This is a genomic window from Agrobacterium vaccinii, from assembly GCF_021310995.1.
GTDB lineage: Bacteria > Pseudomonadota > Alphaproteobacteria > Rhizobiales > Rhizobiaceae > Agrobacterium > Agrobacterium vaccinii.
In genome coordinates, this window is sequence record NZ_CP054151.1 from 1,054,576 (window position 1) to 1,169,918 (window position 115,343).

The 115,343-nt window shown below is 56.6% G+C and carries 107 protein-coding genes and 3 pseudogenes (2 of these 110 only partly in view); 63 read left to right on the forward strand and 47 right to left on the reverse strand.

Annotated features, from left to right (window positions below):
- Together HRR99_RS20005 and HRR99_RS20010 are read left to right on the forward strand one after the other, a co-directional pair.
- A protein-coding gene (locus HRR99_RS20005; protein WP_233124582.1) for a glycerophosphodiester phosphodiesterase family protein crosses the window boundary here: on the forward strand, positions 1–595 show its 3' portion. Its footprint begins 290 nt before the window's first position; 595 of the gene's 885 nt are visible here — the last part of the coding sequence; the start codon falls outside the window, past its left edge; it ends in the stop codon at positions 593–595.
- A complete protein-coding gene (locus HRR99_RS20010; protein WP_233124583.1) occupies positions 595–1,386 on the forward strand; it encodes an inositol monophosphatase family protein in 792 nt (263 codons plus the stop codon). The genes HRR99_RS20005 and HRR99_RS20010 overlap by 1 nt, the downstream gene beginning before the upstream one ends.
- A gap of 134 nt (positions 1,387–1,520) precedes the next feature.
- Here the strand turns inward: HRR99_RS20010 and HRR99_RS20015 are convergent, their stop codons facing one another.
- Positions 1,521–2,537 (reverse strand): helix-turn-helix domain-containing protein, encoded by a 1,017-nt coding sequence (locus HRR99_RS20015; protein WP_233124584.1) that lies wholly within the window; start codon positions 2,535–2,537, stop codon positions 1,521–1,523.
- A gap of 162 nt (positions 2,538–2,699) precedes the next feature.
- On the opposite strand from HRR99_RS20015, the gene HRR99_RS20020 reads away from it, so the two are divergent.
- Positions 2,700–4,085, forward strand: a complete 1,386-nt coding sequence (locus HRR99_RS20020; RefSeq protein ID WP_233124585.1) for an LLM class flavin-dependent oxidoreductase — start codon at positions 2,700–2,702, stop codon at positions 4,083–4,085.
- A gap of 49 nt (positions 4,086–4,134) precedes the next feature.
- Entirely contained in the window at positions 4,135–4,659 is a 525-nt protein-coding gene (locus HRR99_RS20025) for a flavin reductase family protein (protein ID WP_233124586.1), read from the forward strand.
- Between the two features lie 544 nt (positions 4,660–5,203).
- Here the strand turns inward: HRR99_RS20025 and HRR99_RS20030 are convergent.
- Positions 5,204–6,169, reverse strand: a pseudogene (locus HRR99_RS20030) (magnesium and cobalt transport protein CorA).
- 340 nt (positions 6,170–6,509) lie between these two features.
- Here HRR99_RS20030 and HRR99_RS20035 point away from each other — a divergent pair.
- On the forward strand, positions 6,510–7,382 hold the full coding sequence (locus HRR99_RS20035; RefSeq protein ID WP_233124587.1) for a lipid kinase: 873 nt from the start codon (positions 6,510–6,512) through the stop codon (positions 7,380–7,382).
- Between the two features lie 51 nt (positions 7,383–7,433).
- The gene (locus HRR99_RS20040) at positions 7,434–8,405 is read left to right on the forward strand and encodes a DUF808 domain-containing protein (protein WP_233124588.1); all 972 of its coding nucleotides are present in this window, start codon (positions 7,434–7,436) and stop codon (positions 8,403–8,405) included.
- 95 nt (positions 8,406–8,500) lie between these two features.
- Here HRR99_RS20040 and HRR99_RS20045 read toward each other — a convergent pair whose 3' ends face one another.
- The 4 genes from HRR99_RS20045 to HRR99_RS20060 all read right to left on the reverse strand — a co-directional run bounded on the left by HRR99_RS20045 (position 8,501) and on the right by HRR99_RS20060 (position 12,409).
- Complete coding sequence (locus HRR99_RS20045) at positions 8,501–9,253, reverse strand: GntR family transcriptional regulator (RefSeq protein ID WP_233124589.1); 753 nt, start codon at positions 9,251–9,253, stop codon at positions 8,501–8,503.
- Between the two features lie 139 nt (positions 9,254–9,392).
- Complete coding sequence (locus HRR99_RS20050) at positions 9,393–10,523, reverse strand: sugar phosphate isomerase/epimerase family protein (protein ID WP_233124590.1); 1,131 nt, start codon at positions 10,521–10,523, stop codon at positions 9,393–9,395.
- A gap of 77 nt (positions 10,524–10,600) precedes the next feature.
- A complete protein-coding gene (locus HRR99_RS20055) occupies positions 10,601–11,473 on the reverse strand; it encodes an amino acid ABC transporter permease (RefSeq protein WP_233124591.1) in 873 nt (290 codons plus the stop codon).
- Between the two features lie 3 nt (positions 11,474–11,476).
- Entirely contained in the window at positions 11,477–12,409 is a 933-nt protein-coding gene (locus HRR99_RS20060) for an ABC transporter substrate-binding protein (protein WP_233124592.1), read from the reverse strand.
- Positions 12,410–13,038: 629 nt separating this feature from the next.
- Between HRR99_RS20060 and HRR99_RS20065 the strand changes: the two genes are divergently transcribed.
- From HRR99_RS20065 to HRR99_RS20090, 6 genes are read left to right on the forward strand one after another with little or no spacing between them, the layout of a single operon-like run.
- Entirely contained in the window at positions 13,039–14,154 is a 1,116-nt protein-coding gene (locus HRR99_RS20065; RefSeq protein ID WP_233124593.1) for an ABC transporter ATP-binding protein, read from the forward strand.
- A 23-nt stretch (positions 14,155–14,177) separates the two neighbouring features.
- Positions 14,178–15,218, forward strand: a complete 1,041-nt coding sequence (locus tag HRR99_RS20070) for an extracellular solute-binding protein (RefSeq protein WP_173999506.1) — start codon at positions 14,178–14,180, stop codon at positions 15,216–15,218.
- Between the two features lie 9 nt (positions 15,219–15,227).
- Positions 15,228–16,055 (forward strand): ABC transporter permease, encoded by an 828-nt coding sequence (locus HRR99_RS20075; protein ID WP_233124594.1) that lies wholly within the window; start codon positions 15,228–15,230, stop codon positions 16,053–16,055.
- Positions 16,048–16,875 carry an ABC transporter permease gene (locus tag HRR99_RS20080; RefSeq protein WP_233124595.1) on the forward strand — a complete coding sequence of 276 codons (828 nt, stop codon included), beginning with the start codon at positions 16,048–16,050 and terminating at the stop codon, positions 16,873–16,875. Before HRR99_RS20075 ends, HRR99_RS20080 begins: the two co-directional genes overlap by 8 nt.
- 24 nt (positions 16,876–16,899) lie before the next feature.
- On the forward strand, positions 16,900–18,324 hold the full coding sequence (locus tag HRR99_RS20085) for a M24 family metallopeptidase (RefSeq protein WP_233124596.1): 1,425 nt from the start codon (positions 16,900–16,902) through the stop codon (positions 18,322–18,324).
- A 1-nt stretch (position 18,325) separates the two neighbouring features.
- Complete coding sequence (locus tag HRR99_RS20090) at positions 18,326–18,988, forward strand: flavin reductase family protein (protein WP_233124597.1); 663 nt, start codon at positions 18,326–18,328, stop codon at positions 18,986–18,988.
- 207 nt (positions 18,989–19,195) lie between these two features.
- Here the strand turns inward: HRR99_RS20090 and HRR99_RS20095 are convergent, their stop codons facing one another.
- Together HRR99_RS20095 and HRR99_RS20100 are read right to left on the reverse strand one after the other, a co-directional pair.
- Entirely contained in the window at positions 19,196–19,327 is a 132-nt protein-coding gene (locus tag HRR99_RS20095; protein WP_338422850.1) for an RraA family protein, read from the reverse strand.
- Between the two features lie 173 nt (positions 19,328–19,500).
- Positions 19,501–20,493, reverse strand: coding sequence for a LysR family transcriptional regulator (locus HRR99_RS20100; protein WP_233124598.1), 993 nt, complete (start codon positions 20,491–20,493; stop codon positions 19,501–19,503).
- Positions 20,494–20,595: 102 nt separating this feature from the next.
- Between HRR99_RS20100 and HRR99_RS20105 the strand changes: the two genes are divergently transcribed.
- From HRR99_RS20105 to HRR99_RS20115, 3 genes are all read left to right on the forward strand, one after another.
- Positions 20,596–21,567 carry an MBL fold metallo-hydrolase gene (locus HRR99_RS20105; RefSeq protein ID WP_233124599.1) on the forward strand — a complete coding sequence of 324 codons (972 nt, stop codon included), beginning with the start codon at positions 20,596–20,598 and terminating at the stop codon, positions 21,565–21,567.
- Between the two features lie 563 nt (positions 21,568–22,130).
- Complete coding sequence (locus tag HRR99_RS20110; RefSeq protein WP_233124600.1) at positions 22,131–23,291, forward strand: AAA family ATPase; 1,161 nt, start codon at positions 22,131–22,133, stop codon at positions 23,289–23,291.
- Positions 23,292–23,674: 383 nt separating this feature from the next.
- Positions 23,675–25,744, forward strand: coding sequence for a hybrid sensor histidine kinase/response regulator (locus tag HRR99_RS20115; RefSeq protein ID WP_233124601.1), 2,070 nt, complete (start codon positions 23,675–23,677; stop codon positions 25,742–25,744).
- On the opposite strand, the gene HRR99_RS23290 is transcribed toward HRR99_RS20115, so the two are convergent.
- Positions 25,630–25,869: a hypothetical protein gene (locus HRR99_RS23290; protein WP_422387351.1), complete on the reverse strand. Its 240-nt coding sequence runs from the start codon at positions 25,867–25,869 to the stop codon at positions 25,630–25,632. The genes HRR99_RS20115 and HRR99_RS23290 overlap by 115 nt on opposite strands.
- Between HRR99_RS23290 and HRR99_RS20120 the strand changes: the two genes are divergently transcribed.
- The 5 genes from HRR99_RS20120 to HRR99_RS20140 all read left to right on the forward strand — a co-directional run bounded on the left by HRR99_RS20120 (position 25,841) and on the right by HRR99_RS20140 (position 31,585).
- Positions 25,841–26,584 (forward strand): ABC transporter permease, encoded by a 744-nt coding sequence (locus tag HRR99_RS20120; RefSeq protein ID WP_233124602.1) that lies wholly within the window; start codon positions 25,841–25,843, stop codon positions 26,582–26,584. The two genes, HRR99_RS23290 and HRR99_RS20120, sit on opposite strands and share 29 nt — an antisense overlap.
- Positions 26,581–28,560 carry a dipeptide ABC transporter ATP-binding protein gene (locus tag HRR99_RS20125; protein ID WP_233124603.1) on the forward strand — a complete coding sequence of 660 codons (1,980 nt, stop codon included), beginning with the start codon at positions 26,581–26,583 and terminating at the stop codon, positions 28,558–28,560. The genes HRR99_RS20120 and HRR99_RS20125 overlap by 4 nt, the downstream gene beginning before the upstream one ends.
- Complete coding sequence (locus HRR99_RS20130; RefSeq protein ID WP_233124604.1) at positions 28,557–29,219, forward strand: cysteine hydrolase family protein; 663 nt, start codon at positions 28,557–28,559, stop codon at positions 29,217–29,219. Before HRR99_RS20125 ends, HRR99_RS20130 begins: the two co-directional genes overlap by 4 nt.
- Positions 29,220–29,407: 188 nt before the next feature.
- Positions 29,408–30,118: a GntR family transcriptional regulator gene (locus HRR99_RS20135; protein ID WP_233124605.1), complete on the forward strand. Its 711-nt coding sequence runs from the start codon at positions 29,408–29,410 to the stop codon at positions 30,116–30,118.
- A 420-nt stretch (positions 30,119–30,538) separates the two neighbouring features.
- Complete coding sequence (locus HRR99_RS20140) at positions 30,539–31,585, forward strand: LacI family DNA-binding transcriptional regulator (RefSeq protein WP_233124606.1); 1,047 nt, start codon at positions 30,539–30,541, stop codon at positions 31,583–31,585.
- Positions 31,586–31,596: 11 nt separating this feature from the next.
- Here HRR99_RS20140 and HRR99_RS20145 read toward each other — a convergent pair whose 3' ends face one another.
- From HRR99_RS20145 to HRR99_RS20170, 6 genes are read right to left on the reverse strand one after another with little or no spacing between them, the layout of a single operon-like run.
- On the reverse strand, positions 31,597–32,655 hold the full coding sequence (locus tag HRR99_RS20145) for a carbohydrate ABC transporter permease (protein ID WP_112500507.1): 1,059 nt from the start codon (positions 32,653–32,655) through the stop codon (positions 31,597–31,599).
- Positions 32,656–32,657: 2 nt separating this feature from the next.
- The gene (locus HRR99_RS20150; protein ID WP_233124607.1) at positions 32,658–33,653 is read right to left on the reverse strand and encodes a carbohydrate ABC transporter permease; all 996 of its coding nucleotides are present in this window, start codon (positions 33,651–33,653) and stop codon (positions 32,658–32,660) included.
- Between the two features lies 1 nt (position 33,654).
- The gene (locus HRR99_RS20155) at positions 33,655–34,761 is read right to left on the reverse strand and encodes an ABC transporter ATP-binding protein (RefSeq protein ID WP_233124608.1); all 1,107 of its coding nucleotides are present in this window, start codon (positions 34,759–34,761) and stop codon (positions 33,655–33,657) included.
- Positions 34,761–36,113 (reverse strand): polygalacturonase PglB, encoded by a 1,353-nt coding sequence (gene pglB / locus HRR99_RS20160; protein WP_233124609.1) that lies wholly within the window; start codon positions 36,111–36,113, stop codon positions 34,761–34,763. Before pglB (HRR99_RS20160) ends, HRR99_RS20155 begins: the two co-directional genes overlap by 1 nt.
- Positions 36,110–37,204, reverse strand: coding sequence for a beta-galactosidase BglB (gene bglB / locus HRR99_RS20165; RefSeq protein ID WP_233124610.1), 1,095 nt, complete (start codon positions 37,202–37,204; stop codon positions 36,110–36,112). The genes pglB (HRR99_RS20160) and bglB overlap by 4 nt, the downstream gene beginning before the upstream one ends.
- 14 nt (positions 37,205–37,218) lie before the next feature.
- Entirely contained in the window at positions 37,219–39,741 is a 2,523-nt protein-coding gene (locus HRR99_RS20170; protein WP_233124611.1) for a hypothetical protein, read from the reverse strand.
- Positions 39,742–39,935: 194 nt separating this feature from the next.
- Here HRR99_RS20170 and HRR99_RS20175 point away from each other — a divergent pair, with 194 nt between their 5' ends.
- The 9 genes from HRR99_RS20175 (at position 39,936) to HRR99_RS20215 (ending at position 50,396) form a co-directional block, all read left to right on the forward strand.
- Positions 39,936–41,216 (forward strand): ABC transporter substrate-binding protein, encoded by a 1,281-nt coding sequence (locus HRR99_RS20175; RefSeq protein WP_233124612.1) that lies wholly within the window; start codon positions 39,936–39,938, stop codon positions 41,214–41,216.
- A gap of 467 nt (positions 41,217–41,683) precedes the next feature.
- The gene (locus HRR99_RS20180) at positions 41,684–42,985 is read left to right on the forward strand and encodes an ABC transporter substrate-binding protein (protein ID WP_233124613.1); all 1,302 of its coding nucleotides are present in this window, start codon (positions 41,684–41,686) and stop codon (positions 42,983–42,985) included.
- A 66-nt stretch (positions 42,986–43,051) separates the two neighbouring features.
- Positions 43,052–43,993 (forward strand): carbohydrate ABC transporter permease, encoded by a 942-nt coding sequence (locus HRR99_RS20185; protein ID WP_233124614.1) that lies wholly within the window; start codon positions 43,052–43,054, stop codon positions 43,991–43,993.
- Positions 43,994–44,003: 10 nt separating this feature from the next.
- A complete protein-coding gene (locus HRR99_RS20190) occupies positions 44,004–44,843 on the forward strand; it encodes a carbohydrate ABC transporter permease (protein ID WP_233124615.1) in 840 nt (279 codons plus the stop codon).
- A 39-nt stretch (positions 44,844–44,882) separates the two neighbouring features.
- Positions 44,883–45,968, forward strand: coding sequence for an ABC transporter ATP-binding protein (locus tag HRR99_RS20195; RefSeq protein ID WP_112500516.1), 1,086 nt, complete (start codon positions 44,883–44,885; stop codon positions 45,966–45,968).
- 35 nt (positions 45,969–46,003) lie between these two features.
- Positions 46,004–46,891 (forward strand): SMP-30/gluconolactonase/LRE family protein, encoded by an 888-nt coding sequence (locus HRR99_RS20200; RefSeq protein WP_233124616.1) that lies wholly within the window; start codon positions 46,004–46,006, stop codon positions 46,889–46,891.
- A gap of 38 nt (positions 46,892–46,929) precedes the next feature.
- On the forward strand, positions 46,930–47,904 hold the full coding sequence (locus HRR99_RS20205; RefSeq protein ID WP_233124617.1) for a mannonate dehydratase: 975 nt from the start codon (positions 46,930–46,932) through the stop codon (positions 47,902–47,904).
- A 31-nt stretch (positions 47,905–47,935) separates the two neighbouring features.
- A complete protein-coding gene (gene pglB, locus HRR99_RS20210) occupies positions 47,936–49,318 on the forward strand; it encodes a polygalacturonase PglB (RefSeq protein ID WP_233124618.1) in 1,383 nt (460 codons plus the stop codon).
- 322 nt (positions 49,319–49,640) lie between these two features.
- The gene (locus HRR99_RS20215; RefSeq protein ID WP_233124619.1) at positions 49,641–50,396 is read left to right on the forward strand and encodes a FadR/GntR family transcriptional regulator; all 756 of its coding nucleotides are present in this window, start codon (positions 49,641–49,643) and stop codon (positions 50,394–50,396) included.
- Positions 50,397–50,427: 31 nt separating this feature from the next.
- On the opposite strand, the gene HRR99_RS20220 is transcribed toward HRR99_RS20215, so the two are convergent.
- The 7 genes from HRR99_RS20220 to HRR99_RS20250 are packed head-to-tail and all read right to left on the reverse strand — an operon-like array spanning position 50,428 to position 56,408.
- Positions 50,428–51,192, reverse strand: a complete 765-nt coding sequence (locus tag HRR99_RS20220; RefSeq protein ID WP_233124620.1) for an amino acid ABC transporter ATP-binding protein — start codon at positions 51,190–51,192, stop codon at positions 50,428–50,430.
- A gap of 19 nt (positions 51,193–51,211) precedes the next feature.
- Positions 51,212–52,234, reverse strand: coding sequence for a class II fructose-bisphosphate aldolase (fba, locus tag HRR99_RS20225; protein WP_233124621.1), 1,023 nt, complete (start codon positions 52,232–52,234; stop codon positions 51,212–51,214).
- A gap of 56 nt (positions 52,235–52,290) precedes the next feature.
- Positions 52,291–53,085 (reverse strand): transporter substrate-binding domain-containing protein, encoded by a 795-nt coding sequence (locus HRR99_RS20230; RefSeq protein ID WP_233124622.1) that lies wholly within the window; start codon positions 53,083–53,085, stop codon positions 52,291–52,293.
- Between the two features lie 22 nt (positions 53,086–53,107).
- Positions 53,108–53,752: an amino acid ABC transporter permease gene (locus HRR99_RS20235; protein WP_233124623.1), complete on the reverse strand. Its 645-nt coding sequence runs from the start codon at positions 53,750–53,752 to the stop codon at positions 53,108–53,110.
- A gap of 1 nt (position 53,753) precedes the next feature.
- On the reverse strand, positions 53,754–54,425 hold the full coding sequence (locus tag HRR99_RS20240) for an amino acid ABC transporter permease (RefSeq protein ID WP_233124624.1): 672 nt from the start codon (positions 54,423–54,425) through the stop codon (positions 53,754–53,756).
- A gap of 25 nt (positions 54,426–54,450) precedes the next feature.
- Positions 54,451–55,500: a tagatose 1,6-diphosphate aldolase gene (locus HRR99_RS20245; protein WP_233124625.1), complete on the reverse strand. Its 1,050-nt coding sequence runs from the start codon at positions 55,498–55,500 to the stop codon at positions 54,451–54,453.
- Complete coding sequence (locus tag HRR99_RS20250) at positions 55,497–56,408, reverse strand: PfkB family carbohydrate kinase (RefSeq protein WP_233124626.1); 912 nt, start codon at positions 56,406–56,408, stop codon at positions 55,497–55,499. The genes HRR99_RS20245 and HRR99_RS20250 overlap by 4 nt, the downstream gene beginning before the upstream one ends.
- Positions 56,409–56,848: 440 nt before the next feature.
- Between HRR99_RS20250 and HRR99_RS20255 the strand changes: the two genes are divergently transcribed.
- Both HRR99_RS20255 and HRR99_RS20260 read left to right on the forward strand, forming a co-directional pair.
- Complete coding sequence (locus tag HRR99_RS20255) at positions 56,849–57,391, forward strand: Gfo/Idh/MocA family protein (RefSeq protein ID WP_233124627.1); 543 nt, start codon at positions 56,849–56,851, stop codon at positions 57,389–57,391.
- A complete protein-coding gene (locus HRR99_RS20260; protein WP_233124986.1) occupies positions 57,354–57,857 on the forward strand; it encodes a Gfo/Idh/MocA family protein in 504 nt (167 codons plus the stop codon). Before HRR99_RS20255 ends, HRR99_RS20260 begins: the two co-directional genes overlap by 38 nt.
- A 61-nt stretch (positions 57,858–57,918) precedes the next feature.
- Here HRR99_RS20260 and HRR99_RS20265 read toward each other — a convergent pair whose 3' ends face one another.
- The 7 genes from HRR99_RS20265 to HRR99_RS20295 all read right to left on the reverse strand — a co-directional run bounded on the left by HRR99_RS20265 (position 57,919) and on the right by HRR99_RS20295 (position 64,562).
- Positions 57,919–58,914, reverse strand: a complete 996-nt coding sequence (locus tag HRR99_RS20265; protein ID WP_233124628.1) for a Gfo/Idh/MocA family protein — start codon at positions 58,912–58,914, stop codon at positions 57,919–57,921.
- Positions 58,911–59,792 carry a sugar phosphate isomerase/epimerase family protein gene (locus tag HRR99_RS20270; protein WP_233124629.1) on the reverse strand — a complete coding sequence of 294 codons (882 nt, stop codon included), beginning with the start codon at positions 59,790–59,792 and terminating at the stop codon, positions 58,911–58,913. The genes HRR99_RS20265 and HRR99_RS20270 overlap by 4 nt, the downstream gene beginning before the upstream one ends.
- 54 nt (positions 59,793–59,846) lie before the next feature.
- Positions 59,847–60,680: a carbohydrate ABC transporter permease gene (locus HRR99_RS20275; RefSeq protein ID WP_233124630.1), complete on the reverse strand. Its 834-nt coding sequence runs from the start codon at positions 60,678–60,680 to the stop codon at positions 59,847–59,849.
- A complete protein-coding gene (locus HRR99_RS20280; RefSeq protein ID WP_233124631.1) occupies positions 60,677–61,600 on the reverse strand; it encodes a carbohydrate ABC transporter permease in 924 nt (307 codons plus the stop codon). The genes HRR99_RS20275 and HRR99_RS20280 overlap by 4 nt, the downstream gene beginning before the upstream one ends.
- A 71-nt stretch (positions 61,601–61,671) precedes the next feature.
- Entirely contained in the window at positions 61,672–62,874 is a 1,203-nt protein-coding gene (locus tag HRR99_RS20285) for an ABC transporter substrate-binding protein (protein WP_233124632.1), read from the reverse strand.
- A 36-nt stretch (positions 62,875–62,910) separates the two neighbouring features.
- A complete protein-coding gene (locus tag HRR99_RS20290; RefSeq protein WP_233124633.1) occupies positions 62,911–63,888 on the reverse strand; it encodes an alpha/beta hydrolase in 978 nt (325 codons plus the stop codon).
- On the reverse strand, positions 63,885–64,562 hold the full coding sequence (locus HRR99_RS20295; RefSeq protein WP_233124634.1) for a GntR family transcriptional regulator: 678 nt from the start codon (positions 64,560–64,562) through the stop codon (positions 63,885–63,887). Before HRR99_RS20295 ends, HRR99_RS20290 begins: the two co-directional genes overlap by 4 nt.
- 96 nt (positions 64,563–64,658) lie before the next feature.
- Here HRR99_RS20295 and HRR99_RS20300 point away from each other — a divergent pair, with 96 nt between their 5' ends.
- Positions 64,659–65,738 carry an ABC transporter ATP-binding protein gene (locus HRR99_RS20300; RefSeq protein ID WP_233124635.1) on the forward strand — a complete coding sequence of 360 codons (1,080 nt, stop codon included), beginning with the start codon at positions 64,659–64,661 and terminating at the stop codon, positions 65,736–65,738.
- A gap of 114 nt (positions 65,739–65,852) precedes the next feature.
- Here HRR99_RS20300 and HRR99_RS20305 read toward each other — a convergent pair whose 3' ends face one another.
- The 8 genes from HRR99_RS20305 to HRR99_RS20340 form a co-directional block, all read right to left on the reverse strand.
- A complete protein-coding gene (locus HRR99_RS20305) occupies positions 65,853–66,974 on the reverse strand; it encodes a GGDEF domain-containing protein (protein WP_233124636.1) in 1,122 nt (373 codons plus the stop codon).
- 318 nt (positions 66,975–67,292) lie between these two features.
- A complete protein-coding gene (locus HRR99_RS20310; RefSeq protein WP_233124637.1) occupies positions 67,293–68,630 on the reverse strand; it encodes an LLM class flavin-dependent oxidoreductase in 1,338 nt (445 codons plus the stop codon).
- Between the two features lie 10 nt (positions 68,631–68,640).
- Positions 68,641–69,363, reverse strand: a complete 723-nt coding sequence (locus HRR99_RS20315; protein ID WP_233124638.1) for an ABC transporter ATP-binding protein — start codon at positions 69,361–69,363, stop codon at positions 68,641–68,643.
- A complete protein-coding gene (locus HRR99_RS20320) occupies positions 69,360–70,211 on the reverse strand; it encodes an ABC transporter permease (protein ID WP_233124639.1) in 852 nt (283 codons plus the stop codon). Before HRR99_RS20320 ends, HRR99_RS20315 begins: the two co-directional genes overlap by 4 nt.
- Before the next feature lie 11 nt (positions 70,212–70,222).
- Entirely contained in the window at positions 70,223–71,203 is a 981-nt protein-coding gene (locus tag HRR99_RS20325) for an ABC transporter substrate-binding protein (protein WP_233124640.1), read from the reverse strand.
- A gap of 235 nt (positions 71,204–71,438) precedes the next feature.
- On the reverse strand, positions 71,439–72,512 hold the full coding sequence (gene dinB / locus HRR99_RS20330) for a DNA polymerase IV (RefSeq protein WP_233124641.1): 1,074 nt from the start codon (positions 72,510–72,512) through the stop codon (positions 71,439–71,441).
- Positions 72,513–72,669: 157 nt separating this feature from the next.
- Positions 72,670–73,437 carry an SDR family oxidoreductase gene (locus HRR99_RS20335; RefSeq protein WP_233124642.1) on the reverse strand — a complete coding sequence of 256 codons (768 nt, stop codon included), beginning with the start codon at positions 73,435–73,437 and terminating at the stop codon, positions 72,670–72,672.
- 8 nt (positions 73,438–73,445) lie between these two features.
- Positions 73,446–74,645, reverse strand: a complete 1,200-nt coding sequence (locus HRR99_RS20340; protein ID WP_233124643.1) for a mandelate racemase/muconate lactonizing enzyme family protein — start codon at positions 74,643–74,645, stop codon at positions 73,446–73,448.
- Between the two features lie 584 nt (positions 74,646–75,229).
- Here HRR99_RS20340 and HRR99_RS20345 point away from each other — a divergent pair.
- Entirely contained in the window at positions 75,230–76,210 is a 981-nt protein-coding gene (locus HRR99_RS20345) for a sugar phosphate isomerase/epimerase family protein (protein ID WP_233124644.1), read from the forward strand.
- Positions 76,211–76,300: 90 nt separating this feature from the next.
- On the opposite strand, the gene HRR99_RS20350 is transcribed toward HRR99_RS20345, so the two are convergent.
- Complete coding sequence (locus tag HRR99_RS20350) at positions 76,301–77,452, reverse strand: mandelate racemase/muconate lactonizing enzyme family protein (protein ID WP_233124645.1); 1,152 nt, start codon at positions 77,450–77,452, stop codon at positions 76,301–76,303.
- Between the two features lie 63 nt (positions 77,453–77,515).
- Between HRR99_RS20350 and HRR99_RS20355 the strand changes: the two genes are divergently transcribed.
- The 5 genes from HRR99_RS20355 to HRR99_RS20375 all read left to right on the forward strand — a co-directional run bounded on the left by HRR99_RS20355 (position 77,516) and on the right by HRR99_RS20375 (position 82,495).
- Positions 77,516–78,214, forward strand: coding sequence for a GntR family transcriptional regulator (locus HRR99_RS20355; RefSeq protein ID WP_173999229.1), 699 nt, complete (start codon positions 77,516–77,518; stop codon positions 78,212–78,214).
- Positions 78,215–78,327: 113 nt separating this feature from the next.
- Positions 78,328–79,566, forward strand: a complete 1,239-nt coding sequence (locus HRR99_RS20360) for an ABC transporter substrate-binding protein (protein ID WP_233124646.1) — start codon at positions 78,328–78,330, stop codon at positions 79,564–79,566.
- 69 nt (positions 79,567–79,635) lie between these two features.
- Positions 79,636–80,553 carry a carbohydrate ABC transporter permease gene (locus HRR99_RS20365; RefSeq protein ID WP_233124647.1) on the forward strand — a complete coding sequence of 306 codons (918 nt, stop codon included), beginning with the start codon at positions 79,636–79,638 and terminating at the stop codon, positions 80,551–80,553.
- A gap of 3 nt (positions 80,554–80,556) precedes the next feature.
- The gene (locus HRR99_RS20370) at positions 80,557–81,402 is read left to right on the forward strand and encodes a carbohydrate ABC transporter permease (protein WP_065700216.1); all 846 of its coding nucleotides are present in this window, start codon (positions 80,557–80,559) and stop codon (positions 81,400–81,402) included.
- Between the two features lie 13 nt (positions 81,403–81,415).
- On the forward strand, positions 81,416–82,495 hold the full coding sequence (locus HRR99_RS20375; protein WP_233124648.1) for an ABC transporter ATP-binding protein: 1,080 nt from the start codon (positions 81,416–81,418) through the stop codon (positions 82,493–82,495).
- Between the two features lie 173 nt (positions 82,496–82,668).
- Here HRR99_RS20375 and HRR99_RS20380 read toward each other — a convergent pair whose 3' ends face one another.
- A complete protein-coding gene (locus HRR99_RS20380; protein ID WP_233124649.1) occupies positions 82,669–83,115 on the reverse strand; it encodes an RbsD/FucU family protein in 447 nt (148 codons plus the stop codon).
- Positions 83,116–83,466: 351 nt separating this feature from the next.
- Between HRR99_RS20380 and HRR99_RS20385 the strand changes: the two genes are divergently transcribed.
- The 11 genes from HRR99_RS20385 to HRR99_RS20435 all read left to right on the forward strand — a co-directional run bounded on the left by HRR99_RS20385 (position 83,467) and on the right by HRR99_RS20435 (position 96,053).
- The gene (locus tag HRR99_RS20385) at positions 83,467–84,528 is read left to right on the forward strand and encodes an ABC transporter ATP-binding protein (protein ID WP_277877925.1); all 1,062 of its coding nucleotides are present in this window, start codon (positions 83,467–83,469) and stop codon (positions 84,526–84,528) included.
- 74 nt (positions 84,529–84,602) lie between these two features.
- Positions 84,603–86,264, forward strand: coding sequence for an ABC transporter substrate-binding protein (locus tag HRR99_RS20390; protein WP_233124650.1), 1,662 nt, complete (start codon positions 84,603–84,605; stop codon positions 86,262–86,264).
- An 86-nt stretch (positions 86,265–86,350) separates the two neighbouring features.
- The gene (locus tag HRR99_RS20395) at positions 86,351–87,460 is read left to right on the forward strand and encodes a carbohydrate ABC transporter permease (protein ID WP_233124651.1); all 1,110 of its coding nucleotides are present in this window, start codon (positions 86,351–86,353) and stop codon (positions 87,458–87,460) included.
- 74 nt (positions 87,461–87,534) lie between these two features.
- On the forward strand, positions 87,535–88,395 hold the full coding sequence (locus HRR99_RS20400; protein WP_412674278.1) for a carbohydrate ABC transporter permease: 861 nt from the start codon (positions 87,535–87,537) through the stop codon (positions 88,393–88,395).
- Positions 88,396–88,442: 47 nt separating this feature from the next.
- Positions 88,443–89,363 carry a ribokinase gene (gene rbsK / locus HRR99_RS20405; RefSeq protein ID WP_233124653.1) on the forward strand — a complete coding sequence of 307 codons (921 nt, stop codon included), beginning with the start codon at positions 88,443–88,445 and terminating at the stop codon, positions 89,361–89,363.
- Between the two features lie 239 nt (positions 89,364–89,602).
- A complete protein-coding gene (locus tag HRR99_RS20410) occupies positions 89,603–90,574 on the forward strand; it encodes a sugar phosphate isomerase/epimerase family protein (RefSeq protein WP_233124988.1) in 972 nt (323 codons plus the stop codon).
- A 79-nt stretch (positions 90,575–90,653) separates the two neighbouring features.
- Positions 90,654–91,718: a sugar ABC transporter substrate-binding protein gene (locus HRR99_RS20415; protein ID WP_233124654.1), complete on the forward strand. Its 1,065-nt coding sequence runs from the start codon at positions 90,654–90,656 to the stop codon at positions 91,716–91,718.
- Positions 91,719–91,776: 58 nt separating this feature from the next.
- On the forward strand, positions 91,777–93,303 hold the full coding sequence (locus HRR99_RS20420) for a sugar ABC transporter ATP-binding protein (protein WP_233124989.1): 1,527 nt from the start codon (positions 91,777–91,779) through the stop codon (positions 93,301–93,303).
- Positions 93,304–93,319: 16 nt separating this feature from the next.
- The gene (locus HRR99_RS20425; protein ID WP_233124655.1) at positions 93,320–94,297 is read left to right on the forward strand and encodes an ABC transporter permease; all 978 of its coding nucleotides are present in this window, start codon (positions 93,320–93,322) and stop codon (positions 94,295–94,297) included.
- Complete coding sequence (locus tag HRR99_RS20430; RefSeq protein WP_233124656.1) at positions 94,294–95,169, forward strand: MurR/RpiR family transcriptional regulator; 876 nt, start codon at positions 94,294–94,296, stop codon at positions 95,167–95,169. Before HRR99_RS20425 ends, HRR99_RS20430 begins: the two co-directional genes overlap by 4 nt.
- Positions 95,166–96,053: a ribokinase gene (locus HRR99_RS20435; RefSeq protein ID WP_233124657.1), complete on the forward strand. Its 888-nt coding sequence runs from the start codon at positions 95,166–95,168 to the stop codon at positions 96,051–96,053. Before HRR99_RS20430 ends, HRR99_RS20435 begins: the two co-directional genes overlap by 4 nt.
- A 122-nt stretch (positions 96,054–96,175) precedes the next feature.
- Here HRR99_RS20435 and HRR99_RS20440 read toward each other — a convergent pair whose 3' ends face one another.
- Complete coding sequence (locus tag HRR99_RS20440) at positions 96,176–96,460, reverse strand: hypothetical protein (protein WP_233124658.1); 285 nt, start codon at positions 96,458–96,460, stop codon at positions 96,176–96,178.
- Positions 96,461–96,666: 206 nt separating this feature from the next.
- On the opposite strand from HRR99_RS20440, the gene HRR99_RS20445 reads away from it, so the two are divergent.
- From HRR99_RS20445 to HRR99_RS20495, 11 genes and pseudogenes are all read left to right on the forward strand, one after another.
- A complete protein-coding gene (locus tag HRR99_RS20445; RefSeq protein WP_173998943.1) occupies positions 96,667–97,323 on the forward strand; it encodes a response regulator transcription factor in 657 nt (218 codons plus the stop codon).
- Complete coding sequence (locus tag HRR99_RS20450) at positions 97,320–98,699, forward strand: sensor histidine kinase (RefSeq protein ID WP_233124659.1); 1,380 nt, start codon at positions 97,320–97,322, stop codon at positions 98,697–98,699. The genes HRR99_RS20445 and HRR99_RS20450 overlap by 4 nt, the downstream gene beginning before the upstream one ends.
- Positions 98,700–98,787: 88 nt before the next feature.
- Entirely contained in the window at positions 98,788–99,471 is a 684-nt protein-coding gene (locus HRR99_RS20455; RefSeq protein WP_233124660.1) for an MtnX-like HAD-IB family phosphatase, read from the forward strand.
- A 21-nt stretch (positions 99,472–99,492) separates the two neighbouring features.
- The gene (locus tag HRR99_RS20460) at positions 99,493–100,914 is read left to right on the forward strand and encodes an aspartate aminotransferase family protein (protein ID WP_233124661.1); all 1,422 of its coding nucleotides are present in this window, start codon (positions 99,493–99,495) and stop codon (positions 100,912–100,914) included.
- A 4-nt stretch (positions 100,915–100,918) separates the two neighbouring features.
- Complete coding sequence (locus tag HRR99_RS20465) at positions 100,919–101,872, forward strand: arginase family protein (RefSeq protein ID WP_233124662.1); 954 nt, start codon at positions 100,919–100,921, stop codon at positions 101,870–101,872.
- On the forward strand, positions 101,869–102,222 hold the full coding sequence (locus HRR99_RS20470) for a DMT family transporter (RefSeq protein WP_233124663.1): 354 nt from the start codon (positions 101,869–101,871) through the stop codon (positions 102,220–102,222). The genes HRR99_RS20465 and HRR99_RS20470 overlap by 4 nt, the downstream gene beginning before the upstream one ends.
- Positions 102,219–103,091, forward strand: coding sequence for a fatty acid desaturase family protein (locus HRR99_RS20475; protein WP_233124664.1), 873 nt, complete (start codon positions 102,219–102,221; stop codon positions 103,089–103,091). The genes HRR99_RS20470 and HRR99_RS20475 overlap by 4 nt, the downstream gene beginning before the upstream one ends.
- Positions 103,081–103,896 (forward strand): alpha/beta hydrolase, encoded by an 816-nt coding sequence (locus HRR99_RS20480; protein WP_233124665.1) that lies wholly within the window; start codon positions 103,081–103,083, stop codon positions 103,894–103,896. Before HRR99_RS20475 ends, HRR99_RS20480 begins: the two co-directional genes overlap by 11 nt.
- Positions 103,877–105,022 (forward strand): GNAT family N-acetyltransferase, encoded by a 1,146-nt coding sequence (locus HRR99_RS20485; RefSeq protein ID WP_422387352.1) that lies wholly within the window; start codon positions 103,877–103,879, stop codon positions 105,020–105,022. Before HRR99_RS20480 ends, HRR99_RS20485 begins: the two co-directional genes overlap by 20 nt.
- Positions 105,022–105,435, forward strand: coding sequence for an EamA family transporter (locus tag HRR99_RS20490; RefSeq protein ID WP_233124666.1), 414 nt, complete (start codon positions 105,022–105,024; stop codon positions 105,433–105,435). The genes HRR99_RS20485 and HRR99_RS20490 overlap by 1 nt, the downstream gene beginning before the upstream one ends.
- A 4-nt stretch (positions 105,436–105,439) precedes the next feature.
- Positions 105,440–105,616 (forward strand): annotated as a pseudogene (locus HRR99_RS20495) (SAM-dependent methyltransferase); the annotation flags it as partial.
- On the opposite strand, the gene HRR99_RS20500 reads toward HRR99_RS20495, so the two are convergent.
- The 7 genes from HRR99_RS20500 to HRR99_RS20530 form a co-directional block, all read right to left on the reverse strand.
- Complete coding sequence (locus tag HRR99_RS20500; RefSeq protein WP_233124667.1) at positions 105,584–106,309, reverse strand: MipA/OmpV family protein; 726 nt, start codon at positions 106,307–106,309, stop codon at positions 105,584–105,586. The pseudogene HRR99_RS20495 and the gene HRR99_RS20500 sit on opposite strands and share 33 nt — an antisense overlap.
- A gap of 398 nt (positions 106,310–106,707) precedes the next feature.
- Positions 106,708–108,030 carry an extracellular solute-binding protein gene (locus HRR99_RS20505; protein ID WP_422387371.1) on the reverse strand — a complete coding sequence of 441 codons (1,323 nt, stop codon included), beginning with the start codon at positions 108,028–108,030 and terminating at the stop codon, positions 106,708–106,710.
- A gap of 72 nt (positions 108,031–108,102) precedes the next feature.
- Positions 108,103–108,954, reverse strand: a complete 852-nt coding sequence (locus tag HRR99_RS20510) for a carbohydrate ABC transporter permease (RefSeq protein ID WP_233124669.1) — start codon at positions 108,952–108,954, stop codon at positions 108,103–108,105.
- Positions 108,951–109,859: a carbohydrate ABC transporter permease gene (locus HRR99_RS20515; protein ID WP_233124670.1), complete on the reverse strand. Its 909-nt coding sequence runs from the start codon at positions 109,857–109,859 to the stop codon at positions 108,951–108,953. Before HRR99_RS20515 ends, HRR99_RS20510 begins: the two co-directional genes overlap by 4 nt.
- Positions 109,852–110,955, reverse strand: coding sequence for an ABC transporter ATP-binding protein (locus HRR99_RS20520; protein ID WP_233124671.1), 1,104 nt, complete (start codon positions 110,953–110,955; stop codon positions 109,852–109,854). Before HRR99_RS20520 ends, HRR99_RS20515 begins: the two co-directional genes overlap by 8 nt.
- 91 nt (positions 110,956–111,046) lie before the next feature.
- The gene (arfA, locus tag HRR99_RS20525; protein ID WP_233124672.1) at positions 111,047–112,558 is read right to left on the reverse strand and encodes an arabinosylfuranosidase ArfA; all 1,512 of its coding nucleotides are present in this window, start codon (positions 112,556–112,558) and stop codon (positions 111,047–111,049) included.
- Between the two features lie 115 nt (positions 112,559–112,673).
- Positions 112,674–113,600, reverse strand: coding sequence for an ArsR/SmtB family transcription factor (locus HRR99_RS20530; protein WP_112500586.1), 927 nt, complete (start codon positions 113,598–113,600; stop codon positions 112,674–112,676).
- A gap of 160 nt (positions 113,601–113,760) precedes the next feature.
- Between HRR99_RS20530 and HRR99_RS20535 the strand changes: the two are divergent.
- The 3 genes and pseudogenes from HRR99_RS20535 to HRR99_RS20545 form a co-directional block, all read left to right on the forward strand.
- Positions 113,761–114,846 (forward strand): annotated as a pseudogene (locus HRR99_RS20535) (heavy metal translocating P-type ATPase); the annotation flags it as partial.
- A gap of 11 nt (positions 114,847–114,857) precedes the next feature.
- A complete protein-coding gene (locus tag HRR99_RS20540) occupies positions 114,858–115,325 on the forward strand; it encodes a copper chaperone PCu(A)C (RefSeq protein WP_233124673.1) in 468 nt (155 codons plus the stop codon).
- Positions 115,312–115,343 carry the 5' end (the start) of an SCO family protein gene (locus HRR99_RS20545; protein WP_233124674.1) on the forward strand. 574 nt of this gene lie beyond the right edge of the window, so the window shows 32 of its 606 coding nt (coding positions 1–32); it begins with the start codon at positions 115,312–115,314; its stop codon lies beyond the right edge, outside the window. Before HRR99_RS20540 ends, HRR99_RS20545 begins: the two co-directional genes overlap by 14 nt.

Consider the following 115,343-nt stretch of genomic DNA (forward strand, 5'->3'; position numbering starts at 1 on the left):
TAGGGCGGCGAAGCTGCGGGCAGGGGCTGGCGGCAAGGATGCAGCCATTACCGACGAGTGCGTGCCGACACTGGAGGAGTTGCTGGAAGAAATCCGCGGCAAGATCACCGTCAACATCGACACCAAATTCACGCGCGATCTGCCGCAGGTGATGGAGACGGTGCTGAAGCTCGGTATTCAGGATCAGGTGCTGGTCAAAACCGACATCGATCCGCAAGCTGCACATTTCGATATTCTCGATGCAGACTGGTTCGGCAAGATACCGCATATGCCGATGTTCGACGTGCGACCCGGCCACTTTGTTGACGATCTGCGCAAGATCGAGGCGCTGCGTGCGCCGATGATCGAAGTGAAGTTCTCCGACATCGCCGATCTCGCCGCAGGCCGCGAAGAACTGGAGCGTCAGAATATCCGTCTCTGGATCAACACGCTCGACGTTTCCTATTGCCTCGATTTCAACGATACCCGCGCGCTCGCCGATCCAGATGATGTGTGGGCCCCACTTGTGCAGGCAGCCGTGGGTGCCATACAGACTGACGAAGTGGATGCTTTCAAAAACTGGCTGCACATTAGCGGCCATCATGGTGGTAAGTGATGAATGCGATGAACAAACGTCTCGAGCACGCCGTCCTCGTCATGGAGGAGGCTGTGGAACTCGCTTTGCAATTTTTTGAAGCGCGCAGCACCATTGCGACGAGGACGAAAGGCTTTCAGGATTTCGTGTCTGAAGCCGATACCAGCGTCGAAAGGCTCGTGCGGGACAGGCTGGCCACTGCATTTCCGGGAGAAACCGTTCTGGGTGAGGAAATGGGTGGCGTCGCTGACGATGCCTACTGGATCATCGATCCCATCGACGGCACGGCGAACTTCCTGCGTGGCTCGCCGCTCTGGGGCATTTCGCTCGGTTTTGTGCGCAATGGTCGCCCGGAAATCGGTATCGTCGCTGTCCCTGTTTTAGGGGAGATTTACTCCGCTGCCGATGGCACTGGCCTGCGCGTGAATGGCAAGCCACGTCCGCGAGATGTCCCGTTCGAGGATGTCCAAGTCATGTCGCTGGGCGACAGTGCGGCGGCCGACGCTGAGGAGGTGGCGGCGCTGAATGTCGGTCTTCGCCATGCGGGCTGGGTGGTGGAATCGATCCGCTCTACATCCATCGGGCTCGCCTTCGCAGCACGCGGTATTTTCGATGGGCACCTTCAGAAGTTGACCACCATGTGGGATATCGCAGGTGGAGCTGTTCTTGCGCGCGAAGCCGGCCTCGACGTTCGGATTGGCGTCCGAGCCGGATCTGGCGTCCCCTGGATGGCAGCCGGAACGCCTAAACTATTGACTGCGGCTGCCGAATTATGGCCGGAAATCAAAAACCTTAATACCGAAACTCGATAAATCGGGGAACGGGTTTTTTGCGTCGAAAGTTCGATTCCTATCAAGGCGATAGTTAGGTCTGGCTGCCTTGGTACACCCGTCGCTGTCCACCCAGTCGCGAAATTCCACGCACGCAAACGCTCTGTTTCTCCGTACTACTGTACTCGATATTCGCGTGGCGTGACGCCAAACTGGTTTCGGAATGACCGGCTGAAATGCGAAAGGTCATTGAAACCCCATCGAAAAGCGATCTCTCCGACAGGAGTATTGCCTTTGGCGCGCAGATCATCCGCGCATTTTTGCAAACGTTGCCGAAGCAGGAGTTTGCTGAATGTCTCACCGCTGTCTTCTAATAGGCGGTGAACATAGCGGACCGAAATGCGAAAGTGGTCGGCTGCTTTGGCCGGTGTCAGCGCTGGGTCTGCCGCATGTGAACTGATGTAATTCATCAGGGAAAAGGCAAGTTGATTGCGTAATGTTGTGCGGGCGCGGTCTACCTCGCGATTGGATAGGCCGACAGCAATCGCGACCAGCTCTACAAGATGGTTGGTGATGGATGACGACGTTGTAGCGTGGAGATGCTCTGCATTCAGCGCAATTGATGAAAGGTAGTCCGCGGCAAGGGACGCAATCGGATCACTGCTGCTTATTTTTGTGGCCATCTGTCTGTTGGGTTGCTTCAGAAGAGGCTCCAGAATTGATTTGGGAATGCGGAACGAATGTTGTGTCCAAATGTCGCTGCAGTAATCGTTGAGATAAGGTTCGGTTGAATCGACAATCGAAAAATCGCCTCGCTGCAAGAGTGCTTCTCGGCCGTTCTGCATCATCAGGCAGTGGCCTTCCACCTGTAGATTGAGGAAGTACACCTGCTCGGGCATCCGGCTGATTTCCTGTCGGCGGCGATGAATTTTTTGTCTGCTCGACGAAATTGTCGTGACGTTGATAGAGTTTAGCAGGTTGGCACGAACATGCCCGAAAAACGGCGCATCGCCTTCGGTAGTCGAGTTCAAAGCAACGTATTCCTGACAGAGCACTTCTTTCCAGAACGGAAAACGGTCCTTCTGCGGCAATTCGGTTGCGTTCCAAACCGTCATTTCCAGTGCCTCCGTCAGCGACATTGTCGAGGCGGCGAAGCAATAAACATGCCAGGCTTTGATTATCTGCTTCCACACCTCATATGGCCTCGGGCGTTCTGCGCGAGGCGGTTATCATGAGAAGGATGACTTTGTGGGCACTGTCACGGTGAGCACAAAAACTGTTCACTGTGAGCCAAGACGCATATTGCGCTGCGGCATACGCTTGTTTCCGGGAACAAACAACAAACAGGAGCAGCTATGCGAAAGCGTCTGATTTTCAATTGCTTTACCATGGATGTGCCATCGCACATCTACCACGGAACGTGGCGGCATCCGAGAAACGAACTCGCCAATTTCAATGATTTCGCGACATGGGCCAATCTGGTCAAGAAACTTGAACAAGGTAAATTCGACGCGATCTTCTTCGCCGACATCCTTGGTATCGATCCGGCTTATGACGGCAAGTGGGACGCCTATTTCCAGCAGGGGCTTCATATGCCTTGCAACGATACGTTCACGCTGTGCGCAGCCCTGGCGGGCGTGACGAAGGATCTGGGGCTTGTTTTCACCAGTTCACTTCTGTCCGAACATCCGTTCGCGTTTGCCAAGAAGGCGTCAACACTGGATCATATCAGTGGCGGGCGTATCGGCTGGAACATTGTTACAAGCGTCACCGACAACGCGGCGCGCAATTTCGGCCATGACAAGATCGTTCCGCACGATCAGCGTTATGACTGGGCTGACGAATATATGGACGTGCTCTACAAGCTTTGGGAGGGATCCTGGGACGAGGGCGCACTGATTGCCGATCGGGAAAGCGGCGTTTTCAGCGACCACACGAAAGTTCATCGGATCAGCCATGAAGGCGAGCGTTACAAGGTCCAGGGGCCGCATTTGGTCAGTCCGTCGCCGCAGCGCACGCCGATGTTGTATCAGGCAGGTGCCTCAAAACGTGGCAGCCAGTTTGCAGCACAGCATGCCGAGGGCACATTTGTGCTTTATCCAAATGTAAACGGTGCTCGGATCGGTATCTCCGGCACCAAGCAGGTGGCGGCTCTGGCGGGTCGCGGGCCCGAAGATATCAAATTCATTCAAGGTCTGTCCTTCGTGGTCGGTAGCACGATGGAGGAAGCCGAACGCAAGGCTAAGGAAATCGACGAATGGGTCAGTTATGAAGGCCTCGCCGCGCACGTCAGCCGGGACATGGGCGTTGACCTCTCGAACCTTGACCCCGACAAACCCATCGACGAATCCGGGCTGGACGGCCTGCAGGGTTACGCCCGAATGATCGAGATGGGCAAGCCGGAGGGCGAGAAGGCGACAGTCAAGGATCTGGCAAATGCCCTGTCTTACAATTGCCGGATCGTGGGAACGCCCGATTCCATCGCGGACGAACTGGAGCGTTGGCAGGATGCCGGCGTCGATGGCATCAACATGATTTGCCAACTTCACCCGGAGACGTTTGTCGACTTCATCGACCATGTCACGCCGGTTCTCCAGCAGCGCGGGCTTGCACAAAGCGAATATGCCGAAGGCACGCTTCGCGACAAGTTGTTCGGTCGTGGATCCCTTCTCCCAGAAAGCCACCCCGGAGCCTCATTTCGGGGAGCTTTCAGCGGACCAGCACTCGAAGCAGCCGAGTAATTCGCAAGGACCCGGCTTTGTCCGGGTCCCTATTCTTTCCGATTAATGGATGGCAAAAATGCTTGAGAACACTCAACCGGGCGCGGATACGCGGGATTTCAAAGATGCGATGTCTATGATGGCAGCTGCGGTTCAGGTCGTAACGACGGACGGTAGCGCAGGGCGTGCCGGCCTGACCGTCACGGCGGCGTGCTCAGTCTGCCAGGAGCCGCCAAGGCTGCTGGTTTGTGTGAACACCAATGCCTCTGCCCACCCTGCCGTTATTGAAAACGGTCGGCTTAGCCTGAACATTCTTTCGACTGAGCATGGTGACATCGCTGCGGCATTTGGCGGAAAACTGCCACCCGAGAAGCGCTTCGAACTAGGAAAGTGGACGTCTGACGAACTGGGGCAGCCCCTGCTTGAGGGGGCATGTGCGCATTTCAGCTGTTCAGTTCATGAAACGCTTCAATCGGGAACGCACACTATTTTTGTGTGCAACGTTCACTTCGCAACTGGCAACAAAGGCAGCCTCCCTCTGGTTTACTTCGATCGCAATATGACCACGCTGCCGCCTACCGAGAGCCGCTCATAGACACGACGGCGCAGACTACGGCCATCACCGCTTTTCTTCGAAGCCATTTGGAAGCCCTCGCCAAGCATCAGTCGATAGATACACGGTCAAAGGCGATATAAGCCTCTCCTACAGAAGCGAGCTTGCCCTTGAAACGGTTGCTCTATCGTCAGTGGTTCCGAGCAATTCATCGTGGCATCAAGCGTGATATAGACGATGCGCTAACCCGGCGGTTCGGCGTCACCGTACGCTCACTTCGACTGAGAGCGCCACTCGCACTTCCCGGTTCTTCAGCGCATAGAATTGCGAACATCTATGCCCTCGAGCGGGACGGAGGGCAGTGCGAAATCCAACTCGCGAGGCGCCTCAAATTTGAAGAGTTCTATGGAGCCGCAATCGAAGTTGGACGGAGCATTGGCGCACAGTGAATGTTTTGTCCAACCGCATTTTGGTTTCCTCGCGATGGGTCTTTGCATGTCGGTCGATCTGATTTGGACGGACGACGATCATGGTTGCATTTACGTTGTCTCTCCAGTGAAGCCGCCGGGTCTGGAAAATTAGAGCGTCACAGCCATCCAGATTTTCTGAACTGGTAATACAAGATGCCGCAGAGGGAAAAGATGACTGCCAGGACGACATAGTAGCCATACTGCGTGTCCAGTTCCGGCATATGCTGGAAGTTCATCCCATAGATCCCGGCGATGGCGGTGGGGACGGCGAGGATCGCGGCCCATGCTGCCAACTGTCTGGTGATCGTACCCTGACGCTGCATTTCAAGAAGATTGCTGGCCTCGAAAACGGATGTCACCACATCGCGCAGGCCTGAGACCATTCCCTCGACCCGTCTGACGTGGTCGTGGACATCGCGAAAATAAGGCCGTGCATCGTCGTCGATGCAAGGTAGCTCTAGATGGGTCATCCTGCCAATCATTTCTGACATCGGCCCCAGAACGCGCTGAAACAGGATAACCTACCGGCGCATCCGGAAAAGCCGTCTGATCTGGTCGCGTTCTAGGAAAGAGATCAACATATGCTTCTCCATTTCAAGAACCCGGTCTTCCAGTTTCTCGACCATCGGCAGATAGCCATCGACCACGAAATCGAGAATACCGTGAAGAACATAGTCTGGGCCATGCTCTAAAAGCCGCGGTGACTGTTCGAGTTGCTCCCGCAATTCCTTGTGCCCACGGGCAGACCCGTGTCTGACAGTAACCACATGGTTTGGACCCACGAAAACATAGGTCTCGCCATAGGCGATCTTGTCACCTTCGAGATGTGCAGTCTTTGCGACAACAAAAAGCCGGTCACCATAAACCTCGACTTTCGGGACCTGACCGCCCTTCAAGGCATCCTCGACGGCCAGTGGATGCAGTCCGAACATAGCCTTTAAGCTAGCCATCTCCTGTGCGGTAGGTTCCGTCAGTCCGATCCAGGCGAATGCCTTGCCGTCGGTCTCAAAGGGCTGATCGTCTAAAGGAATGTCCTCTGCTCGTTTGCCCGCACGGTAGATATATGAGGCGACAACTGTCATCGCGTTCCCTTCAAGAACAGGTTTACGGCCTGAAGCCGGATAATGTCAGGCCGATAAGGCTTCCGTTGCCTATGTTGCTGGATAGCAGAGCGAGGTTCATTCTCGTTCTCTTTACGTCAAACCAAGGCAGATTGAGAACCGGAATCGCGAAAATTCGAGACATGAAACCCGTCAATCGGATACCATTTTTTCTTCAGATGGTTATGCCCGGTGTGCTGCACAAGCACGCCATTGAAGACGCATGCTGCAGTGCACATATAAAAGCGACAGTTTTTCCAATTGAATAACCAGCGACTATCCTAGAGTTCGCAAATGCGCGCCATGTGCAGAAACTGAGAGCATGACATCAAACTCCGCCCTGCTGCTGGTCAACCCAAACTCCCGCAGAGGAAAAGATAGTCTGCCTGAAGTGCGCCGGTTGCTGGAGCGAGCTGGAATCCGTTTCACCGAGCTTCCTGCCAATTATGCGGGTACGACGTCCCAGGCGATTGAAGAGCATATAGGCTTGGTTGATCGTATTATCGTCGGTGGCGGTGATGGCAGCCTGAATGGGGCGGCGCGCGGGCTTTTAAAAGCAGGGCTTCCCTTGGGTGTTTTACCGCTTGGAACGGCGAACGATTTCGCCCGAACTATCGGTCTGCCCCTTGATCTTACCCAGGCGGTGGATGTCATCGCCAAAGGCAAGTCGACCCAGATCGACCTCGGTGAAGCGAATGGACATCCATTCTTCAATGTGGCGAGTGTCGGCTTTAGCGCCGATCTTGCGATGTCGCTGACCGAAAAGGCCAAGAAGCGTTGGGGCAAGCTGGGCTACGGCATCGTCGCGGCCCGTTTGCTCGCCAGTTCACGATTGTTCACCGCAACGCTTGAGCATGACGGCCAGACCGAAGAACTGCGAACCTTGCAGGTCGCTGTCGGCAATGGGCGCTTTTATGGTGGTGGCATGACCGTTCATTCAGATGCCACGGCGACCGATGGCATGCTGGATTTCTACAGTCTCGAGGTCGACCATTGGTGGCGGTTGTTGGCGCTTCTGCCGAGCTTGCGCAAGGGTACCCATGGCAACTGGAACGATGTCAGGTCGTTCTCGACCAAGCATCTGACCATTCGCACCAGCAAGCCACGCGCGGTCAATCTCGATGGTGAGTTGAAGACGAGCACACCGGTGACGTTTCATATCAGAGAAAAGGCGATCTCCGTCTTCGTTCCGTGACAGACGCGAAGTCATATTCATTCATTTCAAAATAAAAAGGCTGCATTTTTCATGGCAACAGGTCTCATAGCGCTTCTCGATGATGTTGCAGCAATCGCAAAGCTGGCTGCTGCTTCACTCGATGACGTTGCGGCGCAAACGGTCAAGGCCACTGGTAAAGCAGCAGGCGTCGTCATTGATGACGCTGCCGTCACGCCGCGATATGTGGTGGGCCTCAGCCCGGCCCGTGAATTACCAATCATCGCCCGCATTGCACTGGGTTCGTTGAAGAACAAACTTGTGTTTCTTCTACCTGCCGCGCTCCTTCTCGGCTATTTTGCGCCGTGGGTCATTACGCCGCTGCTCATGGTCGGTGGTGTCTACCTCTGCTACGAAGGGGCCGAAAAGCTCTATGCGGTTTTCTTTCCGCATGCTGCGCATGGCCACGAAAAGCAGGTTCTGGGTGAAGAGCTTGATCCGGTCGCTCTTGAAAACCAGAAGGTCAGCGGCGCCGTTCGCACCGACTTCATCCTTTCAGCGGAAATCATGGCGCTGACGCTGGCCGATGTTTCGCAGTCCAGTGTCTACATGCAGGGCTTCGTGCTCGCGGCTGTCGGTATTCTGATCACGCTCGCTGTGTATGGTTTCGTCGCGCTGATCGTGAAGGCAGATGACGTCGGCATCGCAATGGCAAAAACCTCGTCGTCAGTCCTCCAGATCATTGGTCGCGGTCTCGTCTACGGCATGCCGATCTTCCTCAAGGTGCTGGCAGCCGTCGGAACCGCGGCGATGCTGTGGGTCGGAGGCAGCATTCTGGTTCACGGGTTTGCCCAATTGGGTTACGCTGGTCCAGAACACCTCATCCACGATGTTTCTGCGGTCATCGTTTCCGCCGTTTCCTTTGCTCCATCGCTGGTCGGCTGGCTCGCGACATCTGCCCAGCAGGCCGTGCTCGCCATCATCATCGGTGCGGTTGCCGTGGCTGCCATGGGCGCTGTAATCGCGCCGATGTGGAGACAAATCCGCAGTCGCAAACATAATTGAGGAAGCATTTTTTTTAGAGCGAGCGACACTCCATCAGTTGCGCTACGACACTGATGATTGTTGTTTGCGGGTTCAATCCTGATCAAGACGGTTAGTCAGGAAAAGTTCTCCAGCACCGCCAGAAACGTATGTCGATCGCCCTGTCCCTCGGTCAACCGAACGCGGCCCTCGATGTCGGCAAGGTGGTGATCCATCAGTTGTTGCGCCTTTGGCAAATCCTTCGCTTTCAGGGCTTTGACGATCAAGCGGTGGTGATCGGCACCGCAATCGTCCTTGCGCTCTTCTTCATAGAGGGACATGACAAGCGAAAGGCGGGCGACGATCTTGGACAACATTTCCGTCATGACAGCGTTGCCGCCAAGCTCTGCCAGAACGACATGGAACTTGCCGGAGAGCACCGTTTTCGACTTTTCGTCGCCGTGGTGGTGGATGTGCTCTTCCTCGTCCGTCAGCCTCTCCAGCGCATCCAGTTGATCAATGGTCGCGCGGTCCATGACGAGTTCGAGGATGACGTGTTCGAGCTTGCGCCGTGCCTCGAACAGAGCTTTTGCTTCTTCGATGCCGGGCTCTGCCACGAAAGTGCCGCGGTTCTTTTTGCGCTCCAAAAGGTGGTCACTCTCCAGAACGCCCAGCGCGCCGCGCACCACGGTGCGGCTGACACCGAAATGATCGGCAATCGCATCTTCCAGAATTTTGACGCCGGGCTTGAGCGCGCCCTCACCAATGGCTGCGGCCAGTGTGTTGCGGATGCGCTCGGTCACGTCGTCATTGGCGGTTTCTGCCGTATCCACCGGGCTGCTGGCCTTGGGTGCGGTCTTGGCGCTTAGACGTCGCCTTGTGGTCTTCATTGTCGTCTCCAGATCGGATCAAGCGATATGATTATTTTCATGGGAATATTCCTGCGTATATGCGCTTGATCCTAAAAACCCAGTTCGTCCCATGGTTTTTAAGGTTGATGACACACGTCGTCGATAGAATACGCTGATCTCAGGCCGCCTCCTGCTTTCTTGAAGGCGTCGAAAGTGAAATTCCATTCTCCTGGCAAATCTCTTCAATATGGCGTGCAGAATCCTTGATAAAGGTCACGGCTTCGTTGAAGCCATAGGACTGATGCTCGTAGGTCGGGTAGCCGTATTGGCTGGCCTCATATGTCTCCCAATCAGGAATTTCCCCAGCGGCCACATGTTTTTCGAAGGTATCAACCAGTCCGAGATAGGCTTCCAACTCCTCAGCCGTCAGGTCGGGATGGCCTGAGCGCCAAACGGGGTCGTTGATCTCAATGCATTGGCGTGGATTGGCCTTGCGCGGCCTGTCCGCGACGGAGGCCGCAACTTCTAGGGAGAGGTTCAGGTCTGGGTTGGCTTTGGCGAGAATTGGGATGATCTCACCGAAATCGACAATGCCGCGACCGACCGGGCGGGTTTGGAAATCGAGACCGCCCGTGGCATGACCGACATAGGCATCCTTGATGTGGGTCTGGCGAACATAGGGCGCCACACGTTTTGCCGCAAAAACGGGATGTTCGGCACGTTGCAGGCCATTGGCCGTGTCGAAGACGACGCCCATGCAGTCCTCACCAACCTTTTCGATCAGCCGCAGGATTTCGAAAGATGTGATCTCGTCATGGGTTTCCATGTTGAGATGAACGCTGTGGGCGCGCGCCACAGGTGCGAGCTTCAGCAGCACCTTTTCGATGCCCAGCAACTGCTCGTCCCAGGTCACATCGGTGCGGAACCGATCATTGGCCAGCCGCCCGCGATACTCCGATTTGAAGTTGCCCGGCGACACCCAGAGTTCACGGCAGCCGATAGCCGCACTCGCTTCGATCATACGGGTAAAGCCAAGGATAACGTCGCCGCCGCCGATTGCACGGAACTCCGGAGCCTCGGCACTGCAATACGGGTTGATCTTGCCCACGCCGGCTTCAAGATAAAGATCCAGCTCATCAGCCTTTGCCCTGATATCCGCCAGTTCGCTCTTGTCCAGCGTTTCGCTCATGTCGAGGATTGTGCTGAAAAAGATGCCACCGAGACCGAGTTCCTTGACGTGTTCGAGGCTCTTGAGTGGCCCGCGTTTTTTCGCTTCGGGCAGTTTCTGTCCGTCAATGCCTAGTCTCATGATCTGCTCCTTGATGTTTCCTGATCGGATTTGCTGCAATGGCATTTCCGTTTTGGTTGAGGGGTACTGGCGTCGCGTCAGCCGCGCCGTCGGGTGTCTTTCTGCGCACCGGCGTCCCGTCCTTTCGGGGCGAGGCGCTTCTCCAGAAAATGCTGACCGATAGATGCGATTGACGTGATGAGGAGGTACCAGAGCGAGGCAACGCACAGCAGTTCGATAACAAGGAAGTTGCGCGCATAGATGGCTTGCGCCTGGGTTAGCAGGTCCTGCATGCCGATGACGGAAACGATGGCGCTGGCCTTCAGCATGCCGATGGCCTGATTGCCGGTTGGTGGCACAATCAGACGGATCGCCTGAGGCAGAACCACGGTTCGTAGGGTTTGGAGTGATCGTAAGCCGAGTGACGAGGCCGCTTCGCGCTGGCCGCGGTCCACGGCGGTCAATCCGCCGCGGATGATCTCGCTCATATTGGCGGCTTCGTGCAGGCCAAGCGCCAGGAAGCCCGCAAGGGCAGGGGTGACGAGTTCGTTGATCGATATGGAATAGGTGCCGATGCCCACTTGCGGAATGAACAGCGCGATGTTGAACCAGAAGAAAATCTGGACGATCAGCGGCACGCCGCGAAAACACCAGACGAAGGCGACAGCCATCGCTTTCAAAACAATATTCTGGCTTGTGGCCATGATGGCGACGATGCAGCCGAAAGCGATGCCGAACACCATGGCACCGGCCGTCAGCTGCAACGTCAGAACGACGCCGTCGAGAATAACCGGGTCGACCATATAACCCGGAATTTCGCTCCATTGGACAGTCTGGTTACGTGCGATGGTGAGGATGAAGAGAGCCAGCGCGAGGATCGCGCTGGTACCTGATGTGATCTGCCCCCACCGTATCGGCTTGCCGAGCGGTGGGGCGATGGCCATGCTGACGGGTTGAGCGAATAGGGCCATGGTTTAATTCACCGGCATGCTGGCGGCGTCGTTGAATTTCACGGTCTTCACGGCCAGTGGGCCAAGACCCCATTTCTCCATGATTGCTTTGTAGGCCCCGGTATCGACCATATGCTGAAGCGAGGCGATGACCGTATCGCGCAGGTCCGAATTGTCCTTCGATACCAACATGCCGAGATAGCCCACGGCGAGACGGACATCTGGGAGTGCTTGAAGTCCGACGCCCTTGCCGGTCTGGTTTTCGGTTGTATAGACGCTCGTTGCATAACCATTGACTGTTGCATCGGCACGGCCGGTGCGCACGGCCTGCAAGACGTCAGGCATTTTTGGGATCGACATGATGTTCATGGGTGTCGCGCATTTTGCCGATGCGGCTTCCACCATGCGTGCCTGGAACGTGCCGACCGGCACGGCAACCTTCTTGCCGCAGAGGTCTTCCATGCTCTTAATGCCGAGCGGATTGCCCTTGATGGTCATGATTGTCGTGGCATCAAACATGTAGTCGATGACATCGACCTGCTTTTCCAGCTCCACATCGTCATTGATGCCGGAAATGGTCATATCGAAACGCTTGGAGAGGACGGCGGGTACGATTGCTGCACCGGCACCGACATTAGTCATCTGAACATCGACGCCGAGAATGACGCCAAGTGCTGCGGCAATATCGGCATCGATCCCGATCAGCTTGCCGTCTTCAGCCTGAAAGCTGATGGGCGGCGTCAAATCGGTTGCCACCTTGAGCACCTTCTTGTCCTTGATTGCAGGTGGAAGGCGGTCCGCCAACGCCTTGTCGAACACGACGCCCGGCAGTTTGGCGACAACGGCATCCGGCACCATTTTGATGGCGTTGCCCTCTGCTGCATGTGCGGAGGTGGCCAGCAATACGAAAGCGATACCCGTCAGGCCATTCTTGAGATTTGTCTTGAAGCTGCGCATGCGATCCCCTTTTTGATTTTTATCGGTTTGAATTCACGGGAAGTACGATGCAATCTGCATGCCAGCTCGATGGGTGAATATTCAGCGCATTGTTTTTTATGACTTATTTTTGAGTTCCTAAGTCTCAAGATATTTCGCACATATATTCGCATAAAAATTCGTAAGCATATTGATTAAAAAATCATCCCTCCTAACGACCTTGATGCCGCAGTTTGGCACTCGACAGCCTAAGCTTTTGCTTTCGCGGCGTATTCCGCTAATTTTTCAAATTACGACGGCCATGATCTGCCGCCTGCTTTTGATCAATCAACGGCAAGTTTGTCGCTTTTGGCACTGAAATACTGCTTATTGAATAAGCGGCATGGATCAGAAGTGCACATTTTTTAAATCCGAAAATAAATTCGATTGAATATTATTATTAACATTCGCAAAAATAGAAAGCAGAAATAAGTATTTTTAATCAGTATGTTGATGATGGCTTTCCGTTGAAAATTGCAAACTGGCACGCAGCTTGCAAATTCCTTGGCATGACCAACACAGAAACCCACATCGCTGATCGATCCCATCTTCGCCTCGTAACATCGGGCGCAGGAAACTTTGACGGCGGCAGGCAACCTAAAGGGATATCAATGGCAGAGGGCTCGAAGGCAGGCGATGGTAAGCAACTCAGCGTTCGCGGCCTGACCCACAGCTATGGTGGACAGAATGCGATCAGCGATATCTCGTTCGAGGTTGCGGCTGGCGAGATCGTAGCACTTCTGGGGCCGAGCGGCTGCGGCAAGTCCACGGTGCTGCGGGCAATCGCCGGTTTGATCCAGCCGAAGAGCGGCGTGATCCAGCTTGGTGGCCAGGACCTCGCCAACGTGTCCGCGCGCTCTCGCGGCATCGGCATGGTGTTCCAGAATTATGCGCTGTTTCCGCATTTGACGGTGGCTGAGAACATCGCCTATCCACTTGCTTGCCAGCGAATGCCACGGACGCAGCGCAGGGAACGGGTGGAGGAAATGCTCTCGCTCGTGCAGTTGAACGGTTATGGAAACAGGTTGCCACGTGAACTGTCCGGCGGCCAGCAGCAGCGCGTGGCCGTTGCCCGCGCCATCGCCGGTCGGCCCTCGCTTCTGCTGCTGGACGAACCCTTCGGCGCGCTCGACCGCGCGCTTCGTTTCGATCTACAGGTCGAGCTTTTGCATCTGCAGAAGACACTCGGCATCACGACTCTGATCGTCACCCATGATCAGGAAGAGGCGCAAAGCCTTGCCGGACGTCTGGTGCTGATGAACAAGGGCAATGTCGAGCAGATCGACACGCCAATGGCCGTCTACGACCGGCCAAAAACGCTGTTCGTCAACACCTTCATCGGTCAGGCCAATCTGCTGCATGGCACGGTGGAGCAACTGGAGGCAGAGGCAACGACCATTGCGCTTGCAAATGGCAAGACACTCGTTCTGCCGCGCCGCCTGAACTTTACTGTTGGCTCCAAGGTCGCCATCACCTTCCGCCCCGAAGACGTCCGTCTTTCGACGAACCCAAGTGAATTTGCGCTGCCAGCGCGGTTGACGGTGTCCGTTCCTCTGGGGCCGACGCTCGTCCATGATCTTCTTCTTGAGGATGGTACGGGCCTGCGCACCTCGCAGGTGCGCGGACCTGCTACCTTCATTCCCGAGCCGGGAGCACAGCTCTTTGCCGAGATTGACACCGCAAGGTGTCACGCCTTTCCGAGCGAACCGGAAGCATCCAGTGAATGAACAACAACAACAGAGGTGAACAGATGCAGGACTTCAACATCACACGACGTCATTTCGGATTGCTTGCCGCCGGTGCGGCTGTCGCCGTCACCGCCCCCTTTGCAGCCCGTGCTGCCGGTGGCACCGCAATTGCCGCGACCTTTCCGGGCAACTGGGAAGACGGCTATCGCACGGTACTGACGCCACTCGTCAAGGAGGCCGGTTTCGATCTGACGGTCGCACCCGCCATGGCACAGGACCAGCTTGCCAAGGTCATGGCGAGCCCCGGAAACCCGCCATACGACACGCTACTGATGTCGCCCGGCCAGATGGCCGTCGCCATCGAGAATGACCTGATCCAGAAGATCGATCCGTCCAAGCTCAAGAATTGGAGCATGCTCGATCCTGCATTCCAGGGCGAATACGGCCCGACCGTCACGGTCGAAGTCAACGGCATCGCCTATAATCCGGATCTGGTGCCAGCGCCGAAGGGTTATCGAGACCTGTTCGAAAACCCTGTCTACAAGGGCCTTGTCTCCTGGACCGGTTTCGCCTCCAACACGGGCGTCATGGCCTATACCGAAATCGCCAAGATATTCGGCAAGGGTCCTGATGACATGGACGCCGTGTTCAAGTTGTTCAAGGACAATCCGGAGCACATCAAGGGCGTCGTCGCCAGCACCAATAACCAGATGACGCTGTTCCAGCAGGGAGAAATCGCCGTTTTCATGTGCTCGACCGGCAATGTCGCGCGTCTCAAGTCCATGGGCTTGAAGGCCGAATTCGTCCAGCCGGAAACAGGTTCGCCAGCAGCGCCAGTCAACATCCATTTGACCAAGGGCGCGAAGAACCCGGATGCTGCCTACGCCTATATGGACGCCGCCATCTCCAAAGCAGCGCAGGACAAGCTGAAAATGCCGCCGACCGAGATGTTCCCGACGAACAAGGAAGTCGAGCTCACTCCGGGTATCGAGGCCTATGTAAAGCGCGAACAGCTGGCATCGCTGGTCTATCCGGACTGGGCTGCAATCAACAAGAACCGTGCGGAATGGATCCGCCAGTTCGACGCTCTCGTCGCCGGTTGAGGTAAGCACATGAAAGCGAGCGGTTTCCCATACGTTATCCCGATGCTTTTGCTGTCGGTGGCGTTCTTTGCGACGCCGCTCGCCGTTCTCGTCGGGTTCAGCTTCATCGGCCCCGATGGCCTTTCCCTCCACAACTATGCACGCTTTCTGGGTGATGCATTCAACTATCGTGTGCTGGTCAACACCGCCAAGCTCGGTCTCCAAACCATCGCCAGCACCACCTTGCTCGGCATTCCCATCGCGCTGCTCTATTGGCACAGTGGCAAGACTGCGCGGCAGATCATCATCTTCTTGACGCTTGTTCCCATGCTGACAAGCAATGTGGTGCGAACCTTCGCCTGGATCGTCATTCTTGGACGACAGGGTCCGATCAGCGAGGCCTTCGTCGCGCTTGGAATTGCCGAGAGGCCGTTCACGCTTCTGTCCACCGAGTTGGGTCTGGTCATGGCGATGTGTCAGATCGACCTGCCCCTGATCATCCTGCCGCTGATCGCCATCCTGTCGCGAACGCCGGTGCAGTTCACCGAGGCTGCGCAGGTTTCGGGTGCCGGGCCATGGCGTATCCTGGTCACGGTTCTCCTGCCGATGATGCTGCCGGGACTGTTGGCGGGCTGGATCCTCGTCTTCGCCAGCACCAGTGCTTCTTTCGTTACCCAGGCCGTCATCGGTGGTGCCCGCAATGTCTATGTGCCGCAGCTGATCTACCGCGAGGTCGGCACGCTGTTCGATTGGCCTATGGCCTCAGCCATCGCCGTCGTTCTGCTTCTATCGACCGGCATTCTCCTTGTTGCCATGACCATGATTTCCCGTCACCGGAGGCTTGTTGGCCATGCATAATCATCGTGAAAACCCGATCCCGACTTTCCTCTACAAAGCGTTTGTCTTTGGCTTCGGCAGTCTCAGCCTGCTCTATCTCGTGGCACCGATTGTCATTGCCATCACCATGTCGTTCACCTCGGGCCAGACGCTCAAATATCCTCCGCAGGGGTTCTCCCTGCGCTGGTATGAAGCGCTGATCGATCCTGTCCGTTCAGGAACCGAACATATTGCAGCTGGCAATTCACTGAAGATCGCGGGCCTCGCAGTGCTGGGATCGCTGCTGTTTGCCGTGCCTGCTACCATCGGCATGGCGCGGATGAGACGCAGCACGGTCAATGCGCTGGAGCCGTTTCTGCTCGCACCGCTCGTTCTGCCAAGCCTCGTTTATGGTCTGGCGGCACTGATCGTGGCGAATTTCGTCGGTTTCCAGCCGTCGCTATGGCTCACCGTTATCGGCCATGTCGTCGTCTTCGGGCCGCTGATGTACCGTGCCGCATCCGTTGTCGCGCAGGGCATCAATCCGTCGCTGGCGGAAGCCTCCACCGTCATGGGCGCAACTTGGTACACGACGCTGAGACGCGTGATCCTGCCGCTGCTGGCACCCGGCATTCTTGCCGGTGCCTTTCTCGTCTTCATCCAGTCGCTCGACAACGTGTCCGTCTCGCTCTTCCTCGCCGATGCGCAGACGACCGTGCTGCCGCTTCGCATGTTCGCACTGATCGAAGAGTCGCTCGATGTCCGCGTCGCAGCAATGTCGGGAATCCTGATTGGACTGACGCTCATCGTAATGCTGGTGGCGAGGCGCGTGCTGGCACCATCCCGGCAACCTGACCAATAAAAATACTTCTGGAAGGAATACCCAATGAACATACACGCCAATAAGGCAGGCACCTACCGCGTCGGATCGCTGCTGGCCGATTTCCAGCCGGATTTCGACTTTGTCGCACCCCTGCCTCTACCCGTCGAGGAATTCGAGGACCGCCTACGCCGTATCCGTCGCCAGGCCGTCGAAGCTGGCCATGATGCGCTCCTCGTCCACACCGGAGGCGTCGGCTGGTTCCATACGTCCAACCACTATCTGCGCTATATCTGCGACTGGATGCGCGAGGGCGTGCTGATCATCCCGACGGATGCCGACAAGCCGATGGTGCTTTTGTCCTTCTTCACTCAATCCGTACTTCTGCCGCCGGGCGGTGAGCCTGTGCTGGTAGAAGACATCTGGCAGATCGGTCCAATTGGCCGCGAATATGCGGACCGTCCCGGCGACAGCGTGATCAAGACCGCCGAGAAATGTGCCGAACTGCTAGCTGGCATGGGCCTGGTGAAGGCGCAGATCGGCCGCATCGGTGATCGCACATCACTCACCTTCTGGGCCGCTCTTGACGAATTGATGCCGAAGGCCAAGTTCGTCTCCGACAATGCCATTCTCGACCGCATGCAAAAGGTGCGCTCACGGCGCGAGATCGAAATGTTCCGCGCCGCGGCCCAGCTCGTCAGCATTGCCACGCAGGCGGCCTATCATGTCGCCAAACCCGATATCACCGACCACGAAATCTATGCTGCCTTCACCCAGGCGCAGCTTTCCTTTGGCGGTGAGACGGGTGATGGCTACCAGATCGGCATCAACGAATTCGGCACCCATTGCGGCAAGCCTTACGGCCATGTCGTCCGTCCGGGCGATCTCATCAATCTCTACGTCTCCAACATCACCTATCGTGGCTACACTGCCCAGACGGCGCGCATGATCGCGGTTGGCAATATCACCAAGCGGCAGGAAGAGGTGCTGGCGGCCTGCACCGAGGGCGTCAAGCGCGCAGAGAAGCTGATCCGTCCCGGCGCGTTGATGCGTGACGTCAACAACGCGGCCTTCGAGCCGATGATCGAACGCGGCATGCTGACCTCGCCCGAAGCGCGCACCATGCCCTACAACTGGGCACCGAGGGATGATGGCAGCGCGCGGCTCATTCCGCGCCAATATGTGAAGAATATCGACTGGGAGGCGCAGGGCCGCACCCTCATGCATGTTTATCCGGCGACGTATGGGCCGCATAACCCCAATCTCGGCCACTCGGTCGGCATGGCCGGTGGGCAGAACAGTTTCAATATCTCATCCCACAACTATGACCGGATGGAAGAGGGCATGGTGTTCGTGCTGCACACGCAATGGCTTGAGCCCTTGTCGGCAGGCTGTAATGTTGGCGACATGTATGTCGTCACCAAGGATGGGTTCGAAAACCTTTCCTGCCACACCCCGCTTGAAACCCACCGCATCGCTGCCGAGGCCTGATATGTCTGACCACACCCATTTCGATTTCGCCAAACTGAGCGAACGGGAACGCTACAAGATTCTCATAGGCACCGTGATCCCGCGCCCCATTGCGCTGGTAACAACGGTCAGCAAGGACGGGATACCCAACGCCGGACCGTTCAGTTTCTTCAACGTCCTGACCCATGACCCTGCTATCGTCGCCATCGGCGTTGAAAACTACTCGGACATGCGCTTCAAGGACACCGCCCGCAATATCAGAGAGACGGGTGAATTCACCGTCCATATCTGCGACAATGCGCTGGTCGACCAGATGGAAATCTGCGCCATCAAGTTTGGTCCCGAAGTGGACGAGATGGAGGAGGCGGGCCTCGCCACCGTTCCCGGCCAGATGGTGAAAAGCCCCCGCATCCTCGCCGCTCCAGCTGCTCTGGAGTGCCGCCGCCACACCACCCTCCAAGTCGGCCCGGCCCGCGAGATCATCCTCGGCGAAGTCGTCGGCGTGTTCGTTCGCAGCGATGCGGTCAATGCGTCTAACCTGCACATTGACCAGCAAATGATGGACGCCGTTGGCCGTATGGGCGGGCATACCTATACCCGCACGCGCGAGCAGTTCGATATCAGGACGCTGTCACCGCAGGAATGGGAGAGCCGGAAGGCGGATGAAAAGGTGGCGGCAGAATGAGGTCTGTCGGGTTATAAATTCAGAGGCTTGTCTACGCCGGTAGAGTTGAAATTCGATGCGCTTCGAAGACGGTTTCGACTGAGGCGAGCAGATAAGGTCGCCGGGTTCGATGACCATGCCATTGACGGCGATGGGTACGTTGACTTCGCCGGGAGACTTTGTAGGGGCCGCGGTGAGTGACCCCAGCAGCGGAAACGGAGAGGAGCCTTACAGGAGTTCTTCGCTATTGCGGATGGCACCGAAGATGACGATGCCGCCGAGGCCACGCTGTGCTGCGTGGGCAACCATCAAATCTCCAATGATCGCGTCGATCGGATCGCCGACGCTAACCCACTGTATTTAATCTGAAAATCGAAAAGTTTGATTGCGTTGGCTACGAAATTGTCATTTCAGATTTTGTTGATCAAAAGCCAGTTCGTTGACTTCGTAGTATGTCTACAACCCTTCAAGGCGATTTAGAGTTATTTTCTCTAAATCGATGCTCCCACCGCGTTATGCAGTGGTGCGCGGTGTCAAAGCGACGAATGCTGGGAAACGACGCCATCACCTTTGACCAGATCATCTGAATTTTGGTTGCCGACCTCCGTCCAGACCAAGCTATCGCGGATTTGCTGCCTCAGCCAGCCATTTGCGACATCGCTGTCGGCGTGGCTTGCCCAGACCATTTTCACCGACGGAAAGGAAAGGCTGACGGGTACAGGGCTGACTTCGAGGTCGAGAAGCGCCGCGTAACGATCGGCAATCCGGCTCGGTACCGTGGCTATCACCGGTGCGACCTGTGCCGCCGATAGCACCGACATGTAGCCAGGGGCTGCCGTGATCACGTTCAGTTCCACACCAGCCATTTCCAAGGCATCCTTGATGCAACCCTGCAATGTCTCGTTCTGGGAGATGGTCGCATGGTCAGCGGAAAGATAGTCGGAGAGCTCCACCGGGTTCGACAGAGACAGCCGCGCCGGATTGTAGCAGCATGCCATTTCCGGTTCGTACAGTGTTTCGAAGGAACGGCGACTTGTCTTCGAATAGGTACAGCCGACTGCAATGTCGATACTGCCGTCCTCCAGCGAAGGCTCCATAGCCTCGTATGGAAACACTCTGGCCAAAACCTTGATGCCGGGTGCGTCGCGTCGCAGGCGCATCGTTAATTCAGGTATCAGCAGCAGTTCGATTTCGGGAGACATGGCGATGCGGAACGTTCGTTCTTCTGTCGCAGGGTCAAACGCGAGGTTGCCGGTCAGCGCCATCTGCGCCTGGCGAAGGGCATGGCGGACAGGGGCAGCCAAACGGCGCGCCCGAGCTGTCGGCTGCATCACCTGGCCCACCCGAATGAACAATTCGTCCTGCAAGAGGACCCGAAGCGTTGAAAGGGAATGGCTCATCGCAGGTTGCTGGATCTTCAGCCGTCGAGCCGCTTTGGTGACATTCCCTTCCGAAATAAGGGCGTCGAAAGCAACGAGGAGGTTGAGATCGAAAGAGCGCAAATTGAAATGATCGATAGTTGTCATGAGTCACATCGATTTGATTGCTGATGCCTCAATACATACTTCCTCTGTAGGTCAGTTCCAAGACCCCATCGTCAACAAGCCGCGCAGCGCCCAGGAGTTCCCATGCAAACCCGCCGTTCCCTTCTCATCAGTACAGCAGGCGCAGCCCTTGCTGCAGGTGCCATGACCACCTTGCCTACCGTCGCCTTGGCCAAGGCGCCAATGGTTGGTAAGCAAGCGGCCAGCTTCTACCGCATGAAACTCGGTGACTACGAGATCACCGCGGTCTCTGACGGCACGGTGAAACTTCCGATGTCGCAAATATACAAGCACATCACCGAAAATGACGCGGAAACCTATCTCGCGGGTCATTTCCAGGCGGGTTCGGAAACTTCCGTCAACGCTTTTTTGGTCAACACCGGCGAGAGGCTTGTTTTGATCGACGCTGGCACGGGTGACCTAATGGGACCGGCGCTTGGCAAACTGATCTCCAATATCGAGGCTGCGGGTTACAGCGCGGACCAAATCGATGACGTTATCCTCACGCACATCCATGCTGACCATTCCGGCGGTCTTATTGCCAATGGCAAGCGCGTGTTTAAAAACGCGATACTGCACGTCAACCACCGCGAAGCCGAATTCTGGCTGAAGGCCGATGCCAAAGCTAAAGCTGATAAGGTTTTAGGTCCGCAGATTGCCCAGGCCGAGCAATGCGTCGGCCCTTACGTCGATGCGAAAAAGTTCGAAACCTTTGAAGACGATTCTGCCCCTTTACCCGGTTTTGGCTCGGTGCTGCGGGCTGGCCATACCCCTGGACACAGTGGCATCATCGTTGAAAGTCAGGGGGAGAAGATCATCTTCTGGGGTGACATCGCACATGGCGACGTGCTGCAATATGACCATCCGGAGGTCACTGTCGATTTTGACGTGGACCAGCCGTTGGCTGCCGCCTCACGCTCCGTTGCTTTCGCCGAGGCAGCCGATCAGAAGTATCTGGTTGCAGGCGCGCATCACGCCTTTCCTGGCATTGGCCATGTCCGGCGGGACGAGACGAACTACGACTGGGTGCCGCTGGTCTACAGCGCCAATTATTAAGGTCCGATCAGGCTCCTTCACCTTGGATGATGTCTCGCTTTGACATTGAGTGGATCCTTAGGGGTTCACTCAATGCTCAGGCCGGCGTCGCCATCAAAGCATCAGCCAATTTCATGGCCAGTATTTTTGATGCGTCGATCCTGTTGTCGGAGCATTGAGACGTGTTGGCCTTGTGTCCATGATAAGGGCACGACATTCACCCTCGCCTGTTGCGATGAGTTCTCAGAAGTAACGGATGCGCGCAACTACCAAAGCCTCCTTTCACGGAGCGCCCATGCCCCGCCGAACAACAGTGATCGATAGCTCTCAATGCGACGCATAACGGGGCGTGGCGTCGAAGCCAAAGCAGCATTTTGGTTCGAGGGAATGCGTGTTTCGTTCCCCCGACAGTGATCGGCGCAGATTAGGCTGATGCTCACTAACACTGCGTCAGAGCCAAAATCGGATGTCGATTGACAGACCGTTTCCGATCTCTATTGGACCTTTCGGTTTTAAATCTGATCTTATTTGTATGATTAGTCTCCTCTTGCCATCTCCTTGCAAACCGTGAGAGCTTGGCCCCCATGATCCTGACTATCGCCATTTCGGGTTATCGGTCCCTTCGTAACCTCATCCTTCCGCTTGAAAAGCTTACCGTCGTGACAGGTGGGAACGGAGCGGGGAAGTCGAGTTTCTATCGCGCGCTGAGACTTCTGGCAGATGTCGCGCAGGGACGGGCTATCGCATCATTGGCGGCAGAGGGTGGCCTGCAATCGACGATCTGGGCTGGACCGGAGGCTTTTTCGCGTAGCATGAAGGACGGCACAGCGCCCGTGCAGGGGACGGTGCGGAAACATCCGGTCGCACTCAAGCTTGGATTTGCATCGGATGATTACGGTTACGCGATAGATCTTGGACTGCCAGTCGCTCCACCCCCGCCGAGCTATTTTGCACTTGATCCCGTCATCAAGGCAGAGGCCGTGTGGGCAGGCGAAGCGTTGAGCCGCCGAAATGTGTTTGCAGAACGTGCAGGGCCGGTTGTGACCGCTCTTTCCGCAAGCGGCCAACGTGAGGTGTTGCTGCACGATCTCGCATCATTCGAAAGCATGATGACGCAGTCCGCTGATCCGAAGAACTTGCCTGAACTTCTGTATTTGCGTGCCCAGATGAATGGCTGGCGTTTTTACGATCACTTTCGAACCGATCCATCTTCGCCTGTGCGACAGATGCAGATTGGTACCCGAACACCGGCTCTTTCCTCCGATGGCGCCGATCTGGCAGCCGCCATTGCGACTATCCGGGAAATTGGCGATGCGGCGGGCTTCGACGCTGCTATCGAAGATGCTTTTCCTGGCAGCACGATCGAGATCAAGACGGAGCGAGGGCGCTTCGAACTTCTGATGCTCCAGAAGGGTTTGCTACGGCCGCTTTCGGTTACAGAACTCTCCGATGGCACGTTGCGTTATCTGCTGCTAGTGGCAGCTCTCAACACGCCGCGCCCTCCCTCCCTGATGGTGCTGAACGAGCCTGAAACCAGTCTGCATCCCAGCCTCCTTGCACCCTTGTCTCGTCTGATTATCCGGGCTTGTGGCCGGTCCCAACTGCTCGTCGTGTCCCATGCGGAAGAGTTGGTGTCGCACCTTGGCGCCGAGGAAAAGGCTTTGATGGTAAGGCTCTCCAAGGTGCTTGGTGAAACGGTGGCTGAAGGGATCGATGCACCTGCATGGAATTGGCCTGCACGATAAGGCACTTCCCGACGCTCATTTGGTGACGTCTTGCACAATACGATCGATTTGCCGCCCCTCCATGTTTGAAGGTCTTAACCTGCGGCAGGATAATGACAGTGACGATGGCAGAACAGTTCTACGTTCCGGTCAGCGAAGCCGATACTGATAGTCCTTCATGAGCATAACATCTCAGTGTACATCTGCTGCACTGCAGCGTCATGTCGCTGCTGTTGGCACGCGAACAGTGCTCCGCGGGACAAGCAAATCTGGTGGTGCGGACAATTATGCGTTTGCCTGGAACTACACGATGCGTGTGGGCTTGTCACTGCATCTTGCGCATGATCATGTTCGGGCTTGGGATACATAGTGCATAGTATGAGTGCCTTCAGGAGTAATTGCGTTTGAAAGTCTTCGATGATTTCGATTGGTCGGTTACCCCGATCGGCCCCAAGGAACAATGGTCTGTCGCTCTTCGTACCACCTACGATCTTATCACCGCTTCCGGGTTTGGCATGTGTGCTGCATGGGGACCTGAAGGAACATTTCTTTACAATGAGCCCTATGCGGAGTTTCTCGGCGATCGTCATCCGGCGGCTTTAGGGCAACCTATCGCGCAAGTCTGGCCGGAAATCTGGGACGACATCAAGCCGCTGGTAAACCGCGCCATGGCAGGCGAAACTATCCGGTTGGAGAACATGCATCTGACCATGACCCGCAACGGCTATGAGGAAGACACCTATTGGACGTTTTCCTACAGCCCCTTGCGTGACGGTGACGTTGTCTCTGGCTTCCTCAATGTTGCCCATGACACGACGGCTCTTGTCGTCGCACAAAATCGCGACCGGGTTAATGCTGAACGCGTGCAACTGGCGCTGGGTGCCGGTGCGATCATCGGCACCTGGTTCTGGGACCTGCCGACAGACCGCTTCACCATCGACGCTGCTTTTGCAGACAGTTTCGGTCTCGATCAGGCGCTCGGCAGAACAGGTCTGCCGTTAGAACAGATCATAGCGACGGTACATCCCGAAGACCGAGACGGGCTGATCGGCGCCATCAACGAAGTCATTGCGCGTGGCGGTGCTTACGCCCATCAGTATCGCGTTCGCCGACGCGATGGGAAATACTACTGGATCGAGGCAAACGGGCGTGTCGATTTCGCTGAAGACGGAACTCCGTCCAGTTTTCCGGGTGTCTTGATCGACGTTGAAGAGCGCCGGGCGGTCGAGGCTGAGCGTGACCGTGCCATTTCCATGTTGCGCGCGCTCAACGACGGGTTGGAACAACGCGTGTCAGAGCGAACATCCGAGTTGCTGAAAGCCCAGGACGCTTTGCGCCAGTCTCAAAAGATGGAGGCTGTCGGTCAGTTGACCGGGGGACTGGCCCATGATTTCAACAATCTGCTTGCCGGAATTTCTGGAAGTCTTGAGCTCATGGAGCGCCGATTGTCTCAAGGGCGCGGCAACGAGTTGGATCGCTATCTGTCCGCGGCACAAGGCGCTGTGAAGCGCGCGGCGGCGCTGACCCACAGACTGTTGGCCTTTTCCAGACGTCAGACCCTTGATCCCAAGCCGACCGACATCGACAGGTTGATTGCTGGACTTGAAGATTTGATCAAGCGCACGGTCGGACCCGCCGTGGATATTGAGGTCGTCGAAGCCTCTGGAACGTGGAAAACCCTCGTTGACCCATCTCAGCTCGAAAACGCGGTTCTCAACCTTTGCATCAACGCGCGTGATGCCATGCCGAACGGTGGGCGCATTACCATCAGAACGGAAAATACACGGCTCGACGCACGGGGCGCCGACGAGAGCGGCCTCCCGGAAGGCGAGTATGTTTGCCTTCGCATCACCGACACTGGAACAGGCATTCCAGCCGATGTGCTGGACAAGGTTTTTGAGCCGTTCTTCACGACCAAGCCGCTCGGGCAGGGGACAGGTCTCGGTCTTTCGATGATCTATGGATTTGCCCAACAGTCCGGGGGCAAGGTCGAGATATCATCCGAGCAGAATGCAGGAACGACTGTTTCGATTTTCCTGCCTCATCATATCCTTGATGGGGAAATCGAAGACGAACGAATCGACACCCGCACGCCTGGTGGTGCGCGGGCGCAGGAGACCGTCCTTGTGGTCGATGATGAGCCGACCGTTCGAATGCTGATTTCAGATGTGCTTCAGGAATTTGGCTACACGGTTATCGAGGCCGCAGACAGTGCGACAGGCTTGAAGATTCTGCAGTCTGACGTCGGTATCGATCTGCTTGTCAGCGACGTCGGCCTTCCCGGCGGCATGGATGGACGCCAGATGGCAGATGCCGCTCGTCAAAGCCGCCCTGGCCTGAAGGTCCTGTTCGTGACGGGCTATGCCGAAAACGCCGCCGTGCGCGACGGAAAGCTAGATCCTGGTATGGCCGTACTGACAAAGCCCTTCGCAGTCGAGACCCTTGCGGCCCAGGTTCGGGAACTCATAGAGTAGACGACCACACCAGCGACCACACACCCGTATGAATTGAGCTCTTTGATACCCTTCGGCTTTTTGGCGCGGTCAAGATTCGAGAACGCCGCGTTCTCCGTGGCGGCAAATTCCTGTGCCAATTCCAAGGCAATCTCGCTGTCGACGTTGATTGCAGAGTTTATCGAGAAGACGGAGCCATACGTCGATGTAGCAGGCGATTTCGTGGATTGGGATTTCGATCTGGCCATAGGTCATGGTCGTTTGATCGTCGGACTGGGAGCGGCGGCCATCGCCATGCTGATCGGCGTGACAATGGGCGTGATTGCAGGCGTCTTCGGTGGCGTCGCCAACCGTGTCGTCAACTTCATCATCTCCGTGCGCCTTGCTCTGCCATCGCTACTGCTGGCGCTGGCGATCCTCAATATCGCCGGCTCCGGTGTCGTCATTGTCGTCGTCGTGCTGGCGCTAACCCACTGGGACCGCTTTGCGGTGGTTATGCGCACCACGGTGCGCCAAGTCGCCTCGCAGGATTTCGTCACCCGCGCCCGCGCCATGGGCGCATCTGAAGGGCGCGTTATCCGCACTGAAATCCTGCCCAACGTATCGAGCCAGATCGTCATCATCTTCACCTTCGAGATGGCGCAGTGCATTCTTGCAGCGGCTGCGCTGAGTTTTCTCGGCCTCGGCATTCAGGCACCGGAACCATGCTGGGGGCTGATGATGTCGGAGGGGCGCAGCTTTATCGGCGTCAATCCGTGGCTGATCACCATTGCCGGTTTCACCCTGATGCTTCTCGTGCTGGCGATCAATCTCGTCGGTGACGGTCTTCGCAACCTGATCGCCCCCAAGGAACGAACATGAACGTAGAAACGCCTGTCCTGCGCGTCCGCGACCTGTCCGTCACAATAAAGACCGCCAAGGGACCGCTCCATGCCGTGCGCGGCATCGATTTCGATGTCATGCGTGGCGAAACGCTGTGTATCGTAGGCGAGTCCGGCAGCGGCAAGTCGCTGACCTCACTATCCCTGATGAACCTCTTGCCGCCCAAGGCGCTGCGCAAAGCCAGCGTCATCGATTTTGGCGGCAACAATATCGAAACGCTGGATGACCTCGGGATGGAGCCGCTGCGCGGCGACCGGATCGCCATGGTCTTTCAGGACCCGATGACCTCGCTGAATCCGTCCTGGACGATCGGCGAGCAGTTGGTCGAGGGCACATTGCGGCATCGGCCTGAGACAGGCCGGGCAGAGGCCCGCAAGCGTGCCGTGGAGTTGCTGGAGATTTGTGGCGTTCCCGACCCCGAAGGCCGCCTGTCGCAATATCCGCACCAGCTGTCCGGTGGCCTGCGCCAGCGCGTGATGATCGCCATGGCGCTGATGACCTCGCCGGATTTGCTGATCGCCGACGAACCGACGACAGCGCTCGATGCGACGATCTCGGCGCAGATTATCGACCTGCTGAAGGACATTCAGAAAAAGCTCGGCCTTGCCATCATTCTGGTGACCCATGATTTCAACGTCGTCAGCCGCATCGCGGTCATGTATGCCGGTGAGTTCGTGGAGGTCGGAACGGCAGCCGAAGTGCTCGGCAATCCCTTGCACCCCTATACCTGCGCGCTGCTGGCCTGTGTGCCGAAAGAGGGCGCCACCGGCCCCGATGCCCGGCTGGGCTTTCTGCCCGGTGTGGTGCCCTCGCTGATCGGCGACGCCTCCGGCTGTCAGTTCCGGTCGCGATGTCCTCTGGCGCATGAGGCCTGCAGCGGCCCCATCCCCTGGCAGGGCGATGCCCACCGCATGCTCTGTGTGCTGACGGCAGAACAGGTCGCCGAGCGCCATGTCGATCCCGTTCCTCCGCCCGCCGTCACGGCGCCTGTGGGCCGCGTCGAGGCCCCGACAGCGCTTCTCGTCAGTGGCGTCGAGCAGCGCTACAACATCCGCCGTGGGATGTTCGGTGCAAAAAAGACCGTGCAGGCGCTGCGTGGCATCGATCTGGAGGTCAAACAGGGCGAAATCCTTGGCCTCGTCGGCGAAAGCGGTTCGGGAAAATCCACCCTCGCACGGGCGCTGCTGGGGCTTGAGGTTCCCGCCAGCGGCATGGTGCGCATCAAGGGCCAGCCGATTGCCGAACTCGGCCGCCGGGACCGGGCCCGCGCGGTGCAGCCGGTTTTTCAGGATCCCTATTCCTCGCTCAATCCCCGCCGCACGGTGGAGGAAACCATCCGGCTGCCGCTGGATATCCACCAGATCGGCACCGCAAGCGAACGGGCGCAGGAGGCCCGGCGCCTGATGGATCTCTGCGGCCTGCCACAGCGTGTGGCGGCCAGCCAGCCCTCGCAGCTTTCGGGCGGCCAGCGCCAGCGCGTCGCCATTGCCTCGGCGCTGATCCTCAAGCCGGAAATCGTTATTTGCGATGAGCCGACCTCCGCACTCGATGTCTCGGTTCAGGCCCAGATCCTCAATTTGCTCAAGGATCTGCGGGCGGAGCTTAATCTGACCTATGTGCTGATCAGCCACGATCTCAACGTCATCCGCGCCATGGCGGATCGTGTGGCGGTGATGTATTTCGGGCGGATTATCGAGACAGGGCCGACCGAAGCGCTGTTCCGGCAACCGTCGCATCCCTATACCAGCCTGTTGCTGAGCACGACGAAGGCCAAAAGCGAACCGGCCATCGGCGGTCTTGCGCCTGAATACCCAGACCCGGCAAACCCGCCCGCAGGCTGCGCCTTCCGTCGTCGCTGTAACGTGTCCATCGATGCCTGTGCGGCGCAGGACCCGGCACTTGCGCCCCGTGACGCTGTCCGCGTGGCCTGTCTCAACCCCGGAGCCGCTGCATGAGCCTCATCGATTCCATCGTCGCCCAGGCCGGTTATCGCCGTGGCGGTGCCCCCGTGTATGGCAAGCCGGATATGGGCACCGCTGCCGTTCTCATCATGAACCTGCAACTGGCCTGGACCTCGCCGGACGCGCCGTTTCGCGGCCTGTTGCCGGGGCAGACGCGAGACTTTTTCACCGGGATCGGTGACTTCGCCAAGCTTTGCCGGGCGCGGGGCGCTCGCATCGTCTGGTTTAGAACCACGATGGGGCCATCGGGATCGGAACACTATTGGTCGACCTATCTCGACAATTTCGTCGGCCCTGACAAGCGCGGCGGTGCAGCCGCGGCACTCTCCCCCGGCAACCCCATGCACGGGCTCGACCCTGAAATGCCGGTACATGACCAGGACTGGATCGTAGACAAGCCACGCTTCGATGCCTTTCTGATGACCGATATCGAGGCAAGATTGCGCGCAGACGGACGGCGCGATCTTATCGTTACAGGGACCGCCACCAATATCTGCTGCGAAAGCACGGTGCGCAGCGCCATGCAGCGCGATTTCCGAACCTGGATGCCCCATGATCTTGTCTCGGCCCCCACGGAAGACGGCCATATAGCAGGGTTGCGCTCGGTCACGCAAAGTTTTGCAGAGACGGGTGCATCGTCAGGGCTTCTGTGATCGTCCCGCTGAAGGCTATCAAACGGCGCTACTGCGAAAATATGTTGGGGGAACGAGAACCCGCCATCAGCTTTGACGACACGACCTGATTTAAATTAAGTAAAAGGAAATACAATGCGATGTCAGCGCAGGGTGCTGATCTGTCGGGGTTAACTGACGGTCGAATGTTCAAGAAAGAAAAAGAAACTATGGGCCAACCTCTGTCTGATCTGCGCATCATCAATGCGGAAACCATCCAGACACGCATCCACACCCAACTGCGCGAATTGCTGATGATGGGTCGTTTTCAGCCGGGCCATCCGCTGAAGATCATCGAACTGGCAGAGGTTTTTGGCACATCGTCTCAGCCGGTGCGCGAGAGCATTCGCCAGCTCGTCACGGAACGTGCGCTTGAAGCTGCCCCCAACCGCAGCGCTCGCGTACCCATCATGACGCTGGACCGTATCGACGATCTGCGCAGGGTCAGGCTCGCCATGGAAACCCTGGCCGCCGAAATGGCAACCGAGCGCGTCACCGCCAAAGATATCGACAGACTGCAAGGCTTGCTGGACGCAGAAAAGAAGGCGGATGACGCGCGCGACATCCCGACCAGCGTGCAGCTCAACATGCAGTTCCACTTCACGCTCTATGCCATCGCCGGCTCCAGCACTCTGATGCCCTTCATCGAAAGCCTCTGGCTCCAGATCGGCCCGGCAATGCGGCAATCTGCCGACAGTTTCGATGCGCGCGACGGCCGTGGCACTGAACTGCATTTGCGCATCATCGAAGGCCTAACCCAGCGCGACAAGGCCGCGGTATCCCAAGCCGTGACAGATGACATAAACCGTAGCTTTCAGTTGTTAGTCGCTGAGATGGGCGAACGCGGAAAACAGAATCTGGGCAGCGCGCGAACGCGCTGACGGTTTGCGCAGATTTATGCATGATTGGTTGGACGAACCTGCCCGCTCTGGGACAAGCAGACCATGTTCTCAATCACGCGCTTTGGGTTCTAAAAGCTATTGCCGTCGACAAGCGTTTAACCCGCTTATCTAGGTCGGCTTATGGGAGCGTGTGGCTGCTCACCAGACGGTTAGCTTTCAGGGGGTAAGTTTCGGGCTGACCTCATTCATCGCTTGGCAAATCTCTCTTTTTTCATTCTGCATCATCCCCATAACCCAGACAAAAATGTAGAAATAGATTCCGTTTTTCCTGGCGATGCTGTAGCGTCGAAAGACTAAGTCACGTCTGTTGATGTAGGCATTACGGAAACTCGCCGCAGTGAATGAAACTCCTCATTATCAAGACCATGCGCTGGGGTGTGTTGGACACCGACTGGATCTATGACGGTCGAAAAAAAACAGACTTTGAAGGATGTCGCCCGTGCGGCGAATGTCTCTCTTAGCACGGCCTCACACGCCATAAATGGGACTGCCAAGCTTACAGTTGATGTCCGTGAACGGGTGTTGGAAGCTGCCCGCTCCCTTGGCTATCTGGAAAGTCGCAGACAAAAAGCAACCATCACCACTTTGCGCGTGGTGCTGCTGGCAATGACCAATGACGCAGCTCCACAAAGCGATCTCAACATGGTGAGCTGGACGATGCTGAACGGGTTTCGTCGCGCATGCGAAACGCGTGGCGTGCGCATTGTTCCACTCATCAGCCCCAGCAACAAAATAGATGCGGACGAGGTTCGTGAAGCTGCGGAAACCGGCAATGTTGATGGCATTGTCATTTTGAACGACGATAGACAAGACCTCGTGCAAAAGCTGTCATCTCAGCAGAGACCGGTCGTTTTGATCAATGGCGAAGACCCTGCGATGGTCGTGGATACCGTGACTGCCGAGAACCGTTTCGGCGCACGCCTTGGCATAGAGCAGTTACTGAATGTCGGTCACCGGACAATATTGCATATTACATGGAAAGGTCGCACCACGATCCGCCGTCGCTATGATGGATATAATGATGCGTTTCTGGCTGCAGGCCTTCCGCTTCCCATCAATATGGTCTTCGAAGCTGATGGCTATGAGCCCAGCCACGGTCAAGCGGCCATCCGTCACCTTCTCGAAGAAGAGCTGCCGCTTCGCGGCGCGACGGCGATTTTCTGTGCTGCGGATAATCTCGCGCTTGGCTGTCTAAAGGCATTGTCGGACGCTGGCGTCAGCGTTCCCAAAGACATTTCGGTGCTGGGCTTTGACGATATCATGCCCGCAGCCTTCAGTTTTCCACCGCTCAGCACAATTCAGTTGCCAGCTGACAGGTTGGGTGGTGCTGCATTGTCTTTGCTGGAACAACGGCTTCTTGCGAACGATCCGTCACGTCCAGCACACCGTCTGGAACTTGGATGTCGTCTCATTCTCAGGGATAGCATCGCGCCACCCCCGAGATAGGACAATTCCTCTTACTTCATTCCCGTGCCGGAAATGCCGGTGGTGATATACCGCTGAAGAAACAGGAAGACGACCGTCACAGGCGCAAGACTGAGGAACGTCATCGCCAGAATATAGTGCCACTGCACGGAAAACTCGCCTTGGAATGCGTTCAGCCCAACTTGAAGCGTAAAGTTTTCACGGCTGCTCAACACGATGAGGGGCCAGAGAAAGTCGTTCCAACGCCATAGCACCGAAAAGATCGCCAGAACGGCGAGGGCCGGTGCCGTCAGCGGCAGAATGATACGCCAGAAAATCCGGAACTCACTGGCCGCATCTACGCGAGCCGCCTCGATGAGCTCATCGGGAATGGTCAACATATATTGCCTGAGAAGAAACACCCCGGTTGGTGTAGCAACCGTGGGAATGATGACGCCCCAGAGATTATCGACAAGCCCGACACCAACGATGACAAGATAAGCTGGGACCATCACAACGGTCAGCGGGATCATGAGCGTCGAGATAATTAGCACAAAGATCGCCTTATCACCCCGGAATTTGTATTTTGACAGGGCAAACGCCGCCATCGCGTTGACTATCAACGTCAGGATAGTCGCAACAACAGTCACAAAAACCGAGTTTTTCAGGAATGTCAGGAAGCTGAACCGCGTCAGCGGGTCCGTGAAGTTCTGCGTTGCTACCGTCAGGCGCTGGACGGGTGTTATCTCTCGCGTATCGACATTAACTGGCGGGCCGGGGTTTGCCGGGTCGACCATCTGCGCTCGCAAGCCGATGCGCCGCACCATCGCCATTTCTTTTGTCTCGCCATCGACAGGTGCATTCCACAGGCTGAGTGGGCGATCATAGCCCTGAACCTCGACTTGAACGGCTGCACGCGGCAACAAGCTCGGCGGAAAGCGCGTGATTTCCGCTTCCGGTTTCAGCGAAGACATGGCCGCCCAGACGACGGGCACGAGTACCGCTATTGTCCCGCCAACAAGCCAAACCCAAGAGAGAATGTCAGTGAGCCCGATGCGCCCGGGACGGCGGGTTCTGGTTAAAAAGCCGATCGCGTTTCGATTGCCAGACATGGTCAGGACTCCATCTTTCGGCCAAGGCGCAGTTGCACGAGCGTCAACACCAGCAGGACAAGCCCCATGAGAACGGAGGCGGCGGAAGCAAGGCCGAACAGTCGCAGATCGCTGCCGAAGGCCATCTGGTAAATATACTGCACGACAAACGTATTGGCCGTGCCAGGGCCACCACCATTGGTCAAAACCCAGGCTTCATCAAAAATCTGCACGGAACGGATCATCAGCAGGATCAGAACCACGAGCAGATTGGGCGCTAGCAAAGGCAGGGTGATGCGCAGCAGAACGCGCCGGGGTGACGCCGCATCAATGGCTGCAGCCTCATAGAGATCCTTTGGAATGGCCTGGAGGCCTGCCAGCAGGATCAGCGTGTAAAATCCCATGTGGAACCAGACGGATACAACCACGACAAAGAACCGCGACCAGCCAACATCCAGCAGGAAAATTTCTGGAGGCACGCCCAGCATTTGCAGAAAGGCATTAAGCAGGCCATTTCGATCAAGAAACCATTTCCAGATGAGTCCAATGACGACCGGAGACAGCAGGACTGGATAGAAAAACATCGCTCGAAAAAAGCCACGCGCGGCCATAGCCCGATTGAGAATGAGTGCGGTAATCAGCGCCACCAACAACGTTGCCACGACATTGAAGGCGACGAACCACAGCGTATTCCAGACCGCGGTCCAGAACAGGGATTCCTGGCAACTTCCCGGTTCCATATAGCTTGTGCAATCCAGCAGTTTGCTGAAATTGTCGAAGCCAACATAGGGCCTGTTGGTTATCAGAAGTTCCGTACCGCCGGTAAAGGCATAACCTACGGCAATGGCTATCGGGAGAAAGGTGAAAATGCCGAAGAGGACCATGTTCGGCATCAAGAAGAGATACGGCATGCGTTTTCTGCCGATAAGCCGCTCCACGACATTGATCGGTCGCTCCACGAGTGCCATCCCGCCCTCAAGAGCGCGGTCGGCGAGCTGGGCAATCCTCTGGCGAGTCATATCAGCCCCTTTCTCCGGTTCCGATACGTGGCAGAGCCAGTTCGGTTGAAGGATTAAAAATATGGATCCGTTCGCGCACCGGCATGATGTTGAGTATAGCCCCTTGTGTCGGAGCAAAATGGCCAGCCTGATGCACGATGATCTGTTCTTTTTGGCCCTGCATATTGCCGTAAATATAGGTCTCCGTTCCGAGGCTCTCATGATACTGGACTTCGAAAGGCAGCCCATCACCTTGCGTCAGCGTGAAGTGAGAGGGCCTCACTCCGATCAAAACCGGTTGCCCTTCTTTGACCGAAGCGGGATCGAGCAGGCAGGACAGTTGTACGCCGTAGCCAGCGTCAATCATCACGCCATCGTCTCCGGTGCCTTGAACCGTCCCATTGAGGATGTTCATGCGCGGAGATCCGAGGAAGCCTGCGACGAAGAGATTGCGGGGATGGTCAAAAAGTTCAAGCGGACTGCCGACCTGCTCCACCCGTCCTGCACGCAGGACCACAATCTTATCGGCCATGGTCATGGCCTCGACCTGATCGTGGGTCACGTAGATCATGGTCGTTTTGATATCACGATGAAGACGGGTTATTTCCGCACGGGTCTGCACACGCAAGGCTGCGTCCAGATTGGACAAGGGCTCGTCGAAGAGGAAAAGGTCAGGCTCGCGAACAATGGCGCGACCGATCGCAACACGCTGGCGCTGCCCGCCGGACAATTGCTTGGGTTTACGGTCGAGATAAGGCTCGATGGCGAGCATTCGCGCAGCTTCGTTGATGCGGCTTTCGATTTCCGCTCGCTTGAATCTCAGATTCTCCAATCCGAACGCAAGGTTCTTTCGAACGCTCATATGCGGGTAGAGTGCGTAGGATTGGAACACCATGGCGATTTTACGCTCAGCAGGCGAAAGGGCGCTGACGTCCCGGTCTCCAATCGTGATAGTACCGGAGCTCACATCTTCCAGACCAGCAATGATGCGCAGAAGCGTTGATTTCCCGCATCCTGACGGTCCCACGAAGACGACGAATTCCCCATCCTTCACTTCAAGATCGATATCGTGCAGCACGTGGACAGCACCGAACGCCTTGTTGAGTTTTGCAAGCTTCAGATTTCCCATCACCTGCTCCCTTCAAGCGTACGCGTCATCGTGACGATTTCATTTACGTTCCAGCCAACTGGCAAAGGTTTTGTTCTGTTCATATCAACATCACTCGTCGTCAGGCGGTGAACACCAGCAAGATAGATCGCAGGCATGCCACCGGGATAATCTTCAAGACCGATAACGCGCCCATCCGAACCCAACGTCCACGCATTTGCCCGCCCCGCAGCGTCTACGCTCGGAGCAATATCCGCATTGGTCGGTCGAAGATCGTATCGACGACCTGTTCCAAGTTTTCCTGCAGCTTGGCGCAATGAAATATGGTTCAGTACAACGTTGTGGATTCCTGCATCGGAGGTGGAAATGAGGTTGATTGCCCCCTCCATGCGACCGGTGAGGTTTTCTACAGCAAGGTTTTCGATCCTGCCTGCAGGACGATCCGGCTTTCTGTCCACCACCGTTACCGTCAGTGCTTCGCCTGATCCCCAAAAACCGTCCCTCGTCTCCTGGCAATCGACCTCTATTCTGGAAAAACGAATATTTCGCATTTCGCCACCGTCTCGTGAAAACAGCCCAAGCCCACGATTGGAGTCAATCACTTGGCAGTCCTCGAACGTTACATTCAGGAAGTCGCCGAAAGATTCTGTGCCAAGCTTAAGGGCACAGCTGAGGCTGGACACTTTGCAATGACGGACACTGACATTCTCACATACACCCACGGCGCGCCCATCTGCACCGGCACTGGTCTTGAGGCAAATACCATCGTCCGCCGTTGAGATATCGCACGCCTCAATCACCACCTCGCGGCACGAATCCAGCACGATCCCGTCTGTGTTGGGCAGGCGACGGTTGTTGAGAATGCAGACCTGACGGACAAGCAGATTTTCGCAATTGACCATATGCAACGTCCACATGGGCGAGTTGGCCACCGTGAAGTCCTGTAGTCGCACGTTTTGGCAATGTTCAAGCACCATGACTCGAGGGCGAAAATGTGCGGGAATATAGGTTCCCATCGCCTCGTCATTGCCAATGATGAAACTCTCTCCGCCGGCTTCTATCCGACCGGAGCCGGTAACGCTGATATTCTGCGCGCCTACGGCGACGATCATGGCCCTATCCGACTTTTCGGCAAAAACCGAAACAGGCATGTCGATATATGCGTCGTAATCCGCAAGGAATTCGAGGATCGCATCATTTTCAAGATGTAATTCAACGTCGCTTTTCAGGCAAAGGCCACCGCTGACGTGCCGACCAGCCGACAGCGTAACGCGCCCACCACCGTTGCGTGACGCGCCGTCAATTGCGCGTTGGATGTCAGCGGTCGCATCTTCGTTCTTCGCCTTGATGGCAATATCGACACGGGCGCTCATGCCGCCATGTTCTCTTCAAGGAAAACGTCCGTCAGCAGCAGCATCGTCAGCGCCTGACCATAGGGCGTGGGCAGGTTGGGAATACGACGATAGAAATCTAGATCATGTCCCATAGGGGTGCCGTCGGAAACACCATGGACAACGCCTTGCGCATCGATATTGCCCAACACCGCCGCTAATGCCCGTTCTGCGTTCGGCCGGTCGTCGGGGTCGAGAATTCCGGATTTGATGCCGCGCAGAATTCCATAAGCGATGCCTGCGGTTGCCGATGTCTCGACGGGGGATGTCGGGTCATCCACAAGCGTGTGAAACATGCCGTCCTGCCGCTGATAACGAAGCAGGGAACGCACCTGGCTTGCAAGAACATTTGCAAGAAAGCGCTTGTCCTTCTCGTCCATGGACGGCACGAGTTCGAAAAGTTCCGGGATGGCAACGGTGATCCACGAATTGCCGCGCGCCCAGAAGGCATTTGCAAAATTGTGGCGCCCGTTGAAAGTCCAGCCGTGATACCAAAGCCCGGTCACTGGATCGGACAGATAACGTGCGTGGACCATAAATTGATAGATGGCTTCATCGATCCAGTCCTGCCGCTTGCAGACGACACCGGCACGGGCAAGAAACAGGCAGGCCATAAAAAGCGTGTCGTCCCACAGCTCTCCATCGTTCAAGCGCTCCTTGACCACATGCTGGAATCCACCATCCTCAGTTTTGGGAAGCTCATGGACAAGCCACTGTGCCCAATCCTCCACCAGCGCCCGGAAATCCGGGCGATCTACGTGTTCGGTCAAAATGACCAGCGGCAGCATGGGCGCGGAACTGTTGATCTGGCGCGGCGGCAAACCGCGTTCGATTTGCCAGCTATACCAGTCCACCAGATTGCCGATGGCGTTTTGATCCTCTGCCGCCAGTGCTCTTCGCAGGAAGCCATAGAGACCGACACCGACCTCCCAATCCCATTCGTCGAATTGAATTTTTCCATCCGCACCACCAGTGGAGAGCCCCTCCTGAATGCCCTTTAACCGGCTGAAAGCAGCAGCGACGTTATCGATGGTCTTTTGGAGATCATGTTTGTGCACGGGGGCATGGTTCATATCGCTAATTCCAGTCATGAATAGAAGAGCGGAGCAGGCTCGTTTTTCACGATCGCTGCGCTGTCAAATGTGATTTCGGGGTAAGGTTGGACATGGTCGAAAGCCATCGCCTGACCATCAATTTCGAACTGACCATCCCACGTCAAAACGACCTCGGGCCGATCCGGTGCGTTGACGGAAAGAATGCGTTGCTCTGGGTCAAAGCTGACACGCGTGCCAAGCAATTTATTGCGGAAAGTCGCGAAGTCATCGGTACTTCCGCATCCAATCGTCGCGATCCAGCCGCATCGTTTCCCCTGTGAGCGGATTTCGCGGTTGGCGGTCGCACCAGTGGTAACTAACTCCAGGCCGTTCGTTGCATAAAGTGCCGCAAAGCCACGATCCGACCGCGCAAACAGCCAGTTGCCCTCAATAGAAACGTCATCGAGACCATCTCGCCCGAGATAGGCATGCGTCCAGTCGTTGCGGTGCGTGTCCGTATCGAAAATCATCAAGGCAAGGTCACGATGTTGGGCCACCCGTGGCAAAACGCCGTTTCCAGCCCAATAGGATGGCCTCTGACTTCCCCATGGATCATCCTCGCCCGGATGATTGACCCACAGCCGCGCCATGGGGTGTCCTGCAAGTCTGATGTCGAGGACATGTTGCTGATGCCCCCTCTTGCCTGTCTTGTGATCAACAACAGTCGAAAGTTGCGCGGCCTCGTTTTTGAAAAGTACGAGCTTTCCGCTTTCCAGGCCCTGGGCATAGCGCGCCTCCACCACGCGCCCTGCATCGAGCTGCGCCAGTGCATCCAGACGGGCGGGCGGCACATAGTTTCCGCAGCAGAAGAGCGGCAGCGAAGCCACCCCACCGTTGAGCCACCCTTTCCCGAAAGCAACCTTGGCAAATGGCGCAAGCTCCGTAAGCGGTCCCGCACGCAGCTCTTTGTCATAGGCTCTGCCTTGAGAACCAGCTGGTACGCCAGCAAGCGTGTGCAAAGCGATCATTTCGAAGATCAGATTGAGTTGATGACGCGCTCTAGCAGCCAAAGTTGGCTCGGCCCAATGCTCAATGGCAAGGAGACCGATAAAATCCACGGGATAGTAGGCAGCGGAATTCCACTCGGCCAAACCGTGGGCTTCGACGCTGTCGAACCAACGGGAGAGACGCTGCTGCGCAATTGCGGCCTGTTGCGCACCTGTCCGTCCTGACGCCGAGAAAATGGCATCCGGCAGGTATCGCCCTGCCAGCAACTGGCTCGTATGGAAGCATAGAACGTGGTTTTCGCTCCAGAACCACATGACATCATTGCCGGGTTCATCCACCCAATAACGATAGTTCACGATCGATGCGTCAATCCGCTCGCGCAGCGCCGCAGGCAATCGCTTTCCATAGGCCTGTACCAGCCATAGCAGCGGGATCAGAACGAAATCCGAGCAGTCCTCTCTCCGGTCTATCGCTTTGAGTGTCGTATCGACAATGTCCGTTATCGTATCGATGTCGTCATCGCCAGTTGCCACCAACGCCAACGCACGGCCGATGCGCCAGGCCCCGAACTCTGCGCTAAACGCCAGAGCTTCTTTTTTCCGACGGGCGATGTCCGTATCGCCAGCGGTGGCCACGATATCGGTCATGAAGGCGGCATCGATAACCCGCTCAACCTTTGCCGTGCCCGAACCGATGGTCAATTTCACGGCGTGATAGCCGTCGGCGATGCCAAGCGTTTCCGGTATTTCGAGACATGTCTGGCCAGCGGTCAGCACCATATCGACATCTGCCAACAGAGCCCGTTCATGCCCATGGCTTTTAACCGCGATATGCACCGGTAAATCGCTTTCCGGCGCGGTATCGAATATCAATTCCAGAGGCTGCCCGACAAAGACATCGCGCGCTGGCCTGATATCGCGAACCAAATCCGCAAGACGTTTTGTTTCCTGCTGGTCAAGCGCCACAGGCAGAGCGACGGACAATGGCGTGTCATCCGTCACTTCAAGTTCAAAGAACCAGATGATGTCGCGCTCTGCCAGATCTTCGCAATGGAGCAGAATGTCGTTATCGCCCGCCTTGAGCGCGAGCACGATATCCGCATGACTTTCGACATTACGAATAAATGGCTCGAACCAGACTTGCTCCACACCATTGACCCAAATGCGCACGCCTCCGCAGGTGAAAAGCCGAAATCTGGCATTACGCGCTTCTTCGCTGTGGAATGTCCCCTTCAACCATCGACGGACATGCGTCGGCACGTGCCAGAATCCGGTAAATTCGACACGACGGTTGGAGCCGGGCAAATTCAGATGCGAAACGGCCCAGTCGGTTTCGGGCGCAATATCTCTACCGATCATATGACTTTGGAAAGCCTTGCGGCAGGGCAGATCACCGACGTCCACAAATCCATTGATGAAACGATAGTTGACGCGATCTTCAGCCGGTGCGGGAATGCCGGGATAGGACGTTTCCAGCAGGTCAGACACCATCCAAGCGGTAACCGTATCACCCTTTCGGGTAACATAAGCAGGTTCCGCAGTCGTGTCCGCCACATGTGCATTCATCATAATAGATCGCCTCCCACCGATCGCTATGAAATATTTTTCATGATATAAAATTTACGATAAACACGTCAATTTCTACCATTTGTGCCGAACAAACAGCTTGACGCCAAGCTTGTCAAGTCGCAAAACAGAGGAAATCGAAACGATTGTGGGAGCTATCGTTCGGTTTATGAAAATGATTTCATAGGGAGGATTAAATGCTGAAGTATTTTTCAGGCGCGAGCGCCATTGTCATCGCGTCATTGGCCGGGCTGGCGGCGGCACATGCCGAAACCAGAACAATCACATTCCTTTTTACCGATGATGACCAAGGCTATGTCCAACGGATGTCAGAACTCAGCAAGGAGTTCGAGGCCGCAAATCCTGGCGTGAAGGTGAACTTCATTTCTTCCGGCTACGATGCTGTCTCCAAGCAGTTGCCGGTGCAGTTGGCCGTTGGTGAAGGTCCGGATGTCGCCAAGATCACAGACTGGCAGCTCGCACCCTACTACCTCGATATGCGCCCCTACATGAAGGATCCTGAAGCCTACGCCAAATTGCATGGCGCGAGCCTGGATCAGCTTCGTCTGCCAAATATCAACGATCCCAAGTCTATCAATGGCTACGTGGCATCGCAGACCCTGAACTTGCCTTTCGTCAACAAGACGCTGTTCGAGCAGGCTGGCGAGCCGTTACCTGGCCCGACCGCAAAACTCAGCGAGATCGTTGAAGCCTCGGCGCGTGTGGCGAAGGCAACGGGCGTACAGATACCGTTTACCATGGACCGTTCCGGCCACCGTTTCTCCGGCGGTGCTTTTGCCTATGGTGCGAAATACGTAAGGGACGGCAAGTTCAGTTTTCCTGACGACGCTACGAAGAAATACATCGCCGATGTTTACTCCTGGACTCAAAACGGCAGCTTTCCCAAGGAAATGTGGGGTGCCGCTGGCGGATCACAATACAAGAGCATGGGGGACGAGTTCGTCAACGGCAATGCCGTGACCTATCTTGCGGGCAACTGGATGGTAAATCCGTTCCAGACCAAGATCGGTGACGCTTTTGAATGGACAGCCATCAATGCACCTTGTGGTGACGCAGGATGCTACGCCATGCCTGGCGCGACTGCCATTGTTGGCTTCAAACGCACCAAATACCCTGAAGATGTTGCTCATTTCATCGAGTTTCTCGGCTCTGAAAAAGTACAAAGGGAAATCGCCGAGAATTACGTGATCCTGACGGGCGCTGAGATCAGCAATCCGAACTACAAGCTGACGGGCGAGAGCGCCAAAGCGTCCATGCAGGTCTTTCTGGACAACAAGAAAAACGTGCCCCAGGGCGCACGCGAGTTCGAAAAGAAAAAGGGTGGATCGGCGGTTTACCAGCAGATCGTTCAACGCATGAGCCAGTTGATCGTGGGTGAATTGACGCTCGACCAGACTTATAAAGTTCTGGAAGATGACATAGCGAAGATTAACGAGGCCGTTGACGTCAAAAAGTAAGCGGCCACTCTGCTCCGGCTATCAAGCTAAGACGCATTTCCTTTTTGATCTTCCCGCAACGTGCTGTGGGAAGATTAGCCGATTGATGGGAGCGCCCTCACGTTTCGCAATGTTCGGGCCACCGGTCTTTTGCGTGTTTTGGCGTGGAATATTCCACGCCGAAACTCAAAATGAGCGACATGTTACGCCGTTATGAATAAAGGCCGTCTTGATGCCGGACATAAGCGGACATCGCCATCGTAGCGCTGTGTCGTCTTTGTTCCCATCGAATAAGGTTTAATGAGTGCTCTAACATATTAGATATTATTTAAGTAATAAAACTAGTATTACTAATATATAAGTATCTTATTTATCGTATATCAAAGTATAATATCCTTGTATTGTGTGATGACTTCCTCTAATTCATCATTTGAGTTTGGGGCGTTTTCGTTCTGCGCCTCGGTTCGGGAGAAATTTGGGAGGTGCGAATGCATAGAAAGTCTCTAAAGGCGCTTTTGGTCGGCTGCGGCGTTTTGTGTGCCGGCGTTGGCGGTGCCCAGGCGCAAACCATCAGTGTGTGGTCCAGGCAGACCGATGAATCGATCAGCGTCCTGAAGGCGCTCACCGATGCCTTTACGGCGGATACCGGTATCAAGGTCGATACGTTCAACACTGGTATCGATTTCGAGCAGCGCCTTGCGCGTGCCGCAGCTGGGCGTACTCTGCCGGATATTGTTTTGAACGATACGACGGCAATGGGGCAGATGAACCAGATGGGGATTTTGCGCGCCATTGATCAGTCCAAGATTGCAGGCAGTCAGGATGTGTCGCCCGCAGCTTGGGACGGCGCCAAGGCGAGTGACGGACAATTCTATTCTGTGCCGATTTCGGCTCAGTCCTTTGCCATGTTCATTCGCAAAGATTGGCGAGAGAAGTTGAACATGCCGCAGCCCAAGACGTGGGAAGACGTTCGGAAGCTTGCCGAAGCTTTCACCACGAAAGACCCAGATGGCAATGGCAAGGCTGATACGTTCGGCATGGCCATTCCCGGATCGACGACGCGAGGTTATGCGAGCTGGTACATGAGTAGCTTCATCTGGGAGGCAGGCGGTGACTACGTCAAGCAGGAGGCGGACGGCTTCGTTCCGACATTGAACACGCCGCAGGTGGCGGAAGCGCTGACCTATGTGCGTGGCATGATTTGCGACAAGTTTGCCCAGCCTGGTGCCATCAATGCGACGACAGGCGATACCCTGCCGACCTTCAGATCCGGGCAGACTGGCATCTTCGTCTCAGGCCCCTATCACATTCCGCAGCTTGATGCCGAGCCGGGCAAGGATGTCGTTGAGGTTGTTATGATGCCCGCGGGTCCTGGCGGCATCGCGTCTCTGGCAGAAGGCACGAGTGCCTACCTGCTGAAAAGCGTCAAGGACGAGGAAGCCGCCGACAAGTTTCTGGCGTTCCTGATTTCGCCGAAGGGCCAGGAAATCGCCATGGCGCAGGGTTCGGGTCGCACGCCGATCGTCCGCCTGCCGGTGAATACCAAGGTTGACGTCAATGCCATTCGCAACGATCCACGCTGGATGGTGTTCAAGGAAACCTTTGATAAATATGGGCGCTACATGCCAGCTGTTCCCAACTGGACCGCGGTTCGTACCCTGACGGGCGACGGCTTCAACCGCATTCTTGCCCAATGCGATGCGGATGTACCAGCCGAGCTGGAAGCACTGAACAAGCTGGTTGCAACGGAATTGAGCGGCCAGAACGCCCTTTCCGCATCTTATAAATAAGCAGCTTTCCCTGCGTCGCAGCAATCCTGGCGACGCAGGCAGACAAGCATTGTCCTTGAGGTGAACATGTCCGTCACGTCCCCATCGTCCGCTTCTGGACAGGCAACGAACACGTCCCAACCGACGCCCCGCGCCGTCAAATGGCGTCTCCGCACAGCACTGACGCCTTGGCTGTTCCTTGCGCCTGCATTGATTATTTTCACATGGTTCAAGTTCTATCCGATGATTTCGGGCTTCTCCATGTCGTTTTATGACGTGCAGTTTTATTCCGACAGCAAATGGGTCGGGCTGGATAATTTCTATCGCGCTTTCAGTGATCTTGCCCTGCGCAGCGCTGTCATTCACACAACGATCTACGTCATCGTAGGCACGCTTTCAGCCTGCGTCGTCGCCTTCTTCATGGCCTTGACGCTGGAAGGACCAGCCCGTCATCTCGGCATCATCCGCACAGCAGTCTTTTTGCCTGCCATCACCAGTGTTGCGATTATCGCTGAAATCTGGCGTATCCTGTTCAATTCTGCCGACTACGGCCTTATTAATTCCATATTGAGTTTCTTCGGGGTTGCCCCCCAGGGATTTCTCAGTGATCCGAACCAGGCTCTGTGGGTGCTCATCCTCATGAGTGCGTGGAAGAGCGCGCCGTATGACATGGTGATCTTCGTTGCCGGTCTCGTTGGCGTCAACCGCGAGCTATACGATGCGGCAAGCGTCGATGGTGCCAGCGCCTGGCGCAAACTGTGGCATGTGACGCTGCCCGGCATCATCCCTTCCATATCTGTCGTTCTGATGCTGTCCTTCATCCGTGGTTTCCGGGTGTTCGCCGAAGTTTATGCGACAACGGGCGGCGGTCCTGCTGGCTCCACCTCTACGATCATGACCCATATCTACAAGGTCGGGTTCGAAGAACTGAATTACGGATATGCGTCCGCCGTCTCCTTCCTGTTGCTGCTGTTCACCGTCGCGCTGACCGTGCTGCACATGAAGGTCAAATCCAAGCTTACAGCGTAAGAGGCGTTCGATGAAAACTTCTCATCTGCTCAATCTGGGCCGGTATGTCCTCTATGCCATCCTTGTCGTGATCTTCGTCGGTCCCTTCTGGGGTGCGCTCGTCACCGCTTTCAGCGGTGTCAGCCTCAAACCGGGTCAGTTGACGCTGATCCCGCAAAGCCCGACGCTGGAGAATTTCAGGATCGCGCTTTTCGACATGAAAGTGTGGCGTTACCTGATGAACTCGGTGATCGTTGTGATTGTCGGCACCGGATTGCAGGTCACGGTCAGTGCGCTGGCGGCCTATGCGCTCGCCCGCAAGAAATTCCGTGGTGCTGCCGTCGTCAGCCTGCTCATCCTGTGCACGTTGATGCTACCGGAAGAGGTCATTGCCATTCCGCTTTATCTGGTGATGCAGAAAGAAATCCCGATCATCAACGTGTCGATCTACAACACCTATCTGGCGATGATCCTGCCGGTGGTCGGCTGGGCGTTTTCGATTTTCATGCTGACCGAGTTCATGCGCGCCATTCCGCTCGAGCTGGAAGAGGCGGCCCGGATCGACGGTGCCAGTGAGTGGCAAATCTTTTTGCGGGTCATTCTGCCTCTGGTGCGCCCTGCGCTTGGCACCGTGCTCATCTTCGGCTTCATCATGATATGGGATCAGTATCTGTTGCCGCTTATCGTCGTCAACGACAAGGACCTGATGACGTTGCCGGTGGCACTGGGTTCCCTACGTGTAGATGACACGATCACGCCGAACATTCTGGTGGCGGCAACGCTCATCGCCATGGCCCCGAGCGTCATCGTCTACCTCCTGCTTCAGCGGCAATTCAACCGCGGCATCATGGCGGGCGCGGTCAAAGGCTAATCGCGCCACTTGCGCAGAAACAATCTTAAGAGGAATGAAATGGGTGCAGTTTCCCTGCGGGGTGTTTCCAAGTCGTTTGGTGCCGTGGATGTCATCAAGGATGTATCGGTCGACATAGCGGAGGGCGAGTTCTGCGTCCTTATCGGGCCAAGCGGTTCAGGCAAATCGACACTATTGCGGATTATCGCCGGGCTGGAAACAGCCAGCAGCGGAACGATCCATATTAGCGGGCGCGATGTCACGGACCTCGAACCCAAACAGCGCGATATCGCCATGGTGTTCCAGAGCTATGCGCTTTACCCGCAGATGACAGTGCGCGAAAATATGAGCTTTTCGCTGCGTCTGGCAAAACGTCCGAAGGAAGAGATCAAGCAGAAGATCGATCAGGTTGCCCAGATGCTCGACCTTGGAAAACTGCTGGACCGGTTGCCCAAGGAACTTTCCGGTGGTCAGCGACAGCGCGTTGCCATGGGACGCGCGATTGTGCGTAATCCGTCCGTATTCCTCTTCGACGAACCGCTTTCCAACCTGGATGCGAAGCTGCGCAGCCAGGTGCGAGGGGAAATTCGCGATCTGCATCATAAATGGAAGACCACATCCGTCTATGTCACGCACGACCAGGTGGAGGCCATGACCATGGGCGAGAAGATCGTCGTGCTGCGTGATGGCCAGGTCGAGCAGGTTGGAACGCCGCTACAGCTTTATGACCTGCCGGACAGTGTCTTCGTCGCAAGCTTCATCGGATCGCCAGCCATCAACATGATGAACGCCAAGATCAGCGGCGATGGCGAAGACCTGCTTCTTGGCAGCAACCAGACCCGATTGCCGGTGCCCGGCAACTATGGCGATATCGGCGGTCGGGACGTAGTGGTTGGCATCCGTCCGGAATATCTGGAGGTCGTGGCCCGTGACACCGTCAACGCGCTACCCGCCACCGTCCACGCGGTCGAGACGACTGGTTCGGATACCACGGTGATCTGCAATAGCCCGGTGGGCCAACTGCTTGTTTCATCCAAGAGCCGCAGCCCCTTGCATATGGGCGAAGACGTGGCTTTGAGCGTGGCAAATGGCAAAGCTTTGTTGTTCGACAGGCAGACAGAGCGTCGATTGGTGCCGTTAACCTAACGAAAACAAGTGTTTATGAAGCGGATTGGGACAGTATGACACTAGGCTCGCCTGTTTTTGTGGCGGAACGGATCGCCAGACCAGGTTGTACCATTGCGGAGACGCCCGTATGGGAGCCTGAGCACTCGCGGATCACCTGGATCGATTCACCGGGGTCTTCCTTGTACAGGATCACCTACCCGGATGCTCTTCTCGAGCGATTTGACCTGCCGATGCGCGTGGGAGCGATTGCCTCGACGATGGACGGTGATTTCATCGCCTCCACCGATCGTGGCTTCGCCAGGCTTTCCATCGTCGATGGCCAGGTGGAATTCGAGTTTGGTGCAGGGCCGTATCTTGGGGCAGGGTGGCGGATGAATGACGGCGCATGTGACCGGCAGGGACGGTTCTGGTCCGGCTCCATGGCGCCGGACACCTCGGCACCAGGCGCATTCGGCACGCTCTTCAGCATTGGCGCTCACAATGAGGTCGTTCAAAGAGGCGGGCGCTTCAGGTCACAGAATGGTTTGGCATGGAGCCCAGACAGCACGTCCATCTATGTGTCGGACTCCAATCCGCTCAATCCATATGTGCAGGTCTATGATTTCGATCCGGTCAGTGGAAACTTCGCCAACGGTCGACTGTTCGCAGACAAAGACACGCTCGGCGGACGGCCGGATGGTGCTGCGATCGATGTCGATGGTTGCTACTGGATTGCCGCAAGTGACAGTGGCCGCGTGCTGCGCATGACACCCAACGGTAAAATAGACGCGGAAATCCGCATAGATGTGCCAAACCCCACCAACATCTGTTTTATCGGCAGCGATCTGAAAACGGCATTCATTACTACGCTTCGGGCCGATGGCGTCGGTCCCGGGGGCGATGTCTATGTCGTGGATCTGCCATATCAGGGGCTGGCCGAACCGCGCTATCGAGCCGGCTAAAACAGCCCGATCATGAATTGCAATTGGAGAAGCTTACCATGTATCTCGGAACACAGATTCCTGCACGCAATGACGATGACTACCGGGTGATGAAACAGCTGGGTGTCAACAATATCTCGGCAACGCCGCCGGGTGACTGGCGCACATGGGATCGCCCGACCCTCGAAGCGTTTCGCGAGAAGGTCGAAGGGTTCGGCCTCACGCTCGACATGACGCAACTGCCGATGCCATCGACCCGTGTCGATCGTGACGATGTTCCCTGCAAGGACATCATGCTGGCCGGACCGGAGCGAGACAGCCAGATCGACGGCATCTGCCGTCTGATCGAGAACTGCGCGGCGGTGGGCATTCCATCCGTTCGCTACAATTTCAACTATATCGGCATTCCGCGCACGCCGATGGAGCCGGGCAGGGGCGGATACATGGCCGAAGCCTTCAGGCTTGATCTGGCCGATCCGAACGAACCAACACCGAAAGGTATCGGCTCTATCTACGAAGATACGATCTGGGAGCGGGTGGATTATTTCCTTGCCCGCGTCGTGCCGGTTGCTGAATCCGTCAATATCCGCCTTGCCTGCCATCCGCACGACCCCGCGACCCCGCCCGGCTTCATGGGCGTGACGCGCGTTTTGGGAACGGTCGAGGGAATGAAGCGCTTTGTTCAGATGCATGAAAGCCCCGTGCACGGGCTTAACTTCTGCATCGGAACGCTGGGCGAGATGGTCGAGGACGTATCGGAGGTGCCTGCCATAACGCGATGGTTCGGTGAGCGCGGGAAGATCATGAACATTCATTTCCGCAATATCGTCGGCAAGCGATACTCCTTCCGCGAAAGCTTCTTGGAGGATGGCGACATCGACATGCCAGCCGTCATCGATGCCCTGCGCGACACTGGGTACCAGTACATGGTCATGCCGGACCATGCCCCGACGCTATCGGGTGAAAACCAGCAGCAGGTCGCCTTTGCCTTTTGCTACGGCTACATCGCCGCACTGCTTCAAACCCGTTGCTGAACCGGACGGCCCGAAGATACGGGCCACTGTCATGAACTTCAAAGAAACCAGCAGGTCCTCCATGTCTGTCTCCCACGCTATTCGCATGTCACCCCAGGCCGATGACATTACCGGTCAACTGCAATCCCTGTTCGATACGCATGAGGGTGCGCTGCATGTCGTGCTGGAACCCGGTATCCATCACTGCGGGGGTCTGCGCTTGCGCTCCGACCTGACCATCGAAATATCCGAAGGCGCCGAACTGCATTTCATCCCCAACTACGATGCCTACGCGCAAACGACCGTGGCCATCGTTGCGGAAGAGAGCGACCGGGCAATGATGACGGCGGTGGGTGCCCGCAACATTTCGCTCATCGGCGGCGGGCGCATTTTCTGCGCAGGTTCGACGAAATATACCCATGGTGATGACGGCGAGATGGGCACTTTGGTGGCGTCTCGCTATCGCCCCCGTATTCTGGTTCTGGACGACTGCCGCGATATCCGTATCGAAGGGCTGCACATTGACGATTCACCCATGTGGACCATGCATTTTGCCGGCTGCGAGAACATCGAGGTCAAGGGTGTCGAGGTGGATAATGACCGGCGCATGCCCAATACGGACGGTATCGTCATTGATGGCTGCCGCAATGTCCGTATTTTTGATAGCACCTTCCGCACTGCCGATGATGGAATCGTACTGAAAACGACGCGTCGCGAAGACGGTTCGCTGACCGGCCCTTGCGAAAACGTCACCGTTCGCAACTGCATTGTGGAAAGCCGCTCCTGTGCGCTGAAACTCGGTACCGAAAGCTTTTCGCCCTTCCGCAACATCTCCTTCGAAGACGTTCGCATCGAAAAATCGAATCGCGGACTGGGCATCTTCTCGCGCGATGGCGGGGTGGTGGAAGGCATTCGCTTCGTGCGCATCACCGTCGATTGCCATGAAACGCCCGCCGGTTTCTGGGGCTCGGGCGAGGCGATCACCATCACCGTTCTCGACCGCCGCCCGGAGGAGTTTCCAGCCGGTGCCGTCAGCGATGTTCTGGTGGAGGATGTCAACGGCACGATGGAGGGCGCGATCAATATGGTTGCCGAACACCAAGGCGGCATTTCTGACATCACGTTGCGCCGGATTTCGCTGGAACAGCAGCCGGGTCCGCTGAAAACCGGCCTGTGCTACGACATTCGCCCCACCATCGAAGACCGCTTCGACCGCTTTCCTATCGGAGACAAGAGTGCGGGCCGTGTCAACGCATGGCGTTTCGGCCCGGATGGCAAGATCATCGGCTTGATCGACTATCCCAACGGCATTCCGGGTATTTTTGCCAAGGGTGTCTCTGGTCTCGTGACCGAGGACATCAAGATCACGCGGCCCGATCCATTACCGGAAAACTGGAACAGCGAGATCGTCGTGGTGACTGACGCAGCACGTTAATTTCAGGCAAACTGCTTTCTTGGAGAAACCAGCCTTGGTCTGCACCGCAATCGCATGCGCGACCGTGAGAATATAGGCGGCGAGCACTGCGGGATCGGCGTCGGGCGCTAGATCACCGTAGCGTTTTGACGTCTCGAAACGCTGCCGCAAGACGCCTTCGCCCTCGGCGCGCCACTGCTACGTAAGAAAATCAATGAGCCGAAAGTCAAGGCAGCGACATCGAGCGTGTCGCGTCCCTTTGCACGGCGCTAACAAGCTGAGAACCACCGCTGTTCGTGATTAGCGCTTTTCTCATGCGAGCAGTTTCGGCTAAGATGTTCGCATGTCGCAGATCATCGTCACGCCCGCCCGAAAAGAGAAGCTTGCTGATACCGTCTACGGGCAAATTCTGTTCGAGATTACGTCGGGCAAATTTACCGAAGGAGACAAGCTTCCGTCCGAAGCAGAGCTTTCTCTCGCTTTTGATGTATCCAGACCCGTTGTTCGGGAAGCCCTACTGCGGTTATCCACGGATGGTCTCATCCAATCGCGGCGGGGCATTGGCACGTTCATTTCGACGAAGCCGTCTACACGGCTGACCGAACTGGCCGACGCTGCCGATCTTTCGAGCTATGTGCGTTCTTTCGAGCCGAGAATCGTCATTGAAGTCGAGGCCGCACGGCTTGCGGCGATGCGACGTTCTCGCGGGCATCTTGAAGCCATTCGGCAGGCGATTGATGATCTGAACGAGGCGATTGTGCGGGGAGAATTGGGGCAGGCGCAAGATATCGCGTTTCACGATGCGGTCGCGATTGCCGCCGGTAACGAGTATTTTCCCGTATTGCTGAAGGACTTGCGCCGACCGGTGCAGGAGACCATGAACATCGGGCTCGAACTTGCAAGGGAGCGCGCACCGGCGCGGCGTCTGCGGGTCGTGGAGGAGCATACCAGAATCCTCAACGCGATTAGCGTCGAGGACAGCGATTCTGCTGCGAGTTATATGAAGTATCACTTGCTTCAGGCGCGTGCCGCTATACTCGATGCGCAACATCTTGAAGCAGGGCGCCCGACAGGCAAGAGGCCGACCCGCGGCGAATGACAGGGCGGCAGGATAGCCGCCCGTCTCATCGCTAATGTAAAATCTGGGCCAGGAATTCCCGGGCTCTTGCAGTTTTCGGATTGGCGAAGAACTCGTCCGGCTTACCGGTTTCGACAATCGTGCCGGCATCCATGAAGATGATACGATCAGCGACCTGACGCGCGAAGTGCATCTCGTGCGTCACGCAAATCATCGTTCCACCTTCTTTCGCAAGTTCGGCCATCGTATCGAGCACTTCGCGGACCATTTCTGGATCGAGCGCCGAGGTTGGTTCGTCAAACAGCATTAGTTCGGGGCTCATGGACAGCGCCCGTGCGATCGCGACACGCTGCTGCTGACCACCCGAAAGCTGCGATGGATATTTGGCAGCCTGCTCTGGAATTCGAACGCGTTCAAGGAAGCGCTGAGCGATCGTCCGTGCTTCTTCACGCGAGATGCCTTTGACCTTCATCGGTGCGATCATGCAATTTTCCAGAACGGTTAGGTGCGGGAAAAGATTGAAGTTCTGGAAGACCATGCCCGTGCGCCGACGCACCGCATCCACAGAGGGACGAGCAGCCGTTACGTCGATGCCGCAGACCCGTAGCGAGCCGGACTGGTACTGCTCCAGCGCGTTGAGGCAGCGGATCAGGGTCGATTTTCCTGATCCGGACGGACCGCATATGACGATCGTTTCACCGCGATTGACCGTCAGATCGATAGTCTTGAGAGCCTGGAAGGCTCCGAAGAATTTCGAAACCTGCTGTGCCTTCACGACCGCGCCATCGGCTTTTTCATTTGAATGATTTGCGCTCACAATCTTTTCCCCTTGGCCATCAGACGATCTTAGGGTCGAGTTCGCCAGAGGCGTAACGGCGAGCCATGTCCGCCAGCGGAATGACCTTGATCTTCCCGGCATGACCGGCTGTGCCGAAATCCTCCAGGCGCTGTTTGCAGAGCTTCGTAATGGCGTCCATGCCTGGTTTCATCATGTTTCGAATGTCGAATTCCTTGGGGTCTTCGTGCAGAACACGGCGGATCTGGCCGACCAGCGCCATTCGGTTATCGGTATCGATGTTGATCTTGCGGACGCCATGCTTGATGCCCCGCTGGATTTCCTCGATCGGAACACCCCAGGTTTGCTTTATGTCCGCCCCGTACCTGTTCATGATGTCTTGCAATTCTTGCGGAACGGAGGAGGAGCCGTGCATGACGAGGTGGGTTTCGGGCAGACGCCGGTGGATTTCCTCCAGCCGATCCATTGCCAGAACTTCGCCATCCGGCTTATGGCTGAATTTATAGGCGCCATGCGATGTGCCCATCGCGATGGCCAGTGCATCGACCTTGGTCGCCTTGACGAATTTTACGGCCTCGTCGGGATCGGTCAACATGCGTTCGTCGGTGCGCGACTGGAGTTTGCCCAAAACGCCGATCTCGCCTTCGACGGAGGCGCCCATATAATGCGCGACTTCGGACACGCGGGCGGTTACGCGGGCGTTGTAGTCATAGTCGGATGGCGTTTTGGCGTCTTCGAGCAGCGAACCATCCATCATCACCGACGTGAACTTGTGCTGAAGGGCCGTGGCGCAGGTCGCTTCGCTGTTGCCGTGGTCCTGATGAACAACCATCGGAATATCAGGGTAAATCTTTTCAAGGGCCGCAAAAAGGTGCTCGATCATGATGTCTCCCGCATAGGAGCGGGCCTTGGTGCCGACTTGAAGAATAACGGGTGCCTCAACGGCTTGGGCGGCATTCATGACTGCCAACATCTGTTCCATGCAGGTGACGCTGAAGGCTGGAACGCCATATTGGTGTTCAGCGGCGTGGTCGAGCAATTGTCTGAGCGTAATTCTGGGCATATTGGTTGCTTTCCTGTGAGGACGGGCCTGCAGCTGTCTGCAGACCCCGATGGAAGTCAGAAGCGTGGGACGTCAGCGTTGACGACGCCGAGCCATTGCTTCTGGGCAGCCTGAAGCTCGCCGCCGCTCCACAGCATCATGATCTCCGTGTTGAGCCATTGGTGGAGGTCATAGTCGCCACGGCGAACACCGATGCCCATGGGCGACTGGCGGACTGCGAATTTGCGGGCGAACTTGTCCGTCTGCGCATTGATCGCATTGGCGGCAGCAACGCCCGAGACGATCGCATCGACCTGGCCCGTAAAGAGTGCCTGGTTGGTGGAGGCATCGTCCTCGAAGCGTTGGATGTTCGTTCCCTGGACGGCCTTCTGGGTGATGATGGTGTCATTCGTGCTGGCGCGCGTCACGCCGACGCGTTTGCCGACCAAGGCTTCAAGGTTGTCGAGTTTGGACTCTGTCGGCGCGAGCACCATCTGCTCATCTACGTAGATCGCGTTGGTATACATGATCGTCTTGGCACGCTCTGCCGTTATGCCGAGCGAGGAGACGACGATATCGACTTTGCCGGTGGTCAGGTTGGGGATACGTGCCTGTGAAACCTGATCGACGATTTCGAGCGTCACGCCGAGATCGCGTGCGATGAGGTTTGCGACTGCCACGTCGAAGCCTGAAGGTTTCATGCTGGCGTCGGTCATTCCGTAAGGCGGCGTTGACAGCGAAATGCCGACGATGATCTTGCCGCGTTTGATGATCTCATCGAATGTATTTGTCGTCTGCTGTGCGAGCGCGACCGATGAAAGGCAAGCCGCGGCAACCACGCCGAGGACAGCTTTCCTAATGAATGCGAGCATCGTGTTCTCCTCCGTTACGATGTTATGATTGAAGGCGTTTCTCCAAGCTGCGGCTGATCAACGTCAGCGGAAAGCAGACAAGAAAATAGAAGGCGGCAGCAGTCATGTAGACCTCGAGCGGTTTGAACGTGGCATTGCTGACGATCTGCGCGGTGCGTGTCAGCTCGACGATGCCGACGACCGAAGCCAGCGATGTGTTCTTGATAAGCTGAACAAAGAAGCCGACCGTCGGCGGAATGGCGATCCTGACTGCCTGCGGAATGATGATGTAGATCATCGAATGGACGCGCCCTAGACCGAGCGCATGGGCACCTTCCCGCTGTCCCTTGGGGACGGACTGGATAGCACCGCGCCAGATGTCTCCAAGAAAAGCCGCTGCATAGAATGAGAAGGCCACCGCGATGGCCACGATCGGCTGAACGGAAATGCCGATATAGGTCGCACCGAAATAGGCGATGAAGAGTGTGACCAGCAGCGGCGTGCCCTGCACGACAAAAATGTAAAACTTTGCGAGCAGGCTGATGATGGGATTGGCGGACATGCGCATCAAGGCAATCACGGAGCCAGCAATCGAGCCCCCGACCAGCGCGATGAATGCCAGGCCGATTGTCCAGCCAAGTCCGGTCAGCATGAACTGTACGTGTGTGAGGCTGAATTGTTGAAACATCTTATCGCCCCAGAAACTTGAATGGAAACAGGATGTGTTCCAGAACGGTCATCACGCCCTTCAGCAACGCAACGAGGACCACATAGACAACCGCAATGACGAGATAGACTTCCATGTTTCGCAGCGTGATGCCCTGGATGTCGTTGCCGATGCCGGTCAACTCGGGAACGGAAATCGCAGAGACAACGCTGGATGACAGAAGAAGCAGAATGAACTGTGCCGCGAGTGACGGGAAAACCGCTGCAAGCGCTGGCTTGAAGATCACATGCTTGAAGATGGTCAGTGGTGACATGCCAAGAGCGCGCCCCGCCTCGATCTGTCCTTTGCTGATGCTCTGGATGCCAGCACGAATGACTTCGCTGCAATAGGCGCCGCCATAAATCGACATTGCCAGAATGGCCGCAATTGTCGGGTCGAGCCTGATGCCGAAGCTTGGCAGGCCGAAATAGATCAGGAAGACCTGCACGATAAACGGCGTGTTGCGGATCGCTTCCACATAGGCCACCGCAGGCAGCCGGATGAACCGGCTGCTGCTTAAGGAGACACTTGCCACAAGAACGGCAATCACGAGTGCAAATAGCATCGATATGACCGAAATCTGCGCGGTCAGCAGCATGCCTTTCAGCAGAAGGTCGCTGCGTAATAGCACCCCGGTAAAATCGAGATATCCCACGAGAAAGTCTCCAGATGATCGTCGTTCAGGCTAGGCGGCCGGTCTTTGCGAAGTCGGCGTAGAGTGGCGCGAAATCTTCGCCCGCTGGCGCCGCAACAACATCATTTTCCCAGTTGCGATTTTCACGCCACGGCGTCGCCATTGTGTCGGTAAGCGCATTCAGGTCGTCCATGATGCGGGGTGCCTGTTCCGCCAAGGCTTTTTCCATTGCTTCCATGTCCGGGAAGTTCGAGAAGGCCTTGGACCAGATGGCGCGACCGGCGAGATATCCACTTGCGCCCGCCCGGTAGGCGTAGGTCAAAAGCCGCAGGAAATCTTTGGGCGTGGAGCCTGCGCTCAAGAGAACCCACGGGCGGCCCAAGCCTTTCGCCATGTCATCGAAGCGCTTCTGGATCATCGCTGAACCGGGACCGTCAGGATCAGGCACATTGACCGTTTCCGTCGGCGGTTCGAGCTTGTAGACATCCACACCATCAGGATTCATGATGTCCTTATCTGCAAGTGAGCCGACCACCAGTTCGACCCGACGCGCGTTGAAAGCTTCCTGCGTCTCGTCTGGAAAGGGGTAGACGAGGAACTCAAGGATGAAGGGAATATCGTTCTCTCGGCAATCCTGTTTGACGCTGTTGAGATAGGCGAGTTGATGTTCCTTGACGTCGTCGCTCACATCGGCTCGAAACCAGAGGTTCACCTTGACACCGTCTCCGCCAAGCTTGCGGATGACGCCCGGGTTCCATCCGGGGATGTTCTCCGACTTGCGTCCCGTGTTTGTCACCTCCCACGTTGCCCATTCCGTCGCGACCAGCAGTCCCTTTCGCGCCGAAATGCCATCGACGGTAGCCGAATAGCCGAGCGGCGGATCAATCAACACTGCGGACGCCTTGGGCGCCAGATAGGTGCCAAGCAGTCGCTTCACTGCGGCGACATGGTGATAAGGTGCGCGGTCGACATTAAGGGCGGCCTTGATTGGGTTGACGATCGGTCCGGTCTGATCCATCGCAAGCATCTTGAAACGACCTGCATCATCTGCAAGTCGGCGTAGACCCCAAAGTTTGCCGGGGGTAATGTTCATCATGCACTCCTCTTGAGAAAATCTTCGACAGCTTTACGATCTGGAATGCTTTCCCAGCCGCTGCCCTTCGAGCATTTGAGCGCTGCCGTGGCGCTTGCAAATCGGGCCGCGTCTTCGACGCCTAGACCTTCAGCAACACCCAGTGTGTAGGCACCATGGAAGATGTCACCGGCACCATTGGTGTCGATCGCCTTGATCGAGAATGCCGGGATGTTACGAACACCCGACTCGTTCAGCCAAAAAAAACCGTGCTCCCCATCCGTGACCGCAACCACGCCCCGGCACATGTTTCGCGCGTGGCGCAGACCGGTCTCGATATCGTCGCTGTCTGAAAGCCGCCGCAGGCAGGCGGCGGAAAACACGACGTGATCGGGAAGATGTAAAAGCTTGTGGACAGCATCCATGTCACCGACATCAGCGTCTAGGACGCTGACGATGTTGCGTGTGCGGGCAGCTTCGAACATGGCAGCCGCACCTTCCCACCAGCTGTAGTCGGCAAGCACGCCCGTTACGCCATCAAGCTGGCTCAATGGCAACCATTCGGCCTCGTTGCCCAGGTTGCGACCTATAAAACCAAAGGCCATGCGGTCGCCATCAGCGGAGACCAGGATCGTGCCGATTGGGCTGACGCCGCCATCCACGCGCCGGACCGAACTTGTATCGACACCGACAGCTCTGAGGCGTGTCAAAATCTGGTCACCCGTTTCATCGTTGCCGAGGCGACCCCAATAAAGTGTCTCAGCGCCTAACAGAGCAGTCGTGCAGGCAGCGGTTGCTGCGATGCCGCCGCCGGTTTTGAGAACGTCAAGCGCTCTGATTTTGCTCGGCTGCGTCGGCAGCGTCGGCAGATAGACGATCGTGTCGAGAAAAGCGTTTCCCAGATGCACGATCCGCTGCTTGCTCAAACCCACCCCAGACCTCCCGATTGAAGACAGCAGGGAAGCGTCTCGCGTCTCAGCAAGCTTTAAATACCTCCCTTTGAAGACATCATAAAACAAGACGATATGTTGTCAATTAAATTTACATGTAAATGTAAAAATTCGCGTAACAAGCCGATAAGTGCGTGAAAATTGCTAGCCAAAAAAGACTGAATATATTTTTAAAACTCATGGTTTCAAATGTTTACGAAAATTTTGATATGCCGTAGGAGTTACGGATGCGCGTATCCTCATCCGTCAACTTGACATGTCGTTGTCAAATTTTACAAGTGTTCGATGCCAACAGTGACCAATAGTTTTTAATCGGCCCAGCGAGGCAAGGGCCGGTACTTCGCCAATTCCTGCCGGTCGGTTTTGAGCTCCGAAAAAGGGGCGATCTCCCGTTCTGAGGGGCCATTCAAAGGAGCATCCGCATGTCAGAAAATAGCATTCGCTGGGGACTGATCGGCGCATCGACAATTGCCCGGGAGCGGCTCGTCAATGCGATACGCTCCAATGGTTGTGACATCACCGCAGTCTGTTCGTCTGACCAAGGACGAGCAGATGCATTTGCGGATGATCTCGGCATACCCGGTCGCACCACGGATCTGGTCGAGCTTTTCGACCGCTGTGACGCCGTTTATGTTTCGAGCGTGAACAGGTTGCACCACGCACATGTGATTGCCGCTGCCGCTGCGGGAAAGCATATCCTGTGCGAAAAACCTCTGGCGACAAGCCTTGGTGAAGCGTCCGAGATGATCAATGCCTGCCGTCGGGCAGGCGTCATCCTGGGCGTCAATCATCATCTGCGTGGATCAACGGTCAACCGCGAAATGGCTGCTCTTGTTCGCAGTGGAGCTATTGGCCAGCCGCTTTTCGCACGGGTAGTCAATGCAGGTGTCTTGCCGGGTCATCTTCATCGGGGGCGATTAACGGATGATGGGGAGCGGAATCATCTTCGACAAGGCGACGCATGACATCGATGTTTTGCGATATCTGCTCGCGGAAACCCCATGCGAGGTGACGGCAATGACAAGTGATGTCTCGATGGGGTCGTCGTCGATTGCCCAGGCTGTGATGAGCATGATGCGCTTCGCATCCGGCCTTTTCGCGCAGACTTTCGATGCCTTCAACGTACCCGGTAGTGCGACGGAAGTCGTGATCAACGGCACCGAAGGCAGCCTTTATGCCAGCGACTGCCTATCGGGCCGACCGGCCGGTACGCTTAAACTGGTCACGTCAGCGGGCGAGAGACCTATCCAACTTCAGCATGTCGATCCTTACGGCGAGGTCATTCGCCAATTTCACTTGGCGATAACGACTGGCATCGATCCGCTCGCGACCGGAGAAGACGGGCGCATTGCCCTGTCTATCGCGATTGCCATGTCGACCGCTGCGCAATCACACTTGTTCATGCCCATCGAAACGTCGGTACTGAGATAGAGGTGGCCTTGCGCTTTGAGACCTCTGCTTCCAGACGTTTAATTCGCCGGTCGCGTTGTTCTTACAAGCTCAGTTCTCGCCGCATTGTTTCCAGCCGTTCCATAGCGATCACACCATCGGCAATGGTTGGGGCCGGGGTCTCTGCGCCGCCGAGAGCCGGAACGACATCTGCGAGAAGCGAATAATATCCCTTTGGGTCCTCGTTCGCCGCAGCTGTAAAGTTGGGCTTCCACGTCAGCGTATCGACGTTATCCGCAAGTGTTGCTGCTGGATCATCGATCTTGAACGGCGGGTTTCTATGCCAGCGGACCTCGATAACATCGTCAACTTCGATGCGCTGATGGTCGCCCATGATTTCAATACGCTCGACCGGCGTCCCTCGCGACTGGATCGTGCCCATGGCAATGTTGCCTATGGCACCACATTCGAATTCGAACCCGACGTGAAACAGAACGCGGCCCGGTGTCTTTTCGACCTTACGTGCCGAGATCGACCGTACAGGGGAAACCAAGAAGGAGACAAGGTCCATGTAGTGGACGCAATGATGCAGGAAGAAACCGGTGTAATCGACATTTCCGACGAAGTAGCCGGGTGCCGTCATGTAGTAGCCGGTAAGGCCCAGAACATCGCCGAACCGACCTGATTTCACAATATTGGCCGCGATCTTGTTGCCGACCGAGTAGCGCTTCATAAAACCCAGTAGGAGTGGTTTTTTGGCTTTTTCGGATGCCGCCAATAATTCGCGGGCGCCCGCTGCCGAGCCTGACGGGGGCTTCTCCATGAAGACGCTCAGACCGCGTTCAAGGGCCGCCTTTCCGAAAGCCAAATGCTGATCAGGGCCTACTGCCATGCCGACGGCATCGAGACCCGGCGTGCGGAGCAACGTCTCGACGTCGCTGGCCAATACCTGAACGCCAAACTGCCTGCCTGCATCAGCAAGTCTTTTGCCGTCGATATCGCAGAGTGCCGCAATCTGGACGTCATGGCGAAGAAGCTGGGGAAGAAGCATATGAGTCGCGTGGATGCCGCACCCAATCCAACCAATTTTCAGTGTCATCGGCGATATTCCGTCAGTGTGAGATGGGACTTGATGAAAGCGCTGGAGGCGCTGAGGCGATTGCTCTCATCCTCGTGCGGTGGACGCCACTGCGCGAAGGGAACGCCGAACCGATCGTCCGTTCGGCGAAAGGGTTCGAGGGATATAGGCCCCTTGTAACCGACCGCATGGAGGGCGCGGCAGACCGAGACCCAGTCGGTTGCGCCGGTGCCGGGAAAGCCGCGATGGTTCTCGTTTGCCTGGAAATGCACGATCCGGCTGCCACCCAGAAGAATGGCCTCGGCAATCGAGCTTTCTTCCATGTGCATGTGGAACGTATCGAGCATCAACTGGACCGCGGAATGATCGACAGTATCGAGCAGCTCGATGGCTTGCTGCGTCGTGCACAACACGTCGCTTTCGAAGCGGTTGAGGGGTTCGACAGCCAGCACGATGCCAGCGGCCCTGGCGTAATCGCCTGCCTCGCGCAGACCTGCGACGCATCGCGCCTTACGGGCAAGGCGTTCTTCTTCCGTTACGGGCTGGGGCGGGCGACCTGCAAAGACCAGAGGATTGCCGGTCAGTGGTCCACCAACGATGTTTGCACCGAGTGCCTCGGCACAATCCACCGTGTATTTCAGGTAATCGATGCCTGCGCGATGGGCATCGACGTCCGCCGATGACAGATTGCGCTGGAGGTTGACGCGAGCAGCAAGCACGACGCCAAGCCCGGAATCCTCAAGCGCCTTGCGCGCCTCTTTCATGTCGATCTCGCCGACTTCCGGTACCAGAAGCTCGACGAAATCATAGCCATGTTCACGCATGCGGCTAAAGAGCGGGAAGTGCTCTGCTATGAACGGTCTTGCATATTGCATGGAGATCAACCCGATCGGGTTCATGTGTCGGTCCTCTTTCCAGGCTGATCCGGCATCATCGCCGCAGCCATTTTTCAATCAGCCTTTAACGGCGCCCTGGGTCAGTCCGCCGATCAAACGGCGTTGCACTAGAAGGAAGAGTAGTGTGGCGGGAAGAGCTCCCACCACGGCGCCTGCGGCCAGCAGACCCCATTCGATCTGGTATTCACCGATCAACGTCTGGATCGCCACGGTGACAGGACGGACGTTCCGTCCGCCGAGCGTCAGTGCGTAGAGATATTCGTTCCAGGCGGTGATGAAGATGTAGATGCCGGTGGAGATGATGCCGGGGATCATGAGCGGCAATACGACACGACGCAGCGCCGTCAACCGTGTGCAGCCGTCCGTCATGGCGGCTTCATCGAGACTTTTGGGAATTGCGCCGACATAGCTCGTCAGCATCCAGACAGCAAAGGGTATGGCTGCCGTCGCATTGGCAAGGATCAGCGCGAAATGCGTGTCGAGGATGTTGAGCTTTCGAAACAGCACGAAGAGCGGCAGGATCAGAAGCACAATTGGAAACATGTTGATCAACAGAAACTGTAACATGAATATCTTGCGTCCGGGGAACCGGAACCGCGAGAGCGCATAGGCTGCGGTGACCGCAACCAGAAGGCCGACAACGACGGTACCCACGGCGATGATCAGGCTGTCCAGCATGTTTTTGAGAAATGACGTCTGCTCGATCAGACGCACATAATTATCGAAGCTCCAGCCGGATGGCGAAATCGAAACGCCGGTGGCGCTGAGCACGGCTGTTGGCGTCAGGGATGTCAAAACCATCCAGGCGAAGGGCGCCATGGCGAAGAGGACGATCAGGAGAACGGGTAAATCCGTCGTCAGAATGCGGCGCAGGGTGCTGGGCTTCTTCATCGTTCGACCTCACGCATGGTTCTGGCAAGATAAAAGGCGACGAAGGCACCGAGGAAAATGGTGAAGGTGACCGCGATGGTGGTGCCGTAGCCGAAATCGAGATTTTGACGTGCCTTGATGAAGGCGTAGAGCGGCAGCGTATGGGTGGCATAGCCTGGACCGCCGCCGGTCATGACGAAGATCACGTCCATCGAATTTGCGACCCAGATGACCCGCAAGAGGCCAGCGGTGGCCAAAACGGGGCCTATCCCCGGTAGCGTGATGTGGACAAATTGCCGCCAGGCGGATGCACCGTCGATTGAGGCCGCCTCATACTGGCTCTTCGGAATACCCTGAAGCCCCGCCAATATCATGACTGCGAAGAAGGGAAAGCCTTGCCAAGTGAGGGTAGCGATGATGGCGTAAAGGGCGACGCCGGGATCGGCAAGCCATGGGACAGCCGTCTGGACCACATGCAGATAGAGCAGGATGTCGTTGAGAACCCCGGTGTTGGGATCGTAAATCCAGCGCCACATCAGTGCGATGACCACGCTTGGCAGTGCCCAGGGAATGATGACAAGCGCGCGCGCAAGTCCACGCCATGGAAACTCGCGGTTCAGCAGAATTGCCGTGAGTAGCCCAAGGCCCATTTGCAGCGGCACAGTCAGGCCGATCCAGATCACGGTGTTCCACACTGCACTCCAGAAGACCGGGTCATTGAACAGTTTGACGTAATTGCCGAACCCGACAAAGCGACTGGCATTTGGCTTGAACAGCACAAGATCATAAAAGCTTGTGAAAACGGCCTGGATCATCGGCAGAAAGACGATCACCGCTGTGACGACAACAGCCGGCGCCAGCAGCCAGTAGGGCATGAACTGCTGGCTTTGCCAGAACGGCTTTACCTTCTGTTGCTGGTGCGTGGAGACGATCGGCGACATGCGGTTATCCTGGGTTTCGGATCGATGCTTTGGGAGGGCTCCGGTGGAACGTCCAGTGGAGCCCGCCTGCCTTATTGCGCAAACAGTGTGTTGAGCTGTTCCATCATCTGCTGCGAGGTTGTCTGGCCGGTGAGTGCCTGCTGCATTGCCGTCTGCCACGCCGTATTCACAAATTCCGACGTGCCGGAACTCTGGGGAAGGACATGCGCGAAGGGAAGGGACTGCACGGTGGCGTCCACGAAGCGGCGTTCATGGAGTTTCCAGTCGGCAGAACCGCTTTTCGTCACGGTCATCTGGCCGGTCGCAGTGTTGAACGCGACGTTGTTTTCGCCTTCCGCGAGGAAGGAAATCCATTTCCACGCCGCATCCTTGACCGAGGACGAGGAGAAGACGGCTAGTGATTCATCGCCATAGGACGTCCACTGTTTGCCACCACATTTCGGTACAGGAACGGCAGAAACCTTGTCTCCGAGTGCGGCGACGAGGTCTTTGGACGAGCCGATGTGATGAATGGTCATGGCCGTCTTGCCGGTTTTGAAGGCCGCGATGATTTCCTGGAAACCGTCATTAGGCGCAGATGGTGGAATGACCTTGTCTTTCTGGAAGAGGTCGATCAGCCATTGGTTGGCGGCGACCGCCTGTGGTGTCGTCAGTCCGCCGGGTTTCAGCTCCGCACCCTGTGAGAACACGAAAGCGCCCCACTGGTCCCAGCCGCCCTTGCCGCCACGCAGGCCAAAACCATAGGTGTTGGGCGCCTTTGTCAGCTTGATTGCGGCCTCGCGGAAATCCTCACAGGTTGCCGGTGGCTTCAAGCCCGCTGCTTCGAACAGATCGGTGCGGTAATAGAGGTAAAGAACGACATACTGGATGGGCAGATAATATTGTTTGCCATCTGCGCCCTTGTTCAATTCAAGCAGGTTGTCGAGAAGGTCTGCCTTCCCCGGCCAGGCATTGATCCGATCATCAAGCGGCTCCAGAGCGCCCATCTCGGACAGACGCGGTTGGGCGAAGAGTTTGACCATCGCTGCGTCCGGCGCGCTGCCGCCCACGAGAGCCGTGTAGAGATTGTCGTAGTAACTGTTCCACGGAACGTTTTCCGCTTCGATCTTGATGTCCGGGTTGGCTTTTTCAAACTTGGCGACAAGATCCGACATCGGATTTGCCGGATTGTCGAAATGGTACCAGAAGCGAACAGTGTCAGCGGCGTTAGCTGGGCTGAATGCCACGGTCGCGGCCATCGCTACACTAATTGCTAGTTTTTTCAGAAGTTTCATTGCTGTTATCTCCTCCGTTATCAGCAATTCACGTTTTCAGTTCGTCATCATCCTTCTTGCCGCCCTCCCAGCAGACCGCAGCGCCTCCCGCGCTGCCTCCAGTTCGTTGGTGTTTTGCAGGAAGCCGTGGGTAACGCCGGGTACGATCTCAAACTCGTCCGTGCGTCCCAGGATTGTTAGCCGAGCGTGCAGCGCCACTGTGTCCGAAAACAGCGGATCGACCCCCGCTGCCATCAGGTAAAGCGGTGGCAGGTGCGAAAGCGCTTCGTCGGTCGCCACAAGCGGGCAGGCGAATGGGTCGCTGTCAATCGCGCCGTCGCCAGCATACCAGGCCCAATAGCGACGCATCTTCGCAGTCGTTAGGCCCGGGCCGTTTTCAAATCGGACGTAAGAGTCCCCCGTGAGATCGGCAGCAAAGTTTCCATAGAAAAGCAGGCCGCCATCCGGCAGCGCATGTCCGTTCGCCTGTTGGTGCAACATGGCGGCAAGGGCAAGATTGGCACCGGCGGAATCTCCCGAAATCAAGAGGGGTCCGGTATTCACTCCGTTGACGTCGCCTGCAAGGAGCGCTCTCAAACAGGCGACGACATCGAGCAGGCCAGCAGGAAACGGATGTTCCGGGGCGAGTCGATAATCCGGCATTGCAACAGCCATGCCCGTTTCGTTGGCGAGCACCCGAGCGCATCGTTCGTGGGTTTCAGGGCTGCAAAAGGCAAAGCCGCCGCCGTGCACGAACAGAACAGTTCCGTTGCTGGCGTTTTCCGGTGTCAGGATGCGCATCCGGCATGACGCTGACCCGAGCGTTGTGTCAGCCGCGATCCAGACCTCGGTATCCGACGCCATCGGCGGCAGGTCTACGTTCCAGCGCTGATTCAGGCGCTCAGACAGCGCACGTCCCTCCGCAGGTGGAAGAAGAGTGGCATCCGGCAAAGGGCCGGTTTCCGCCATCACCTTTTCCATGAGGGCCTGCATCTGCGGTGAGATGATGCCGGGATCGGCCTGGTGAGTGCTCATTGGTTGGCATCCGGGAAAACATCGGGCCCGAAGTCGACAATGGTCGCGATGTGGTGTCGCATGGCGGTAGTGGCGTTGGCGACGTCGCCACTTTCGATAGCATCGATGATGCTGCGATGGCGCAAGGCCGTGGCCTTCAGGTCGCGTTCCATCCGGCTTTGCGAAATCTTGAAGCGGTGATTGTGCACGAGGCATCGATGCAGGATTGGGTCCAGCGCAGGAAGACTTGCGCTCTCCAATATTCGTCGATGAAAATCCCGATCGATCGCAGCCAGTTGAAGTTCATCATCGTCATCCGCTGCCGTCAGCATCTCATCGAGCATGACGTTCAGGTCCAGGATCAGCGCCTTGTTGGCGGACCGCATCGTCCGCGGCAGTCCGCTGCATTCGATATGCGTGCGAAGGCGGAACATCTCGATGGCTTCATCCGCCGTGCATTCCGAAACCTGCGTACCACGATGTCCCTGGCGACGAACGAGGCCTTCTTCTTGCAACTGCAAAAGCGCTTCACGCACTGTGCCCTGACTGCATTGGAAATGTGCGGCAAGCTCCAACTCCGTCAGCCCGGTGCCCGCAGTCAGGTTCCCAAGCATGATGTCGCGCTTCAGCGCGTTGAAAGCCGTTGCCGCTTTCGGAGGCTTGTTCACGACAGGTTTGGGCGAAAAATATGTCATCGGGTCTGCCTAGCAACGGAGACTTGAATATATTATCATTATTGATAATGATATCGATAATGGCCGTCAAGGTCGAAAACACCGGGAGGAAACTTGATGACGGTCATAACGCTGAAGAATATCAGCAAGTCCTACGGCGAGCTCCAGGTCATCCACGGTATTGATATAGATATTGGCAGCGGTGAGTTTCTTGTCCTCGTCGGACCTTCCGGCTGCGGAAAATCGACGCTCCTGCGCATGATTGCGGGGCTTGAAGGTATTTCCGGTGGTGAGCTTGCAATCGGCGGCAGCACGGTCAACGATCTGTCACCCGCAGAACGTAACATCGCGATGGTGTTTCAGGACTACGCGCTCTATCCGCATATGACGGTTGAAGACAATATGTCGTTTGGCTTGAAGATGCGTGGAACAGCGCAGGACGAAATCGACAGGCGCGTGGATAATGCCGCCAATGTTCTCAAGATTACCGATTTTCTTGAACGTCGCCCTGCGCAATTGTCCGGCGGTCAGCGTCAGCGTGTTGCCATGGGTCGGGCAATCGTCCGCGAGCCAGCCGCGTTTCTGTTTGATGAACCGCTTTCCAATCTGGATGCGTCCTTACGTGTCGAAATGCGTTTGGAGATCGCCAAGCTCCACAATCGCATGAAAGCGACGACGGTGTACGTGACCCACGATCAGGTGGAGGCGATGACTCTGGCTGACAGGATTGCCGTTATGAACGCGGGCAGAGTGGAGCAGATTGGCAAACCCCTCGATCTCTACCGACGGCCCGCAAGCCTTTTCGTGGCACGGTTCATAGGTAGTCCGACGATGAACACCATCGACACCACGTCCGAAGGCGACAAGGCGATTACCGTTCTGGGACGCCAAATTGATGTTGTGGAATATGTCGGGGAGCGCAGCGCGGCTCCTATTGTATTCGGCATTCGCCCCGAGGACCTCAGCAGCTGTCCGCCGGAAGAGGCATGGTTCTCAGGCGAGGTCGTGGTGGCAGAACGGCTTGGCAGTCAGACATATGCCTATCTTGAGATAGGCGGCACCCGCATGCTGACGGTGGAATTACCTCGCGACGCAGATATCACTGTCGGAGAAATGATCCATGTCAAGGGAGAGACCGGCTCGGTTCATCTATTCGACAAATCGACAGGACGACGTTTAAACAATGGGTTCGTGTAGCGGGCGAAAGCAGGAATGATGCCAAACCTTTATCATAGATCATGCGATAAATGATCTGCTGGGACGATGTCCAATGGTCGCTTCCCGCACCCTACCGGCCAAGAGTCGTTAGCCTTATGCCTCAAATACTTCTACACGATTGCGACCGTTCCGTTTTGCGGCGTAGAGCGCCTGGTCGGCATTACTCAAAAGAGTTTTCAGTGCCATTCCATCCGCGACTGTAGCAATGCCCAAACTAATTGTGAGTGGGATGTGTTTTCCATCATGCCATATGTCAAGCGCCTCGACAGTACGGCGTAGGTGTTCGGCCTGTTGCATGAGAGCGTGCGTAGAAGAGGCCTTCACATAAAGGCCGAACTCCTCGCCACCCAGTCTTGCGAATATGCTGTCTCTTGGCAGAGTTTCGGCCATCCCTTTGGCTGCGGCAATAAGAACATGGTCACCTGCAGCGTGGCCGAAGGTATCGTTGACCCGCTTGAAATGATCGATATCGATGATCGCTAAGGTATCACCGGGCGCTGTCTGTGACGGCAATTTGGAGAAGAACCAATGTCGATTATGAATCTGTGTCAACGGGTCCGTGGCCAGCAGATGAAGCAGACGGGTTTCAGCCCTTTCCTTGGCGAAAACGAGCACGAACATGGCGATAAAAAACTGACAGAGGATGAGGAGGAAGAATGTTTCACTGACGGAGATTGAGATCGCTTCGGGCGTTGCAATGCTTGCAATCGTAATCAACCCCAACAGTGCTTTAGCGGCAAACGACAAAGCCAAGGGAAAACGAGCGCGAATGTTCTCGCTGCGTGTGTTGCGCAAGACAACGACACCACAGGACGCCATAAAGATTGCCATCAGCGTCAGGAAAACCGTCGCGCGATAAACGTTGGTCAAATGGAAATCAGTCGCGATTGCCACGATGACCGTCAAAGGTGTGATCGCAAGCACGATCGAATCTCGATGAGAAACCTTTTCGGTGACGAGGCGCCGGATGCCAATCCAGAGCAGTCCGTAAGCGAGCGGGCCTAAAGCAAGGCTTACCAGTGTCCAAGCATAATATGGCAGCTCGCCCCTTTCGCCAGCACCTGCAATCGAAGAGCCTACGGCCAGCAAGATAAATGCGATTGCCATAAGCCGCAGACCCAAGCGCTTGCCGGATTGCCACCTGACATACATGAAGCAGACAGCCCCAACGAGAAGTGACGACTTATGCAGAAGCAAGACAGTATTGAGATCCAAGTCGATCGCCCAAAAATTCTAATGTGTCCAATAACAGCCGGACTTTAGCATCTATGAATTACTGAAGGCTGAAATTGGTTTTTATAGTTTTGGGCATTCTGTACGAATCGCGAGGGGATAGTCTTGGCATTTCTGTATCGTAACTGCGGCGAACGGTTGCGCTATGAGGCACAAACAATGGCTTCATGTCCGTTTATAATCTGTGGCGTCCCTCGGCTATGCCAACGAGATATCTGTCCAGCTAGCACAAGCAATGCTCACGGCAACGCACCTGCGATGAGCCGCTGACTGTTTGTCAAAATATGCAGGACAGGCCATTCAGGCAGACTGCGCGAAGTTTCTTACATCGCCCACGCGGCCCAGGCCGAAATGCGACCGGAGGGTGTTGCCTTCATACCTTTTGCGGAACAGGCCTCGCTTTTGCAGGATCGGAACCACCTCTTCGGCAAAGAGCGAAAGCTGGCTGTTGATGATCGGCGGCATGACGTTGAAGCCATCTGCTGCGCCGCTGCGAAACCAGTCTTCGATGATGTCGGCAACCTGTTCTGGAGTGCCGGTCGCCACGAAATGTCCGCGCGCACCGGCCAGCTTGCGCAACAACTGACGAAGTGTCAGGTTTTCCTTGAGCGTCAAATCCACGTAACCGATCACGCGGCTCTTCGAAGCCTCTACCGTTTCGGGGTCGGGGAAGTCACTGCGTGTGAGTGGTCTGTCCAGCGGAATGTGGCTGAAGTCATGGCCTCCGAACCGTGCCGACAGGCGTGTCAGACCCACATCTGTACTGGTGAGGGCATCCAGTTCTTCCCAGACCCGCTCAGCCTCTTTCATGGTAGAGCCAATCGCAGCACTTATGCCCGGCAAAACGACGATGTCATCTGCACTGCGTCCGTAGCCAGTCGCGCGAGTTTTGATGTCGGCATAAAAGGCCTTGGCCGATTCTTTCGTCATATGTGCGGTGAAGATCGCTTCGGCCCATCTGGCTGCAAAACCACGACCTGCATCGGACTGGCCAGCTTGGATATAGACCGGACGAGATTGCGGGCTTTCAGGCACGTTGAGCGGCCCTGATGTCCGATAGTGATGGCCGACGTAGTTCGCTGGCACGATCCGGTCGCGGTCGAGATAGTGCCCACTTTCCCGGTCGTCCAGCACGGCATCTGCGGGAAAGCTCTTCCAGAGTGCGTCGACCGCCTCTACAAATTCTTCTGCCAGCTTGTAACGATCTCCATGATCGAGATTTTGCTGGAGCCCATAATTGGCGCCTGCCTCCGGTGCCCAGGACGTGACGATATTCCACCCTGCGCGACCGTTTGACAGGTGATCCAGCGTGGCGAACTGGCGGGCGAGGGTGTAGGGCAAGCTGTAGGTTGTCGATGCTGTGCCGATGAGGCCGATGTTTTTCGTATGGGCTGCAAGCAGCGAAAGAAGAACGATAGGCTCCAGCGATCCCGACGACGCCAATCCGCTGCTGTTACCCGCCGCCAATGTATCGGCCAGAAAGACGGCGTCGAACTTCGCGTCTTCGGCGATCGTTGCAGCCTCGACATAGAGGTTCAAGTCGGTCAGCGCCTTGTGGTTTGACTTGGGATGTCTCCACGCTCCCTCATGGTGGCCGCGGGACATGAGAAACAGATTGAGATGCAACTGACGCGACATGGTATGTCCTTCAAATAGTGTCGGCTTCGACGCCAAGGCTTCTAAGCAGCTTTGTTCGTAGCAAGGAGAGTTCGCTCTGGTGCTCGCGGCGGGGGTGGGGAAGCGAGATGGAATGGTCTTCGGCGATACTGCCGTCCTTCAAGACAAGGATGCGGTCAGACAGAAGCAAAGCCTCGTCCACATCGTGCGTGACAAGGATGATTGTTGGTTTTTGATGCTGGACGAGACGCATAAGCAGCGCCTGCATTTTCAACCGTGTGAGTGCGTCCAGTGCCCCGAAGGGTTCGTCGGCCAACAAAAGATCAGGCATACGCAGCAATGATCTTGCCAGCGAAGCCCGCTGTTTTTGTCCGCCTGATAGCGTCGATGGCCAGACGTCTGCCTTGTCGCCAATGCCGACATCCCCAAGCATTTCCTGCGCGGCTGTTCGTGCATCGGATCGACGTAGCCCGAGCGTGACATTGTCGATGACAGTCTTCCACGGCAGAAGCCGCGAATCTTGAAAAAGAACGGATACGTTTTCCGGCGTGCTGTAATGGCCCCTCGTTTCTGCATCGTCGTCAAGTCCGGCAAGCGCCCGCAGCAGGGTCGTCTTACCGGACCCGGATTCTCCAAGCAGGGTCACGAATTGCCCCGCAGGAATATCCAGCGAGATGCGATCCAGAACGGTTTTGGTATCGAAGCTGCGTGAAAGGTCGCGCAAAACCACAGCATTTTTCACATGTAGATTCATGATCCCAAAGCCCGTCTGTAGGAAAGTGCACGGGTTTCGATCAGCCTAACGACCGCGTCGGAGGCGAGACCCAAAATGGCGTAAATCATGATGCCAACGACGATGATGTCTGTCTGGCCCCAGTCACGCGCCCGGTTCATCAGATAGCCTATGCCCGTTTGCGTATTGACGAGTTCCAGCACCACAAGGGCTGTCCAACAGAGAGCGACCGCAAGACGCAACGACACGAAGAAGCCGGGCAGGGCGCCGGGCAGGGCGACGTGGCGAATGAACTCAAGCCGGGTCAGGCCCAAGGTCCGCGCGAGCTCGACATGACCGATATCGATGCCGCGCAGTGCCGCATGGGTGTTGATATAGACCGGGACGAGTACGGCGGTGAAGATCAGGAAAACCTTCATAGACTCGCCAATGCCCAGCCAGATGATGACGAGCGGTATGAGCGCGAGCGTCGGTATCGCTCTTTTGATCTGGACAAGTCCGTCTATCAAAGCTTCGCCGGTTCGAGTGAGCCCAGATAGCAAAGCCAGGACGACGCCGACGAGAACACCCAGAAACAGCCCGGAATAGGCGCGGATTGCTGACGCCGCGAGGTGGGGCAGGAGGGTGCCGTCCACCAGCATGTCATAGCCTGTGTGAATGGCGGTCGATGGGGCTGCCAGCGTGCTTGGCGACAGCAGGCCAAGCCGGGAGGCCGCTTCCCACGTTGCAAGGAGGATGATCGGCCCGAGTAATCGCATTCCCGGCGGCAGCTTTGCCGGGGTAAGGCGGACAGCTTTGCGCTGGCTGCTAAACTCCGTGGCGCGTCTGGTGACGCCGCTTGCAAACCGTCCTGATGTAATGTCTGCCATGAGACCTCCGATCAACGTGACTGCTCTATGGTCCTGTCGAATTTATCGACAAAAGACCCCTTGGCATCGAGACGTTCCTTGATTGATCCAGCCTGATACAGGATGTCGATCAGCTTTTGATGGTGGGGAATGGCCTCTGCCGAGGTTTGAAACACCAACGGCGACTGGCCCTTCAGGATCGCTGCGGCGTCTTCAGCGGAAACGCGCTGAAAGTCCGTATAGTAGAATTTTGCCCAGTCCGCGTCGTGCTCGTTGCTCCACTCTCCGGCCTTCACGAAGGCCGATATGAACTGGCGAACTGCTTCGGCCTTTTCAGGGTCTGCAAGAACCTCCGGGCGCGCATAAAAGTAGGAGGTGCTCGGCAACAGCTTTCGCTCTTCTGGATCGAGCACGGGGCTCGCGCCAGCTTGGTTGACGAGGCGGGTAACGAAGGGCTCTTGGAGAACGGCGACATCAACGGCACCTGAGCGCAAAGCGTCCGGCAGGTCTGCCACACGTAAATTGACGAGCGTGACATCGCTCAGTTTCAAACCAGCCCTGTTTAGTGCTTCGATCAGGAAAACCTGACGGCCGGACCCTTCGACATAGCTCAGTTTTTTACCTTTGAGCTCAGCCAAATGATTGATTGTGAGGCCCGGACGGCTGGTGAGCCGATATTGAGCGATCTCGCGCGTGAATGTCGCAACGATTGGCAGAAGAGTTCCTGATGCACGCGCCTGGATCGGTGGCGTATCGCCGACATAAGCAATATCGACAGCGCCTGCCCTGATCGCTTCAAGAATGGCAGGGCCGCCTGCAAAATTGGGAAACTCGACATCGAATGAGAGGCCTTTGCCTTGTCCGCTGGCGTCCAACAGATTGCGAACGAGTTCCGCTTGGTCAGCGACAATCAGCTTCGATGCTGGATTGGCAGCGTTTGCTGACGGCGAACCGAATGAAATCACGGCAACGAACATCGACAGGGATGCTTGCAAAATTCTTCTGCGGAACAAGGAATATTCTCCGTTACAGGCACGCTGTCATCGGTAGATAGCGGCAGATATCAACTCTTGTTTAATGTAAATAAAGCCTAGTGAATTAATAGGTTATCTGTGCGCATGGTTTGCGTGTTAAAGCATTTCTTTTCCACGAGATGCGATTTCCAGAGACGAAAATTCCAGTGCTTTAACGCCCCATCGCCCGCGCGTATCCGCTGCGAATGTTCTGCCTGACTGCCGGAAAGTGGGATCACAGCCCAAAATCAAGCTGTGGAGCTTGGGCAGTGTCTTCGGTGCTGAGCGAGGAGAGAGTGATACCCAGGAGACGGACCGGCTTTTTGAATGGAAAGACAGACGCTAGCAAAGTGTCTGCTAGATCCAGAGCAAATTCCAAATTCGGAATGCCAGACGGCATCGTCTTGCTTCGTGTTGCCTGGGTGAAATCCGAATATTTGATTTTGACCGTTACGGTTTTCCCGATGATGTCATGTGCCTCGCAGTACCGCCAGACCTTTTCTGCCAGAGGCCGCAACTCAGCCTTGGCGAGGTCGAGGCGATCGATATCCTCGGCAAACGTGTCTTCCGCGCCGATGGATTTACGGATGCGGTTGGGTTTGACCTGCCTCTCGTCGATGCCACGGGCGATCCCGTAAAAGTATGGTCCCGATTTGCCGAAGTGCTGTTGAAGGAAGGCGAGGGGTTTTGATTTCAAATCTAGGCCGGTCTCGATACCGTGCCGTTTCATACGCTCGGCGGTAGCGGGACCCACGCCATGGAATTTCTTGACGGGAAGAGCCTCAACAAAGGCTGGACCGTTCTTCGGCGTTATCACGGCCTGACCATTGGGCTTGTTCAGGTCGCTCGCCATCTTCGCCAGGAATTTATTGTAGGAGATGCCAGCGGAGGCGTTGAGGCCTGTAACCTCCTTGATCTTCGCGCGAATTTCGAGCGCTATATCGGTGGCGATCTCCATACCTTTCAGGTTCTCGGTGACGTCGAGATAGGCTTCGTCCAGTGACAGGGGCTCGATGATGGGTGTGTACTGTGCGAAAATCTCGCGGATTTGCTGGGAGACCTGCCGATAGACCTCGAAGCGAGGAGGCACGAAAATCAGGTCAGGGCATTTTCGTTTGGCGGTGACAGAGGGCATGGCCGAATAGACGCCGAAGGCACGTGCCTCATAACTCGCAGCCGCCACCACGCCGCGCGCAGCAGAACCCCCGACCGCCAACGGCTTGCCACGCAGTTCCGGGTTGTCACGCTGCTCGACGGAGGCGTAAAAGGCATCCATATCGATGTGGATGATTTTGCGAACCGGGTTCATGTCTGGCTTTACCGATTGACCTTGTGCTTGCCGAAAATGTCGACCCGCGTTCTCAATGAGTTGCGTAGAGACTGGACGACCCTAGTACAGCAAAAGACGTTCTTCCCGCAGGTCCGACTCGCAAATATCTCCTCCAGCCATCTGAATTTTTACCGCGTCACAGCACCGAAAGCATGCCGCCATCGACATAGATGATTTGGCCGTTGATATAGTCCGAGGCCGCTGACGCCAGGAAAACGGCTGTGCCTGCGAGTTCCTCTGGTTTGCCCCAGCGTTTCGCAGGCGTGCGGCCTTTGACCCACGCGTCGAATTCAGGATTGTCGATCAGGGCCTGGTTCATGTCGGTGATCATGTAGCCAGGTCCGATGGCGTTGGCCTGAATGCCGAACTGCGCCCATTCAGCAGCCATGGCGCGGGTCAGCATTTTTATGCCGCCTTTGGCAACCGTGTAGGGTGCTACGGTGGCGCGCGCCAACTCGCTGGTGAGTGAGCCGATATTGATGATCTTGCCGCGTCCACGCGGGATCATGCGGCGTGCCGCCTCGCGGCCCAGCATGAAGGCGCTGGTCAGGTTGGTGTCGATGACCCGTTGCCAGTCTGCCGTTTCCAGATCGACAATTGGTTTGCGGAACTGAATGCCGGCATTGTTGACGAGAATATCGATTTCCACGCCTTGTGCGTCGAAATCTGCGAAGGCTGCTTTGATGGCCTCTTCCGAGGTGACATCGAAAATGGAAGCACTGGCCTCATAGCCGTTTGCCGTGAAATCTGCGACTGTACTGGCGACGCGTTCGCCGTTGGTGCCGTTGATAATGACATGCGCACCGGCAGCAGCAAAGCCTTCCGCCATGGCGCGACCAAGGCCGCGCGAAGAGCCGGTGACGAGCGCGGTGCGCCCCTTGAGATCGAAAAGTGGATTGGTCATGGTGGGCCTCACAACGTGCTGCGACGGACGCTGAGGTCCGAACGTTCATAGACGGCAGGAAGAAGGTCGACACCCAGTCCCGGACCTTCCATCGGCAGGACATAGCCATTCTCGATCACCGGGACATTGTCCACAAGCTCCTTGTACCATCCGGTATAGAAAGCGCGAACGGATTCCTGGATCAGCGTGTTGGGTTGGCTGAAGGAGGCGTGGATGGCCGCGATGAAACCGATAGGGCCGATGCAGTCATGCGGCGCGAAAGGGCGATGATAGGTGTCGGCCAGTGCTGCAATCTTGCGGCCCTCCGTCAGGCCGCCGGTCCAGCAGAGATCTGCCATGACGATCTGCATCGCGTCGCGGTCCAGCATGTCCTTGTAGGGAAAGCGCGAACCGAGCGTTTCGCTTGCGCAGACTGGTATTGTCGTGGAGCGCGCAAACTCACTCAGTGCCTGCGGAGAGTTCATGCGGATGGGATCTTCGTACCAGGTTGGCTGGTACTGCTCCAACACGCGGGCGATCTTGATGGCGGTTGGCAGGTTCCACAGTGAGTGAAATTCGACCATGATCTCTATTTTGTCACCCACCGCCTTGCGGATTTTCTCGAATGGCTCGACAGCCTTCTTCATCTGCTCAGGTGTGATGTGCACGCCGTGGTTCTCGATTGCTGCTGGGTCGAAGGGCCAGATTTTCATGGCGGTGATGCCACTTTCCAGCAGGCTTTCGGCCACAGCGTCGGCGCGGTTCATGAATCCGTCGAGGTCTTCGTAAGGGCCGTTCGCATCGCCAAGGTTCCAGGTGGAAACCGGCTTGATGTTGTGGGATCGTACATATTTGTAGCCAGCACATGTGTTGTAGACACGCTGTTTGTCGCGGCACAGACCGCCCAACATCTGATGGACGGGCTGATCACAGACCTTGCCGAAGATATCCCAAAGGCCAATGTCGATTGCCGATGTTGCACGGGACTCCGCCCCGGTCGATGCCTGCGCCATGGGAAGATTGGTCATCTCCCTGTGCAGCGCTTCGATGTGCAGCGGGTTTTTGCCTAACAGGCGCATCGCCAAGGTGTCGTGGATATGCGCTTCGACGGCACCCGCACCGTAAAAAGTCTCCCCGAGCCCGATGATCCCTGCATCTGTGTGTATGCGAACCCAAAGGACATTGGAAAACTCTTCGGTTTTCAGTGTCTCGATCTGTGTGATTTTCACGGTGTTCTCCTACCCATCGCGATGTCGGCACGTTCGCCAGTCTTTCGCATCGCAATCAGATGCTGATATTGAATGGAGAGAATGACAATGCAACGCATCGTGTTTCACGGTGAAAATGCGGCTTTACCCGTCGCATGACCAGTCAGTAGTTGACCAGCAGTTGAGGGTTGGTTTCCCTACCGAAGCGTGGCTTCACATCAAGCAGAGGTGCTGTTCTCTCGATGATTTCCTTGGTCATCGGTGCTGCCGTGGAAGCGGCTGTCCTACCTCCGTGCACACCGGTTTTGTGGGCTCCGTGACGAAGGCGCTTCTCTGTAAGCGCCTTTTTGGCGCACTCAGCCGGAATCGCTAGCCCTCATGACGTTAATACACATGGCGTCGAAGCCGCCCTCCACCATATCCCAGAAGGAGCACAGGTTGTGGTCACTCTCGACTGACACCCGATCAAGGCGACATGTGTAACGCTTTGGGACCTAGCCTGGTAAAGTAACGTGCCCGTGTTGATGGAGGACCAGTACGACGGCTCCCATGGCATTTCGTGCTCATTTGAAACATATTCGTCATGATGAAACTTGGAGGATGTTATGGCAACACAGCGCTATGGTGCCGGAATCTGGCATTTCGCAACCTATCTCGATCGTTATGCGACGGATGGCTATGGTTCGCCTCGCAGCGTGATCGACGCTATCGATCTTGCGGGGCAGGTGAATGACCTCTCGGTAGTCGATATCAACTATCCATTTTTTGGCGGGGACTTTTCCAACGCTCAGGTGAAGGAGGCGCTTGATCGAAACAAGCTCGGCGTTATCGGTATTACACCCGAAATTTACACGCGCGAGTTCGTCAAAGGCTCTTTCACAAATCCCGATGCAGGCATGCGGCGGCGAACGCATGAGTTGGTGACGGAAGCCTGTGAGCAGGTGCGTTATTTCAATGCCGATTACGTCAAGCTATGGCCGGGTCAGGATGGCTGGGATTATCCTTTTCAGGTGGATTACGGCACGCTGTGGAAGCAATCGCTCGATGGTGTTGGACAGCTCGCCAGCGAAAATCCTGATCTGAAATTCGTGATCGAGTACAAACCCCGCGAACCGCGTGTGCGGATGAGCTTCGGCTCTGTCGCGCGGACGTTGTTGGGTATCGAAAAGATCGGCTTGCCGAATGTCGGCATTCTCCTGGATTTCGGTCACGCGATCATGGGTGGAGAATCCGCTGCCGACAGCGCGCAACTGGCGATCGACTATGGGCGCCTGTTCGGTATGGACGTGAACGATAATTATCGGTCCTGGGATGACGACCTTGTGGCAGGCAGCCTTCATCCCATCGAACTGTTCGAGTTTTTCCACGTGCTGAGGAAGAACAAGTGGGAAGGTGTATGGCAGCTCGATCAGTTTCCCTTCCGCGAAGACAGTGTCGCGACAGCCAACCACGCCATCGACTTCCTCAAGGCCGCATCGAGAGGTCTCGACGCGCTGGATGTGGATGCGCTGCAAGAGGCCCAGTCACGGCACGACGCAATCGGCGCACTGAAAATTGCTCAAAAAGCTTTGTATGGCGCAATGTAGACTGCCAACCACGGTGCAGTCGCCATGAGACTGCACCGGATGTCTTTTCGCATATCAATTAAAGGAAGCTGCCCCGCGCCGGGCAGTTCATTAAAGCAGGTCCTGTTCAATCGGCAGACGAGGATTTTTCGGTGCCTCGCCGAGTTGCGATCTCTCAAGGCGTTTGGGTCTTGCCCATTCCTGTCTCGCTTCTTCAGACAGTACGAGACCATGGCCTGGCCTGTCGGGGGCGTAGGCGTAGCCGTCGCGGATTTCGATGGGGGTTTCCACGAGATGATCGAAGTTCTGGAAGGAATATTCCAGCCATTCGACTTCCGGCAGGGCTGTGGCCATATGGACGCCGACTTCGAGGAAGGTGTTGCCAAGGCTAACCGGTATCCCCATTTCCGCGGCAAGCCAGCCGATGCGCATGACATCGGTCACCTGTCCATGGACATTGAGAAGATCGGTGCCGTGGTTTTCCAGAAGGATGCGCTTTCCCGGCATATCAAGATATTCGCCACTGTTGATCTGCGTCCAGTTGACGGCGTGACGCAGCGTCCGCAAGCCCTCGAAGTCATGGCGCAGAATGGGGTCTTCCACCCAGAGCAGATCGTGGCCAGCATCGCGGATTTCCGTCAGTTTGACGAGTGCTTCCTTGGAATTCCAGGCCTCGTTGGGATCGATCATGATCAGCGAACCCTCTGGCACCGATTGCTGAAGCAGCTCGAGCCGTTTCAGGTCGCGCTTGAAATCGGGATGGCCGACTTTGATTTTGAAGGCACTATACCCAATGCTCGCTGCATGGCGGAACAGCGCGCAGAATGCCTCGTCGCTCAAGTGGAAATCGAGACCACTGGCATAGGCGCGGACGCGATCCCGTCTGCTTCCCAGCAATTGATGCAACGGCATGCCGGCCTCTTTTGCGGCGAGGTCCCAGAGTGCAACTTGTAGCGCTTCATGAAACGGCAGCGAAAATGCGCGCTGGTTGCCGCCACGGGGCCGGTTGACACGGTGCACGAGGCCTATGGCTTTTTGGCCTTTCAGCGTTGGCCAAGCCTCGTTTTCGAAGACGGCTTCGATTTCAGCCTGATCGGGCAGGGGGTGGAACAGGGTCTGGATGAATCCCAGCCCGACCTCTCCCGTTTCAGAGACCAGTTCCAGAGCTGCAACGTTGGCGTCGTCGGCACGAACCTGACTATCGCCAATTACACGGTCGCGGGCAAACTGAAATCGCGTTATACGGAAATGAGAAATAGTCATGGCGGACTCTCTGATCGCTTAAAAACTGATACTGATCTATCAGAAAGGAAATTTTCTGTCATCATGAAAAAATTGTCGGAGCGTCAAACTGTGAAATCAAGCGTCATGGAAGCGGGTGCGCCGCGTCTTAGCGATGTGGCCTATGAGCGCATTCTCGAAAGTCTTTTCGAGCGCAAGGTACCCGTAGGCGCCTTCATTTCGCAAAACGAGCTTTCGGCCATTGTCGATGTGCCGGTCGCGCCGCTGCGCGATGCGTTGCGGGTGCTGGAAGCCGAGGGGATTCTGACCATTCATCCACGGTCGGGCATTCAGTTCATTCGGCCCGGTCTGGAGCTGACGCGATCCACCTATCAGTTCCGCTCTATTGTCGAGCGCGCGGCAGTGCGGGTGTTTGCAGAAGAAGCAGACGAGCACATAACAAATGCCCTGGAAGTCAGGCATTCTAGGCTTTTGCGCCGTGTGGAGCGTGATGGTATTGGCCCGGAGCAATTGCTTGAGATGGATTCGCTGGAGCTCGATTTGCATGGCCATATCATTCAGGCATTGCGCAATCCCCTGATAGACAGCGCCTACAAGCGCATGCACAATTACCTGCGGCTGCTGCGGCTGGAGCGGAAGGTGACGGTGCCGATCATGATCCGAACGCTGAAGGAGCATTTGGATATTCTGGAGGCCTGCGGCACGCGAAATGCTGAGGCTGCGGAAAAGGCGTTGCAGGCGCATTTTCAGGCGGCCATGCAGCGTAACCTCGGGCTGGTATAAATTAGCACCATTAATTTCAGAGGGTGGTGATGTGCGTTGTTGCAGATGTTGAGAATTGGTGCTAGCTTCCGCTGATCGATCAGATTGGGAGTCTGATCTCTTGGGAGGTTTCGATGCATCTGAGCAAACGTGAATTTCTGGCAGCAAGTGCAGTGTTGGCTTTTGCCGCGAGCCTGCGCAGCGCCAACGCCGCAACGGCGATCAATTATTGGCACCATTTCGCCAGCCAGTCCGAAATGGCGGGACTGGCCAAAATCATCCAGCTGTTTGCAGCGGCAAACCCGGATATTTCGGTGACGCAGGAAAGCATTCCGAATTCGGAATATATGGCGAAAGTCTCCTCTGCCGTCGTGGCCGGTGGCCGTCCCGATACCGGCATGGTGATTGCCGAACGTTTTGCCGACCTGACGGCGATGGGTGCGCTGGTCGATATCAGCGAGCGTGTCAACAAGTGGGAAAGCAAGGCCAACCTGCCGGACAACCGTTGGGCCGGAATGTCGAGTGAGGGCGCGATTTACGCGGTGCCAGCCTATGCCTTCGTTGACTGGATGTATTACCGCAAGGACTATTTCGACGAAGCGGGGATTGCCGCTCCTCCCAAAACCTTCGACGAGTTTTTGACCGTCTGCCGAAAGCTGACGGACCCATCCAAGAACCGTTACGCATTCGGCATGCGCGGTGGTGCGGGAGCATTCAAATACGTAATCGACGTGATGGAATCCTTCGGGTCTCCACTCGTGAAAGATGGGCAGGCGGCTATCGACAAGCCAGCGGCGGTCGAGGCGATCACCTTCTACGCCAATCTCTTCCGCAAGGAAAAAGTCGCGCCGCCAAGCGCGCCGAACGATAGCTATCGCCAGATCATGGAAGGTTTCAGAACCGGCCAGACGGCGATGATCTGGCATCATACCGGTTCGCTGATCGAAATCTCCACGGCACTGAAACCCGGCGTCCAATTTGCTACCGCACCCATGCCTGCCGGACCCAAAGCCCACATCGCTCGCGTGGCCTATGCGGGTAACGGCATCTTCAAGGATGACAATGTCGAGGCCGCGTGGAAATGGATCAGCTTCTGGGGCCAGACCGATGCCGCCATCGCGTTGCTTGAGGCAACGGGCTACTTCCCGGCATCGACGGCGGCACTGAAAGACGAGCGGATCACCGGAAATCCGATTTACGCTGCGGCCACGCAGACGCTTGAATTCGGCCGTCTGCCGAACAGTTTCGTCGGGGCAGCGGGCTGGTCGGAAAACGTTGTCAATCCGACATTCCAGTCGGTCCTGACAGGTCAGTTGACACCCGAACAAGCCGTCGATCGTATGATCGAGGGACTTGAAGCAGCGCTGCGCTAATCTCTTACAGGCGCGGTGCGGTTTGCCGTATCGCGCGCCAAGCAGGGACGGCATCAGAGCCGCGTTTTCATGACATCACATTCAAGACGCCATCCTTTCAGCAGTCTCGGAGACATCTCGGAATCGCGTTACTGGGTGTATCTGCTTCTCCTGCCGAGCCTTCTGCTGCTGTTCCTCGTGGTGGCTTACCCGACGATCTACGGGTTCTTCATCAGCGTGCGCGAAATGCGCCTGACACGGCCCGGCCTCAATGGCTTTGTGGGAATGAAGCATTACGTCGCGATGATGTCGGATCGCGTTTTCTGGATTTCGCTGAAGAACACCGCCATCTGGGTGGTCGCGGCTGTCACCATTGAGATGGCACTTGGATTCATCGCAGCCGTTGCGCTCAACCGCAATCTGCCGGGCACGAAGATTTTCGGCGTGCTGATCCTGCTTCCGTATTTCCTGCCCAACGTCGTGGCGGGGCATATGTGGGCGCTTCTTCTCGATCCGCGCCTTGGTGTCATCAATGACATTCTCGTTCGGATTGGTGTGCTCAGTTCCTACAAGGCCTGGTTTGCCGATCCCAACACCGCGCTTGCCGCGACCATTCTTGTCGAGGCATGGCACGGGTTTCCGTTCTTCGCGCTTCTGTTTCTGGCTGGCCTGAAAGGCATACCGGAAGACCTGTACAAGGCCGCTGCCGTCGATGGTGCTGGCTCCTTCACCAAGTTCAGATTGATCACCGTGCCGATGCTGAAGACGGTGATTACGGCGGCGGTCATCCTGCGCGTCATCAGCCTCGTCAACTCGCCCGATCTTTTGCTGGTATTAACAGGCGGTGGCCCCGGCAACGCCACGCAGGTTCTGTCGCTCTATGCGTTTCAGACGGCCTATCGCGATTTCAACTTCAGTTACGCGGGCGCTCTTTCGGTTGTGATGTTCTTCATCCTGATGGTCTTCGCAACGATCTACATTCGCCTGTCGCGCATAACGAAGGAGTGAGCCATGTTTAAAAGCAATCGTAGCAGACGACTGGCCGCCGATATCCTGACTTACGCCGTTCTGTTCACACTCGCGGCCTTCTGCCTTGGCCCTATGGTCTGGATGTTTCTGACATCGCTGAAGCCCGAGGCCGATATCGTCACGTCGCAGATGCAGTATATCCCGACGCACATCACCTTCGAAAACTATGTGGCGATCTGGACCCAGTCGAACTTTCCCGTGCTGATTACCAACAGTCTCATCGTCACCACGGTCACGGTCGCCATCTGCGTCGTTACCGGCACGCTGGCTGCTTATGCCTTTTCGCGGTTGGTGTTTCGCGGTCGCAACAACATCATGCTGGGTTATCTGCTGATCCGCATGTTCCCCGCCGTGATGATGATCATCCCGCTTTATGTGATGATGCGAACCGTGGGGCTGGTCGATAGCCGGTTCGGCTTGGCTCTTGCCTATACCAGTTTCCTGCTGCCGCTTTTCGTGTGGATGCTCAAGGGCTTTTTCGATGCCGCACCCAAGGAGCTTGAAAGTGCAGCGCGCATCGATGGATCGACCCGGCTTGGTGCGATGGTGCGCATCGTTCTGCCGCTGGCACGAAACGGCCTCGTCGCCAGCTCCGTTTTCATCGCCATTGCCGCCTGGAACGAGTTTATCTTCGCTCTCATGCTGACCACAGGCCAAGGGTCTCGCACATGGCCGGTCGGGCTTCAGCTGATGGTCGGCGAATTCCAGCTTCCCTGGGGCGTTCTCGCCGCAGGCGGCATTCTCAGCATTCTCCCCGTTATGCTTTTGTTTGCGATCGTCCAGCGGGCAATGGTTCAGGGTCTCACCGCCGGAGCCATCAAGGGCTAAAGGAACACATAAAATGGCGACACTTTCACTCAACAACGTCCGCAAGTCCTATGGCGCACTCGAAGTCCTGCACGGCATCGATATCGAGCTTGAGGATGGCGGCTTTCTGGTGCTGCTCGGGCCGTCCGGTTGCGGCAAGTCAACCTTGCTCAACATCATCGCCGGGCTTGATGAGACCTCGAGCGGCGATATTGCCATCGGCGGACAATCGGTCTCTAACCTGCCGCCGAAGGATCGCAACATCGCCATGGTGTTCCAGTCCTACGCGCTTTACCCGACCATGTCGGTGGAGCGAAACATCGGTTTCGGTCTGGAAATGCGCGGTACGCCTGTCGAACAGCGCCGCGAAGCCGTCGCGCGTGCGGCGGATATGCTGCAAGTCACGCATCTGCTGGATCGCAAACCGGCCAACCTGTCCGGCGGTCAGCGCCAGCGTGTGGCGATGGGTCGCGCGATCGTTCGCGACCCGGATCTGTTCCTGTTCGACGAACCACTGTCGAACCTCGATGCCAAGCTGCGCGTGGAGATGCGCACCGAGATCAAGCGGCTGCATGAGAGGCTAGGCACCAGTATCGTCTACGTCACCCACGACCAGATCGAGGCCATGACGCTGGCAACGAAAGTGGCCGTCATGAAAGGCGGCCATATCCAGCAACTGGCCGATCCGCGCACCATCTATGAACGTCCGGCCAATATGTTCGTGGCTGGCTTCATCGGTTCGCCTGCCATGAATTTTCTGAAAGGGCGGCTGGTGAACAGCGAGTCCGGCTGGCAGTTCAAGGCAGAAGACGTGTCGCTGGATCTCGGCCGCAGCGATACGAAACTGGCAGAACAGGACGTCATCCTCGGCGTTCGGCCGGAAGAGTTGAAAGTCGCCCACGCCGATAGAGTTGCCGCTTTCCGTGGCACAATCGACGTTGTTGAACCCACCGGTCCCGATACGATGCTCACCACGCTCATCGGTGGCCAAATCGTGATCGCCCGCGTTGAGCCGCGTTTTGCTGGCAAGCGCGGAGAGACCGTTGCTTTCACCGTCGATCCCACCAGCGTCAATCTCTTCGACCCGCAGACGGAATTAAGAGTGCAATGGTAAAGTCGGGCGCTCATCAAAACCTGTTCAGCGATGTGTACTGGCAGGATTGATCGCGTTGGCGAGGAATGGTGTCACGATGAAGACGTGCGGCCATGCACCTTTGGGTTCAGTTTCACCTAGCGACCGCGAAAGGCCGCTTATGCAACGAGGCGATGCTCCGGCCCACTATGGCACTAGATAACACCCTTGCCGAAAATGAAACATCCGTAGGGTCCTGGATCGGATGTTCGCACAATCGAAAAAGATTTTTTGGCCGCCTCGTAAAACGCGAAACGCTCCAGCGCTTCAATCTGAACGTGTCGATTTTCGGAATGATTGACGACATTTTGCATGGCTGTGAAAATCCGGGCCTGGCCGTCGGGATCGCCCACAACCTGCATGCGTTTTACCGGAGCATCGACAAAGGTGTCGAGAGGAAACAGTTTCAGAATGGCCTCGGCGGCACGTTCCAGGCCGCATCCAGAAAGATTGATGAGCTTTCCATAGGTGGTATGATGGGCGATGGTTGCCGCGGGGTGGTTGATGTCGCACAGGACCAATTGGTCACCATGCCCCATCAGCATAAGCGCATGGAGAAGTTCCGCATTGATAACCGGATCGATCCCTTTGAGCACTGCCATCTCCTCCTCATGAACGCAGATTCCTGCTTCACAGAATATATGAATTTTGTAATGTCGGCAATCGCCGCGAGTAAGTTCCTCTCACTGAGAGTAAGTATTCGGTCCAAACTCAGCCGAAATACTGCGTAGATGTGCGATTATAGCGGCGAATTTCTGTGCGTTGAGAAATATTCGTCAACTTCTTAGTAACGCAATTTACAATACCGAAAATCTGTGTGAAGTTCTCGAAACGGATGACGTCCTCCCAAGGATAAGATGTTCGGCGGGTGCAGCGGTTGGCTGCGCCCGCTAACTGAAAAGGGAGGCGCAATGTCGCGAGGAGTGCGCGACGCCGTGGGAGGAGAAAAGCTTTTGGCATCGATGAATATCGTCAATGTCGGAAAGGCCTATGGCAGCCTGACGGTGATCCATGGCGTTTCCGTTGAAATACCCGACGGCGAATTCGTCGTTCTGGTGGGGCCATCCGGCTGCGGAAAATCGACGCTGCTGCGCATGGTCGCAGGGCTGGAGCCGATTACATTCGGCGATATCCAGATTGACGGGAAGTTGGTCAACGACCTGCCACCGAAAGACCGCGATATCGCGATGGTGTTCCAGAGCTATGCGCTTTACCCGCACAAGACGGTTGCCGAGAATATGGGCTTTGCTCTGAAAATGCGCGGCGAGACCAAGGCGGATATTGATGCAAGGGTGCGTAAAGCGGCCGAAATCCTTGACCTCGTTCCGTATCTGGCCCGCTATCCTCGCCAGCTTTCCGGTGGTCAGCGGCAACGTGTGGCGATGGGCCGGGCGATTGTTCGCGATCCTAAAGTCTTCCTGTTTGACGAACCGCTGTCCAATCTCGATGCGAAGCTGCGCGTGCAGATGCGCGCCGAAATCAAGGAATTGCAGCGACGTCTAGCAACGACCATGATCTATGTAACGCACGATCAGGTGGAGGCCATGACCATGGCTGACCGCATCGTCGTGCTGCGCGATGGCCGTGTCGAGCAGATCGGCTCGCCGCTGACGCTTTACGACAAACCCGCCAATACATTTGTTGCTGGCTTCATCGGCTCCCCATCGATGAACCTCATCAAGGGCCATATCCGCAGCGCCGCAGAACCGTATTTTGAGACGGATGAGGGCATCCGCCTGCCGCTTTCGCTCGCGCCTGCGGGTTCGGATGGCAAGTCTGCCTTTTACGGCATCAGGCCGGAGCATTTCACGCTCGGTGGCGCGGTTGACGCGCAAGTGACAGTCGTGGAATCGACCGGCTCTGAAACGCAGGTCTTTGCCAAAATCGGGCAGCAGAAGATCATCGGCGTGTTTCGTGACCGGGTGGAAGAACCGTCGGGCGGCACCATTGCAATGACACCGAATGCCGGACTGGTCCATCTGTTCGATGGCGAAAGCGGGCAGCGGCTGGAATGAATTCTACCTGACGCTTTGAGGAGATAGCGTCAGCAACCACAAAAGTGGCGTATCGATAACGGGAGGAAAACCACATGAAAGTCAGTGATTTCGAAAGAATGATGGCGATTGGGCTGAGCCGCCGCGCTATTCTGAAGACAAGCGCAAGCCTTGGTGCCGTGGCAGCGGCGGGCAGTATGCTCGGTCCGTTTGGTGCAGCTTATGCGCAGGATGCATCCTTGCGCACCCAGATTTTGCAGGTGCCGGGTGTCGGCAAGGGCTCACCAACGGACGCCGACTGGCAGAAGGTTGGTGAGATGTGTCTGGAGGCCACCAAGAAGAGCGTCAAACAGGGCGAGTTTGCCGGTGTTGAGCTGTCCTTCATGGGCCTCAACAACCAGAACCTCCACAACGTTCTGTTCCGAGGCTTCTTGAAGCCTTGGGAAGATTACACCGGTGCCAAGATCACCTGGATCGATCTGGCGCAAGCCGATTACAATCCGCGCCTCCAGCAAGCGATTGCCACCGGCACCGTCGATTTCGATCTTCTTGAAATGGGTGCGCCGTTCGAAGGCGATGTCTGCGGCAAAGGATTGGCGTCGGAAATGCCGGATTGGGTCAAGGCCCAGATCGACATGGATGATTACGTCGATTACCTCAAAGCGCCCGTCGGCACCTGGGATGGCAAGACCTACCGTGTGTCAGTCGATGGCGATTGCCACAACTTCAACTACCGTACAGATTACTTCGCTGATGCCGATCTGGCGAAAGCCTGGAAGGACGAGGGCCATGAGGGCGAGTGGGGCGTGCCGAAGACATGGCAGAAGGTGCAGGAAGTCACCAAATTCCTCAAGGGCAAGAAAATTGCCGGCACGGATGCCATCGGCTATCTCGACTCGCCGAAGGCCTGGGGCGGTTTCGGGTTCTACTTCCTCGGCAGCCGCGCAACGGCCTATGCCAAGCACCCCGACGACAAAGCCTGGTTGTTCGATACCGACACCATGAAGCCACGTATCAACAATCCTGCCTGGGTTCGTGCCATTCAGGACGTGATCGACGCCCTACCATCGGAAGCGGGCGACCAGCTGAATGCCGACCCCGGCACAGCGGCTTTCCAGCAGTTTCTGGCCGGCACCGGATCGATGGTCTCATGGTGGGGTGACGTGGGTGCTGCGGCGCGCACCAGCGATACATCGGTCATCGGAGATACCATCGGTTTCGATATCCTGCCTGGCTCTGACGATGTCTATAATGCCAAGACCGGCAAATGGGACAAGCTCGCCAGCGGCCCCAACTATGCGCCGAACATGGCCTATCTCGGCTGGGGCGTATATGTCATGGCACGTGTCGATAGCGACGAGAAAAAGAAAAAGGCGGCCTGGAGTGCGGCAGCCCATCTCGGTGGCAAGGATATTGCACTGTGGACTGCGGCCTATCCCTCCGGCTTCCAGTGCTATCGCAAGAGCCAGTTCGACATCAAGGAATGGGTCACGGCCGGATATGACGAGGCGTTCATCTCGAACTATCTCGCCTCCCAGTCCAATTCCTACAACCACCCCAACGCTGCCATCGAACCGCGCATACCGGGTATCTTTCAGTATTACAGCGTGGCCGAAGATGAGCTCGCGAAGGTCTTTGCCGGACAAGCTTCGGCACAGGAAGGGGCCGATGCCATCGCCGCTGCCTGGGAAAAGGTCACCGACCAGCTCGGTCGCGAAAAGCAGATCGCGCTCTATAAGGCGTCTCTCGGTGTTTGATGCCTGAAACCATCGTCTTAGGCGGCACATTATTGTGTCGCCTGAGCGACCGCTTGAATACGGCTTTCCAGCCCTGAGGTTTGCCCATGACGCATACGATCACGCCAGCTTTGCAGCCCGTCGGACAGGCTCCTGTTCAGGCAAACGCCGCCAAACGCGGCAAGCTTTTGCTGTTGGCCGCTACCGTCCTCATGTTCGTTGTGCTCGCTCTTCAGATATCCGATGCGGCAGGCTTGATCGCGTTGGGTTTCGTCAGCTGGCGACCGCTGCTGTTTGCCTACATCATTTGGGCGATTGCGCTTTGTGCAGCGCAAATCCTGATCCGCGGCGAGGCGGGACAGCGCGCGGCATTCGTTCTTCCGGCCGTTCTCTTCACCGTCGCCATGGTGGTGTTTCCCACTGTCTTCGGCCTCTATATTGCGTTCACGGACTGGAACCTCAGCGCCGCTGCCGGTCGCCGTTTCAACGGCGTGGATAATCTGCGGACCCTGTTTGCGGACCGTTATTTCTGGAACGCGCTGCTGAACATGGTCTATTATGTTCTGTCGGTGCTGGTGCAATATGCCATTGCCTTTGGACTGGCGCTGCTGCTCAACGCCGAAATCAAAGCGCGCAAATTCTTCCGCGTTGCTTTCCTGCTGCCGCTGATGCTCAGCCCGGTCGCCGTCAGTTGGATGATCGGCAAGTCGCTGATGGAGTACCGGTTCGGCCCGGCTGCCACGCTCGCGCGCAATCTCGGCTGGGATAATCCGGCGTTTTTCTCAACGCCATGGCTGGCGCGATCTTCGATCATCGCCATGGACGCCTGGGTGTCCATTCCCTTCATGATGATCCTGCTGCTCGCGGGCCTTCAGGCGTTGCCTTCCGAAATCAAGGAAGCGGCGAAGGTTGATGGCGCTTCCGGCTGGCAGAGTTTCAAAGAAATCACCTTTCCGCTGATGCTGCCCGTCAGCATCACCGTCATCATTTTGCGCATCATTTTCCAGCTAAAGCTAGCCGATATCGTCATCAACGTAACCGCCGGTGGACCGGGTGGGGCGACAGACACCGTCTCCAGCTTCATCTTCCGCGAATATCGTGACCGTTCCAATGTCGGTTACGGCACCATGCTCGCGGAATTCTATCTTGTCATCATCATCATTTTCGTCGCGCTCATCCTCAAAGGGGCGAGCCGGTGGATGCAACGCGACAACTAAGGGTGAAGCCCATGGCAACACACGTTGAGACATCCACGCCACGGCCAAGCCTGTGGTCCCGCCGCCCGCAGTTTATGACGAGCAGCCTGCTGATCTATGCTGCCTTGGTGTTCTGGGCTTTCGTTTCGCTGTTCCCGATTTACTGGACGATCACAACGTCGTTCAAGACGGCGGTGAACGTGACGCAGGGCCACCTCATTCCCTTCGTGGATTTCACGCCGGATTGGAAAGGCTGGCGCTCCCTGGGCCTGTCGCCCGATACGATCTTTGCCCAATCCACCGTGCGCGATGAATTCATTCGCCGGTTCATCAACAGCATCGTTGCCTCGGCTGGCGCGTCTTTCCTTGCCGTTGTTATCGGCTCGCTCGCCGCTTACGGCCTCAGCCGCTTCTCCTACAAGTTCCTCTGGATGAAGAACAAGGACATTTCCTTCTTCTTCCTGTCGCAGCTCATCCTGCCGCCGGTGGTGCTCGCCATGCCGTTTCTGGTTCTCTACAAGCACCTGATGTTGCTCGACACGCTGGTCGGCCTTATCCTCGTCTACACGCTGATGGTGCTGCCCATCGTCATCTGGATCATGCGTGATCAGTTTGACACGATCCCGGTTGAGCTGGAACAGGCAGCACTGGTGGATGGTTGCTCGATCTGGGGTGCGTTCATGCGCATCGTTTTGCCTATCGCCCTGCCGGGCATGGTCGCGGCTTTCATCCTGTCGGTTATTTTGTGCTGGAACGAATATTTCTTCGCAGCCCTGCTGACGAGCTCCAACGCTAAGACGCTGCCGGTGATGGTGGCCAGCCAGACCGGTTCGCAGGGCATCAACTGGTGGTCCATGGCGGCCATTGCTACTGCTGCGATCATGCCGCTGATCCTCGTCGGTATCTTCCTTGAGCGCTACATCGTGAAGGGTCTGACGGCCGGTGCTGTCAAATAAGCGAGGCTGAACGCCGCGACATCAATAGGCAAGGCTTGGAGTTTATCATGGGGTCTGGAGTTTCAATTCTCGGCATTTTCGTTGCCGATACCGCCTATCTCGCTCCGCGCATGCCAGCTGTGGGCGAAACCATTACCGGCAGCGGTTTTGCGGTTGGTCCCGGCGGAAAGGGCTCCAATCAGGCAGTTGCAGCGGCACGTGCGGGTGCAGACGTCACGTTCATTTCCAAGATTGGTCGCGATACCTTCGGCGATCTGGCGATTAAAACCTATGAACAGGCGGGCGTCACGACGAAGCTGACCATTCTTGATGACCAGCCCACCGGTGCCGCCTTCATTTATGTCAACGATACGACCGGTGATAACGCCATTATCGTTTATGCTGGAGCAGCTGGTACGATTGATCTTGATGACGTTGAAGCAGTGCGTGATACCATCGCGCAGTCGGCAGTGTTCGTCACGCAACTGGAACAGCCCGCACGTGCTGCGCATCGTGCGCTACAAATAGCCCGCAATGCCGGTGTCACGACCATTTTCAACCCAGCGCCTGCCGAAGCTTTTCCCACGGAAATCTATAGTCTCTGCGACTTCATCGTTCCCAACGAAACGGAGGCCGCAGCACTTGTGGGCTTCCCGCTCGACACGTTGGATGATGCCAAGCGCGCAGGGGACGTTTTGTTGTCCCGTGGTGTCGGCGTAGCGCTCATCACGCTTGGCGCGCGGGGCGTGTTGTTTCATGCAGCCGACCAATCCGTCCATGTGCCTGCTATGTCTCACGGCCCTGCCATCGATACCACCGGCGCCGGAGACGCCTTCGTGGGCGGTTTCGCAGCAGCCCTTTCACGAGGGGTAGCCCCGCTTGAGGCTGTTCGATTCGGATGCGCCACGGCTGGTATCGCCGTGACACGGCGTGGCACTGCGCCTGCCATGCCGACGCTTGCGGAAATCGAGGCATTACTGGCGCGCTGAAGTCATCAGCTCGCCGTCAGATTACGGGTGCAGTCTCTGCCCCCTTCGCGCCTGCCCATGACTGCTTGCAGCAGCCACCGCCGCGGGTTTTTTGGCGTTCTCAGACTGCCAAATAAGGTCAGAAAACGGCGTCGCGAAAACGATTTGATGCAATGCACAACATATATAGCTTTACAAAATAAAATTAATTTGTGAAGTTGCCGTAACAACGATTGAAGTGAGCCATTGCCGTGACCCAATTGAAATTTGCCACCCGTTTGAACTCGTTCGCCTCGAAACCGTCAGCGGAATGGCCGGAGCTTTCCGGCAAGCCTTCGATGCTGCAAATGGCAACGCGGGCCGCGAAGGTCGAAGGTCTGACGGATCTCGATCTCAATTATCCTGACCACGTCAACGACGATCCCGCTGTTCTGGCTCGTCAAATTGGCGATCTTGGTTTGGCGATCAACGGTTTTGCCATGCGCTACTATACCAATCCGGGCTTCAAGATCGGTGCTTTCACCAATCCTGATGCGGCTGTGCGGCGTGAAGCGATTGATCTGACGAAAAAGGGTATCGATGCCGCACGTGCCGCTGGCAGCAATCTGATGACGCTGTGGCTGGGGCAGGATGGCTTCGACTACGCCTTCCAGGCCGATTACCACACACTGTGGCAACACGAGATTGATGGAATTCGTGAAGTTTGCGCGCATGACCCGGATTGTCTCGTCAGCATCGAATACAAGCCGAACGAGCCCCGATCTTACAGCCTGATGCCCGATTGCGCGACGACGCTTCTGGCGATCAAGGATGTGGATATGCCTAATCTCGGCGTCACGCTGGACTTTGCCCACGTTCTCTACGCCGATGAGCAGCCTGCTTTCGCAGCCGCCCTGATTGCCCGCTACAGCCGCGTTCTCGGCGTCCACCTCAATGATGGTTACGCCAAGCGCGATGATGGCCTGATGGTCGGCGCGGTCCATACACAGCAGACGATTGAGCTTCTGCGCCAGATCCGTAAAGACGGCTATGACGGCGCGATCTATTTCGACACCTTCCCTGACATGACGGGCCTCGACCCGGTTCACGAATGTGAAGTGAACATTCAGACCGTCAAGCGCATGCTGAAAATCGTCGATCGGATCGAGCAGGACAATCGCCTGTCCGGCGCTGTCGAACGTCAAGACGCCGTGTCTGCACAGGCGGTCATTCAGGAGCTGATGCTCGGCTGATTTGCCCAAACAATCTCAAACCCTCGTAACCAAGGGCACGCAGCAAGCGTGCCGACATATTCCATCCGGGAGGAAACCGATGAAGACCTTTTTGAAGACGACCCTTGCTGCCGGGCTTGCCGCCAGCTTCCTGTTCAGCGCAGCTTTCGCGCAGGAACTCGCGCCGCTCAACTCCGACACCGAAAAGGACCGCATGGACTGGTCGCAGCTTGAAGCCAAGCTTGGCCCGTTCCCGAAACTGCCTGAGGGCACGAAGGCCGGTGCTGTCTCCAAGACGCTGACAAACGAATACTGGCGTTCCCTCGGTCTCGGATATGAAGCGTTCGGCAAGAAGGTCACCGTTCCCGTTGCCTATCAGGCCGCCCAGAGCGAAGGTGACCAGTTGGGCCAGCTTACCATTGCCGAAGGCATGATCACGCAGGGCTACAACGTTCTGCTCGTGTCTCCGCAGACGGATGCCAACTTGCAGCCGGTGATCGAGCAGGCCAAGGCCGCCAATATTCCTGTCGTGAACGTCAATGATGCGGTCATCCCGCAGGCCGAACATTATGTCGGTAACGTCCAGCGGGACAATGGCGTGCGTGTAGCCAAGTGGTTCATCCAGAACCGTCCTGAAGGTGGCAAGGTGGCCATCGTTGAAGGACAGGCCGGTGTTTATGCCGCTGTCCAGCGCACTGATGGCTTCAAGTCCACCATCAGCGAAGGTGGCAAGTTCCAGGTCGTCGCCAGCGTTCCCGGCAATTGGGATCGCCAGACCTCCTATGATGCTGCGACCAACATTCTCAACCAGCATCCAGATTTGATTGGTTTCTACGCCAATAATGACGGCATGGCGCTGGGCATTGTCGAAGCGGTCAAGGCTGCCGGTCTTGCAGGCAAGGTCGCAGTCTTCGGCACGGATGGCATTTCCGATGCCTATGCATCGATCAAGGCTGGCGAACTCACCGGCACCGTAGACAGCTTCCCGGTTCTGACGGGCGAAGTCGCACTGGAAACCGCGTTGCGTCTCGTTGCCGGTCAGAAGTTGCCACGCGTGGTTGCCACGCCACAGGCGCTGATCACCGCTGACAATCTCAGCCGCTACCAGGGCGAGGGCGTCGATGTGCGCGCCGTGCTGATGGAAGATGCCAAGACGGCCAAGTAATGAGCGCTCAGGGGAGGCGGGTTTCGCCCGCATCCCCATCAGCCTGAGAGGTGGAATGATGACGCCGCGACTGAGATTTGAGACGATTTCCAAGAGTTTTCCCGGCGTCAACGCGCTGACGGATGTCTCCTTCGACGTGGCTCCCGGTGAAATCCACGGACTCCTCGGGGAAAACGGCGCCGGTAAGTCAACGCTTCTGCGCATTCTATCCGGCGTTTTTCGACCGACATCCGGCACCGTCTTCGTGGATGGTGAGGCTGTCGCCTTCAGGAAGCCGATGGACGCGCGTGCAGCCGGTATCGCGATGATCCATCAGGAACTTCAGCAAGTGCCGCATTTGAGCGTCGCCCAGAATATGTTTCTTGGCCATTCGCTGACGCATATGGGCGGCATGTTCGTCTCCCGCCGCGAGCAGGAAGCACGCGCCGCCGAAGCACTTTCCAAGATCGACAAGAGCATCGACCCATCGGCACCGATATCGTCGCTCAAGGTCGCGCAGCGCCAGATCGTTGAAATCGGTCGCGCGCTTCTCGACAAGGCGAAGGTCATCGCCATGGACGAGCCCACATCGAGCCTGACGCCCAGCGAGTTCGATCGACTGGCCGAAGTCATTGCCAGCCTGTCGGCAAGTGGCGTGTCCATTATCTACGTGTCGCACAAGATGGATGAGGTGTTCCGCATCTGCCAGCGCTCCAGCATCATGCGCGACGGTAAGTTGGTAGACATCGTTGATCTCTCCAAGGTCTCGGAAACCGACGTAATCGCCAAGATGGTCGGTCGTGAATTGATGCAGGAAGAGCATAATTCCTTCGTTACCGATACCGTGAAACTCGAAGCCAGAAACCTGTCTTCGGCCACCAGAATTCGCGATGTGTCCTTTACCCTGCACAAGGGCGAAGTGCTCGGCATCGCAGGGCTCGTCGGCTCTGGCCGCACCGAACTTCTTCGCTTGCTGGCGGGCGTAGACAGGCTGAGCGCCGGGTCTATTGCCATCGATGGCAAGGAGCAGAGCTTCGCCAATCCGCGTGACGCCATTGCTGCAGGTATCGGGCTAGTGCCGGAAGAGCGCAAGCGTGAGGGCATCATCCCCTTGCGCCCCGTCGCCACCAACATGGCTTTGGCCTCCCTTGGCAGCTTTTCATCCGGCGGCATGATCAACAACTCAAAGCTACGCGCCACCGCTCAGGATTTGTTGAAACGCGTCAATCTGCGGCCCTTCCAGCTGGATCGCCCGATCCGCCTGTTCAGTGGTGGCAACCAGCAGAAAGCGATCATCGCGCGCTGGCTGGCGGCCAAATCGCAAATTCTGCTGTTCGATGAGCCAACCCGAGGCATCGATGTGGGAGCCAAGTCGGAAATCTATCACCTGATCGAAGACCTCGCCCGCGAGGGCCATTCCATCATCGTCGTTTCTTCCGAACTGCCGGAAGTCATCCGCCTGTCGGACCGCGTGCTGGTCATGCGCGAAGGCCGGATTGCGGCGACCATAGACCGTGATCAACTGAGCGAAAGCGCGATTGTTGCGCATGCCATTCCAGGGGCGAATGCCGATGCGGATGACGCGCGCATTGCGCGACCCGTGTGAACCTACAGGACAACCCATGACCAGCACTTCCAACGCACCCGCCAAATCCGCCCCGGCCTTTCGCCGCTTCTCGTTTTCGCTGCGCGATGCGGGAACGCTGATCGGTCTCATCGTCATCATGGCCGTGTTTGCCGCATTGGTTCCGGGCTTCATTTCAGAGCGAAACCTCGTCAACATCCTCCAGCAGTCCAGCATCAATGCGTGCTTGGCGCTTGGCATGACACTCGTCATCATATCGGGCGGCATCGATCTGTCGGTTGGCCCGACGGCTGCGATCTCTGCCGTCGTCACCGCCAGCCTGCTCGTCGCTGGCACACCCATCCCGCTCGCCATCCTCGCGGGTCTCGGAGTCGGCGTTCTCTGCGGCCTTATCAATGGCGCGCTCGTTGCCTATGTCGGCCTGCAACCCTTTATCGTGACACTCGGCACGCTCAGCACCTACCGCGCCATTGCGCTGATCTACACGGGAGGCAATCCTGTTCTCGGTATTCCCGCTGGTTTCCGTTCTCTCTTTAATGGCAATCTCTTCGGCATTCCGACGCCTGTCCTGATCGTCGCCGCCGTTGCTATCGCCGCCTGGATACTCCTCAAGAAGACGCCGATTGGCGAATATCTGATGGCGGTCGGCGGCAATGAAGAAGCTGCCTATGTTGCAGGCGTTCCCATCGCCCGCACCAAGATCACCGCCTATGTCATTTCAGGCGGTCTGGCTGCACTCGCTTCGCTCATCCTGATCGGTCGCCTTGGTGCAGCCGAACCGATCCTCGGCAACCTATGGGAACTCGACGCCATCGCGGCGGCAGCCATCGGCGGCGCGTCTTTGATGGGCGGCAAGGGCAGTATTCTCGGGACAATTCTCGGCGCCATCATCTTGGGTGCAATGCGCAATGGTTTGACGTTGATGAATGTTCAGGCCTTCTATCAACTGCTCGCCACTGGCCTTATAATCCTCGTCGCCATGATGATTGATCGTGCGACAAGGGGAAGAGAATGAACTCGGAGAGCTTCGACACAAAGGCCGTCGGCCCGCGCATTCGCATGATGATGCCCTTGCTTACGCCTCTCGAAGCAAAGGTCGTGGATACCGTGTTCGCCATGCGGGATTTCAGCGACGAGACGTCGCTGAAACAGATCGCAGACGATGCGGGTGTGTCCGAGGCCATGGTGGTCAAGATCACCAAGAAGCTCGGCTTTTCCGGCTACCGCGATTTCCGCACAGCCGTCAGCCAGTATAATCGACAGCCGACAGCGGAAATGCATCAGGAACTCTCGGTCGATGATACGTCGCTGGAAATCGTCCAGAAGGTTTTCCGAACATCTATCAACGCCCTGGAAGAAACGCTCTCCATTTTGGATATGGTCGCCTTCGACAAGGCCGCAGACCTCATTCATGGCGCGAAGCATCGGGATTTCTATGGGGTGGGCGGTTCGGCGCAGATCGCGCGAGACGTTGCCCATAAATTCCTGCGTATCGGCGTGCGTGCCAGCGTATTTGACGATGTGCACATGATGCTGATGTCGGCAGCTTTGTTGTCCGAAGGCGATATTGCCATCGGCTTTTCCCATTCTGGCAACACCACCGCGATTATCGAAGCGCTTCAACTCGCCAAGCGCAATGGCGCACAGACGATTGCGGTCACCAACTATAATTCTTCTGCTCTGGCGCAGGCTGCAGATGTGGTTCTTTGTTCCACGGCACAAGGGTCTCCCCTCATGGGTGAGAATGCTGCTGCGCGCATCGCGCAACTCAACATTCTCGACGCCGTCTTCATGGCTGTCGCGCAGCGCGACTATCAATCGGCTGAAACCAATCTTGACCGGACCATGTCTGCTGTCAAATCCAAGCGGAAAGATAAACCTTCATGACACCCTCGCCTCTCGTCACCGTTTTCGGCAGTCTGCATTATGATATTGCCGTCATGGGGCCATCACGGCCACGCAAGGGCGAGACGGTCACCGGCACGTCATGGCATCCAAAGAGCGGTGGCAAGGGCGGCAATCAGGCGGTTTCGGCAGCGCGCACCGGAGTGGCGACGTCGATGATCGGAGCCGTCGCAGATGATGATTTCGGGCGGTTTTTGCTTGCCAATCTGGAACGCAAGGGCGTCGATGATACGTTCGTCCGTCGCGACGCATCACAATCCACCGGCATGAGCGTCGCCATATTTGATAATGAGGGCGACTACGGTGCCGTTATCGTATCGGGCAGCAATCTGAGCCTCGGTGAAGCCGACGTGAGCGCCGCTCAGGAACTGTTGTCGAAGACAACACTGCTTGTCCTCCAAAACGAGATTCCCGATGCCGCGAACGTCGTTGGCGCGAAAGCCGTCAAGCAGGCCGGTGGCCGCGTCCTGATCAATGCCGCACCAGCCAGAGCACTTTCCAGTGATCTCCGGCCGTTGATCGACATTCTCGTCGTCAACGCCATCGAAGCGGAAATGCTTGCAGGCGTTCCGGTCGTTGAGACACTCGCGGGCGCTTTGGAGGCTGCACGCAAACTGGTGCAAACCTTCCCACAGGTCGTCGTGACCGCTGGCGGTTCGGGCGTCGCTTACGCAGACCGCGATGGCGAAGAGATCGTCATCGAGGCAGTAAAGATAAAAGTTGAGAGCACCCATGGGGCAGGCGACGAGTTCATCGGCGTTCTGGCAGCGGAACTCGCGTCCGGTCGGTCAATGAATGAAGCGCTTCGAAAAGCCAATATGGAAGCGGCAAAACTGGTTGCCACACCTGAAGCGCAAAGACTTTGATGACCTGAGCCTTGGGGTATACTCCTACCAAACGACCCAAGAACTATCACGTCGTGACAGAACAAAGATGCGATTTCCATAATCGAAAGACCTGCATCTGCCGAAGATCGCGCCGCTCCCGTTCATTGTGAGGTGATCCGATCGGCGCGGCGCAGGCAGATATCCACGGAGAGGTTTGCCAGCCTGACAAGCTCTGTCAAAAGCCGCTGGCGGAAGCCAGTGTCTGCCTTGCCGCCTTCGCTCGCCCCGTCTTCAAGGTTGCTTCGATCTGCCTTGCCGCCGCGGTAAGTGCGGCCTGCGGCGACTTGATTCCCAGCAGCATCGTGAATCTCAACGCCCAGGATTTTTTCGATAGCGGTATATTGCGGCAGCCTCTGGACCGGCGCTGACCGAGACGTGGTTCCCATGACGACTTTCTGGATACTGCCGTGTGTCGCGCCATTGAGCCGGGTATTCTGTACCCGCACAACAGAGTTTTAATTCTGGGAGTTGATTTCTCCGATATTTACGAGCAGCTTGACACGCCAAACTGCCGCGCAGATCAGAGACAAGTGGCGGAATAGGTGGTCTTGGCATTGATCCGCACGCTGTAGTGCAAATTTAGGATCCGACGGTGCGTATTTTACTCGTTGAAGATGATAACATTCTCGGTTCGTCTCTCCAAAAAGCCCTAGAAAAACATGCCTATGGCGTGGACTGGTTTCGGGATGGTGTTTCCGGGCTCGAAGCTGCGGAAAATGCGGTTTTTGCAGCTGTGATCCTCGATATCAATTTGCCCGGTCTCAACGGGATAGGTGTCCTGAAAGGGTTGCGTCAGAAAGGCAACACGGTGCCGGTGCTGCTTTTGACGGCGCTCGATGCCGTACGGCAGAAAGTTGAGGGGTTGGATGAGGGGGCAGATGATTATCTGGTCAAACCCTTCGATCTGGACGAACTTCTTGCCCGGTTGCGCGCACTGATGAGAAGGCGGGAGGGGCGCACCGAAAGCGTGATCCGGTGCGGTGATCTGGAGGTAGATCCATCTGCGATGGTGATCCGCAAGGGTGGCACACAGCTGCATGCAACCGCCAAAGAGTTCCATCTGCTCAAACTGCTGATGGAGCGTGCAGGTCGTTATGTGACCAAGAATGACATTGAATACGCGCTCTACGACGCGTCCAGTCTGGTCGAGAGTAATGCGATTGAAGTCAATATCTACAATCTTCGAAAGAAGCTTGGGACGGACGTGATCAAGTCGATCCGTGGCGTGGGCTATATGATAGAGCGATGAAAAACTCGACACTTGCGCGCAAGCTCTTTCTCAGAATAGCACCCGTCGTTGCGGTGGCCATCGTCGTCATCGGTGTTTTCGCCTTCAACAGCGCGACGCGAGAAATCGACAATATCTATGATGCCCAGATGATCAACGACGCCAACGTCATGTGGGGGTTGCTGCGTCACAGGCTCGAGGACCCGGCGCGCCAAGGCTCACAAAAGATCGGCGATATCGATTTCAACATGGACAATCAGCTTGCCCTCAATGAGGACGCGGATGATTATGCCGACGCGCATATGGTCCGCGCCTGGGTGGGCGATCGCATTGCGGTCTACAGCAGCACGGCGTTTTTATCCGATGTGCCGCCTCGACCGGTCGGCTTCAGCGATTTTTCTTATAAGGGGGAAGCATGGCGCATCTATTCGCTTCGCATTCCAGACACGGCCATCGTTCTGGAGGTGGGCCAGAAGGATACCCTGAGGGCAACTCTGGTTGCCAATATTCTTCTCAATCTGTTTTTCCCGCTGCTCGTTATTCTGCCGATCATCGCCGCGCTGATCTGGTTGGGCATCAACAGCAGCCTCAGCACGATCCATGATCTGGTCCGCCAAATCCGCACGCGTTCTCCCGACGACCTCTCGGCCATTCCCACAGGGGCTCTCTCGCGAGACTTGCTGCCGTTGGGCCGCTCGATCAATCAGCTTCTCGTCAAGCTCGGGAATTCCCTGACACTCGAAAGGCGCTTTTCCGATCTGGCCGCTCATCAGTTGCGCACGCCGCAGGCCTCGGTGAAGCTGCTATTGCAGATGCTGCAAAATGCTGACGATGAAGCGGAGCGCCGCCAGCTCATTTCAGCTTTGGTGGAAAGCAATGACCGGGCGTCTCACCTCATCGAGCAGCTTTTGCGGCTCGCGCGGGTCAGCCATCATCCGCTGCGGGTGGAAAAAGTGCCGCTCTATCACATGACTGCGTCCGTACTGGCCGAATTCGGTACGCTCATTAACAGCCGCGATCTGGATGTTTCGCTGGAAGGCGAAGAAGACGTCGAGGTCGAGACCGATGGGGCCGCGGTGCGAACGATCATCGTCAACCTGATCGACAATGCGGTGAAATACTCCGTCGTCGGGGGACGGGTGGCGGTTGTCGTTGCGAGAGAAGACGATGCCTGCCGTCTTTCCGTCAGCGATTCTGGTCCCGGTATTCCGCCAGAAGAGCGATCGTCCGTGTTCCAGCGTTTCTACCGAGTCGAGACGCTTCAGACGGAGGGATCGGGCCTCGGCCTTGCTATCGTAGCCGATATTGCCGAACGGCTGTCGATCAAGATCGACATGGGTACGCCGGATTGGGGCACGGGATTGAAGGTCGATTTGCACATTCCTCAAAATGTTTGACGATTTCAGTTTCGCTTCATTTTGACCTAAGCTTCGGCTCATCAGCCCTTGTTATGACCTCTGCCAGACGACAGGCAGGAATTGGTTCATGCAAGTGTTTTGCGATTTTGACGGAACGATCTCGGTCGGCGATACGACGGATCAGGTTCTTACACGGTTCGCCCATCCGGAATGGGAATTCATCGAACAGCAATGGCTGCGTGGCCTCATCGGCTCGGCAGAATGCATGCGCAAACAGATCGCGCTTCTTCACGTCACGCCGCGTGATCTCGATGAGCTTCTCGATACGGTTGAGATCGATCCGGGTTTCCCCGCCTTCTTGTCCGCCTGCAAGGCATGGGATGTACCGGTCACCGTCGTCAGCGATGGTGTCGGCTATTTCATAGGCCGTATTCTGGCCCGCCACGACATCGCCGATTTGCCCATCATAGCCAACGTGCTGACCCAGCATAAGAGCGAAGACGGCGTCGCCTATTCCATCAGCCAGCCATTCGCTGAACGTAACTGCGGCACGGGCTCAGGCGTCTGCAAATGCGCGGTGGTCGAAGCCGTTGGCGGCACGATCTACATCGGTGACGGTCGCTCGGACTTCTGCGTCTCTGACAAGGCAGACATCATGTTTGCAAAAGACAAGCTTGCCGATCACTGCCGCCGGCAGGGCATCCCCTTTATTCCCTTCAACACCTTCACCGACCTTCTTCCCCGCATCACGTCGATCTTGTCCGACGGAGCACGGTCTTACCGTGCCCAGACGCAAACCCTGATCGCGTGAACCAGCCTGAAAGGCATTTTTATGCGTAGCAATGTCATACCCGTTTCAGCAGCAGCCGATTGGCCACACGAAAAGACCGAAGAGGAACTGCGTCTTCTGGAAGATACCTATTGTTCCCATGGCGATACGGTTCACTATTCTCCAAAGCCGAAGTTTTTCACCGAATGCAGCGGGTCCTATCTTTACGACGAAGGCGGCACGGCGTTTCTCGATCTTCAGATGTGGTACTCTGCCGTCAATTTCGGCTATCGCAATGAACGCCTGAACGCGACGGTTCACCGCCAGCTCGATCGTCTGCCGCAAGTGGCATCCCAGTATCTGCACCGCGAAAAGGTCGAACTTGCTACACTGATCGCGCAGGATGCCGAACAGAAGTTCGGCCACGAGGGGCGGGTGCATTTCAACGTTGGCGGCTCGCAGGCCATCGAGGATTCGCTGAAGCTCGTTCGCAATTACACTGGCGGCAAAAGCCTGATGTTTGCCTTCGAGGGTGGCTATCACGGCCGCACGCTCGGCGCGTCGGCCATCACCTCGAGCTATCGGTATCGCCGCCGTTACGGCCATTTCGGCGACCGCGCACAGTTCATCGAGTTTCCCTACCATTTTCGCGGGCCGAAGGGCATGTCGAAGGAAGAGTATGGTGAAATGTGCGTCGCCAAATTCGCCCGCTTGTTCGAAAGCGAATATAATGGCGTCTGGGATCCCAAGGTCGGCAAGAGCGAATACGCCGCGTTCTACATCGAGCCCATTCAGGGAACCGGCGGTTACGTCATTCCACCGATGAACTTCTTCACGGGTCTGAAGAAGGTTCTGGATGACCACGGAATTCTGATGGTGGTCGATGAAATCCAGATGGGTGTCTATCGCACCGGCAAACTCTGGTCGGTGGAGCATTTCGGTGTGTCGCCCGATGTTCTGGTATTCGGCAAGGCCATCACCAACGGGCTGAACCCTCTGTCTGGCGTATGGGCTAGAGAAGAGCTGATCAATCCAACGGTATTTCCTCCTGGTTCGACGCATTCTACCTTCGCCAGCAACCCGATGGGAACGGCTGTTGCGCTGGAAACCATGAAGATGCTGCAGGAGGAAGACTTCGGCGCGGCGATTATGGCCAAGGGTGCGTATTTCCTGGACGGCTTGAAGCAGTTGCAGCGTGCCCACGCCATCGTCGGCGAGGTGGATGGACTGGGTCTTGCTCTGCGTATGGAGATTTGCCAGGACGACAGTTACACGCCCGACAAGGCCACGATGGACTGGCTGTGTGACGAAGGCATGAAGGGCGACTTGCAGGTGGGTGCCAACACCTACGGCCTCGTTCTCGATGTCGGCGGCTACCACAAGAACGTCATCACCTTCGCACCGAACCTGTTGATCAGCTATGAGGAGATCGATCTTGCGCTCGCTCTGCTCGACCAATTGCTGATCCGCGCTGAACGGAGATAGGACCATGCAACTCCTTCTCCTTCATCTTGATGATGCGTTGGAGTTGCAGCCCGGTTTCGTGCGCGCCTGTGTTGCCGCAGGCGCGTCGCAACATGTCGACAAGGATGCGGGCAGGGATGTGCGGCTGTGGAGCAAGCAGCGTCAGCTCAGTGAACTCGCCCGCAGCCTTTCCAAGAACGGATGTGCTCTCAACGGGCAACCCCGGCTTTGCTTTATGGGGTCAGGCGATTTCCACCACATAACGGCTCTGCTGCTCGACGCCGCATTGGAAAAACATCCGACCCCCACGACGCTGATCCATTTCGACAATCATCCCGACTGGGTAAAATTTAAAGGCGGGTTGCACTGCGGCTCATGGGTCAACAGTGCGCTGGAAAATCGGAACATCGACAAGGTCATCACCATTGGCGTGTGCAGCGACGACTTGCGCAATCCCGAGCGCAAGGGTGCCAATCTCAAGTGGCTCGGACAGGGCAGGCTCGAGCTTTATCCCTATTCGCATCCTCCAAGCCGGGTATCATCAGACTATGGAAGCGGGCCGAGTTTTCGTCACGAGGCCGGTGCGCTTCACTGGCGCTCGATTTGCGGGATCGGCGAGGCGAATTTCTTCGAGGAAATCCTCGGTCGCATTCAGACGCCATCGGTCTATATCTCCATCGACAAGGATGTTCTGGCTGCCGATGACGCCGTCACCAATTGGGATCAGGGCGGTATGCGGCTGCCCTATCTCCTTTCCCTCATCAGCGAAATCGGCAGGCGTCATCGCATCATTGGGGCGGACGTCATCGGTGATTATTCCGCGCCTGCCTATTCGGGAATGCCCTGGACGCAGATTGCAAAGAAGGTCGAAAGCCTGATCGATCAGCCGCGTCTGCGTCAGGACAAATCGGCGATCGAGGATGTCAACAGCGCGTCAAACTATGCGCTCCTCGATATTCTGGCGGAGCACATGCAATGAACGGCAGCCTGACCCTCACCATGCTTGGCCTGATCTGTTTCTGCATCCTTGCGGAAACGGCGCGTGAAGTCTGCTTCAAATATGCTGCCAATGACAGCACCCTGGCCGCGACCTTGGTCAAGCCGGTCACATGGGCTGGCATCGTCTTCTGGGCGCTCGAATTGATGAGCTGGACTGCGGTTTTGCAGAGGGTGCCGCTTTCGATTGCCTTTCCCTTGATGGCGTTGAGTTACGCCGCAATCGTTGTGGCAGGGGCCATTTTTTTCAAAGAACACATCAACATCAATCACGCCTTGGGGGTGTTTCTCATCACCTCCGGCGTCGTCTGTGTGGGAGTTACAGGATTATGAAAATCTTCGCACATACCAAATGGGATGTCGCCCCGGTCATCGCAGCCGTTGCGCATCTGGCTTTCGACATCTACCTGATCGCCGGTTTTCACAGCCGACCGCTTTGGCTTTCCGGCGTTCTCGGTTGTCTCTACGCCATTTCTATTTCGTGGAATATCAACAGCATATCCCACAATTTCATCCACACGCCCTACTTCAGGACAAAGTTGATGAACTACGGGTTCAGCCTGCTGGAATCAGTCGCTATCGGGTTTTCCCAGACCTACTATCACTGGATCCACATGCGGCATCATTCTGGCAACAGCGACAGGCCGGATGAAAAAGGTGACACGGTTGATCTCCTGTCGATCTACCGCCACGGTCGCAACGGTGAGCCGGAAAATGTCTGGTCCTATACCTTCCTCAGCTTCTTTCGTGACGACATCGGAGACATCCACAGGGCCATCGCGAAGAACCGTCCGTTCGACGCCAAATGGGGACGTTTGGAGCTGGCGGTCTTCCTGGCCATGGTCGGTGCCGTCTTGCTTTACGACTGGAAAGCGGTGCTGTTTTTTGCCCCCTTCTATTATCTCGGCAACTGCCTCTCGTCGCTGAACGGATATTACGAACATCTGCACGGTGATCCCGATGTCCCGATTGCCTGGGGCGTGAGCAGTCACAAGCCGTTCTATAACTGGCTGTGGTTCGGCAATGGCTATCATGCAGAACACCATTACCGCCCGAAAACACACTGGACGAAACTCAGCACGCTGCACGAGCAGATCAGGGCCGAGCAGGAGAGAGCGGGCGTACACGTCATCAGCACCTGCCACGCATTGGGCTTCATGGCCAAGGAAAACCGTGAGATGGAGCTTCATCGTGACATCTGATGCGCTGAGTTTTTATCTGGAAGGAACCAATGGCAGAGGTGTGCTGCTGGTTCATGGCCTCACCGGTGCGCCATCGGAAATGCGGCTGGTCGCCCGGCAGCTCAATCGCAGGGGATATAGCGTTTATGCACCCCTTCTGGCCGGACACGGTTCCGACGTCGATGCCCTGCGCCGTTCGAGCTGGCAAAATTGGCTGGACAGTTTGATCGATGCGGCGGCGTTGCTGGCGGCCCGATCAGAAGAAGTCTTTGCGGCTGGCATCTGCGTCGGGGGCAAGCTTTCCATTTTGGCGGCGGATGCCCAACCTGACACCATCCGGGCGGCTGCGGTCTACTCGCCATGTTTCGGTTATGATGGCTGGAACGTGCCGTTCTATTACCCGCTTCTTTCCCATCACATCGACTGGCTCTCGCACGTCCCTTTTCTGGATCGGCTGAGTTTCAGCGAAACGCCTTCGATGGGTATCAAGGACCCGCGCATGCGCCGGATGATCGGAGGCATGGCAAGTGAAGGCATTCTCGAAAAGTTTCCCGGAAAGGGGCTGATCGAGATGCATCGGCTGGGCAAGGCGCTCAAACAAAGATTGCCCGATATTCATACGCCGACGCTGATCGTGCATTCGGTAGAAGACGATCTCAGTCATGCCCGGCATGCCCGCTACATCAACGATCACATCGGCGGATCGCATGAACTGCGATGGATCGAAGACAGCTATCACATGATCCATGTCGACCGGCACCATCGCCAGGTCGCGGATTTCACCGCCGATTTTTTTGAGGCTCATCATGCTGCATCTCGTTCATAGTCCCGTTGCCATGGGAACGGGAGACACGGTCGCCCACATCAGCAAGACGCTTCACGACATCGAGCCTGCAGCATGGAACATTTGCTTCCCAGCGCAGGTCGAGGATTACGACTGCCTGCTAGCGATAGAGGAGGCTGGCCTTGCAGGCTTCGAGTGGCGTTATGTCACGCTTTTCGAAAATGACATGGTCGTTGCCGCCATGCCCTTCTTCATTTGCCCTTACGCGCTGGATACCACGCTTGAGGAGGGACCTGTCCGACGGATTGTGCGACGGATGCGGCAATGGTCCCCACGGTTGCTGACAATGCGGCTTGCATGTCTCGGCTCGCCCTGCACCGAAAGCGCTACCATCGGTTTTCACCCCGATATCGCCGCCAGCCAGCGCCCGGCGCTGTTTCGCCGGTTGCTGAGTGCTTTCGAAGCCTATGCGACCAATGAAAAATGTACGCTAATGGGCGTGAAAGATGTACCAGAGACGGCGCCATTTGCGCTGGTCGATGTTCTCCGTGAACGCGGTTTCGCCACCATCGGCAGTCTGCCGACAGCCTCCCTCGACATCGATTTTACGACCATCGAAGACTATCTCGAATGCCTGTCGGCCAGCACGCGCAAGGATATGCGCCGCAAGCTAAAGTCGCTTGAAAAGGTGCGCATCGAAACGAGGACGGATTTTGCCGATTTGTTGCCGCAGGTCATGACGCTCTATCATGATACGCGCAACCGCAGCGAATGGCAGTTCGAGGAGCTGACGAAAGCCTATTTCTCCGGCATTCTGGTGCGGATGGAAGGCCGAGCCTTCTGCACGTTCTACTTTGTCGATGATACGCTGATTGCGGCCAATCTCCTGGTTCACGATGACGAGACGCTGATCGACAAGTTTTTCTGCATGGATGGAGAAAAGGGCCGTGCCTACAATCCCTATTTCCTCAGTTGGTTCACTAATCTACGCTATTGTCTCGACCATGATCTGACCCGGTATCAAAGCGGGCAGGCCTATTACGAAAACAAAATCCGGTTGGGCAGCACGCTGACGGCCAACAGCATGTTCTTTCGTCATCGCAACCCCATAGTACAGGCGCTTCTCAAGTTACTATCGCCACTTTTTTCCACCGATGAGGTGACGTGATGACCCCGATCCGTCTGTCGTGGCTGGCAGTGCCGGTGCTCAACACGCTGTTTCAGATTTTCATCAAACGCGGTGCCGAGGATATGGGCGAGACCGGCGGCATGTGGCATTGGTTGGCCGGTGCGCTCCAGTCTCACTGGGTCATCGCAGCCATCGCAGTCGAGATCATATGCTTTTTCCTCTGGATGAACATCCTCTCGGAACTCGATCTCAGCAAGGCATTTCCGCTGTCTGCCGTCAGCTACGTCATGGTCATCGCTAGCGGATGGCTGATTTTCGGCGAACCTGTCATGAGGCTTCAGGTCATCGGAAGCATCCTCATCCTGACGGGTGTCTGGTTGATTGCCATCGCCAGTAAGGGCGAAGACAAAACGCACGAGGTTACCGAAACGCGATGTCGCGCATCACTATGATCTGGACGCGCGTTTTTGCCGGATGTGGGAGTACTACCTGTCGACGGCGGAAGCCGCTTTTCGCTACGAGGATCTGGTCGTGTTCCAGATTCAGATCACCAAACGCAACGATATCGTCCCCGTCACGCGCGGTTATCTCTATTCTCGCTCAAAAAGCGATCTGGAAAGACCGATTGAGTGAAAAGCCGATAATGTTCTGGTCCGGTGAACCGAGAACGCTTGTGATCGGGCTCGATGCGGCATCATTCAAAAGCCGGTCGTATTTATAATAGACTTGCGCGCTCCAGGCGGGAGAAATGGTGTAGGTGGCTGCAACTGCCACACCAACGGACTTCAATCCACCGTCCGCATCGAAGGCATCGAGACGTCCATTTCTCGCGGACTCGTCCGGTGTAATGCTAAAGTTCGGATTCATATAGGCCGAATTTGCCAGTGAGGCACGGCTACCTAAGGAAAAGACAAGCTTGTCGTTGACGGGCAAAAACCAGTCAGCGGCCAGGTCTGCCACAAGGCCTTCACCGCCCCACAGTGCCTGGCGCGTTTCGACGCGTAGCCGCAATTTTTCCTCGACGGGCCAATATTGTATGAAGGCCCCCGCATCGATTGCCCAGTCTACCTCTTGCAGGCCAATCACGCGCCGGTCGTCCGAAATCGACCGGCCAGAGCGAAAGCCAGCAACGGGACCGAACTCCACACCTGAAAGCTCCAGCAGCGTATAATCAATGTTGTCGTCAGGCGCGCTATAGTCCGCTGCCTCGTCCATGCGCCTGATATCGAAGGATGGAATGAAACCTACCGAGTTTCGGCTGGCACCCGGATAAGATGGCCCATACTCCGTGGAACCACCGATCGTCACGATCCAATCAGTTGACACGTGCTGTGGGGCATCTTGCGCCGAGGCTTGATAGGTCGTCATCATCAAGACCAGAAAGAAACCAGTGCTTGAACAACAACCACGCCAGCGCGCTGAAGAACTCATATCACTCGCCCGTCCTTTTAGTATCACCTGTGAGCTTGTTCTTTTTCAGTTCTATCCACAAGGACATTATTGCGATGAGTCTCACTCCGTTGATTGCCACTAAGAACTAACCCCGAGCACAGGATAAGGAGTGCGGCGGCGCGCGTTAAAGCTGTGGTGCGAAAGTCGTGAAGCTTACCTGGTCTGCGCTTGCGTTGTCGGATAGCGGGCACAAACTTAGATTTGCCAAAGGCCCACTGCTGTCGTCCAGCAGCAGGCCTCCACTGTCAAAACCTTCGAGGGGTTCAAATCTTCTAAAGGTTGGCGAGCAGGTCGTTGATTCGCGATTCCATGTCGGCGAGTGCTGCATCGACATTTTTCTGGCCGATGATGGCTGCGTTCATTTCCTCGCCAATAATATCCTGAATCGCAAACTGGCGCTGCACCGTGGCAGGCAGCGGTGTGCCGAGTGTGGCGATGGAGGACACGGTATCTCGGTGAGGCAGGGCCTTGAACGCATCGCTTTCCAGGACAGCTTTTACCGATGGCAGGTGACCGGTGCGCGCCCACTCGAAGTCGTTATCGGCAAAGAACTTCAGGAATTTGCCGATGGCTGCGGTTTGCTCCTCGGTTCGGTCTTTCTGGGAAACGCCCCAGGCGTGGCCGTCGGCATATTGGGCTTTTTTGCCGGAAAAGAGCTGCGGATAAGGATACACCGCGTAGCCACCTTTGTTCAGTGCGGTACCCTTCGTTTGCGAAGATGCGTTGTAATCGCCAATCACCCATGTGCCGTTCAGCTGGACACCGCCTTCACCGGCCAGAAACGCGTTGATCGCGCCTGCATAATCCATGTCCTTGGTGGTGTCGTTGTTGTCGTAGAGCGCCTTATAGAGCTCAATGACCTTCTTTGCCTCGGGCGTTTGCAGCTTGACCTTGGTTGGATCGGCAAAGAAATCTGAACCCTGCTGGAAGAGATATGTGTAGAAGTTGCGGGCGAACAGCGCCTTTTCATTGGCGAGGTTCTGGATCATGTAAGGTTTGCCGGTCTTTTCCCTGAACTGTTTGGCCTGCGCCAGAAGCTCGTCTACGCTTGTCGGTAGCTTCGGGGTTCCATCGGCATTTACAAGGCCTGCTTGCTTGAAGAGATCCATGTTGATGTGAAACAGCATGGTCCAGTTGTCGATGGGTAGGCCATACATTTTGCCTTCTTTGGTCACCCCGCCGCGCGCTGCTTCGGTAAACAGGTCCGGCGTGATGCCATTTTTCGCCAACAGTTCGTCAACTGGCAGCAACAATCCCTTGGACTGGTAATCGGAGATCGCAGAGTGGTGGATCGACACGATATCCGGCGGATCGCCGGCCGCAAATTGTGCTGTCAGTTGGTCATATCCTGGCCATTCCACCGTCGTCACCGAAATATGGATGTCGGGATTGTCGGCATTGAATTTGTTGATGATCGACGTGATGATCCCGCATTCCCCAACCGCCTTGGTAACATCGGTATTGGTGCCGAAATCCGCATCGCAGGCACCAAAGAAGCGCTGCAAGGTCAGTTCCGCGGCAGCATATGCGGGGCTTGCCCCCATGAGTGCGACGACGGATGCCGCCGCCAAAAACGACCGTCTAAGTACCTGCATCATGATAGTCTCCTCCGTACATGATCGGTGTTATGATCCGGCGATTGCATGCGCCGGGCTTTTTGAAATGGCTCAACGCACCGCAGCACCCGACACCGCGGTGACGATGTATTTCTGGAAGAACAGGTAGAGAATGAGGATCGGTGCACCCGCAAAGACTGCCTGCGACATCAGAAAGCCAAGGCCTTCCGACTGTGCAAAATTCGTCTGTGTTGAAGCGATGCCGACCGTCAGCGTGTACATTTCCTTTTTCGTGCCGGAAATCAGTGGCCAGAAGTAATCGTTCCAGGCGTTTAGAAACGTGAATATTCCAAGGGTCGCTTGTGCCGGCAACGTTAGCGGCAACAGAACTTTCCAGAAAATCTTGAAGCGACTTGCATTGTCGAGCAACGCAGCTTCATCGAGCTCTTTCGGAATGGCCCGGAAATACTGTGTCATCAGGAATACGCCGAATGGTGCGGATAATCCGGGCAGAATAAGGCCCTGGTAGCTGTTGTGGAATTTAAGCCAGCTGAACAGCTGGTGGCGCGCGATCAATACCGCCTGCTCGGGCACGGCAAGACCCATCAGGACGAGCACGAAAATGACATTTCGGAACGGAAAGTTGAGCCGGGCAAAGCCGTAACCAGCGAGCGAAGCCAGGATGAGCGTGCCGATCGTCAGGCCACCCGAAACAACCAAGCTGTTGAGTATCCAGCGAAACACCGAAGATGTTGCCAGGATGTTGATGTAATTCTGGATGGTGTAGGGCGCATGAAACACGGCGTTCATGCTGACCATCAGCTCCTTGTTGTCCTTGATCGAAAGGGCAACGACCCAGATGAGAGGTGCCATCATAATGGCAGCCGAAGCGATAGTGAGGCAGAGGATCACCCGGTCGCCTGTGGTGCGGCCGACCATGCCGGAAACGCGTTCATTGCTCATTGCGCATCTCCCTGTCGACGAGAAACCAGAAACTGGACCATTGCGGCGATCAGGATCAACACGAACAGGACCTCAGATGCTGCTGCTCCGAGACCGAGGTCCCATTTCGTGAAGGCGGCTTCGTAAATGTAAAGAACGAGCGGCTTGGAGACATTGTTTGGCCCGCCGTTCGACATCAGTTTCGCCTGACCGAACAACTGGAACTGAAGGACGATCTGGATAACCACGACCAGCACGAAAGTCCGCTTGATGGACGGGAAGGTAATGAAGCGGAAGGTGCGCCAGCGGCTGGCGTTGTCCAGCGCGGCTGCCTCGTAGATGTCACCGGGGATTTGCTGGAGAGCCGCGAGATACAGCATCATCGGCAGACCGATGCACCACCAGATCGTCGCGATTGCAATCGCGATCATCACCAGATCGGGATTGGACAGGAAGGCGGGGGCAGTCGCGCCGAACCAGCCATAGATCGTCGATAGCAAGCCGAAGTTTGGGATGAAGACGATGCGCCAGACCAAAGTGACAATGGTGACGGAGAGGACCGACGAGGCGAAGAACACAGTGCGCAGCACAGCCGCTGTGCGCGTCTGGCGGTTGAGCGCCAGTGCCAGCAAAAGCCCGATGACGGCGAGAGCCGGAACGGTCAGCGCTACAAAATAAAACGTGTTCCAGATCGACTGAATGAAAATGCGGTCGTTGAACAGACGGATGTAATTCGTCAGGCCAACGAAGCGACCGACGGAAAAGGCGTCTGCTTTGTGCAGGCTGAGCCATATGCCCCAAAACAGGGGAACGACGAGCAGAGTGATGAAGAAGAAAAGGTAAGGCGCAACGAAAAGCGCATTGCGCCATAAGGGTGCATTGACCGACTGGACCTTGCGAGGTGCGCTGCTGACCGTCTCAGCCATGGTCGCCATCCTGCGCGTGATAAGCTCGACCATCCGCGTCGAACAGATGCGCCCGCTGGCCATCCAGCGAAAGTCCGATCCTGTCTCCGATGTTTGCACGGCTAAGGCCGATATCTTCGGCGACGATCATGCTGCCATCGTCGAGCCGTGTGTAAAGCAGCGTGCGGTCCCCCAGTCGTTCCAATACCTCGACCGTGCCATTGGTGGCTGAAGGTGCACCATCTTCCGCCCGCCGTATCGCTTCCGCGCGGATGCCAAGCGTCTGTTCACCGCTTGTCAGCATGCCGGCACGCACGCCCGTTTGCAGCCGGGAGCCATCCTGAAGGGTGGCGACTGCAAAGCCATCGGCCTCGGAAATCTGCACCGGCATGAAGTTCATCGTGGGCGAACCTACAAAGGTCGCGACGAAACGGCTGGCGGGACGCAGATAGATATCCATCGGCGTTCCGATCTGCTCGATCTTGCGGTTGTTCATCACAACCACGCGGTCGGCGAGCGTCATTGCCTCGATCTGGTCATGGGTTACGAAAATCATGGTGGATTTGACCCGGTTGCGCAGTTGGGCCAGTTCGACTCGGGTTCTCACGCGCAAGGCGGCGTCGAGGTTGGAAAGAGGTTCATCGAACAGAAATGCTTTTGGTTCCTTGACGATGGCGCGCCCGATGGCCACGCGCTGTCGCTGGCCGCCGGAAAGCTGGCCCGGCTTGCGCTCAAGCAGATGGCCGATCTCCAGCATCCTAGCCGCTTCGGCGATACGGGCCGAGACCGTTTCGGGGGGAACACCTATGTTGTGGAGGCCGAACGCCATATTGTCCGAGACAGTCATATGCGGGTAGAGCGCATAGGATTGGAATACCATAGCGATGTCGCGCTTGCCGGGAGGAAGCGTGTCGATGCGCTCGCCGTTGATGGAGATCGTACCTTCATCCACGCTCTCAAGCCCGGCGATCATGCGCAGCAAGGTGGACTTACCGCATCCCGATGGGCCGAGAAAGACCATGAACTCGTTGGCTTTAACCGAGAGTGACAGGTTTTCCAGAACGGTCATGGCACCATAACGCTTGGTGACATTGTCTATTTCGATCTGCGCCGTCATGTCAGCCTCCACCCTGCCATCGACGCCATGTCGCGATCTCTTCGTTCCGCGTAAAAGTGTATGTCCATCTTCTGCTCCCCCAACCGTGTCCTCAAGCCGACAGGCGGATCATGCGGTAACTCAGCGGTGCAACGGAAACGGTAAGCCGTTCCTGATCCAATATGGCACCTTCTCCTTTCACCGGTACGACATTGTCAGGCTTGTGTTCGGTGTTGGTGATGTTGATATCGGAGTGCGCAATGACCTGGTCGTCTGCAATCGAGAGCGCACCGAATTCCAGCAATTGAACATCGAGGTCCAGCGCTTCTGTGAGGTGACGATTGACGATGAAAAATGTCACATTGCCTTTGGCCTCGTCGCGCACAGCCGAAACATCAAGGTAGGGCACGGAGCCTACGCCGTCAGCTTCATAGGTTGGGCTATCGACCATCAGCTTCAGGGCCGTTCCACGCCCGTAGACGGATGCATAATAGTACGGATAGAAAATCGTCTGACGCCAGGCAGGGCCGCCAGGAACCGTCATGATTGGCGCGATCACGTTGACGAGCTGTGCAAGGCAGGCGATCCGCACGACGTCCGACCGGTTGATGAACGTGTTAAGGATGCAACCAACCTGCAGCACATCCTCGAAATTATAGTCATCTTCCAAAAGCGCGGGCGCCTCTGGCCAACCGCTACCACCTTCGAGAATCGCACGGTCACGCTCCTTGGAGTGGTACCAAACGTTCCATTCGTCGAAAGAGATATAGACATCTTTTTTGGATCGCTTCTTCGACTTCACATAGGCGATCACACCGGCAACGGTGGCGATGTAATTGTCGAGTTCCAAACTGCGAGCGAGGTAATTTGCCGTGTCCTTGGCGCGGTTTTCGAAATACATATGCAGCGAGATATAGTCGACCTCGTTATATGTGTGCTCCAGAACGGTTGCCTCCCACTGCGGGTAAGTCGGCATGTGAGCATTCGACGACCCGCAGACGACCAGTTCGAGGCGGCTGTCGAAAGCGCGCATCGCTTTGGCCGTCTCATGGGCAAGTCTTCCATATTCGTCTGCTGTCTTGTGGCCGATCTGCCAGGGGCCGTCCATTTCGTTGCCAAGGCACCATAGGCGCACGTCGAATGGCTCTTCGCGGCCATTGGCGCGCCGCTTGTCGCTCCAAGTGCTACCCCCCTCGTGGTTGACGTATTCCAGAAAGTTGCGCGCCTCATCCAGACCACGAGAACCGAGATTGACCGCCAGCATCATTTCCGTGCCGACAGAAGTACACCAGTCCGCGAATTCATGAATGCCGACCTGATTGCTCTCTGACGTGTGCCATGCAAGGTCCAGCCTGACGGGGCGCTCTTCCCGCGGACCGATCCCGTCTTCCCAATTATAGGCTGAAACGAAGTTGCCGCCGGGATAACGGACAATCGGGACCTGAAGCTCCTTCACGAGGTCGATGACATCCTGCCGCATGCCGTTTTCATCGGCAGTCGCGTGATCCGGCTCGTAAATCCCTGTGTAAACGGCCCGACCAAGATGCTCGATAAACGAACCGTAAAGGCGCGGATCGATCTCGGCGATGCTGAACTTGGCGTGGGCAGTAACGGCCGCCTTCATCTCATTCTCCACTGTATCCAAATCTATGATATGTATCATTATTTGAGATAAATAGAGACAACAACGGCCTTTGGGTCAAGTTAAAAGTGTTGTGCAGCGCACCCGTCGAAACGGCCTAGCGCGTTCGCAATCGCAGCAAAATATCCTGGTCGTAATTGCCGAATCCCCGGCCAAAAATATTGATGCCGCCAGGATGTTTGGCGTCGTTTTTCACGCCGATGCGCAGACGTATGGAGTGATGGACTTCCAGTCCCAGATCGGAAAGCCGCACGTCCGATATGCGTAAGCCATCGACATAAGAGCCATCTTCGTTGACACGGAAACTCTTAAGCTTGCCATATTGGGAGCCTTTCAGTTTCCACCAATCGGGAGTGTAAACGCCCCTCTGGTCGCCAAAATCTCCGGGCGAAGTCCATGTCGCGACGTCGATTCCATTGACAGCGAGGGTAATGTCGGAGGGCCAGTCAGCGCTGGTGCCCGGGACTTCGGAACTGAGCTCCAAAGCGAATTCGATCTCGCGAATTTCCGCATTCGAAAGCCTTGCATTGTTTGGAAACTGATACTCCACATAGCCGCGCGTGAACCATATCAGCGCTGTTTTCATGCGGTCTGGATCAAGAAACGTGCTGGGAACATCGAGCAGTCCAATGATGCCATCGACCGAGCAAAGACCACAGGGCGCGGACACCTCGAAGCTGGTGTAGAGACCCAAAGGCATCGACACCTCAATCGCGTTTTTTTCCGTTTCCTTGATGTTATCCTTCAGCACAATCAGGACTTCATCGTACACGCACGAGCAAATCTTCTGGCTTCCCTTGCGAGCCTTGATCGTTTCTGTGCGTATAAGCCCTGCGTCTTCCAGTAACTGGACGCTTGTTGAAACAGTTGATTGCGGAAGGCTCAGCTCAGCGGCAAGATCATTGACATTCATTGGTCCTTTCCGCTGCATCAGTTTTAGCATCGCAATACGCGCCGGTGATGCGAGAGCCTTGAGAACGGATTGATGCTCCTCTGGGTCCACGACAAGGAAATTGCGATTCACGATCAGGCTCCCAAGAATAATAGCTAATCTTTTTTGTACCTGAAAACCTGATTTGATCAATGCATAATCACCTGCAAATCTATGACAATCGATACGGTTGGACTGGTTTGATAACTCGTGCTCGCTGATTGCCCCGGGCCCTGCGTCCATCGGCAAGGCCTATAAGGGTCTGGCCATTCTGCTGATCGGCTGCCCGTGCTCGCTGGTCATCTCGACGCCCGCCGCCATCGCCGCTGGTCTTTCCGCAGGTGCGCGGCGTGGACTGCTGATGAAGGGTGGCACTGTTCTTGAGAACCTGCGTCGGGTCACGCTTGTGGCGCTCGACAAGACGGGAACGCTGACAGAGGGCAAGCCGAAGGTCACCGATATCATCCCGGTCGGGCGGTCGCATGCGCAGATACTGTCTATGGCGGCGGCGCTGGAAAGCGGTTCCAGCCACCCGCTCGCGATGGCGATCCTGGAGCGCGCCAAGAACGACAAGGTGCCGGTCCCGCCCGCCTTCGCGTCAAAAGCGATCCCCGGCAAGGGTGTTTCGGGCTCCATCGGCGGCGAGCAGGCCATGTTGCTGTCACCGAAGGCGGCACTCGCCGAGAAGCCGATCGAGCAGGCTTTGCTGGATCAGATCGACAGCCTCAACGCTGAGGGCAAGACAGTGTCCATCCTGCTCGCGGGCAATTCCGTTGCGGGCATGATCGCCATCCGCGACGAGCCACGCGACGATGCGAAATCGGGTCTCCAGATGCTGAAGCGGGCGCAGATCGGCGCAGTGATGCTGACGGGCGACAACCAGAGGACGGCAGAGGCAATCGGCGCTGATCTAGGGATTGATGTCCGCGCTGGTCTTCTGCCTGAAGACAAGCAGAAGATCGTCCGCGAAAAGCAGAGCCAGGGTTTCGTCGTCGCAAAGGTCGGTGACGGCATCAACGATGCCCCGGCATTGGCTGCGGCTGATATTGGGATAGCCATGGGTGGCGGCACGGATATCGCGTTGGAAACCGCCGATGCCGCAATCCTGCATGGTCGGGTCTCCGATATCGCCAACATGATCGATCTGTCGCACGCGACGATGGGCAATATCTGGCAGAACATCACCGTGGCGCTCAGTCTCAAGGCCGTCTTCCTGATAACGACGGTGATCGGTGTCACAGGCCTGTGGCCAGCTATTCTTGCCGACACGGGAGCCACCGTCCTCGTCACCATGAATGCCATGCGTCTGCTCGCCTGGAAGGGCAAGGTAGCGGAATGAAGGAGAATACAATGCGCAGACTGCTGCTCGGGCTTGTTGCCCTGATGCCGACCACGAGCCTCGCTCACGACTATAAGGTGGGCGACCTCGTGATCAACCATCCGAAAATCGTGGAGACGCCGCCTGGCGCCAAGGTCGCCGCTGGATATCTGACCGTCGTCAACAACGGAAGCTCGGACGACCGTCTGGTTGCCATCGAAAGCACCGTCATTCCCAAGATCGAGATGCACACGTCGACAGTCACCGATGGCGTGGCCCGCATGACGGAAATGGACGGTGGAATGGTGCTTCCAGCGGGCAAAAGCGTTGCGCTTGGAGATGCAGGGACCCACGCCATGTTCACCGATCTCACGAAGCAGTTGAAGCAGGGCGAGAAGATCGAAGCGGTGCTGGTGTTCGAGAAGGCGGGTCGCGTTCCCGTCGTCTTCAATGTCGAGAAACGATCCGCGCAGAAGGCTGAGACGCATGACCACCCGTAATTCGAAATTCCTGAAGCG

Excerpts from the sequence above, each read along its gene's own strand:
- HRR99_RS20010 (WP_233124583.1), top strand. The coding sequence starts at position 595 with ATGAATGCGATGAACAAACGTCTCGAGCACGCCGTCCTCGTCATGGAG.
- HRR99_RS20440 (WP_233124658.1), bottom strand. The coding sequence starts at position 96,460 with ATGGGAACCACGTCTCGGTCAGCGCCGGTCCAGAGGCTGCCGCAATAT.
- fba (WP_233124621.1), bottom strand. The coding sequence starts at position 52,234 with ATGCCCAGAATTACGCTCAGACAATTGCTCGACCACGCCGCTGAACAC.
- pglB (WP_233124618.1), top strand. The coding sequence starts at position 47,936 with ATGAACTTCAAAGAAACCAGCAGGTCCTCCATGTCTGTCTCCCACGCT.
- HRR99_RS20515 (WP_233124670.1), bottom strand. The coding sequence starts at position 109,859 with ATGGCTGAGACGGTCAGCAGCGCACCTCGCAAGGTCCAGTCGGTCAAT.
- HRR99_RS20260 (WP_233124986.1), top strand. The coding sequence starts at position 57,354 with ATGGGGAGCGGAATCATCTTCGACAAGGCGACGCATGACATCGATGTT.
- HRR99_RS20265 (WP_233124628.1), bottom strand. The coding sequence starts at position 58,914 with ATGACACTGAAAATTGGTTGGATTGGGTGCGGCATCCACGCGACTCAT.
- HRR99_RS20100 (WP_233124598.1), bottom strand. The coding sequence starts at position 20,493 with ATGACAACTATCGATCATTTCAATTTGCGCTCTTTCGATCTCAACCTC.
- HRR99_RS20270 (WP_233124629.1), bottom strand. The coding sequence starts at position 59,792 with ATGAACCCGATCGGGTTGATCTCCATGCAATATGCAAGACCGTTCATA.
- HRR99_RS20415 (WP_233124654.1), top strand. The coding sequence starts at position 90,654 with ATGAAGACCTTTTTGAAGACGACCCTTGCTGCCGGGCTTGCCGCCAGC.
- HRR99_RS20045 (WP_233124589.1), bottom strand. The coding sequence starts at position 9,253 with ATGAAGACCACAAGGCGACGTCTAAGCGCCAAGACCGCACCCAAGGCC.
- HRR99_RS20040 (WP_233124588.1), top strand. The coding sequence starts at position 7,434 with ATGGCAACAGGTCTCATAGCGCTTCTCGATGATGTTGCAGCAATCGCA.
- HRR99_RS20110 (WP_233124600.1), top strand. The coding sequence starts at position 22,131 with ATGATCCTGACTATCGCCATTTCGGGTTATCGGTCCCTTCGTAACCTC.
- HRR99_RS20400 (WP_412674278.1), top strand. The coding sequence starts at position 87,535 with ATGACGAGCAGCCTGCTGATCTATGCTGCCTTGGTGTTCTGGGCTTTC.
- HRR99_RS20485 (WP_422387352.1), top strand. The coding sequence starts at position 103,877 with ATGCTGCATCTCGTTCATAGTCCCGTTGCCATGGGAACGGGAGACACG.
- HRR99_RS20350 (WP_233124645.1), bottom strand. The coding sequence starts at position 77,452 with ATGACTATTTCTCATTTCCGTATAACGCGATTTCAGTTTGCCCGCGAC.
- HRR99_RS20185 (WP_233124614.1), top strand. The coding sequence starts at position 43,052 with ATGTCCGTCACGTCCCCATCGTCCGCTTCTGGACAGGCAACGAACACG.
- HRR99_RS20395 (WP_233124651.1), top strand. The coding sequence starts at position 86,351 with ATGACGCATACGATCACGCCAGCTTTGCAGCCCGTCGGACAGGCTCCT.
- HRR99_RS20450 (WP_233124659.1), top strand. The coding sequence starts at position 97,320 with ATGAAAAACTCGACACTTGCGCGCAAGCTCTTTCTCAGAATAGCACCC.
- HRR99_RS20475 (WP_233124664.1), top strand. The coding sequence starts at position 102,219 with ATGAAAATCTTCGCACATACCAAATGGGATGTCGCCCCGGTCATCGCA.
- HRR99_RS20370 (WP_065700216.1), top strand. The coding sequence starts at position 80,557 with ATGTTTAAAAGCAATCGTAGCAGACGACTGGCCGCCGATATCCTGACT.
- arfA (WP_233124672.1), bottom strand. The coding sequence starts at position 112,558 with ATGAAGGCGGCCGTTACTGCCCACGCCAAGTTCAGCATCGCCGAGATC.
- HRR99_RS20155 (WP_233124608.1), bottom strand. The coding sequence starts at position 34,761 with ATGGGAAATCTGAAGCTTGCAAAACTCAACAAGGCGTTCGGTGCTGTC.
- HRR99_RS20060 (WP_233124592.1), bottom strand. The coding sequence starts at position 12,409 with ATGCGCAGCTTCAAGACAAATCTCAAGAATGGCCTGACGGGTATCGCT.
- HRR99_RS20205 (WP_233124617.1), top strand. The coding sequence starts at position 46,930 with ATGTATCTCGGAACACAGATTCCTGCACGCAATGACGATGACTACCGG.
- HRR99_RS20230 (WP_233124622.1), bottom strand. The coding sequence starts at position 53,085 with ATGCTCGCATTCATTAGGAAAGCTGTCCTCGGCGTGGTTGCCGCGGCT.
- HRR99_RS20090 (WP_233124597.1), top strand. The coding sequence starts at position 18,326 with ATGTCTGACCACACCCATTTCGATTTCGCCAAACTGAGCGAACGGGAA.
- HRR99_RS20130 (WP_233124604.1), top strand. The coding sequence starts at position 28,557 with ATGAGCCTCATCGATTCCATCGTCGCCCAGGCCGGTTATCGCCGTGGC.
- HRR99_RS20280 (WP_233124631.1), bottom strand. The coding sequence starts at position 61,600 with ATGTCGCCGATCGTCTCCACGCACCAGCAACAGAAGGTAAAGCCGTTC.
- HRR99_RS20300 (WP_233124635.1), top strand. The coding sequence starts at position 64,659 with ATGACGGTCATAACGCTGAAGAATATCAGCAAGTCCTACGGCGAGCTC.
- HRR99_RS20295 (WP_233124634.1), bottom strand. The coding sequence starts at position 64,562 with ATGACATATTTTTCGCCCAAACCTGTCGTGAACAAGCCTCCGAAAGCG.
- HRR99_RS20425 (WP_233124655.1), top strand. The coding sequence starts at position 93,320 with ATGACCAGCACTTCCAACGCACCCGCCAAATCCGCCCCGGCCTTTCGC.
- HRR99_RS20125 (WP_233124603.1), top strand. The coding sequence starts at position 26,581 with ATGAACGTAGAAACGCCTGTCCTGCGCGTCCGCGACCTGTCCGTCACA.
- HRR99_RS20070 (WP_173999506.1), top strand. The coding sequence starts at position 14,178 with ATGCAGGACTTCAACATCACACGACGTCATTTCGGATTGCTTGCCGCC.
- rbsK (WP_233124653.1), top strand. The coding sequence starts at position 88,443 with ATGGGGTCTGGAGTTTCAATTCTCGGCATTTTCGTTGCCGATACCGCC.
- HRR99_RS20365 (WP_233124647.1), top strand. The coding sequence starts at position 79,636 with ATGACATCACATTCAAGACGCCATCCTTTCAGCAGTCTCGGAGACATC.
- HRR99_RS20420 (WP_233124989.1), top strand. The coding sequence starts at position 91,777 with ATGACGCCGCGACTGAGATTTGAGACGATTTCCAAGAGTTTTCCCGGC.
- HRR99_RS20255 (WP_233124627.1), top strand. The coding sequence starts at position 56,849 with ATGTCAGAAAATAGCATTCGCTGGGGACTGATCGGCGCATCGACAATT.
- HRR99_RS20275 (WP_233124630.1), bottom strand. The coding sequence starts at position 60,680 with ATGAAGAAGCCCAGCACCCTGCGCCGCATTCTGACGACGGATTTACCC.
- HRR99_RS20050 (WP_233124590.1), bottom strand. The coding sequence starts at position 10,523 with ATGAGACTAGGCATTGACGGACAGAAACTGCCCGAAGCGAAAAAACGC.
- HRR99_RS20065 (WP_233124593.1), top strand. The coding sequence starts at position 13,039 with ATGGCAGAGGGCTCGAAGGCAGGCGATGGTAAGCAACTCAGCGTTCGC.
- HRR99_RS20505 (WP_422387371.1), bottom strand. The coding sequence starts at position 108,030 with ATGCAGGTACTTAGACGGTCGTTTTTGGCGGCGGCATCCGTCGTCGCA.
- HRR99_RS20150 (WP_233124607.1), bottom strand. The coding sequence starts at position 33,653 with ATGACTCGCCAGAGGATTGCCCAGCTCGCCGACCGCGCTCTTGAGGGC.
- HRR99_RS20140 (WP_233124606.1), top strand. The coding sequence starts at position 30,539 with ATGACGGTCGAAAAAAAACAGACTTTGAAGGATGTCGCCCGTGCGGCG.
- HRR99_RS20520 (WP_233124671.1), bottom strand. The coding sequence starts at position 110,955 with ATGACGGCGCAGATCGAAATAGACAATGTCACCAAGCGTTATGGTGCC.
- pglB (WP_233124609.1), bottom strand. The coding sequence starts at position 36,113 with ATGAGCGCCCGTGTCGATATTGCCATCAAGGCGAAGAACGAAGATGCG.
- HRR99_RS20190 (WP_233124615.1), top strand. The coding sequence starts at position 44,004 with ATGAAAACTTCTCATCTGCTCAATCTGGGCCGGTATGTCCTCTATGCC.
- HRR99_RS20035 (WP_233124587.1), top strand. The coding sequence starts at position 6,510 with ATGACATCAAACTCCGCCCTGCTGCTGGTCAACCCAAACTCCCGCAGA.
- HRR99_RS20320 (WP_233124639.1), bottom strand. The coding sequence starts at position 70,211 with ATGGCAGACATTACATCAGGACGGTTTGCAAGCGGCGTCACCAGACGC.
- HRR99_RS20075 (WP_233124594.1), top strand. The coding sequence starts at position 15,228 with ATGAAAGCGAGCGGTTTCCCATACGTTATCCCGATGCTTTTGCTGTCG.
- HRR99_RS20390 (WP_233124650.1), top strand. The coding sequence starts at position 84,603 with ATGAAAGTCAGTGATTTCGAAAGAATGATGGCGATTGGGCTGAGCCGC.
- HRR99_RS20430 (WP_233124656.1), top strand. The coding sequence starts at position 94,294 with ATGAACTCGGAGAGCTTCGACACAAAGGCCGTCGGCCCGCGCATTCGC.
- HRR99_RS20335 (WP_233124642.1), bottom strand. The coding sequence starts at position 73,437 with ATGACCAATCCACTTTTCGATCTCAAGGGGCGCACCGCGCTCGTCACC.
- HRR99_RS20375 (WP_233124648.1), top strand. The coding sequence starts at position 81,416 with ATGGCGACACTTTCACTCAACAACGTCCGCAAGTCCTATGGCGCACTC.
- HRR99_RS20285 (WP_233124632.1), bottom strand. The coding sequence starts at position 62,874 with ATGAAACTTCTGAAAAAACTAGCAATTAGTGTAGCGATGGCCGCGACC.
- HRR99_RS20175 (WP_233124612.1), top strand. The coding sequence starts at position 39,936 with ATGCTGAAGTATTTTTCAGGCGCGAGCGCCATTGTCATCGCGTCATTG.
- HRR99_RS20345 (WP_233124644.1), top strand. The coding sequence starts at position 75,230 with ATGGCAACACAGCGCTATGGTGCCGGAATCTGGCATTTCGCAACCTAT.
- HRR99_RS20460 (WP_233124661.1), top strand. The coding sequence starts at position 99,493 with ATGCGTAGCAATGTCATACCCGTTTCAGCAGCAGCCGATTGGCCACAC.
- HRR99_RS20085 (WP_233124596.1), top strand. The coding sequence starts at position 16,900 with ATGAACATACACGCCAATAAGGCAGGCACCTACCGCGTCGGATCGCTG.
- HRR99_RS20470 (WP_233124663.1), top strand. The coding sequence starts at position 101,869 with ATGAACGGCAGCCTGACCCTCACCATGCTTGGCCTGATCTGTTTCTGC.
- HRR99_RS20490 (WP_233124666.1), top strand. The coding sequence starts at position 105,022 with ATGACCCCGATCCGTCTGTCGTGGCTGGCAGTGCCGGTGCTCAACACG.
- HRR99_RS20380 (WP_233124649.1), bottom strand. The coding sequence starts at position 83,115 with ATGGCAGTGCTCAAAGGGATCGATCCGGTTATCAATGCGGAACTTCTC.
- HRR99_RS20180 (WP_233124613.1), top strand. The coding sequence starts at position 41,684 with ATGCATAGAAAGTCTCTAAAGGCGCTTTTGGTCGGCTGCGGCGTTTTG.
- HRR99_RS20435 (WP_233124657.1), top strand. The coding sequence starts at position 95,166 with ATGACACCCTCGCCTCTCGTCACCGTTTTCGGCAGTCTGCATTATGAT.
- HRR99_RS20105 (WP_233124599.1), top strand. The coding sequence starts at position 20,596 with ATGCAAACCCGCCGTTCCCTTCTCATCAGTACAGCAGGCGCAGCCCTT.
- HRR99_RS20145 (WP_112500507.1), bottom strand. The coding sequence starts at position 32,655 with ATGTCTGGCAATCGAAACGCGATCGGCTTTTTAACCAGAACCCGCCGT.
- HRR99_RS20540 (WP_233124673.1), top strand. The coding sequence starts at position 114,858 with ATGCGCAGACTGCTGCTCGGGCTTGTTGCCCTGATGCCGACCACGAGC.
- HRR99_RS20355 (WP_173999229.1), top strand. The coding sequence starts at position 77,516 with ATGAAAAAATTGTCGGAGCGTCAAACTGTGAAATCAAGCGTCATGGAA.
- HRR99_RS20310 (WP_233124637.1), bottom strand. The coding sequence starts at position 68,630 with ATGTCGCGTCAGTTGCATCTCAATCTGTTTCTCATGTCCCGCGGCCAC.
- HRR99_RS20055 (WP_233124591.1), bottom strand. The coding sequence starts at position 11,473 with ATGGCCCTATTCGCTCAACCCGTCAGCATGGCCATCGCCCCACCGCTC.
- HRR99_RS20290 (WP_233124633.1), bottom strand. The coding sequence starts at position 63,888 with ATGAGCACTCACCAGGCCGATCCCGGCATCATCTCACCGCAGATGCAG.
- HRR99_RS20080 (WP_233124595.1), top strand. The coding sequence starts at position 16,048 with ATGCATAATCATCGTGAAAACCCGATCCCGACTTTCCTCTACAAAGCG.
- HRR99_RS20465 (WP_233124662.1), top strand. The coding sequence starts at position 100,919 with ATGCAACTCCTTCTCCTTCATCTTGATGATGCGTTGGAGTTGCAGCCC.
- HRR99_RS20025 (WP_233124586.1), top strand. The coding sequence starts at position 4,135 with ATGGCAAAAATGCTTGAGAACACTCAACCGGGCGCGGATACGCGGGAT.
- HRR99_RS20245 (WP_233124625.1), bottom strand. The coding sequence starts at position 55,500 with ATGATGAACATTACCCCCGGCAAACTTTGGGGTCTACGCCGACTTGCA.
- HRR99_RS20020 (WP_233124585.1), top strand. The coding sequence starts at position 2,700 with ATGCGAAAGCGTCTGATTTTCAATTGCTTTACCATGGATGTGCCATCG.
- HRR99_RS20200 (WP_233124616.1), top strand. The coding sequence starts at position 46,004 with ATGACACTAGGCTCGCCTGTTTTTGTGGCGGAACGGATCGCCAGACCA.
- HRR99_RS20235 (WP_233124623.1), bottom strand. The coding sequence starts at position 53,752 with ATGTTTCAACAATTCAGCCTCACACACGTACAGTTCATGCTGACCGGA.
- HRR99_RS20315 (WP_233124638.1), bottom strand. The coding sequence starts at position 69,363 with ATGAATCTACATGTGAAAAATGCTGTGGTTTTGCGCGACCTTTCACGC.
- HRR99_RS20215 (WP_233124619.1), top strand. The coding sequence starts at position 49,641 with ATGTCGCAGATCATCGTCACGCCCGCCCGAAAAGAGAAGCTTGCTGAT.
- HRR99_RS20360 (WP_233124646.1), top strand. The coding sequence starts at position 78,328 with ATGCATCTGAGCAAACGTGAATTTCTGGCAGCAAGTGCAGTGTTGGCT.
- HRR99_RS20510 (WP_233124669.1), bottom strand. The coding sequence starts at position 108,954 with ATGAGCAATGAACGCGTTTCCGGCATGGTCGGCCGCACCACAGGCGAC.
- HRR99_RS20455 (WP_233124660.1), top strand. The coding sequence starts at position 98,788 with ATGCAAGTGTTTTGCGATTTTGACGGAACGATCTCGGTCGGCGATACG.
- HRR99_RS20195 (WP_112500516.1), top strand. The coding sequence starts at position 44,883 with ATGGGTGCAGTTTCCCTGCGGGGTGTTTCCAAGTCGTTTGGTGCCGTG.
- HRR99_RS20170 (WP_233124611.1), bottom strand. The coding sequence starts at position 39,741 with ATGATGAATGCACATGTGGCGGACACGACTGCGGAACCTGCTTATGTT.
- bglB (WP_233124610.1), bottom strand. The coding sequence starts at position 37,204 with ATGAACCATGCCCCCGTGCACAAACATGATCTCCAAAAGACCATCGAT.
- HRR99_RS20135 (WP_233124605.1), top strand. The coding sequence starts at position 29,408 with ATGGGCCAACCTCTGTCTGATCTGCGCATCATCAATGCGGAAACCATC.
- dinB (WP_233124641.1), bottom strand. The coding sequence starts at position 72,512 with ATGAACCCGGTTCGCAAAATCATCCACATCGATATGGATGCCTTTTAC.